The 113,367-nt window shown below is 68.3% G+C and carries 113 protein-coding genes, 1 pseudogene and 1 riboswitch (2 of these 115 only partly in view); of the genes and pseudogenes, 63 read left to right on the top strand and 51 right to left on the bottom strand.

Features of this window, described 5'->3' with window-relative positions:
* The 7 genes from AB0J62_RS14760 to glsA form a co-directional block, all read left to right on the top strand.
* Positions 1–196: the final stretch of a LuxR C-terminal-related transcriptional regulator gene (locus AB0J62_RS14760; RefSeq protein WP_363869559.1), read on the top strand. It extends 2,426 nt beyond the left edge of the window; the window shows 196 of its 2,622 coding nt (coding positions 2,427–2,622); the start codon falls outside the window, past its left edge; the stop codon is at positions 194–196.
* A 20-nt stretch (positions 197–216) separates the two neighbouring features.
* Positions 217–1,173, top strand: a complete 957-nt coding sequence (locus AB0J62_RS14755; protein WP_363869556.1) for an RDD family protein — start codon at positions 217–219, stop codon at positions 1,171–1,173.
* Positions 1,174–1,258: 85 nt separating this feature from the next.
* Complete coding sequence (locus AB0J62_RS14750) at positions 1,259–1,741, top strand: DUF1269 domain-containing protein (protein WP_363869553.1); 483 nt, start codon at positions 1,259–1,261, stop codon at positions 1,739–1,741.
* Between the two features lie 34 nt (positions 1,742–1,775).
* Positions 1,776–3,299, top strand: a complete 1,524-nt coding sequence (locus AB0J62_RS14745; RefSeq protein WP_363869550.1) for a leucyl aminopeptidase — start codon at positions 1,776–1,778, stop codon at positions 3,297–3,299.
* Positions 3,296–4,966 carry an AbgT family transporter gene (locus AB0J62_RS14740; RefSeq protein WP_363869547.1) on the top strand — a complete coding sequence of 557 codons (1,671 nt, stop codon included), beginning with the start codon at positions 3,296–3,298 and terminating at the stop codon, positions 4,964–4,966. The genes AB0J62_RS14745 and AB0J62_RS14740 overlap by 4 nt, the downstream gene beginning before the upstream one ends.
* 16 nt (positions 4,967–4,982) lie before the next feature.
* A complete protein-coding gene (locus AB0J62_RS14735) occupies positions 4,983–6,773 on the top strand; it encodes an SLC13 family permease (RefSeq protein ID WP_363869544.1) in 1,791 nt (596 codons plus the stop codon).
* A gap of 1 nt (position 6,774) precedes the next feature.
* Positions 6,775–7,761 carry a glutaminase A gene (gene glsA, locus AB0J62_RS14730; protein WP_363869541.1) on the top strand — a complete coding sequence of 329 codons (987 nt, stop codon included), beginning with the start codon at positions 6,775–6,777 and terminating at the stop codon, positions 7,759–7,761.
* 10 nt (positions 7,762–7,771) lie between these two features.
* Here the strand turns inward: glsA and AB0J62_RS14725 are convergent, their stop codons facing one another.
* The 3 genes from AB0J62_RS14725 to AB0J62_RS14715 are packed head-to-tail and all read right to left on the bottom strand — an operon-like array spanning position 7,772 to position 11,979.
* Positions 7,772–8,905 (bottom strand): trypsin-like peptidase domain-containing protein, encoded by a 1,134-nt coding sequence (locus tag AB0J62_RS14725; RefSeq protein ID WP_363869538.1) that lies wholly within the window; start codon positions 8,903–8,905, stop codon positions 7,772–7,774.
* A 3-nt stretch (positions 8,906–8,908) separates the two neighbouring features.
* Positions 8,909–10,864 (bottom strand): hypothetical protein, encoded by a 1,956-nt coding sequence (locus AB0J62_RS14720; protein ID WP_363869535.1) that lies wholly within the window; start codon positions 10,862–10,864, stop codon positions 8,909–8,911.
* A gap of 35 nt (positions 10,865–10,899) precedes the next feature.
* Positions 10,900–11,979, bottom strand: coding sequence for a lysylphosphatidylglycerol synthase domain-containing protein (locus AB0J62_RS14715; protein ID WP_363869532.1), 1,080 nt, complete (start codon positions 11,977–11,979; stop codon positions 10,900–10,902).
* A gap of 74 nt (positions 11,980–12,053) precedes the next feature.
* On the opposite strand from AB0J62_RS14715, the gene AB0J62_RS14710 reads away from it, so the two are divergent.
* The 3 genes from AB0J62_RS14710 to AB0J62_RS14700 all read left to right on the top strand — a co-directional run bounded on the left by AB0J62_RS14710 (position 12,054) and on the right by AB0J62_RS14700 (position 14,514).
* Entirely contained in the window at positions 12,054–12,269 is a 216-nt protein-coding gene (locus AB0J62_RS14710) for a hypothetical protein (protein WP_363869529.1), read from the top strand.
* Between the two features lie 4 nt (positions 12,270–12,273).
* The gene (locus AB0J62_RS14705; protein ID WP_363869526.1) at positions 12,274–12,951 is read left to right on the top strand and encodes a GAP family protein; all 678 of its coding nucleotides are present in this window, start codon (positions 12,274–12,276) and stop codon (positions 12,949–12,951) included.
* Between the two features lie 84 nt (positions 12,952–13,035).
* Complete coding sequence (locus tag AB0J62_RS14700; RefSeq protein WP_363869523.1) at positions 13,036–14,514, top strand: gluconate:H+ symporter; 1,479 nt, start codon at positions 13,036–13,038, stop codon at positions 14,512–14,514.
* 19 nt (positions 14,515–14,533) lie between these two features.
* Here the strand turns inward: AB0J62_RS14700 and AB0J62_RS14695 are convergent, their stop codons facing one another.
* Together AB0J62_RS14695 and AB0J62_RS14690 are read right to left on the bottom strand one after the other, a co-directional pair.
* A complete protein-coding gene (locus tag AB0J62_RS14695; RefSeq protein ID WP_363869520.1) occupies positions 14,534–16,129 on the bottom strand; it encodes a S53 family peptidase in 1,596 nt (531 codons plus the stop codon).
* Positions 16,130–16,268: 139 nt separating this feature from the next.
* Positions 16,269–17,273, bottom strand: coding sequence for a LacI family DNA-binding transcriptional regulator (locus AB0J62_RS14690; RefSeq protein WP_363869517.1), 1,005 nt, complete (start codon positions 17,271–17,273; stop codon positions 16,269–16,271).
* Positions 17,274–17,421: 148 nt separating this feature from the next.
* Here AB0J62_RS14690 and AB0J62_RS14685 point away from each other — a divergent pair, with 148 nt between their 5' ends.
* Genes AB0J62_RS14685 through AB0J62_RS14665 form a run of 5 tightly spaced genes read left to right on the top strand, consistent with a single transcriptional unit; the run spans position 17,422 to position 24,607 of the window.
* Positions 17,422–18,771, top strand: coding sequence for a sugar ABC transporter substrate-binding protein (locus AB0J62_RS14685; protein WP_363869514.1), 1,350 nt, complete (start codon positions 17,422–17,424; stop codon positions 18,769–18,771).
* On the top strand, positions 18,772–19,683 hold the full coding sequence (locus tag AB0J62_RS14680; protein ID WP_363869511.1) for a sugar ABC transporter permease: 912 nt from the start codon (positions 18,772–18,774) through the stop codon (positions 19,681–19,683).
* Positions 19,680–20,522, top strand: coding sequence for a carbohydrate ABC transporter permease (locus AB0J62_RS14675; protein WP_363869508.1), 843 nt, complete (start codon positions 19,680–19,682; stop codon positions 20,520–20,522). Before AB0J62_RS14680 ends, AB0J62_RS14675 begins: the two co-directional genes overlap by 4 nt.
* Positions 20,523–20,564: 42 nt before the next feature.
* Positions 20,565–22,523, top strand: coding sequence for a sugar-binding domain-containing protein (locus tag AB0J62_RS14670; RefSeq protein WP_363869505.1), 1,959 nt, complete (start codon positions 20,565–20,567; stop codon positions 22,521–22,523).
* Between the two features lie 47 nt (positions 22,524–22,570).
* Positions 22,571–24,607 (top strand): ricin-type beta-trefoil lectin domain protein, encoded by a 2,037-nt coding sequence (locus AB0J62_RS14665; RefSeq protein WP_363869502.1) that lies wholly within the window; start codon positions 22,571–22,573, stop codon positions 24,605–24,607.
* A gap of 265 nt (positions 24,608–24,872) precedes the next feature.
* Here AB0J62_RS14665 and AB0J62_RS14660 read toward each other — a convergent pair whose 3' ends face one another.
* The 5 genes from AB0J62_RS14660 to AB0J62_RS14640 form a co-directional block, all read right to left on the bottom strand.
* Positions 24,873–26,675, bottom strand: coding sequence for a bifunctional metallophosphatase/5'-nucleotidase (locus AB0J62_RS14660; protein WP_363869499.1), 1,803 nt, complete (start codon positions 26,673–26,675; stop codon positions 24,873–24,875).
* Between the two features lie 128 nt (positions 26,676–26,803).
* A complete protein-coding gene (locus AB0J62_RS14655) occupies positions 26,804–27,970 on the bottom strand; it encodes an ROK family protein (RefSeq protein ID WP_363869495.1) in 1,167 nt (388 codons plus the stop codon).
* 64 nt (positions 27,971–28,034) lie between these two features.
* On the bottom strand, positions 28,035–29,339 hold the full coding sequence (locus tag AB0J62_RS14650) for an epoxide hydrolase family protein (RefSeq protein ID WP_363869492.1): 1,305 nt from the start codon (positions 29,337–29,339) through the stop codon (positions 28,035–28,037).
* A gap of 75 nt (positions 29,340–29,414) precedes the next feature.
* Complete coding sequence (locus tag AB0J62_RS14645; protein ID WP_363869489.1) at positions 29,415–31,013, bottom strand: DHA2 family efflux MFS transporter permease subunit; 1,599 nt, start codon at positions 31,011–31,013, stop codon at positions 29,415–29,417.
* Between the two features lie 61 nt (positions 31,014–31,074).
* Positions 31,075–31,959, bottom strand: coding sequence for a helix-turn-helix transcriptional regulator (locus AB0J62_RS14640; protein WP_363869486.1), 885 nt, complete (start codon positions 31,957–31,959; stop codon positions 31,075–31,077).
* A 117-nt stretch (positions 31,960–32,076) separates the two neighbouring features.
* Between AB0J62_RS14640 and AB0J62_RS14635 the strand changes: the two genes are divergently transcribed.
* From AB0J62_RS14635 to AB0J62_RS14625, 3 genes are read left to right on the top strand one after another with little or no spacing between them, the layout of a single operon-like run.
* Entirely contained in the window at positions 32,077–33,066 is a 990-nt protein-coding gene (locus tag AB0J62_RS14635) for an aldo/keto reductase (RefSeq protein ID WP_363869483.1), read from the top strand.
* A gap of 46 nt (positions 33,067–33,112) precedes the next feature.
* Entirely contained in the window at positions 33,113–33,427 is a 315-nt protein-coding gene (locus tag AB0J62_RS14630; RefSeq protein WP_363869480.1) for a hypothetical protein, read from the top strand.
* 18 nt (positions 33,428–33,445) lie between these two features.
* Entirely contained in the window at positions 33,446–33,757 is a 312-nt protein-coding gene (locus tag AB0J62_RS14625) for an antibiotic biosynthesis monooxygenase (RefSeq protein ID WP_363869477.1), read from the top strand.
* Here the strand turns inward: AB0J62_RS14625 and AB0J62_RS14620 are convergent, their stop codons facing one another.
* From AB0J62_RS14620 to AB0J62_RS14595, 6 genes are all read right to left on the bottom strand, one after another.
* On the bottom strand, positions 33,758–34,720 hold the full coding sequence (locus AB0J62_RS14620) for an RNA polymerase subunit sigma-70 (protein ID WP_363869474.1): 963 nt from the start codon (positions 34,718–34,720) through the stop codon (positions 33,758–33,760).
* Between the two features lie 11 nt (positions 34,721–34,731).
* Positions 34,732–35,670 carry a zinc-binding dehydrogenase gene (locus AB0J62_RS14615; protein ID WP_363869471.1) on the bottom strand — a complete coding sequence of 313 codons (939 nt, stop codon included), beginning with the start codon at positions 35,668–35,670 and terminating at the stop codon, positions 34,732–34,734.
* A 97-nt stretch (positions 35,671–35,767) separates the two neighbouring features.
* Positions 35,768–36,697 carry a hypothetical protein gene (locus AB0J62_RS14610; protein ID WP_363869468.1) on the bottom strand — a complete coding sequence of 310 codons (930 nt, stop codon included), beginning with the start codon at positions 36,695–36,697 and terminating at the stop codon, positions 35,768–35,770.
* A gap of 175 nt (positions 36,698–36,872) precedes the next feature.
* Positions 36,873–37,856, bottom strand: coding sequence for a hypothetical protein (locus AB0J62_RS14605; RefSeq protein WP_363869465.1), 984 nt, complete (start codon positions 37,854–37,856; stop codon positions 36,873–36,875).
* A gap of 167 nt (positions 37,857–38,023) precedes the next feature.
* Complete coding sequence (locus AB0J62_RS14600; RefSeq protein ID WP_363869462.1) at positions 38,024–38,452, bottom strand: SRPBCC domain-containing protein; 429 nt, start codon at positions 38,450–38,452, stop codon at positions 38,024–38,026.
* Entirely contained in the window at positions 38,449–38,769 is a 321-nt protein-coding gene (locus AB0J62_RS14595; RefSeq protein ID WP_363869459.1) for a metalloregulator ArsR/SmtB family transcription factor, read from the bottom strand. The genes AB0J62_RS14600 and AB0J62_RS14595 overlap by 4 nt, the downstream gene beginning before the upstream one ends.
* Positions 38,770–38,836: 67 nt before the next feature.
* On the opposite strand from AB0J62_RS14595, the gene AB0J62_RS14590 reads away from it, so the two are divergent.
* On the top strand, positions 38,837–39,235 hold the full coding sequence (locus tag AB0J62_RS14590; RefSeq protein WP_363869456.1) for a DUF6855 family protein: 399 nt from the start codon (positions 38,837–38,839) through the stop codon (positions 39,233–39,235).
* Here AB0J62_RS14590 and AB0J62_RS14585 read toward each other — a convergent pair.
* Together AB0J62_RS14585 and AB0J62_RS14580 are read right to left on the bottom strand one after the other, a co-directional pair.
* Positions 39,232–39,879, bottom strand: coding sequence for an HAD family phosphatase (locus tag AB0J62_RS14585; protein ID WP_363869453.1), 648 nt, complete (start codon positions 39,877–39,879; stop codon positions 39,232–39,234). The genes AB0J62_RS14590 and AB0J62_RS14585 overlap by 4 nt on opposite strands.
* Positions 39,876–41,960: a hypothetical protein gene (locus AB0J62_RS14580; protein ID WP_363869450.1), complete on the bottom strand. Its 2,085-nt coding sequence runs from the start codon at positions 41,958–41,960 to the stop codon at positions 39,876–39,878. The genes AB0J62_RS14585 and AB0J62_RS14580 overlap by 4 nt, the downstream gene beginning before the upstream one ends.
* A 164-nt stretch (positions 41,961–42,124) precedes the next feature.
* Between AB0J62_RS14580 and AB0J62_RS14575 the strand changes: the two genes are divergently transcribed.
* On the top strand, positions 42,125–42,472 hold the full coding sequence (locus AB0J62_RS14575; protein WP_134101822.1) for a YciI family protein: 348 nt from the start codon (positions 42,125–42,127) through the stop codon (positions 42,470–42,472).
* Here the strand turns inward: AB0J62_RS14575 and ligA are convergent.
* The 4 genes from ligA to AB0J62_RS14555 form a co-directional block, all read right to left on the bottom strand.
* Positions 42,469–44,457, bottom strand: a complete 1,989-nt coding sequence (gene ligA, locus AB0J62_RS14570) for an NAD-dependent DNA ligase LigA (protein ID WP_363869446.1) — start codon at positions 44,455–44,457, stop codon at positions 42,469–42,471. The two genes, AB0J62_RS14575 and ligA, sit on opposite strands and share 4 nt — an antisense overlap.
* Positions 44,458–44,493: 36 nt before the next feature.
* Complete coding sequence (locus AB0J62_RS14565; RefSeq protein WP_363869443.1) at positions 44,494–45,234, bottom strand: phosphoribosyltransferase family protein; 741 nt, start codon at positions 45,232–45,234, stop codon at positions 44,494–44,496.
* Between the two features lie 136 nt (positions 45,235–45,370).
* Positions 45,371–48,094 carry an AAA family ATPase gene (locus AB0J62_RS14560; protein ID WP_363869440.1) on the bottom strand — a complete coding sequence of 908 codons (2,724 nt, stop codon included), beginning with the start codon at positions 48,092–48,094 and terminating at the stop codon, positions 45,371–45,373.
* A 74-nt stretch (positions 48,095–48,168) separates the two neighbouring features.
* Positions 48,169–48,540, bottom strand: coding sequence for a glyoxalase superfamily protein (locus AB0J62_RS14555; RefSeq protein ID WP_363869438.1), 372 nt, complete (start codon positions 48,538–48,540; stop codon positions 48,169–48,171).
* A gap of 101 nt (positions 48,541–48,641) precedes the next feature.
* Here AB0J62_RS14555 and AB0J62_RS14550 point away from each other — a divergent pair, with 101 nt between their 5' ends.
* Complete coding sequence (locus AB0J62_RS14550; protein WP_363869435.1) at positions 48,642–49,046, top strand: DUF1003 domain-containing protein; 405 nt, start codon at positions 48,642–48,644, stop codon at positions 49,044–49,046.
* A gap of 3 nt (positions 49,047–49,049) precedes the next feature.
* Here AB0J62_RS14550 and poxB read toward each other — a convergent pair whose 3' ends face one another.
* From poxB to AB0J62_RS14530, 4 genes are all read right to left on the bottom strand, one after another.
* Positions 49,050–50,786 (bottom strand): ubiquinone-dependent pyruvate dehydrogenase, encoded by a 1,737-nt coding sequence (poxB, locus tag AB0J62_RS14545; RefSeq protein ID WP_363869432.1) that lies wholly within the window; start codon positions 50,784–50,786, stop codon positions 49,050–49,052.
* Positions 50,787–50,820: 34 nt separating this feature from the next.
* Positions 50,821–53,478 carry a family 20 glycosylhydrolase gene (locus AB0J62_RS14540; protein WP_363869429.1) on the bottom strand — a complete coding sequence of 886 codons (2,658 nt, stop codon included), beginning with the start codon at positions 53,476–53,478 and terminating at the stop codon, positions 50,821–50,823.
* A 327-nt stretch (positions 53,479–53,805) separates the two neighbouring features.
* Entirely contained in the window at positions 53,806–54,195 is a 390-nt protein-coding gene (locus AB0J62_RS14535) for a hypothetical protein (protein ID WP_363869426.1), read from the bottom strand.
* Positions 54,195–56,480, bottom strand: coding sequence for a CehA/McbA family metallohydrolase (locus AB0J62_RS14530; protein ID WP_363869423.1), 2,286 nt, complete (start codon positions 56,478–56,480; stop codon positions 54,195–54,197). Before AB0J62_RS14530 ends, AB0J62_RS14535 begins: the two co-directional genes overlap by 1 nt.
* A gap of 122 nt (positions 56,481–56,602) precedes the next feature.
* Positions 56,603–56,750: riboswitch (cobalamin riboswitch) on the top strand.
* 39 nt (positions 56,751–56,789) lie between these two features.
* Here AB0J62_RS14530 and AB0J62_RS14525 point away from each other — a divergent pair.
* The 3 genes from AB0J62_RS14525 to AB0J62_RS14515 are packed head-to-tail and all read left to right on the top strand — an operon-like array spanning position 56,790 to position 58,578.
* On the top strand, positions 56,790–57,005 hold the full coding sequence (locus tag AB0J62_RS14525) for a CbtB-domain containing protein (protein WP_363869420.1): 216 nt from the start codon (positions 56,790–56,792) through the stop codon (positions 57,003–57,005).
* A gap of 17 nt (positions 57,006–57,022) precedes the next feature.
* Positions 57,023–57,889 carry a CbtA family protein gene (locus tag AB0J62_RS14520; protein ID WP_363869417.1) on the top strand — a complete coding sequence of 289 codons (867 nt, stop codon included), beginning with the start codon at positions 57,023–57,025 and terminating at the stop codon, positions 57,887–57,889.
* On the top strand, positions 57,886–58,578 hold the full coding sequence (locus AB0J62_RS14515) for a (2Fe-2S)-binding protein (protein WP_363869414.1): 693 nt from the start codon (positions 57,886–57,888) through the stop codon (positions 58,576–58,578). The genes AB0J62_RS14520 and AB0J62_RS14515 overlap by 4 nt, the downstream gene beginning before the upstream one ends.
* Here AB0J62_RS14515 and AB0J62_RS14510 read toward each other — a convergent pair.
* Entirely contained in the window at positions 58,561–59,166 is a 606-nt protein-coding gene (locus AB0J62_RS14510) for a TetR/AcrR family transcriptional regulator (RefSeq protein ID WP_363869411.1), read from the bottom strand. The two genes, AB0J62_RS14515 and AB0J62_RS14510, sit on opposite strands and share 18 nt — an antisense overlap.
* 76 nt (positions 59,167–59,242) lie before the next feature.
* Here AB0J62_RS14510 and AB0J62_RS14505 point away from each other — a divergent pair, with 76 nt between their 5' ends.
* Both AB0J62_RS14505 and AB0J62_RS14500 read left to right on the top strand, forming a co-directional pair.
* Positions 59,243–60,337: an ABC transporter permease gene (locus AB0J62_RS14505; protein ID WP_363869408.1), complete on the top strand. Its 1,095-nt coding sequence runs from the start codon at positions 59,243–59,245 to the stop codon at positions 60,335–60,337.
* 40 nt (positions 60,338–60,377) lie between these two features.
* Positions 60,378–61,124 carry an alpha/beta hydrolase gene (locus AB0J62_RS14500; protein ID WP_363869405.1) on the top strand — a complete coding sequence of 249 codons (747 nt, stop codon included), beginning with the start codon at positions 60,378–60,380 and terminating at the stop codon, positions 61,122–61,124.
* Between the two features lie 19 nt (positions 61,125–61,143).
* On the opposite strand, the gene AB0J62_RS14495 is transcribed toward AB0J62_RS14500, so the two are convergent.
* Positions 61,144–61,827 carry a sigma-70 family RNA polymerase sigma factor gene (locus tag AB0J62_RS14495; RefSeq protein ID WP_363869402.1) on the bottom strand — a complete coding sequence of 228 codons (684 nt, stop codon included), beginning with the start codon at positions 61,825–61,827 and terminating at the stop codon, positions 61,144–61,146.
* Between the two features lie 221 nt (positions 61,828–62,048).
* On the opposite strand from AB0J62_RS14495, the gene AB0J62_RS14490 reads away from it, so the two are divergent.
* The 5 genes from AB0J62_RS14490 (at position 62,049) to AB0J62_RS14470 (ending at position 67,068) form a co-directional block, all read left to right on the top strand.
* Positions 62,049–62,660, top strand: coding sequence for a hypothetical protein (locus tag AB0J62_RS14490; protein ID WP_363869399.1), 612 nt, complete (start codon positions 62,049–62,051; stop codon positions 62,658–62,660).
* Between the two features lie 118 nt (positions 62,661–62,778).
* On the top strand, positions 62,779–62,952 hold the full coding sequence (locus tag AB0J62_RS14485; RefSeq protein ID WP_363869396.1) for a CsbD family protein: 174 nt from the start codon (positions 62,779–62,781) through the stop codon (positions 62,950–62,952).
* Between the two features lie 134 nt (positions 62,953–63,086).
* Positions 63,087–64,187: a beta-propeller fold lactonase family protein gene (locus AB0J62_RS14480; protein ID WP_363869393.1), complete on the top strand. Its 1,101-nt coding sequence runs from the start codon at positions 63,087–63,089 to the stop codon at positions 64,185–64,187.
* 85 nt (positions 64,188–64,272) lie between these two features.
* On the top strand, positions 64,273–65,925 hold the full coding sequence (locus AB0J62_RS14475) for a DUF4091 domain-containing protein (protein ID WP_363869390.1): 1,653 nt from the start codon (positions 64,273–64,275) through the stop codon (positions 65,923–65,925).
* A gap of 90 nt (positions 65,926–66,015) precedes the next feature.
* Positions 66,016–67,068, top strand: a complete 1,053-nt coding sequence (locus AB0J62_RS14470) for a Gfo/Idh/MocA family oxidoreductase (protein WP_363869387.1) — start codon at positions 66,016–66,018, stop codon at positions 67,066–67,068.
* Positions 67,069–67,086: 18 nt separating this feature from the next.
* Here the strand turns inward: AB0J62_RS14470 and AB0J62_RS14465 are convergent, their stop codons facing one another.
* Both AB0J62_RS14465 and ppk2 read right to left on the bottom strand, forming a co-directional pair.
* The gene (locus AB0J62_RS14465; RefSeq protein WP_363869384.1) at positions 67,087–68,112 is read right to left on the bottom strand and encodes a YbhN family protein; all 1,026 of its coding nucleotides are present in this window, start codon (positions 68,110–68,112) and stop codon (positions 67,087–67,089) included.
* A gap of 21 nt (positions 68,113–68,133) precedes the next feature.
* Positions 68,134–68,937 (bottom strand): polyphosphate kinase 2, encoded by an 804-nt coding sequence (ppk2, locus tag AB0J62_RS14460; protein WP_363869381.1) that lies wholly within the window; start codon positions 68,935–68,937, stop codon positions 68,134–68,136.
* Positions 68,938–69,041: 104 nt separating this feature from the next.
* Here ppk2 and AB0J62_RS14455 point away from each other — a divergent pair, with 104 nt between their 5' ends.
* From AB0J62_RS14455 to AB0J62_RS14425, 7 genes are all read left to right on the top strand, one after another.
* Complete coding sequence (locus AB0J62_RS14455) at positions 69,042–69,641, top strand: HD domain-containing protein (RefSeq protein ID WP_363869378.1); 600 nt, start codon at positions 69,042–69,044, stop codon at positions 69,639–69,641.
* 143 nt (positions 69,642–69,784) lie between these two features.
* Positions 69,785–71,179: a protein kinase gene (locus tag AB0J62_RS14450; RefSeq protein WP_363869375.1), complete on the top strand. Its 1,395-nt coding sequence runs from the start codon at positions 69,785–69,787 to the stop codon at positions 71,177–71,179.
* 70 nt (positions 71,180–71,249) lie between these two features.
* A complete protein-coding gene (locus AB0J62_RS14445) occupies positions 71,250–71,705 on the top strand; it encodes a MarR family transcriptional regulator (protein WP_363869372.1) in 456 nt (151 codons plus the stop codon).
* Between the two features lie 101 nt (positions 71,706–71,806).
* Complete coding sequence (locus tag AB0J62_RS14440) at positions 71,807–72,070, top strand: hypothetical protein (RefSeq protein WP_363869369.1); 264 nt, start codon at positions 71,807–71,809, stop codon at positions 72,068–72,070.
* 81 nt (positions 72,071–72,151) lie between these two features.
* Complete coding sequence (locus AB0J62_RS14435; RefSeq protein ID WP_363869366.1) at positions 72,152–73,054, top strand: universal stress protein; 903 nt, start codon at positions 72,152–72,154, stop codon at positions 73,052–73,054.
* A gap of 107 nt (positions 73,055–73,161) precedes the next feature.
* The gene (locus tag AB0J62_RS14430; protein WP_363869363.1) at positions 73,162–73,890 is read left to right on the top strand and encodes an FHA domain-containing protein; all 729 of its coding nucleotides are present in this window, start codon (positions 73,162–73,164) and stop codon (positions 73,888–73,890) included.
* 6 nt (positions 73,891–73,896) lie between these two features.
* Complete coding sequence (locus AB0J62_RS14425; protein ID WP_363869360.1) at positions 73,897–74,292, top strand: hypothetical protein; 396 nt, start codon at positions 73,897–73,899, stop codon at positions 74,290–74,292.
* A 47-nt stretch (positions 74,293–74,339) separates the two neighbouring features.
* On the opposite strand, the gene AB0J62_RS14420 is transcribed toward AB0J62_RS14425, so the two are convergent.
* From AB0J62_RS14420 to AB0J62_RS14385, 8 genes are all read right to left on the bottom strand, one after another.
* The gene (locus tag AB0J62_RS14420; RefSeq protein WP_363869357.1) at positions 74,340–74,738 is read right to left on the bottom strand and encodes a DUF302 domain-containing protein; all 399 of its coding nucleotides are present in this window, start codon (positions 74,736–74,738) and stop codon (positions 74,340–74,342) included.
* Between the two features lie 51 nt (positions 74,739–74,789).
* Positions 74,790–75,065, bottom strand: a complete 276-nt coding sequence (locus tag AB0J62_RS14415) for a DUF167 domain-containing protein (RefSeq protein ID WP_363869354.1) — start codon at positions 75,063–75,065, stop codon at positions 74,790–74,792.
* A 27-nt stretch (positions 75,066–75,092) separates the two neighbouring features.
* A complete protein-coding gene (locus tag AB0J62_RS14410; protein ID WP_363869351.1) occupies positions 75,093–76,076 on the bottom strand; it encodes a hypothetical protein in 984 nt (327 codons plus the stop codon).
* Complete coding sequence (locus AB0J62_RS14405; protein WP_363869348.1) at positions 76,073–77,320, bottom strand: MFS transporter; 1,248 nt, start codon at positions 77,318–77,320, stop codon at positions 76,073–76,075. The genes AB0J62_RS14410 and AB0J62_RS14405 overlap by 4 nt, the downstream gene beginning before the upstream one ends.
* Positions 77,321–77,406: 86 nt before the next feature.
* Positions 77,407–78,258 carry an alkaline phosphatase family protein gene (locus AB0J62_RS14400; RefSeq protein WP_363869345.1) on the bottom strand — a complete coding sequence of 284 codons (852 nt, stop codon included), beginning with the start codon at positions 78,256–78,258 and terminating at the stop codon, positions 77,407–77,409.
* A 149-nt stretch (positions 78,259–78,407) separates the two neighbouring features.
* Positions 78,408–79,169, bottom strand: a complete 762-nt coding sequence (locus AB0J62_RS14395; RefSeq protein WP_363869342.1) for a GAF and ANTAR domain-containing protein — start codon at positions 79,167–79,169, stop codon at positions 78,408–78,410.
* 81 nt (positions 79,170–79,250) lie between these two features.
* On the bottom strand, positions 79,251–79,397 hold the full coding sequence (locus tag AB0J62_RS14390) for a hypothetical protein (protein WP_363869339.1): 147 nt from the start codon (positions 79,395–79,397) through the stop codon (positions 79,251–79,253).
* A 57-nt stretch (positions 79,398–79,454) separates the two neighbouring features.
* The gene (locus AB0J62_RS14385; protein ID WP_363869336.1) at positions 79,455–80,756 is read right to left on the bottom strand and encodes a cytochrome P450; all 1,302 of its coding nucleotides are present in this window, start codon (positions 80,754–80,756) and stop codon (positions 79,455–79,457) included.
* Between the two features lie 111 nt (positions 80,757–80,867).
* Here AB0J62_RS14385 and AB0J62_RS14380 point away from each other — a divergent pair, with 111 nt between their 5' ends.
* The 5 genes from AB0J62_RS14380 (at position 80,868) to AB0J62_RS14360 (ending at position 83,344) form a co-directional block, all read left to right on the top strand.
* A complete protein-coding gene (locus AB0J62_RS14380; RefSeq protein ID WP_363869333.1) occupies positions 80,868–81,302 on the top strand; it encodes an SRPBCC family protein in 435 nt (144 codons plus the stop codon).
* A 156-nt stretch (positions 81,303–81,458) separates the two neighbouring features.
* A complete protein-coding gene (locus AB0J62_RS14375; RefSeq protein WP_363869330.1) occupies positions 81,459–82,235 on the top strand; it encodes a phytanoyl-CoA dioxygenase family protein in 777 nt (258 codons plus the stop codon).
* Between the two features lie 27 nt (positions 82,236–82,262).
* On the top strand, positions 82,263–82,688 hold the full coding sequence (locus AB0J62_RS14370; RefSeq protein ID WP_363869327.1) for a Gfo/Idh/MocA family oxidoreductase: 426 nt from the start codon (positions 82,263–82,265) through the stop codon (positions 82,686–82,688).
* 68 nt (positions 82,689–82,756) lie between these two features.
* Positions 82,757–83,044 carry a hypothetical protein gene (locus AB0J62_RS14365; RefSeq protein WP_363869324.1) on the top strand — a complete coding sequence of 96 codons (288 nt, stop codon included), beginning with the start codon at positions 82,757–82,759 and terminating at the stop codon, positions 83,042–83,044.
* A 60-nt stretch (positions 83,045–83,104) separates the two neighbouring features.
* Positions 83,105–83,344 carry a hypothetical protein gene (locus AB0J62_RS14360; RefSeq protein WP_363869321.1) on the top strand — a complete coding sequence of 80 codons (240 nt, stop codon included), beginning with the start codon at positions 83,105–83,107 and terminating at the stop codon, positions 83,342–83,344.
* 1 nt (position 83,345) lies between these two features.
* Here AB0J62_RS14360 and AB0J62_RS14355 read toward each other — a convergent pair whose 3' ends face one another.
* A complete protein-coding gene (locus AB0J62_RS14355) occupies positions 83,346–84,134 on the bottom strand; it encodes a maleylpyruvate isomerase family mycothiol-dependent enzyme (RefSeq protein ID WP_363869318.1) in 789 nt (262 codons plus the stop codon).
* A gap of 285 nt (positions 84,135–84,419) precedes the next feature.
* Here AB0J62_RS14355 and ppgK point away from each other — a divergent pair, with 285 nt between their 5' ends.
* The gene (gene ppgK, locus AB0J62_RS14350; protein ID WP_363869315.1) at positions 84,420–85,169 is read left to right on the top strand and encodes a polyphosphate--glucose phosphotransferase; all 750 of its coding nucleotides are present in this window, start codon (positions 84,420–84,422) and stop codon (positions 85,167–85,169) included.
* A 13-nt stretch (positions 85,170–85,182) separates the two neighbouring features.
* Here the strand turns inward: ppgK and AB0J62_RS14345 are convergent, their stop codons facing one another.
* The 3 genes from AB0J62_RS14345 to AB0J62_RS14335 all read right to left on the bottom strand — a co-directional run bounded on the left by AB0J62_RS14345 (position 85,183) and on the right by AB0J62_RS14335 (position 88,135).
* Positions 85,183–85,848, bottom strand: coding sequence for a phosphatase PAP2 family protein (locus AB0J62_RS14345; RefSeq protein WP_363869312.1), 666 nt, complete (start codon positions 85,846–85,848; stop codon positions 85,183–85,185).
* Between the two features lie 14 nt (positions 85,849–85,862).
* Positions 85,863–87,251: an ATP-binding protein gene (locus AB0J62_RS14340; protein WP_363869309.1), complete on the bottom strand. Its 1,389-nt coding sequence runs from the start codon at positions 87,249–87,251 to the stop codon at positions 85,863–85,865.
* A 77-nt stretch (positions 87,252–87,328) separates the two neighbouring features.
* Positions 87,329–88,135, bottom strand: coding sequence for a PIG-L family deacetylase (locus AB0J62_RS14335; RefSeq protein WP_363869306.1), 807 nt, complete (start codon positions 88,133–88,135; stop codon positions 87,329–87,331).
* Positions 88,136–88,216: 81 nt separating this feature from the next.
* Here AB0J62_RS14335 and AB0J62_RS14330 point away from each other — a divergent pair, with 81 nt between their 5' ends.
* From AB0J62_RS14330 to AB0J62_RS14320, 3 genes are all read left to right on the top strand, one after another.
* Positions 88,217–89,260, top strand: coding sequence for a lysylphosphatidylglycerol synthase domain-containing protein (locus tag AB0J62_RS14330; protein WP_363869303.1), 1,044 nt, complete (start codon positions 88,217–88,219; stop codon positions 89,258–89,260).
* The gene (locus AB0J62_RS14325; protein WP_363869300.1) at positions 89,257–90,336 is read left to right on the top strand and encodes a glycosyltransferase family 4 protein; all 1,080 of its coding nucleotides are present in this window, start codon (positions 89,257–89,259) and stop codon (positions 90,334–90,336) included. The genes AB0J62_RS14330 and AB0J62_RS14325 overlap by 4 nt, the downstream gene beginning before the upstream one ends.
* Before the next feature lie 74 nt (positions 90,337–90,410).
* Entirely contained in the window at positions 90,411–92,519 is a 2,109-nt protein-coding gene (locus tag AB0J62_RS14320; RefSeq protein ID WP_363869297.1) for a transglycosylase domain-containing protein, read from the top strand.
* Positions 92,520–92,635: 116 nt separating this feature from the next.
* On the opposite strand, the gene AB0J62_RS14315 is transcribed toward AB0J62_RS14320, so the two are convergent.
* A complete protein-coding gene (locus tag AB0J62_RS14315) occupies positions 92,636–93,313 on the bottom strand; it encodes a response regulator transcription factor (protein ID WP_363869294.1) in 678 nt (225 codons plus the stop codon).
* 290 nt (positions 93,314–93,603) lie between these two features.
* Positions 93,604–94,560: a cyclase family protein gene (locus AB0J62_RS14310; protein WP_363869291.1), complete on the bottom strand. Its 957-nt coding sequence runs from the start codon at positions 94,558–94,560 to the stop codon at positions 93,604–93,606.
* Between the two features lie 148 nt (positions 94,561–94,708).
* Here AB0J62_RS14310 and AB0J62_RS14305 point away from each other — a divergent pair, with 148 nt between their 5' ends.
* From AB0J62_RS14305 to AB0J62_RS14265, 9 genes are all read left to right on the top strand, one after another.
* Positions 94,709–95,212 (top strand): DNA starvation/stationary phase protection protein, encoded by a 504-nt coding sequence (locus tag AB0J62_RS14305; protein WP_363869288.1) that lies wholly within the window; start codon positions 94,709–94,711, stop codon positions 95,210–95,212.
* 50 nt (positions 95,213–95,262) lie between these two features.
* Positions 95,263–95,808 (top strand): sulfite oxidase-like oxidoreductase, encoded by a 546-nt coding sequence (locus AB0J62_RS14300; protein ID WP_363869285.1) that lies wholly within the window; start codon positions 95,263–95,265, stop codon positions 95,806–95,808.
* Positions 95,778–96,530 (top strand): ferredoxin reductase, encoded by a 753-nt coding sequence (locus AB0J62_RS14295; RefSeq protein ID WP_363869282.1) that lies wholly within the window; start codon positions 95,778–95,780, stop codon positions 96,528–96,530. The genes AB0J62_RS14300 and AB0J62_RS14295 overlap by 31 nt, the downstream gene beginning before the upstream one ends.
* 5 nt (positions 96,531–96,535) lie before the next feature.
* On the top strand, positions 96,536–96,793 hold the full coding sequence (locus tag AB0J62_RS14290) for a DUF6510 family protein (protein WP_363869279.1): 258 nt from the start codon (positions 96,536–96,538) through the stop codon (positions 96,791–96,793).
* 51 nt (positions 96,794–96,844) lie between these two features.
* A complete protein-coding gene (locus AB0J62_RS14285) occupies positions 96,845–97,225 on the top strand; it encodes a nuclear transport factor 2 family protein (RefSeq protein WP_363869276.1) in 381 nt (126 codons plus the stop codon).
* Between the two features lie 138 nt (positions 97,226–97,363).
* On the top strand, positions 97,364–97,609 hold the full coding sequence (locus tag AB0J62_RS14280; RefSeq protein ID WP_363869273.1) for a hypothetical protein: 246 nt from the start codon (positions 97,364–97,366) through the stop codon (positions 97,607–97,609).
* Between the two features lie 9 nt (positions 97,610–97,618).
* Positions 97,619–97,948, top strand: coding sequence for a hypothetical protein (locus AB0J62_RS14275; RefSeq protein WP_363869270.1), 330 nt, complete (start codon positions 97,619–97,621; stop codon positions 97,946–97,948).
* Positions 97,949–98,216: 268 nt separating this feature from the next.
* Positions 98,217–98,885: a sigma-70 family RNA polymerase sigma factor gene (locus tag AB0J62_RS14270; RefSeq protein ID WP_363869267.1), complete on the top strand. Its 669-nt coding sequence runs from the start codon at positions 98,217–98,219 to the stop codon at positions 98,883–98,885.
* Between the two features lie 51 nt (positions 98,886–98,936).
* The gene (locus tag AB0J62_RS14265) at positions 98,937–99,536 is read left to right on the top strand and encodes a molybdopterin-dependent oxidoreductase (RefSeq protein ID WP_363869263.1); all 600 of its coding nucleotides are present in this window, start codon (positions 98,937–98,939) and stop codon (positions 99,534–99,536) included.
* Positions 99,537–99,557: 21 nt separating this feature from the next.
* Here AB0J62_RS14265 and AB0J62_RS14260 read toward each other — a convergent pair whose 3' ends face one another.
* From AB0J62_RS14260 to AB0J62_RS14250, 3 genes are all read right to left on the bottom strand, one after another.
* Complete coding sequence (locus tag AB0J62_RS14260; RefSeq protein WP_363869260.1) at positions 99,558–100,421, bottom strand: alpha/beta fold hydrolase; 864 nt, start codon at positions 100,419–100,421, stop codon at positions 99,558–99,560.
* Between the two features lie 147 nt (positions 100,422–100,568).
* Positions 100,569–101,342, bottom strand: a complete 774-nt coding sequence (locus tag AB0J62_RS14255) for an SDR family oxidoreductase (protein WP_363869257.1) — start codon at positions 101,340–101,342, stop codon at positions 100,569–100,571.
* A 75-nt stretch (positions 101,343–101,417) separates the two neighbouring features.
* Complete coding sequence (locus AB0J62_RS14250) at positions 101,418–102,020, bottom strand: hypothetical protein (RefSeq protein WP_363870469.1); 603 nt, start codon at positions 102,018–102,020, stop codon at positions 101,418–101,420.
* A gap of 51 nt (positions 102,021–102,071) precedes the next feature.
* Here AB0J62_RS14250 and AB0J62_RS14245 point away from each other — a divergent pair, with 51 nt between their 5' ends.
* Entirely contained in the window at positions 102,072–102,344 is a 273-nt protein-coding gene (locus AB0J62_RS14245; RefSeq protein WP_363870466.1) for a hypothetical protein, read from the top strand.
* On the opposite strand, the pseudogene AB0J62_RS14240 reads toward AB0J62_RS14245, so the two are convergent.
* Positions 102,240–102,467 (bottom strand): annotated as a pseudogene (locus AB0J62_RS14240) (N-acetyltransferase); the annotation flags it as partial. The gene AB0J62_RS14245 and the pseudogene AB0J62_RS14240 overlap by 105 nt on opposite strands.
* A gap of 163 nt (positions 102,468–102,630) precedes the next feature.
* Between AB0J62_RS14240 and AB0J62_RS14235 the strand changes: the two are divergent.
* Complete coding sequence (locus AB0J62_RS14235; protein ID WP_363869254.1) at positions 102,631–103,269, top strand: TetR/AcrR family transcriptional regulator; 639 nt, start codon at positions 102,631–102,633, stop codon at positions 103,267–103,269.
* A gap of 34 nt (positions 103,270–103,303) precedes the next feature.
* Here the strand turns inward: AB0J62_RS14235 and AB0J62_RS14230 are convergent, their stop codons facing one another.
* From AB0J62_RS14230 to AB0J62_RS14220, 3 genes are all read right to left on the bottom strand, one after another.
* Positions 103,304–104,533, bottom strand: a complete 1,230-nt coding sequence (locus AB0J62_RS14230; protein WP_363869251.1) for an MFS transporter — start codon at positions 104,531–104,533, stop codon at positions 103,304–103,306.
* Between the two features lie 168 nt (positions 104,534–104,701).
* Entirely contained in the window at positions 104,702–107,725 is a 3,024-nt protein-coding gene (locus AB0J62_RS14225) for an AAA family ATPase (protein ID WP_363869248.1), read from the bottom strand.
* Between the two features lie 17 nt (positions 107,726–107,742).
* Entirely contained in the window at positions 107,743–108,915 is a 1,173-nt protein-coding gene (locus AB0J62_RS14220) for a class I SAM-dependent methyltransferase (protein ID WP_363869245.1), read from the bottom strand.
* A 124-nt stretch (positions 108,916–109,039) separates the two neighbouring features.
* Here AB0J62_RS14220 and AB0J62_RS14215 point away from each other — a divergent pair, with 124 nt between their 5' ends.
* The 5 genes in view from AB0J62_RS14215 to AB0J62_RS14195 are tightly spaced (at most 33 nt apart) and all read left to right on the top strand, a layout consistent with a single transcriptional unit that may run on beyond the window.
* Positions 109,040–110,500 carry an amidase gene (locus tag AB0J62_RS14215; protein ID WP_363869242.1) on the top strand — a complete coding sequence of 487 codons (1,461 nt, stop codon included), beginning with the start codon at positions 109,040–109,042 and terminating at the stop codon, positions 110,498–110,500.
* Between the two features lie 33 nt (positions 110,501–110,533).
* Positions 110,534–111,289, top strand: a complete 756-nt coding sequence (locus AB0J62_RS14210) for an FAD:protein FMN transferase (RefSeq protein WP_363869239.1) — start codon at positions 110,534–110,536, stop codon at positions 111,287–111,289.
* Entirely contained in the window at positions 111,289–111,945 is a 657-nt protein-coding gene (locus AB0J62_RS14205) for a response regulator transcription factor (RefSeq protein ID WP_363869235.1), read from the top strand. Before AB0J62_RS14210 ends, AB0J62_RS14205 begins: the two co-directional genes overlap by 1 nt.
* Positions 111,942–113,174: a HAMP domain-containing sensor histidine kinase gene (locus tag AB0J62_RS14200; protein WP_363869232.1), complete on the top strand. Its 1,233-nt coding sequence runs from the start codon at positions 111,942–111,944 to the stop codon at positions 113,172–113,174. Before AB0J62_RS14205 ends, AB0J62_RS14200 begins: the two co-directional genes overlap by 4 nt.
* A 23-nt stretch (positions 113,175–113,197) precedes the next feature.
* Positions 113,198–113,367: the 5' end (the start) of a ferredoxin reductase family protein gene (locus tag AB0J62_RS14195; protein ID WP_363869229.1), read on the top strand. The gene runs 1,252 nt beyond the window's last position; only the first 170 of its 1,422 coding nucleotides appear in the window; the start codon lies at positions 113,198–113,200; the stop codon falls past the right edge of the window.

Genomic DNA, 113,367 nt, shown 5'->3' with positions numbered 1-113,367 from the left:
CCGGATCCGGCTGACGGCCCGCGAGGCCGAGGTGCTCGACCAGCTCGCGCTCGGCAGCTCGTACGCCGAGGTTGCGCAGGCCCTGTTCATCACCGAGAACACGGTCAAGACCCACCTGATTTCGCTCTACCGCAAGCTCGGTGTGGACAAGCGATCCGCCGCCCTGCGGACCGCCCGTACCGTCGGGCTGCTGTAGTCGTGGATCACCTGGAGCGGGTGAATTCCCGTCCCGGCGGGGTTCTGGGACGGCTGGCCGGCAAGGTCACCGAGCGGGTCGTCGAAACCGTCCAACCGGACCTGGTGCTGTCCCACGTCGACGTGGACGCGTTGGTCGACCGCGTCGACCTCAACCGCGCCCTGGCCCGCGTCGATCTGAACCAGCTCTTGGAGCGCGTCGATCTCAACCTCCTGCTGGAACATGTCGACCTCAACCTCGTCCTGGATCGCATCGACATCGACCGCTTGATCGACCGTGTCGATGTCGAACGCTTGCTGGAACGGGTCGATATCGAGCGTCTGGTCCGGCGGTCCGGTCTGCCCCAGGTCGTGGTCGAGAGCCAGACGCGCCTGGCGGGCTCGCTCCTCGACGCTGTCCGTCGGCAACTCGCCGGCCTCGACGCCATCCTCAACCGCGGCATCACCCGCCTGCTCCGCCGAGAGCCCGCGCCACGGTCCCGAACCGTCACGGGCGAATACGCCGGCGTCGTGACCAGGGCGACGGCCACCGCGCTCGACATCCTGCTCATCGCGACGACCTTCACGATCGGCCTGGCCGGCGTGAACCTGCTGACCACCTCGTTCTGGGGTGTTGAAGTACGACATGCCCTCCCGGCAACGATCGCGTTGGCAGTCTTCGCGTTCTCCTACGCCTTCGGGTTCCTGGCGGTCGCGGGCCGCACACCGGGCCAGGGCACCATCGGCCTCCGGGTCGTGCGCTCCGACGGCGGTCCGATCCACCCGGGACAGGCCCTGCGGTGGGTCGTCGGCTTCCCGCTCAGCGTCGTACTGTTCGGACTGGGTTTCGTGTCGATCGTGTTCCAGCGCGAGCATCGTGCGCTGCACGACCTGATCGCCGGTACCACGGTCGTCTACGACTGGGGTGAACGTCCCGCCGAGCTGCCCGGCCCGTTGTCCGCGTTCCTCGCGCGGCACGAGGACACGGGTTCACCCTAATCGGTGGAGGCCGGCGGCGGGCCCGGTTTGATGGGATGAGGCGTCCGGCGCGGCACAGGGACGCGCCTGCCATCGAGGAGTTCGTATGACCCATCTGGTGGTTCTCGGTCTGGACAGTCGTGAGGACGCCGAACGCGTCATCGCACTGACCGACGATCTGGCCAAGCAGCAACTGCTGCAACGTGAGGACGCGGCGTACGCCTACAAGGACGCCAAGGGCAAGGTCCGTATCCAGCAGTCCATCAACCTGACCGGGGCCGGCGCCGCGAGCGGCGCACTGTGGGGAACGCTGATCGGACTCATCTTCCTCAACCCGCTCGCCGGCTTCGCCGTCGGCGCGGCGTCCGGAGCGGTGGCCGGCAAGCTCACCGATGTCGGCATCAACGACGACCTGATCAAGCACGTCGGGCAGGAGTTGCAGGACGGCCACGCCGCGGTGTTCCTGCTGGCCAAGTCGGCGACCGTCGATCGCGTCGTCGACGCGCTGAAGCCGTTCAACCCGACGGTCATCCAGACGAACCTGACCAAGGAACGCGAGGAAGAGCTCATCCAGGCCCTGCAGAGCTGATCCCGGTCCGCACTGAGGTACTGAGGAGGGTTTCGTGAACACGACCCCACGCGACTTCGATCCGATTCCTTCGACCCGGTACCAGGTGCGGGTCGCCGTCGTCTCGCTCAAGCAGGCCGCGGACGAGGCGGACGCGCTCGCCGTGCCCGTCGCTGCCGGCGTCGAACCCCCGGAGGAACTGGGGACCGACCTGGCCGGTCTCGAGTCGGCCGGCTTCACCGGTCAGCGCGGTCAGACGCTGGTTCTGCCGCGTGCCGACGGTCCCGTCCGGGTCGCGGTCGGGATCGGCAACCGCGGCGAGTCCGATCCGACCCTCGTCCGCGATCTGGCCGCCGAGTTCGCGCGCGCCGTTCCGTGGCACCGCAAGCTCGCGATCGAGGTCCCGACCGGGGACCAGGCGAACTTCGGGGTCTCGGTCGCCGACTTCGCTCAGGCCGTGACCGAAGGCGTGCTGCTGGCCCGCTGGCGGTACTTCGTCGGCCGCGGCGCCGAGCAACCCACGCTGGAATCGCTGCTGATTGTCGCCTCCGACGAGGACACCGCAGCGGCCGAGGCCGGCGTCGAGCGCGGCCGGATCGTCGCGGCCGCGTGCGCTCTCGGCCGCGACCTGGCGAACTGCCCGGCGACGACGCTGTCCGCCGTACGGATGGCCGAGGTCGCTGTCGAGGTGGGCGGGGCGTCGGGTCTGGACGTCGAGGTCTTCGACAAGGACCAGCTGATCGCGATGGGATGCGGTGGACTGCTCGGTGTCAACCGGGGCAGCGTCGAGCCGCCCCGCATGGTCCGGTTGCGGTACCGACCGGCCGATCCGACCGGCCGGATCGCGTTGGTCGGCAAGGGAGTCATGTACGACTCGGGTGGCATCAGCCTGAAGCCGAGCGACGAGTCGCACGCCCAGATGAAGAACGACATGACGGGCGCGGCCGCCGTACTCGCATCGATGACGGCACTGCGCGACCTCGGGTGTACGGCGGCTGTGACCGGCTACCTGATGTGTACCGACAACATGCCGTCCGGGTCGGCGATGAAGCTCGGCGACGTGCTGACGATGCGCAACGGCACCACGGTCGAGGTGCTCAACACCGACGCGGAAGGGCGTCTGGTGATGGCCGACGCGCTGGCGCTGGCGACCGAGGAACCCGTCGACGCCATCGTCGACATCGCGACGCTGACCGGCGCCTGCCTGCGGACGTTCGGCGTCGAGGTCGCGGGCGTGATGGGCAACAACTCCGCTGTTGTCGAGCAACTACGGAACGCCGGTGACGCCGTGGACGAGCCGGTGTGGGAGTTGCCGCTGCATCGGTCGTACCGATCTCAGCTCGACTCGACGATCGCGGACCTGACGAACATGGGCGGGATCAACGCCGGTTCGATCACCGCCGGTCTGTTCCTCGAGGAGTTCGTCGACGGCAAACCTTGGGCCCATCTCGACATCGCCGGTACGGCGCAAGCCCCGGCGCCGCGGACGTGGCGGAACAAGGGCGCGACCGGCTTCGGCACCAAGCTGCTGATCGAGTTCGCACTGAAATTCGCGGCCCCGAAGGACGGAGCGGCATGAACGCGAAGGCGGTCCCGGACGAGCAGCCGGTGAAGAAGGGCGGGATGCAGCGCGTCCTCGACGGCATCGAGCGCGTCGGCAACAAGGTCCCGCACCCGGCGCTGATCTTCCTGGCGCTGATCGTCCTGGTGATCGTGCTGTCGGCGATCCTGTCCTGGGCCGGGACGAGCGTGACCACCGAGGTCGCCGAGCCGGCCACCGTCCAGGTCGCACCCGAGTACGAGGGCGGCACCAGTGTCGCCGGCAACGATGCACCGCCCGCCCCGGCGATCCCGGACTACACGGTCAAGCACGAGACCATCACCGCCGAGAGCCTGCTGACCGGGGACGGCATCCGGTTCATCTTCACCACGGCGGTGCAGAACTTCAACGACTTCGGTGTGGTCGCGGTGATCCTGGTCGCGATGATCGGGGTCGGCGTGGCCGAGGAAGCGGGGCTGATCGCCGCGCTCATCCGGAAGATGGTGAAAGTCGCGCCCAAGGGGGCGATCACGTTCATCATCGTGCTGCTCGGCGGTATCTCGAGCGTCGCGTCGGACGCGGGTTATCTGGTTCTGATACCACTCGGCGCGGCGGCGTTCGCCTCCCTCGGGCGGCATCCGCTGGCCGGCATCGCGGCCGCGTACGCCGGGGTCAGCGCGGCGTTCTTCGTCAACATCCTGATCACTCCGGCCGACGGCATCATCACCGAGGTCACCAACGAGACGATCAAGCTGGTCTCTCCCGACGTCCACCTGAACGTCACGCACAATTTGTACTTCAGCATCGCCGCGACCCTGTTCTGCGCCGCGGTGATGACGGTCATCACCGAGCGCCTGCTCGAGCCGCGGCTGGGCAAGTACGACCCGGCCGAGGCGCCGCCCGACGCTCCGGCCGACCACGAGCCGACCGACGAGGAGATGCGACTGGAGTCCCGCGGGCTGCGGTGGTCGGTCTACTATCTGCTCGTCGCGGCCGCGATCGTGTCGGCACTGACCTTCATCCCCAACGCTCCGCTGCGCAACCCGGACACCGGCGAGATCTTCGGGTCCTCGCCGTTCATGAGCAGCCTGCTCTTCATCATCTCGATGCTGTTCCTCGCCGCGGGTCTCGGCTACGGCCGGGGCGCGAAGTCATTGACCGGCAGCACGAACGTGATCAACGCGATCGTGAAGACGTTCAACGGGCTCGGCGGACTGATCTTCCTGATGCTGCTGATCGCGCAGTTCATTGCCTACTTCAACTACTCGAACATGTCGAAGCTGGCCGCGACCGGCCTGGCCGACCTGCTCGAGCGCGCTGACATCGGGGCGTTGCCGTTGCTGATCGGCTTCATCCTGCTGGTCTTCGTCATCGACATCATCATGCCCGGGGTGATCCCGAAGTGGGCGATCCTGGCGCCGATCTTCATCCCGCTGTTCTACCGGCTCGGCATCGCGCCGCAGACCGTGATCGCGGCGTACCGGGTCGGGGACGGTCCGGCGAACGTGATCACTCCGCTGATGGTGTACCTGCCGTTCATCGTGCTTGTCTGCCAGCGGTACCGGAAGAAGGCCGGTATGGGCACGGTGGTGTCGATGATGCTGCCGTACACCGGGATCGTGCTGGTCGCGTGGACGTTGTTCTACGTCGCCTGGTACCTGATCGGGATTCCGTGGGGTCCGTCCGCTCCGGTTCACCTCGGCTAGCCGGTCGGGACAAGAGATGGATGACGGCACCCTCAGCCTGATCATCCTCGGAGCGGCCGTCGTACTGTTCGTGTGGAACAGGCTGCCCGTCGATGTCGTCGCGGTGCTCGTCGCCCTGTCCTTGTGGGCGACGGGCGTGCTGGGCTTCACCGACGTCATCGCGGGCTTCGGCGACCCGGTGGTGATCTTCATCGCCACCTTGTTCGTGGTGAGCGAGGGCGTCGACTCGACGGGCGTGACCGCGTGGGCCGGCCAGACCATCGTCCGGTACGCCGGCACCACGCGCACCCGGCTGCTGATCGCCGTCACCGCGTTGTGTGCGGTGCTCTCTGCCCTGATCACGCTCAACGGATCCGTGGCGGCGCTGCTCCCGCTCGTGGTCATGCTCGCGATCCGGATCGGGCAACCGCCGTCACAGATGCTGATGCCGCTCACGTTCGCCGGCAGTGCGGGATCGTTGCTGATGCTGACCGGGACACCGGTGAACATCATCGTGTCGGAGGCGGCCAGAGATGCCGGTGCGGGGCAGTTCCAGTTCTTCTCGTTCGCGGTGGTCGGCGTGCCGCTGGTGATCGGCACGATCGCGATCTCGGTGCTGCTCGGTCCGAAGCTCCTGCCGTCCAGCCGGCCCACGCACCAGGAGGCCGACCTCGCCGTGCATGCCCGGACGCTGGACGTTCACTACGCGCTGCGGGACGGCTTCTACCGCTTGCAGGTACGTGACCTGTCGCCCTTCCTCGGGCAGAGCGTGCACGAGATCGACCTCACGCCGTACCCCGGGGTTGCGATCGTCGGCGTGCAGGACGGACAGGGGCACAACCGCACGGACGCGGCGATCGACGCGGGCGACGTGCTGGTGGTGACCGGGCCGTCGGAGAAAGTCAGCGATCTGGTTGTCGACAATCTGCTCGCGGTGAGCATGACACCGGTCGACGATCTGCTGACCCGCGACTCCGGCGTGGTCGAGGCGGTCATCCCGCCGCGGTCGGCACTCGTCGGCGAGACGGTGTTCCCGGGGATGCATCGCGGTCACGACCTGGTGATCATCGCCGTCCAGCGGATGGGCAAGGACCGCGGCAACCGGCACACCCAACTGGCCGAGGGCGACGCGCTGCTCGTGCACGGCCCGTGGGAGACGCTCGAGGAGCTCAACCGGGACCGGGACATCCTGCTCGTCGACTCGCCGGAGCTGGTACGGCGCCAAGCCGTGCCGTGGGGGCCGAAGGCGTCGGTCGCCGTCGCGATCCTCGCGGCGATGGTCGTGCTGCTCGCGACCGGAGCGGTGCCGCCGGCAATGGCCGGTCTGCTGGCGGCGACGGCGATGGTGCTGACGCGGGTGGTCGGTCCGAGTCAGGCCTATCGGGCGATCTCCTGGCAGATCGTGATCCTCATCGGTTCGCTGATCCCGTTGTCGGGGGCGATCCAGTCGAGTGGCGGCGCGGACCGGATCGCCGACCTGATCATCGACGCGGTCGGGCCGGGCCGTCCGTACCTGTTGCTGCTGGCACTCTTCCTGGTCACCGCCGCGCTCGGCCAGATGGTCAGCAATACCGCGACGGTGCTGATCGTGGCGCCGATCGCGGTCGCGGCGGCCGAGGGCACCGGGACGAACGTCAAACCGGTGCTGATGCTGATCGCGGTCGCCGGTGCCGCTTCGCTCTTGACCCCGATCTCGACGCCCGCGAACATGATGATCATGAGTCCGGCGGGCTACCGGTTCGGCGACTACTGGAAGCTCGGCCTGGTCGTGATGGCGTGGTGGTTGCTGACAGCAATCATCATCGTCCCGCTGGTCTGGTCGTTCTGAGGTGCCGGCCACCAGGTACATCTCGACGGGCGGCCTGCCCGATACATCGACCGTCGACGATCTGGTCCGGGTGACCTACGAGTTGTACCGCGCTGTCGGCGAAGGGACGGTGTCCGATGTGTACCCGGCGCTGGCCCGGGTTGATCCGGACATGTTCGGGATCTGTGTCGTCGCGACGAACGGGCGCCTGTTCGAGGCGGGGGACACGCGGCAGCCGTTCACGATCATGAGCGTCGCGAAGCCGTTCGTGTTCGCGCTGATGTGCCAGGCGGTCGGTGTCGACGCCATCCGCGAGTTGGTCGGGGTCAACGCGACCGGTCTGCCGTTCAACTCCGTGCAGGCGGTCGAACGGTCGCCCTCCGGGCGGACCAACCCGATGGTGAATCCGGGGGCGATCGCGACGACCAGCTTGACGCCGGGCAGTTCGCTGGAGCATCGGTGGCAGTTCATCGTTGACGGGTTGTCGCGCTTCGCGGGTCGCCGGCTCGAGCTCGACGTCGAGGTGCTGGCGTCGGCGTTGGCCACGAACCATCGCAACCGCGCCCTGGCGGCTCTGCTGCAGAGCATGGGCGGCCTGGCCGGTGATGCGGCCGAGGCGACCGAGCTCTACACCCGGCAGAGCTGTTTGAGCGTTGCGGCGACAGACCTGGCGGTGATGGGTGCGACGCTGGCGGATGGCGGGGTCTGCCCGCTGACGCAGGAACGCGTGGTCGACGCGGATGTCGCTCGGGTGACGTTGGTGGTGATGGCGATCGCCGGGTTGTACGAGACCTCTGGTGACTGGTTGCTCGACGTCGGCGTACCGGGGAAGAGCGGGATCGGCGGCGGCATCGTGACGGTCTCACCCGGCAAGGGTGCGTTGGGCACGTTCGCGCCGCGGCTGGACCGGGCGGGCAACAGTGTGCAGGGGCAGTTGGCCGCGCAATTCCTGGCACGGCAACTGGGACTCGATCTACTGGCCTCCCAACCTGTGCCGCCGGTCACCTAGCCCCCGGCTCTTAGGGCGCGGCGAGCTTCAGAGTGGCAGTCGCTGAGGCGCCTGCACGCACGTAGGTCAGTTCGACGGTGTCGCCGACCTTGCGCGTCAGCGTGGCGACCACGATCTGTTCGCTGCTGACGGCCGGTTGACCGTCGACCTTGGTGATGACGTCGCCTGCCTTCAGACCGGCCGCGGCGCCCGGACCGGTCGCCGCGAGAACGAAGAGACCACTCGGGCTCCCCGACGCCTGAGCGAGCGCGGGGGGAATCTCCTGGACCTGCAGCCCGGTGGTCGGGTGCCCGGGTTTCCCGGTCCGGATCAGCTCATCGGCGATCGGATTCGCGAGATCGATCGGAATCGCGAAGCCGAGACCTACGCTTCCGCCACCACTGACGCCCGACGCGTTCGGGACGGTGGCGATCGCGGCGTTCACCCCGACCAGCTTCCCGGCGCAGTCGACCAGCGCACCGCCGCTGTTGCCGGGGTTGATCGCGGCGTCGGTCTGGATCGCGCCGATCAAGTGGTGCGTCACCGTGTCACCCGGCACCGGCACGTACCGGTCGAGCGCGCTGACAATCCCCGACGTCACCGTGCTCGCGAGACCGAGCGGAGCACCGAGCGCGACCACCGGCTGGCCGACCTGCAGATTCGCCGACGAGCCGACGCCGATCACCGGGTACCCCTTCGCCTCGTCAGCAGCCTTCAGTACGGCGAGATCGGTACTCGGATCGCGCCCGACGATCGTCGCCGCAGCGCTGTGACCGTCGCTGTACCGGACGGAGATCGCGCCGCCGGTGGCCGCCGGTGAGATGACGTGGTCGTTCGTGAGGATGTAGCCGCCGTCCCGGAACACCTGCCCCGAGCCGGTGCCGGCCGCGGCGCCGCTGCTCGCCGAGATCGTGACGATCGACGGCAGGACCTGATTCGCGACCGGGATCGCGGCACACATCGCCGTACCGGCACCGCCATTTCCACCGCCACCGCCACCGGCTGACGACGCGGTGGCGGTGTCTCCGCTGCGGCGGATGCTGACGATGATCAGCGTGGCGACCAGCGCGGCGACGATCACGCCCTCCACGATTGCGGTGATCAAGAGCCGGTTCGGGCCGCGCTTCACCGCGGGCTGTTGCGGTCCGCCGTCAGCCTGGGACATTGCCTACCTCCCTTGCCGAGAATAGGTACGGTCCGGCTCCGGGAGGTCACCTGATCCGGGCGACTCCGCGGTGGCGACCGTGCGGTCGAAGTACAGGTAGACGACGGCGGCTGCGACGAGCGGCATCGCCACCGCGAACAGCAGCGAGGACACCACGTTGATCAGCCCCGGCTGCAGATCGGTCGCGAGCAGCAGGATGATCCCGGCGATCGGTCCGATCGACAGGCCGAGGCCGACGATGATCGCCAGCGGCCAGGCGGTTCGCCACCATCGGCCCTTGACCAGGAGCCGGCTGCGTTTCAGCGCTGCACTCGCCGAGACCCGTTCGGCCATCACGGCGGGTATCGCGAACGCGCGGCTTGCCGCGTAGTAGATGGCCAGCGGGATCGTCGCGACGATGATCGTGAGTACGGCGATGATCACGAAGTACCGCACCGACACGGCGGCCAGCGGCCGGGCACGCGCGCGTACGTCACGCCAGGTGAGTGCGGCCGATACCGGGGCATCCCGGTCGAGTCGGTCGAGCGTCGAGGTGACCGCGGCCAGGAGTGCGACGTACGTCGCGGCGGTGAGGATCGTGATCGCGAGCGCGAGCAAGGAGGCCCAGAAGCCGGTCGCGTTCTCGGTCGGCGCGCCCAGATCGGCCGGTGAATCGCGCCGGGCCGCCTGAAGGTCGGCCAGCAGAAGCGTGGCCAGACCCAGTACGACGAACGTCCCCGCGAATGCTCCGAACAGCGCGGGGCGTCGCCGGAACAGCTGGAGCGCCGACGCCACCGTCTGTCCCCACGCGCGCCGCCTTCTTGCGGGCAACGGCGCGGCGTCACTCCAGCGGGTCCGGCTCGCGGCGAACCAGATCACTGCGACGAGCGCGGCCAGGATCAGGACGAGCAGCCAGATCCGATCGAGGGTCTCGCGGAGCAGGTTCGATCCGGCACGGACCGCCGTACAGAAGACGCCGGTGCCGCTCGGCCCGAGCACCCGGCCGGCGGGCACGATCGTGCTGTCGTCACGCCACGTCGCCTCGGCATCCTGGATCGGCCGCACCCAGGAGTCCTTCTGGTTGGGGCCGGTCGGGCCGTCGAAGAACGAACGCTGCCGTTCGCCCCAGCGGCCCTCGAACGCCAGCCAGGGGTACTCCTTCAGGTAATCAGCGCGCGCCATCGGCACGTAGGCGACCTGCGGTCTGAGCTCGGTCGCAGGCCTGGTCGTGTCGTCGCAGCCGAGACCCTCCGAGCCGCGACCCAGGTACAGACGTTGGCCGTATTTATTGGCATGCGAACCCGCTGCCGGATAGACGACCGGATGCGTGCCGTCGACGATCTCGAGCTTGGTGTCACCCCACCGGGCCCGCTCCGCGCCGCCGTGCTGGCTGAACCCGATCGCCGTCGGCTGCGTGGCCAATGCAGCCTCCGGCGTGACCGCGTCGAAGATGAGCTGGACCGACTCCCAGTCGCCTTCATGCGTGTTGTTGTAGTCGTTGAAGATGTAGAAGAACCAATACTCCAGGGACAGCTTCCCCGGGTACGCCGGATCGCCGGCGACGTGAGCGTAGACGGTCGCGGGATGCGTGCTGTTGATGCGCGCAGACCACTCGGCGTAGTCGCACCCCGGGCGCAACGGATCGCCGGGGAAGTCGAGGAAGTGACCCGGGTATCCGCGGCCGAGATCCGTACCCTCGGGCTGCGTCTTGACCAGGTCGGGCGGTCGCCACGGGCCGCGCAACGCAACCTGCTGGTCACCCAGTACCGCGTTGACGTCGGTCGGCTGGAACTGTTCGCCGCTGTCGCAGCTCGTCCCGAGCTTCTGCAGCCGGACGACGGGGGCGTAGCGATCAGCGAGTGTTTGTGCCGCCGTGTCCTCGGGCGAGACAGCCGCCGCGGCGGGTTGGGCCAGTCCGACGAACAGTCCGACGTACAGGGCGCCGGCCACAGCGAACACCAGCGTCCCGCGCAGCGTCATGCGACCAGGGTGTGGGTCAACGGTTCCTGCCCGGGTCACCCGTTCCAGGTGAACCGCCGCCACACCGCGATGATCAGCAGCCCGACGACAACCGGCAGCAACTGGATGGCGACCCGCCACACGAGCAGTCCCGCGACCAGGTCGGTCGCGTCGACGGCAGTGTGGTCCGACACGAAGGCCGCGTAGGTCGCGTCCAGTACGCCCGCGCCCATCAGCGGCAGCCCGGTCAGGGGATAGAGCACCATGAAGCTGCAGAACATGACGATCACGGTGGGCCCGTCCAGCTTCACGCCCACGAACCCCTGGCACAGAACGAGCACACCCGCTTCGACGCCGATCAGCAGCAGCTGGCTGAGAAACGCCAGCCACCCGCGCTGCCGCATCCGGTCCGCGCTGTGCGACTGGAACGCCACGAGTCGCTCCTCCCACACATCCGGACCCGGGCTCGACGGCCGCACGCGCTGGATCAGCCGTCCGAGCAGACGCCCGATCGTTGCCGCCGTCCGCGCGGCCCGCAGCGCGTACAGCAGGCCGACGAGCAGAACGACGGCTGTCACGCCGAATATCAGTGCCGCCCAGGCGAACGGCGCGTAGAAGTCACGCGTCACCCAGAAGATCCCGAAGCCCATCACCGGTGCGGCGAGGCGGGCGATGTAGAACAGCGTCGTACCGAGCGTCAGGCCCGCTGCGGCCTCGGTGTTGTCGATACCCCAGGAGCGGAGCATCGCGAGTCGCAGTACGACGTCGCCGGGGGAGGGCGCGATCGTGGCGATGGAGGCTGCCGCGACATCGCTGATCATCGCTTTCAGGTAGCTGAGACCGGCGATGAGCAGCGCCAGCGGGGCGGCCAGGACCGCACGGCGGATCAGGATCACGACCAGCAGGACCGCGATCTGCCATGCACTCAGATGGGTGAGGGCGTAGCCGACCTCGGCCCAGTCGATGCCACGCAACAACCGCAGCAGAAGCCAGGCCACCACGGCGATGACGACGATCCGGGCCAGTTGCACCAGGAGTTTCGGGATCTTCCGCCGAGCAGCTCGAGGAGTTGGTACTGCCGGGGGAGCAGACTCGGCCACATCTCCCAGCCTGCTGACCGTGCGAACAACCACCATCCCCCGATCCGGGGGAGCCGAGTTGCCCACGACGGCAGCAAAGTCCTAAGTGACGGCCGTGAAAGGGGCGTCCTATGGGCCACTACGTCATCCGGGTGAAGGGGACTTTGTCGCGCGACCTGACCGACGCGTTCCCGTCGATGACCGCTGATACCGAGCCCCCGCAGACCGTCCTGCACGGGTACCTCGACGACCAGGCGGCCTTGGCCGGCATCCTGAACCACCTGGACATGCTCGGCATCAGCATCGTCGAAGTCCTGCAGGTCCCGCCGCCGGCGGACGGGCACTGAGAACGTGTGGCCCGTCATCGGGGCGGTCCTGCCGCAGGCGATGGCCATTGCGCTGAGTCCGATCCCGATGATCTGCATCGTGCTCGTGCTGCTGTCCGACCGGCCGGTTCGCGCCGGGCTGTGCTTCGCTGCCGGATGGGCCGGTGCACTGGTGATCGCGGTCGGGCTCGTCGCGTGGCTGACCGACACGGCCGCGGAAGGTCACGAGGAGTCCGCGCGCGACGGAGTCGACGTACTGCAGCTGGCGGTCGGCGTACTGTTCGGAATCCTGGCTGTCCGGTACTGGCGGAAGCGACCGGAGCCCGGGGCGTCTCCGCCGCGGCCGGCGATCGTCGACCGGATGGCGACTCTGTCCGCGCCGGGGCTCCTGCTCGCCGGGGCCGCGGCGGCGCTGGCGAACGTGAAGAACCTTCCGCTCGTACTGAGCGCGGGCAGCCTGCTGGGCGGCGCCGATCTCGGTACGTCGCAGTCGATCGTCGCGGTGGTGATCTTCGTGGTCGCGGCCTCGACAACGGTGATCGGACCGCTGCTGGCCGTCGTACTGGTCGGCCCGTCGCAGTCGGCGCGGAGCCTCAGGTCGGTGGAGGCTTGGCTGCTGGCGAACCTGAACACGATCACCGTCGTTCTGCTGGCCGTCCTGTCCACCGTCCTCCTCGGAAAAGGCCTAGACCTGTTCCGGTGAGGTGGGCGGCGCGCCGTTGGGGGGTTTCGGTGGGGACGCGGTGGGAGACTGCGGGAGGGGGTTGGTCTGGAGGAGCGTGAAGCTATGGGTCTGACAGATGCAGTCACCGCACTTCCCTTGGCGGCGAGCGCCGATGTGAACGCGCCGTGGAACGGGCACGACACCCGGGTGCTGATCGTCGCCGTGATCGGGATCGGCATCATCGTCGCGCTGATCGTGGGGCTGAAAGTCCATGCGTTCCTCGCGCTGACGATCGGGGCCCTGTTCGTCGGGCTGGCATCCGGCATCCCGGCCGGTGCCGTGACGAAGTCGTACGAGAACGGCGTCGGCAGCGTCCTCGGGTACGTCGGTGTGCTGATCGCGCTCGGCGCCATGGTCGGCAAGTTGCTGGCGGACTCCGGCGGCGCCGATCAGGTCGTGGACACCCTGCTGCGCGGCAAACGCTCGGTGCTCCCGTGGAAGATGGCGCTGATCGCCACGATCATCGGCATCCCGATGTTCTTCGAGATCGGACTGGTGCTGCTGGTTCCCGTGGTCGTGCTGGCGATCCGGCGGACGGGTGCGAAGGCGATGTTGCTCGCCATTCCGGCCCTCGCGGGCCTGTCGGTGCTGCACGGGTTCGTCCCGCCGCACCCGGGACCGCTGGCCGCGATCGGCGTACTGCACGGCAACGTGGGCATCACGCTGGCCCTGGGGCTGTTGGTGGCGATCCCGGCTGTTGTCATCGCCGGGCCGCTGTTCGGGCAGATTGCTGCTCGCTGGGTGCCGATCGGCGCGGCCGGTGCCGGGCTGGAGGTCACGGGCGGCGCGCAGGATGTGGAGCCGGGCGGGTCGGGTGCGTCGCCGACCGGTCCGGGCGGAGTCGAGGTTGCTACCGAGCAGGCTCAGCGGACGGGGACCCCGAGCTTCACCTGGACGATCGTGACCGTGCTGAGTCCCGTCGTACTGATGCTGCTCAAGGCCGCGTCGGACGTGTGGATGAGCAAGGACAACGCGCTCTATCCGGTGCTGCAGTTCATCGGTGACCCGGTGGTCGCGCTGCTGTTCGCGGTACTGCTGGCGATGTACACCTTCGGTACGGCGATCGGCTTCGGTATCCCGGTCCTGAGCAAGAAGATCGGCATCAGCCTGATGCCGATCGCCGGGGTGATGTTGATCGTCGGCGCCGGCGGTGGGTTCAAGCAGGTCCTGGTGGACGGCGGCGCGGGGACGGCGATCGCGAAGATCGCGATCGCCGCGAACCTGTCCGCGCTCCTGCTCGGCTGGATCGTCGCCGTACTGATCCGGCTGGCCACCGGTTCCGCAACGGTCGCCACCGTGACCGCCGCCGGCATCGTCGCACCCCTGGCCGTCGGCGAGAACTCGACGCACATCGCTCTCGTCGTGCTCGCCATCGGCGCCGGCTCGCTGTTCTTCTCGCACGTCAACGACGCCGGCTTCTGGCTGGTCAAGGAGTACTTCGGTATGACCGTTGGCGAGACCATCAAAACCTGGTCGGTGATGGAGACGCTGATCTCGGTGGTCGGCCTGGCCATGACGTTGCTGCTGTCAACCTTCCTCTAGCGTTCGATCAGCGAGGTGGCTAGGCGGTCAGGGCCTTGATCAGTTCGGCGACATCGGGGACTCCGATGCCGGTGACCTGGTCGTAGCCGGCGGCCGCCGTGAACGCTCCGTTCGTGCCGGCGGTGATGTCGCGGAAGCACGGGCCGCCGGCCAGCGGGTAGAGCTGTGGATTCAGGAAGCCGAGCGGCTCCTGGCCGGCTTTGATCCGGGCTTCGTTGATCAGGGCACAGAAGCCCGCCCACACCGGGGCGCTCCAGCTCGTGCCGCCGACGCCGTGCGGCAGCTGCAGGCCGTTCAGAACCAGGAACGCCCCCGTGCCGGGATCGGCCACGAGACTCACGTCCGGCACCAGCCGCATCTTTCCCTTGGGTACGCCGGGACCGGTCTGCCAGGCCGGCCGACGGAAGAAGATGCTCGTCCCGCCGCCGCTTCCGGGCCACCCGGTCTCGGCGGACGCCGTGCCCTGGTCCGTCAGGTGCAGCGACGTGCCGCCGACCCCGACCACCGCGGTGTCCGACGACTCGAACTCCGCCTGCAACGGACCGTGCGAACCGTGCCCGGTCAGATCCGGGTTCGAACCCGCGTCGCCGCTCGACACGAACACGTTGACCCCGGCTGCCGCGAGCCGCAGGAACTTCGCGTGCTGGGTCGCGACCTCGCCCTGCGGGCCGCCCATGAACGTCTCGCCGAGACCGAGGCTGATCGATAGTTGCCGAAGGCCCGGATTGCTCGGGAGATCGGCGATGATCCGGTCGAGCGCGCGGTCCAGCGCGACGAACGAGAGCGATCCGCTCGCGTACACGCGGATCTTGGCGCCCGGTGCGATCCCGCTCGACCAGGCGACGTCGAGCGTCTCCTCGCCCGAGGTCGCCGGCAGCGCCCCGCCGCCGACATTGATCTTCTTCACCCGGCTCGTCCTGGTGCTCAGCCCGTTGACCTTCCAGAACGTCGTGATGTCGGACGTCTTCGGCGCCGTGTCGATGAGGATCGCGATCGTCTGCCCCGTACCGTCCACCTCGAGGCCGCTCGCGCCGTACGCGCTGAGGATCTCGGAGACGAGGTACGGCGGCGAGTTCGGCACGTTGACCGCCTGTGCGGCCGGGACCGCCGGCCCCGGAACCGCGCGGAAATGCTTGTTGGCGCGCCGGAACGGCTGCAGGCCGATGATCGCCCGGACGCCGTCACCGACGGTCGACGGCAGGCTGGGCGCGTTGCGGGCAGCGGTGAACGTGATGCCGTCCTTGGTCACCTGGACCATGTCGACCTGCAACTGCTTGGACAGATTGTCGACGGTCGACGTGGTGTAGATGCTGGTCCCGTCGTCGGACACGTGGTCGATCGCGAACCCGTGTGCGTCCAGCCACTGCTCCAGCTTGGCGCGTTGCTTGTCCGACGGCTTCAGCGCGCCGAGCTGATCGGCCGGTACGACGTCCCCGCGCGCGACCGCGTCCTCCAGACTCTGCTGGTCCGCCTCCGGCAGCGCGAGCGAGAACATGACGTCCATCGTCTCGCTCGCGTTCCGCGCTGTCGCGGCCTGGACGACCAGCCCGTTCGCCGCGAGTCCGTCATCGGGTGGCAGCGGTACGACGCTGTCTTCGAACAACTTCCTGGCCATGATTCCCCCTTGTGGCAATGCTTTCGATCCCCCTGGTGCTCACGCATCAGCCACGTTCGACGTTCCTCCTCAGCCCGGGGAAGGTCAATGCTCGGCCGTCAGGCTTTCGCCGGATCCCGATCCAGGAGACGGCGGCGAACTAGCGGGTGCTCTCGCGGATCACGAGGTCGTAGTCCGCGGCGATTTCCGTCGGGGGAGACTCGTCGCCGGCCAGGCGGTTCAGGAGCAGTTGTACGGCGTGCTTGGCGATCTGGGCCTTGTCCGGGCGGATCGTGGTGAGGCTGGGAGTGCTGTAGCGCCCGTCCTCGATATCGTCGAAGCCGATCAGGGCGATGTCCTCGGGAACGCGGAGTCCGCGGCTGAGGCAGGTCCGCAGGGCGCCGAGCGCGAGCAGGTCGTTGTAGCAGAAGACCGCGTCGGGCGGCTCGGGCAGCGCGAGCAGCTCGGCCATCGCGGCAGCGCCGTCGGCCCGGTGGAAGAACTCCGTCGGACGGATCAGCTCGGGCACCAGCTCCATCCCCGCAGTACGAAGAGCCGCCGTGTACCCCTGGGTCCGGAGCTGACCGGTCTGGCGGGTCTCGTCGAACTGGTCGCCGATCGCGGCGATGCGCTGCCGGCCGAGGTCGATCAGATGCCGGGTCGCGAGCTCGGCGGCGGCGACGTTGTCGATCATGATGTGGTCGAGGCCGCCCTGTACTACGCGCTCACCGAGCAGGACCACCGGTGTCGAGGACGGCCGGTCGCGCAGGTCGGCACCGCCCAACGCCAGCGGGTTGAAGATCAGCCCGTCGAACATCGCGGCCCGGTTGCCGCGCATCACCAGCTCCTGCTCGCGCACCGGATCGCCGTCGGTCTGGTCCACGACGACCGTGTACCCGGCGGTGGCCGCCTGCTCGATCACGGCGCGGGTCAGCTCGGCGAAGTACGGCACGTCGAGCTCCGGCAGGACCAGCGCGATCAGGCCCGACCGTCCGCGCCGCAGCGTCCGGGCGACGGCGTTGGGCTGGTAGCCGAGGTCGTCGAGCGCCTGCTGCACCCGGGCGCGCGTGTCCGGCGCGACCTGGGGGAAGTCGTTGACGACGTTCGACACCGTCCGGACCGAGACGCCGGCCCTCTCGGCTACCTCGCGCAGTGTGGCGGGCACTGTGCACCTCGTTCCCTGGTCGGCTCGACGGCTTGGTCGCCTCGACGGCTCGGTCGATGAAGTCTTGACACTTGCAACGTTGCAAGCTTAGCGTTCCGAACACCACTTGCAACGTTGCAAGCTCGACAAAGTCATGAGGAAAACGACCATGACCCAGCTTCCTTTCTCACGCCGTACCCTGCTCCGCGGAGCGGGTGCCGCGCTGGCTGCCGGCGGTTTGAGTGCGTGCGCTCCCGGCAGCACGACCGGCGGCAGCGCGCTGCCGAGCAGCAGTGCGTCCACTCCGCCGTCCGGTGAGCTCACCATCTGGGATCGCACCGGTGACCTGTACAAGGTGTTCGACAAGGCGATCGCGTCCTTCACCGCGAAGTACCCGCAGGTGAAGGTGAACCACGTCGCCGTCGACATCAACGCCAAGCTGCCGGCCACGTTGATCAGCGGTGCCGGCGTACCCGACGGCGCGTTCTACGACGATGCCCTGCTGACCGGCGTCGCGCCGCATCTGCACGATCTCAGCCAGCTGATCGAGCCGTACAAGTCCGACATCGCGCCGTACAAGCTCGGCGTGGTGACCGTCGACGGCAAGGTCGTCGCGGTGCCGTGGGATCTCGACCCGGGGCTGCTGTTCTACCGCGAGGACATCATCACCCAGGCGGGCGTCGATCCGGCGAGGCTCACGACGTACGACGCTCTGCTCGGGGCGGCGCGGACGGTCAAGGAGAAGTTTCCGCAGGCCAGGCCGATCCACCTCGAGAACGACCAGTTCCTCGCCCAGCTGTGGATCGACATGTTCGCCAACCAGCAGGGCGGCGCGATGGTCGATGCCCAGGGCAAGCTCTCGATCGACTCCGATCCTTATCGCAAGACCCTGACCTGGCTGGACACGGTGCGGTCCCAGGGGCTGGGCACGCTGGCGAAGTACACGCAGCCGACCGACCTGCAGACGCAGGACAACGGGACGCAGGTGTTCGTGCCCTGGGCGCAGTGGTTCGTGTTCGCCCCGCAGCAGTTGCTGAAGGCAAGCAAGGGGAAGTGGCGGGCGACCGCTTTGCCGGCCTGGCAGGCTGGTGGTCCGCGGGCCGGGGTGATGGGCGGGTCGTCGTTCGTCATCCCCGCGAAGGCGAAGAACCCTGAGCTGGCCTGGCGGCTGTACGAGCATCTGGTCTTCAGCAAGGAGGGGTACACGACGGTCTACGGAACGAACGACGTGTACCCGGGCGGGTTGAACACGTCGATCCCGTCGTACCTGCCGGCGCTCGACCCGAACACGCCTCTGTTCAAGCCGATCGAGGCACTCGGTGGGCAGGACCTGTGGAAGGTCGCGGTCGAGGCCGGCAAGCAGGTGCCCGGCGGCTACACGATCCCGACCTGGTGGGGGAAGGCCGTGGACTACTTCGGCGTCAACGTGCAGAAGATGCTCGCCGGACAGATGAGCCCGGACGAGGTGCTGAAGACGTCGGCGACCCAGATCCAGAAGAACCTGATGGGGCCCAGCTGAATGGCGACGCTCACCGAAGCTGCCACGACCCGGCGATCGGCGGTTCGGGTACGCCGGCGCCGGGTCCAGGCCGCGCCGTACCTGTTCATCGCGCCGTTCATCCTGATCTTCGCCGCGTTCAGCGCGTACCCGATCTTCTTCGCGCTCCAGCTGAGCTTCACCAACTGGCACGGCGCCGGTGCGCTGAAGGTGATCGGGTTCGCGAACTACCGGTACCTGTTGACCAGCCCGGATTTCTGGCAGTCGATGGCGACCTCGGGTGTGCTCTGGCTGCTCGTCGTACCGGCGCAGATCCTGCTTGCGCTGACGATCGCGGTCGCGTTGCGCAAGGCCCGGTTCCGCGGGTTGTTCAGCGCCGCGCTGATCGCGCCGTTCGTCACGCCGCTGGTGGCGATGGCGCAGGTCTGGATCATCTTGTTCGACAAGGACTTCGGCGCGGTCAACCACGGACTGTCGACCCTCGGATTGCCCGCAATCGGCTGGTTGACAACCTCTGCCTGGGCAAAGGTGACAGTCGCGCTCCTGGTGCTGTGGCGGACGACCGGGTACGCCGTGATCCTGTTGATGGCCGGATTGTCAGCGATCCCGCAAGACGTCTACGAGGCCGCGCGGATCGACGGCGCGGGGGCGTGGCAGCAGTTCTGGTCGATCACCGTCCCGCTGGTGACGCGGACGTTGAGCTTCGTGGTGGTGATCGGCACGCTGACCGTTTTCCAGCTGTTCGCCGAGCCGTACGTCGTGACCGGCGGCGGGCCGTTCAACGCGACCCGAACGGCCGGCCTGTATCTGTACAAGCACATCACGAACTCCGACCTCGGACTCGGGGCGGCGAACTCGATGCTGCTCGTGCTGATGGTGCTGGCGTTGTCCGTCGCATCGATCCGGCTGCTGCGTTCGAGGGAGGACTCATGAAGCTCGGCGCTGTCGGTCGCTACGGACTGTTGATCGTTGCCGGGGTCATCAGTCTGGCGCCGTTGCTGTGGATGATGCTGTCGTCCCTGAAACCGGGCGGCGAGATCATCTCCAGTCCGTTCAGCTTCGATCCGGGCCGGCTGACGCTGAGCAACTTCCGGTCGATGCTCGACACGATCCCGATCGGCACCGGCTTCCGGAACACCGCGATCGTGGTCGTGATCAAGGGCGCGCTGACGATGATCTTCTGCCCGATGGCCGGGTTCGCGTTCGCGAAGTACGCCTTCCCGGGCAAGCGAATCCTGTTCGCGACGGTGCTGACCACGCTGATGCTGCCGACACTCGTGCTGCTGATCCCGTTGCTGCTGGAGATGAGTCAGCTCGGTTGGGTCAGCACGTTCCAGGCGCTCATCCTGCCGGGCGCGGTCGACGCGTTCGGGGTGTTCTGGATGCGGCAGGTGATCATGGCGATCCCGGACGAGCTGCTCGACGCCGCGCGGGTGGACGGCGCCGGTGAGCTGCGGATCTTCGCGAGCATCGTGATGCCGGTGATCCGGCCGGGCCTGGCGGCACTCGGCGTACTGACCTTCATCAACATCTACAACGACTTCGTCTGGCCCGTCGTGGCGGTGAACGACGAGCAGCACCAGACCCTGCAGGTGATGCTCTCGGCGCTGGCGCAGAACATCCGTTCGGGTCAGCTCGGCGCGGACTGGACCAGCGTGTGGGGGCAATTGCTCGCGGCAAGCACTGTCGCCGCGATCCCGGTACTCGTCGTGTTCGTCGTACTGCAACGTCATCTGATCAAAGGCGTCATGGCCGGCAGCTTGAAAGGCTGACAAACACACCCCTCGCTTCGCTCGGGGGTGATTGGGAGAACTGTGAACACACCTCGACCTGAATATCCTCGTCCGCACTTCGACCGCTCGGACCGTTGGCTGAACCTCAACGGCGAGTGGGAGTTCGCCCGGACGCCCGACGCCTTCACCGAGATGATCGTGGTGCCGTTCCCGTGGGAGCACCCGGACTCCGGCGTGGTCGCGCACTGGTTGCCGACGGCCTGGTACCGGCGGCGGATCGAGCGACCCGCGGACTGGGCGGGGGAGCGGACGATCCTGCACTTCGGCGCGGTCCATCACCGCGCGACCGTGTGGGTGAACGGTGCCCTCGCGGTCGAGCACGTCGGTGGGTATCTGCCGTTCGAGGCCGACATCACCGAGTTGCTGAACGACGGCGTGGGCGAGCTCGTCGTCCGCGTGGATGCGCCGACCGACAAGCGTTTCATCCCACACGGCAAGCAGCGAAGCATGCCGCGCGACGACTACGACGGCTGCGCGTTCACACCGTCGAGCGGGATCTGGCAGAGCGTGTGGCTGGAGCCGCGGCCGGCGTCGTACATCTCGCGGCTCGACCTGCGGCCGACGCCGGCCCTGGACGGGATCGAGATCACGATGACCGGTCCGTGCCCGGTCCGGATCGAGATCCCGGGCGTGGGGGTTCATGAGTACGACGAGTGGCCCGGCACGGTCACCGTGCCGATCGCCGAGCCGCTGCTGTGGAGTCCTGACGATCCGCAGCTGTACGACGTGGTGGTGACGGCCGGGGACGACACGGTGCGCGGCTATACGGGGCTGCGCAAGGTGGAGTGGCACGGCAACTACCTGTTGGTGAACGGCGCACCGACGTACGTTCGTGGTGTTCTGGATCAGGGGTTCTGGCCGTCGGCTGGTCACGCGGCGCCGAGTGACGAGGCGTTGCGGCGGGATCTCGAGCTGGCGCGGGCGGCAGGGTTCAACCTGGTCCGCAAGCACATCAAGCTGGAGGATCCGCGGTGGCTGTACTGGGCGGATCGGCTCGGGATGCTGGTGTGGGCCGAGCCGCCGTCGACGGGACGGTTCTCGCCCGAGGCCGTTGCCGCCTTCGAGGAGGTGGCGGCCGGGATGGTCGCGCGCGACGGGAACCATCCGAGCATCGTGATCTGGGGCGGCTACAACGAGGAGTGGGGGCTCGACTGGGATGTCCCGGGCGACCCGGCGAAGCAGGACGCCGTACGCCGGGTGTACCGGATCATCCGGGATGCGGATCCGCGCCGCCCGATTGTTGACAATTCGGGGTGGGCGCACGTGGAGACGGATCTGGTCGACTGGCACTACTACGACGAGAACGTCGCGTCGTGGGCGGGTGTTGTCGATCGCCTGGTCAACACTCCGGACGGGAGTTTCCCGGTGCGACTCGGCCCGGACTTCGTGGTGGACAAAGCGATCGCGGCACCCGGGTTCGACGCTGCGGACAAGATCCAGTTGAACGGCGAGTACGGCGCGGGTTCGACGAGCGTCGAACGCGGCTGGCACCTCCGCTGGCAGACCCAGGAGCTGCGTCGCCATCCTCGCAACGCCGGCTACATCTACACCGAGCTCTACGACATCGAACACGAAACCGTGGGCATCTACACCTACGACCGCCGCACCAAGGACCTGGGCGGGGTCGTCCCTTCGGACGTCCACGCGGAGACCGTGCTGATCGTCGACATCATCCCAGCAGGCCCCGGCCGCGACCTCGTCGTCCCTGCTCACGCATCGGGCGAGCCGGCTTCGGATCAGCCCGACCGCGCCCTCGTCGTACCTGTCCGCGTATCCCACCACGGGAGCGACCCTCTCCTCGGCACCCTGCACTGGTCGCTGGGCGTTGCGTCGGGATCGGTGCGTGTCGACGCCAAGCCGTTCACCGTCACCGACCCGCTCGACGTCGTGGTGCCAACGTCGACCGGTCGCTTGCAGCTGTGGGCGACCGATGCAGCCGGGGCTGTCGTTGCCCGGACCTGGGTCGACATCACCGACTGAGCCAACGAACAGACCTTCGCTCGACCCGCCCTTGTCAGAGGAGGATCATGTCCATCGGTATCCGCTTGCTTGCCGCGGCCGGCCTGCTGGCCACCGCCCTCGTCGCGAACCCGGCGACACCGGCGATCGCCGCGCCACCGGGAAACGTGCTCTACAGTCCCAACCTCGCCACCTACCCGAACGCCGACGCCAGCTACCCGCGGGCGATCCGGCTCGACCACGACACCAACTCCGGCCGCACCATTCTCGCGACATTTGCCCGACGCAACGAATCCGGACCGGGCAACTTCCCGATCTTCCGCAGTACCGACGGTGGTGCGACCTTCGGGACCACCCCGATCAGCACGATCACCTCGCACACCGCCGGCTGGGACCTCGGCGCGCCGGTGATCTACGAAGTACCGCGCACCGCGAACGGCCTCAACCAGGGTGACCTCCTCGCCGCCGGGACAGCCTGGGACGAGGGCAACTTCACCGTCCAGAAGATCGAGGTCTTCAAGAGCACCGACCACGGCGCGACCTGGCAATACCTGTCGAACTGCACCCAGACCAGCGGCCTCCCGAACACCATCGGCGCCGGTATCTGGGAGCCGTGGTTCCTGCTCACGTCGAACAACACCCTCGCCTGCTTCATCTCCGACGAACGCCCGGCCGGGTCGCCGACGAACAACCAGATCATCGGCCACTACACCTCGACCGACGGCGGAGCGACCTGGAGCGCGAGCATCACCCCCGACGTCGCGTTCCCCGCCGACAACCTGGCCCGGCCGGGGATGTCGATCATCACCGCCTTGCCCAACGGCCAGTTCATGATGTCGTACGAACTCTGCCGCGACGCCACCAACGCGGACCACGCCTGCGAGGTCTACCTCAAGACCAGCCCGGACGGCCTCAACTGGTCGCCGACGAACAGTCCCGGCACGCTCGCCCAGACAAGCGACGGGCGTCACCTCCTGCATACGCCGTACGTCGCCTGGGTGCCCGGCGGCGGCCCGAACGGGACGCTCCTGCTGTCCGGCCAGCGCGTCGTCACCGGACCTACCGGTAGCAAGACAGTGATGGTCGAGTCCGGATCGGTGCTCTTGGCAAACACTTCGCTCGGCACCGGTAGTTGGACCGAGCTCGAGGCACCCGTCAACGTCAACCCCACCGGCAGCTACGGCACAGGCTCACCGTCCTGCCCCGCCTACAGCTCACCGATCGTCCCGTCGGCCAACGGCACGTCGTTCCTCTATCTGGCCGCGACCTGGCTCGGCACCGGGAACCAATGCCAGGTCCGCTTCGGTACGGGCGTCGTCGGTGGACCGACCGGTGCGATCACCGGCCCCGCCGCGGCCGGCAAGTGTCTCGACGTCGACCACAACACCGCGGTCAACGGCAACGCGGTGCAGCTGTGGACCTGTGGCGGCGTACCGGGCCAGCAGTGGACGATGATGGCCAACGGCACGATCCGCTCGTTCGGCAAGTGCCTGGACATCGTCGGCAACGGTACGGCGAACCTGACCAAGGTCCAGCTCTGGGACTGCGGAACCGCCGGCGGACAGCAGTGGCGACCTCAAGCCAACGGCTCGTTGCTCAACCCGCAATCCGGCCGCTGCCTCGACAGCCCGGGCGGCGCCACGGCGGACGGCACCGATCTCCAGATCTACGACTGCAACGGCCTCGACCCGCAGAAGTGGAACGTCCCCGGCTATCCGACCGGCCCGATCACCGGACCCGCGGCCGCCGGCAAGTGTGTTGACGTCGACACCAACACACCGACCAGCGGCAACGCAGTACAGCTGTGGACATGTAACGGAGTACCCGGTCAGCAATGGACGATGTCGACCGACGGTCGAATCCGCGCCTTCGGCAAGTGCCTGGACATCGTTGGCAACGGTACGGCGAACCTGACCAAGGTCCAGCTCTGGGACTGCGGAACCGCTGGGGGCCAGATCTGGCAACCCCAGCCCAACGGCGCTCTCCTGAACCCCCAATCCGGGCGGTGCCTCGACAGCCCGGGCGGCGCCACGGCGGACGGCACCGATCTCCAGATCTACGACTGCAACGGCCTCGACCCGCAGAAATGGAACGTTCCCGTCTGAGCAATGCTCACAAGATCTGGGCGCGGGGCGAGCCTGACGGCCTGTGGACGGCTTGAAGGCTCGCCTGGCGGCTCGGGCGTGGACTCGGACCGATGGGGGCACCTGCACGTCTCGGGGATGAGGGTCGCGCGGTCTGCACAATCGGTCTGTCAGCCCGGTTTGTGGGGTATACCGCCAGGCGAACACTTCCACCCTAGAACCGGACGGACCGGCAAGTACCGATTTCCTCCGACTTGACCGCTAACCGGACAAGACCACTCCGGAATCAGCCCACCGGACGGGCTCGATCGAGCGTGGACGGGGTCAGGACCGGGTGTGCGCGGAGGTAGGCGATGAAGCCCTCGTGGTCGCGGTCGTTGCGGTACGGGTCGGTGAAGCCGGCGAAGACCTGGGTGCCGTCGCCGCCGATCAGCGTGTAGGCGAGCGCGGCGACGCGGTAGGTGCGGGTCAGATCGAGGGGCTTGCCATCGATGCGGACGGCACCGGGATCGACGCGCTGACCGATCGGCTTCGTCGTGTCGTAGGTGTAGCTCACGTTGTGCGACACGGCGAACGGCGCGAACTTCTCGGTCCCGTTGGCCTGCGCCACCCACTGCGCTTCGAACGCGGCGTGGAGTTGCGTGCCGGGCAGGGTCACGGTCAGCACGGGATTGCCGTAGCCGAACGCGTTCCACGCCTCGCCGAACAGAACGGTGCCGTCGGCATCGGCCGGATTGGTGCCCTTGGCAAACAGGAGGTCGCCGGTCAGGGCGTTCGACCCCGACACCGGCTTCACCGAGATCATCGCCAGGTCGGCGCGTCCGTCGCGGTGCTGGTTCGCGTCCCAGTACGCGAAATCGGCGGCCAGGTTGCCCATCGTCGATTCGCCCGACGCGTTCGGCGTACGCGTGAAGTCTGCGGTGACGGTGGCCAGCGGCGTGGCGTAGCGCTTCGCGCCCTTGGCGGTCCAGTAGTCGGCGATGTACCGCAGCTCCTCGTCGACCGGTACGTCGCGCGTGTTGGCGTGGTTGGTGGACGTGGTGAGCTCACGGATCACGTGACCCGTCCGGGGGTCGAGCTTGAGGTTGATCTCGTTGATCAGGGACCCATGGTTGCCGGCCTCGACGACCGGACGCGGTACGCCGTTCGGGTCCGGGACCATCATGTTGAACCGGCAGTGCCAGTGCCCGGTGACGATCGCGGCGATATCCGGCGAGGCCTGCGCGGCCAGCTGGAAGACCGGTCCGGAGGGGTTGGTCCCGGCGTTGTAGTCGTTACCGGCCACACCGCCGTCGTGGATGTTGATGACGATCGCGTTGATACCGCGCTTCTTGAGCTGCGCGGCCAGCTTGTTGGCCTGCTCGACGTCGGACAGCGACCGCAGCTCGGGCTGGTACGACGTGGAGCCGGTCGGCGTGTCCATCACGGTGAGGTGGATGAACGCGATCGGCAGCTTCCGCCCGCGTCCCGCGTCCACCCACTCGATGTTGTACGGCGGGACGATGGTCCGGCCCGTGTCGGCGTGCACGATGTTGGCCGTGTAGAAGCGGAAGTTCGCGCCGCGGAACCGGTGACCGGTCGAGTCGACGAAGTTGTCGTCGCGCCCGTTCACCGGATACGGCGCACCGTGCTCCATGTGGTCGACGAGAAAGCCCACCGACTGGTCCAGCTCGTGGTTGCCGACCGTGCTGAACTGCAGCCCGAGTGCGTTGAGCGCCTCGACGGTCGGCTCGTTCGCGTGCGCGTCGATCTCGAACGGCCAGCCGGAGAAGTTGTCTCCTGAGGAGAAGAAGAGCGAATTCGGTCGTCCCTCCCGAAGCCGCTTGAGGTGTGTCGCCATGTAGCCGACACCGCCGACGGTCACCTGGACCCCGCCCGCGCCGGTGATCACGCTGCCCTGACTCGGCGTGGTGGGCTGCAGATAGCCGTGCAGGTCGGTGATGTTGAGCAGCTGTACGTCGACGTACCCCGCGGCTGCGGCGTCGTCGAGGGCGTCCGGGCTGGCGTACGCGAGGTCGCCGACCGCTGCGGCGGTGGCGACAGCTCCGGTGGTGGTGAGGAACGTCCGGCGGCGGATCCGTCTGTTCACTGCGAACCTACTTCCTGGGGCTTCCTGGGGGAGAGCGCGCATTCGTGCGCATTATTGCCTCTTTCCGACATTAATAGCCTCGCCGCGGGCAGGCGTCAACGCCTGACTGAACAATCGGCGAACGCGAGTCAGCGTGTGGGGGAGTCGAGACTGGTGGCTGCCAGCGTCGGCAGCGGGCCGCGCGAGCGGGCGAGCAGGTGCTCGTCGACGGCTTCGAGAGCGAGCGACGCGGCGCCGAGCGCGACGCACAGTGCGCCCAACGAAGACGCCCGCAGTTCCGGCACGCGCGGGCACAGCCGATCCAGCTCGGCGGCGAGCGGCTCCATCAAGACGTCGGCCGACTGCGAGAACGCGCCGCCCAGCACCAGCAGCCGCGGATCGACGATCGAGATGGCCGTCGCCGCCGCGACCGCCATCGCCCGCGCATACTTCCGTACGGCGTTCACCGCGGACCGATCGCCGCCGCGGGCAGCCGCGAACGCCCGCTCGGCCTTGTCCATCTCGGGAACCTCGGCCGGTACGACCGCATGCAGGTGCTCGAGCGCCGCCTCCCACGCGACTCCGCGCAGCGCCGACATATCCGCCGCCGCGCCGTACGCACCCCGTCGCAACTTCCCGTCGAGCACCAGCGCCAACCCGGTGCGTCGGCCCGCGTGCAGGAACACCATGTCCGTGCCGCCGCGGGCGCCGCGGCGTTGTTCGGCGAGCGCGGCGAGCTGGCTGTCGTTGTCCACGACAACGAGTCGTGCCGACCGGCCGAAGTACTCCGCGAGGTCGGTGCCGGCCCAGTCGGGGATCGCGTTCGCCCGTACGACGGTGCCGGCGGCGTCGACCAGCCCGGTGGTGCCGACGCCGACGGCCCACACGTCCGCACCGGCCTCACGCGCGCACGCGGCGACCACCTCGTCGGCCGCCGCGAGTCGTTCGAGGCGCGGCGTCTCCGGAGTCACGGATTGCCGTCGGCTCGCGAGCATCTGCCCGTCCAGGTCGGTGAGAACCCCGCGGACCGAGAACGCTCCGATGTCGAGCCCGACGACGTACCCGGCCTCGGCGCGGAACCGGTAGCTCCGCGCGGGCCGGCCGCGGCCCCGGATCGCCGGGCTCTCCTCGACGAGCCAGCGCCGGGTGACGAGGCTCGCGAGGACCTCTTCGACCGCCGTACGTCCGAGCCCGCTCTGCTCGACGATCTGTGCGACCCGCACCTCGCCGGCGGAGCGCACGGCCGCCAGTACGGCCCGCTCGTTGAGCTGCCGCAACCGGGACTGATCCCCGGCATCCGGCATCGTCGACCCCATGATCGCGCCAGCTTAGTCTCACGAGCGCTTCAGACCGGGATACGGCTGGAAGGTTCCGTCGGGGCTACCTGAGCGATCGGAACGCTGCGCGGACCTCCTCGGTGAACAGCTGGGGCTCTTCCCAGGCGGCGAAGTGGCCGCCGCGGGCCGGCTTGTTGTAGTAGGCAAGGGTCGGGTAGGCGAGCTCGACCCAGCTGCGCGGCGCTTGGAAGATCTCACCCGGGAACGAGCTGAACGCTACGGGCACGCCGACCGGTGGCGGGGTCTGTCCGCCGCGGGCCATGGCGCCCTCCCAGTAGGCGCGTGCGGCCGAGACGCCCGTGCCCGTGAGCCAGTACAGCGTGACGTTGTCGAGGATGTGGTCGCGGGTGAGATTGCCGGAGACCAGGCCGCCGCGGAACGCGCGGGAGATCTTGTAGTAGCTGTCGGTGTCGTGGTCGAGCATCCAGGACGCCAGCGCGACCGGCGAATCGAGCAGCGCGTAGCCGATGGTCTGCGGACGGCTGGACTGCTCGACGATGTAGCCGTTCCCGGTCCGGCCGAACTCGCCGAGCGCCTCGGACGCGGCGATCTCCTCCGGAGTGGTCGCCGGGAACTTGGCGCCGCCGAGGGCCGGGACGAGCAGGTTCAGGTGGATGCCGAGCAGACCGGCCGGTGCGAGCCGGCCCAGGTTGTCCGTGACGGCGGCGCCGACGTCGCCACCCTGGGCGACGTACTTCTGGTAGCCGAGGCGGCGCATGAGCTCGTCCCAGGCGCGCGCGGTCCGGCCGGTGTCCCAGCCGGTCTCGGTCGGCTGGGCGGAGAAGCCGAAACCGGGGACCGAGGGGAGAACCAGGTGGAACGCGTCCGCGGCGCTGCCGCCGTGAGCGGTCGGGTCGGTGAGCGGGCCGATCGTCTCGAGCAACTCGACGATCGAGCCGGGCCAGCCGTGGGTCATGATCAGCGGCATCGCGTCCGCGTGCCGGGAGCGAACGTGGATGAAGTGGATGTCCACGCCGTCGATCTCGGTGGTGTACTGCGGCAGCTTGTCGAGCTTGGCCTCGAACCTGCGCCAGTCGTACCGGGTGTTCCAGTACTTCGCCAGCGCCTGACTGGTGGCAAGCTGCACACCCTGCGAGCGATCCGCGACGAGCTCCGCGGAGGGCCAGCGGGTCGCGGCGACCCGGCGGCGCAACTCGTTGAGCTGGTCGCGCGAGGCGGTGAAGTGGAACGGCCGGATCGCGGTGGAACCGGACGGTGACGACACAGCCGCCGGAGCTGCCACGGCCTGGTCGCCCAGCGCGGAGACGGCCGGTACGGCGAGCCCTGCTGCGATCCCGCCGTACAGCACTGTGCGCCGGCTGGGCCTGGGGGACGCTGACGTAGACATGATCTTCCCTTTCACGAGTTGGAGTACTCGTGAAAGCCTGCTCTGGCTACGACGGCGTCGCCCCAGTAGAAGTGCCTAGTCGATGACTGCCGGTGGGGCCTTCTCGTCGGCCAGGTTCACGACTTCACGCTTCCGCGGGAGCATCAACGCCGGCACCAAGGTGATGACCACCAGCACCCAGGCCACCCAGTAGGTGTGGGCGAACGAGGCCGCGGCATCGGTCAGGCCGCGCACGATCACGGCCGGGTCGAGGTGCAGCGGAGCGATGCTCGCGGGGCGCGTGTTGGACAGGATCGCCGCCTGCGTCTCGCGGAGTCCCTCCCCGAGCCCGGGAATGTTCTGGGTGCCGGGGATGATCGGCGAGTTGTTGAGCTGGTTGGTCAGGATGACCGACATCGTCGCGACGCCGCACGAGGAGGCGATCTGCTGGGTGATGTTGAGCAGTGTCGAGCCGCGTGCGACCTGGGTGCCGCGCAGGGTCCGCAGTGCGGTGGTGAACAGCGGCATCATCGTGCCGCCCATGCCCAGCCCCATCACGAAAAGCATCGCGATCAGGATCCCGTACGGCGTGGTCGCGGTGATCTGGGTCAGGCCGAACATGCCGATCACGATCAACCCGATCCCGAACGGCACGATCCGGCCGACCGGGACCTTGTCCACCAGGCGGCCGGCGATCGGCATCGTCACCATCGCACCGATGCCTTGCGGCGCGACCAGCAGGCCGGCGTGCAGCGTGGACTCGCCACGGATCTGCTGGAAGTACGTCGGGACCAGCAGCAGTCCGCCGAAGAACGCGGCGCCGAACAGGAACATCGTGATGATCGAGACGGTCAGGTTGCGGTCGCGGAACAGCCGGAGGTCGAGCAGCGGGTGCGCCGGCCGGAACGAGTGCCAGACGAAGGCTGCCATCAGCAGCACGCCGATCAGCACCGAGACCCACACCCGGGGCGCAGTGAAGTCACCGCCCTCGGCCGGCAGCGACGAGATACCGAAGAGGAACAGCGCGAGCCCTGGCGACATCAGCAGCACACCGACGAAGTCGAACGACTCCGACGGCTCCGCGTGGTCCTTGGCCAGCGCGAACCACGCGTAGATCAGCGCGATCACGCCGAGCGGGACGTTGATCAGGAAGATCCAGTGCCAGCTCGCCACCTGGATCAGCCAGCCGCCCAGGATCGGGCCGAGGATCGGGCCGAGCAGCATCGGCACACCGAGGATCGCCATCAGCCGGCCCATCCGGCGCGGACCGGCGGCCTGGGTCATGATCGTCATCCCGAGCGGCATCAGCATGCCGCCACCGAGACCCTGCAGGACGCGGAAACCGATCAGCATGTCGATGCTCGAGGCGGTCGCGCACAGCGCGGACCCGGCGGTGAACAGGAAGATCGCGGCCATGTACAGCCGCTTGGTGCCGAACCGGTTGGCGGCCCATCCCGTCAGCGGGATCACGGTCGCCAGCGCGAGCGTGTACCCCGTGACCGTCCAGGCGACCGTGGAGTACGCGACCGGGCTCCCGGGCGTCCCGAACTCGTCCTGGAACGTCGGGAGCGCGACGTTGACCACGGTGATGTCGAGGATGGACATGATGGCCCCGAGCACCACGACACCGGCGATCTTCAGAACGGCGGCATCGATCTGATCGGGGTATTCGGCTTGCGTATCGGGCTGACTCACGAGACCCCCCTTGGGTACGAGCACGTCATTCCAGAGCCTACGCGCGCGCACCCCCCGAAAGTCAGCCAGTTTCGCCGGCGTGCCTCCCTGTCGTCACCCAACTCCCGAGCAGAGCCAGCGCGTCCGCGGACGGGGAAGCGGGCTCGGGGGAGTAGGCCGTGATCGTGAGACCGGCGTCGGCGGACAGCTCCATGGCTTCGAAATCGACCGTGACCATGCCGACCACCGGGTGGCAGAAGGACTTCGTGCCGGTGCGATGCAGGCGGACGTTCTGGTCGGCCCAGCGGGTCCGGAACTCCTCGCTGCGGGTGCTCAGCTCGCCGATCAGGTCGGTCAGATCCTTGTTGTACGGGTCGCGTCCGGCTTCGGTGCGCAGGATCGCGACGTTGGTGTTCGCGGACAGATTCCAGTCCGGGTGGAAGTCGTGCGCTCTCGGGTCGAGGAACCCGAACCGCGCGTGGTTCGGCGCCTGCCCGGGAGCGGTGACCGGGCTGTCGAACAGCGGCGCGAAGAGGGCCCGCCCCAGTGCGTTGGCGGCCAGGACATCGAGGCGTCCGTTGCGGACGAGCGTGGGTGTCGTCGCCATGCTGTCGATAATGCGCTGCACGGCCGGCCTGACCCGGCGGGCGGGTTCGCGGCGCGTAGTGCGATGGCCGGCGTTCGCAGTACGCGCCAGGTCGAAGAGGTAGGTACGTTCGGCCTCGTCGAGCTGGAGGGCGTCCGAGATGGCGTGCAGGATGGTCTCGGAGACGCCGGAGATGTTGCCCTTCTCGATCCGGGCGTGGTAGTCGACGCTGAGCCCGGCGAGCGTCGCGACTTCTTCCCGGCGTAGCCCTGGCACGCGCCGGTTGCCGCCGTAGTACTGCAGACCGGCCTGCTGCGGTGTGACCTTCCCGCGCCGGCTGACGAGGAAGTCGCGCACCTGCTTCCGGTTCTCCGTGCTCACGTTTCCAGCTTACGAACCTCGGCACCGGAGAGGGGGTTCTGTCAGTACCCCGTTCGGTGAGGCCTCCCGCTTGCCGTCGGGTGGGGGTTGTCTGGCTATGAGCATCTAGGAGGACACATGAAGGAACACACCCTTGGAGCCGACGGTCCCGTGGTGTCGGCGATCGGGCTCGGTTGTATGACGATGACCGGTGGGTACGGCGGTCGGCCGGATCGCGGGGAGATGGTCAAGCTTCTGCACGCCGCGGTGGAGCTGGGTGTCACGTTCTTCGACACCGCGGAGACGTACGGGCCGCATGCGAACGAGGAGCTCGTGGGGGAGGCGCTGGCGCCGTACCTGGATCGGGTGGTGGTGGCAACGAAGTTCGCGAACGCGATCGATCCGGTGGAGCGGAAACCGCTCGGGCGGTTGTTGCGGCCGGACGAGGTTGCGGGCGCTGCCGAAGGCTCGTTGCGGCGGCTCGGGGTCGACGCGATCGACCTGTACTACCAGCATCGCGTGAATCCGGCGTACCCGATCGAGGAGTTCGCCGGGGCGGTGAAGGAGCTGATCGAGGCGGGCAAGGTCAAGCGGTACGGGATGTCCGAGGCCGCCGCGGGGACGATCCGGCGCGCGCACGCCGTGCAGCCCGTGACCGCTGTGCAGAGCGAGTACTCGCTGTGGTGGCGTCGGCCCGAGGAAGAGGTCCTGGCTACGTGTGAGGAGCTGGGGATCGGGTTCGTGCCCTTCAGCCCGCTCGGCAAGGGATTCCTGACCGGAACGGTCGGGACCACCTTCGACAAGGACAACGATCTGCGGGCGCGGATCCCGCGGTTCGGGGCCGAGGCCTTGCGGCACAACGTTGCAATGGTCGAGTTGGTGCAATCCTTCGCCACCGCGAAGGGCGTGACGCCGGCGCAGATCGCGCTCGCGTGGTTGCTGGCGCGGAAGCCGTGGATCGTTCCGATTCCGGGTACGACGAAGCTGCACCGGCTGGAGGAGAACCTCGCGGCCGCGGATATCACGCTGACCGCGGACGAGCTCGACCGGCTGACCGAGGCGTCGTCGCGGATCGAGATCGAGGGCGGCCGGTACCCGGATGAGCTGGAGGCCCAGACCAACCTGTAGGTCGTGGCCTACTGTGGTTCGTGACGGACCCCGTTGAGGAGGAACGATGTCGGACGAACCTTTCGAGACGTCGGAGAACGTGCACCGCGATCGCCGCGAGCACGGTGGCGCCGACGCGATCCACCCGGACCAGGACGAGCTGGACCGCCGGACCGAGGAGGAGCGGGTCGAGGCCGGCGTCGACGCGTACGACCCGGATGAGGTCCCGCCGGCGACCGACGAACCACTCCCGACCGACGTGACCCAGTCCGAGATCTACGAGGAGGCGAAGGCGGAGCTGGACCGCGAGGAGTCCGAGGGCGAGATCTACCCCCTGACCGACCGCCACCCGTTCCCGCCGTCCCACTACGACCGCTCCTGACGAGCCTGTGGTCAGCGCATGATCGCGCGCATGTGGCGAGGCTGGGTGCCGACCGAGAAGGCCGCGGAGTACGCCGAGATCGTCGAGCGCACCGGCATGTCCGGTTACCGGCGTACTCCGGGGAACCAGGGCGCGCAGCTCTTGACCCGGGATCTCGGTGACGGCCGGACCGAGATCGTCACGCTCAGCTGGTGGACCGACCTCGACCACATCCGCGCGTTCGCCGGCGACGACATCACCCACGCGAAGTACTACCCCGAGGACGACGACTACCTGCTCGACCGAGAACTCACCGTCACCCACTTCGAGGTCCGACCCGAGGACACCTGACTACAGCCGGGCCGCTTCGGCGGTGAGCGGGAAGCCGAACGGGGCGAGCAGGTTGGGGTTGTGGAACTCGACCACTCGGGAGATGCCGGTGGGAGTGATGGTCAGGACGACGATGCCGGTGGCCTGGCCTCGGTGGTACACGGCGGCGGCAGGTTGGGCGTTGGCGGTCGTGGGGATCAGCTTCCAGTCGCCTGGCGCGCCGAACACGTGAGCCTCGAGGAGGTGGATGCACCTCGTCTTGCCGGATTGCCAGTCGCGGAACGGCGTCGCCTCGAGCGTGGCGTCTGCGCGGAGTACTTGCTCCAGGAGGTTCGCGTCCGAGCGTTCGAAGGCAGTGATGTAGCCGTCGAGCAAGGCGCGGGCCCGCTGGTCGGTCGGCTCGAGGAGCTCGTCGGGCTCCACCTCGTCGAGCGTCGAGCGGGCGCGTTGAAGGGCGCTCTTGACCGCCGCCGTAGTGGTGCCGAGGATCTCCGCGGTCTCGGTCGCCGGGAACGCAAGGACCTCGCGCAGGATGAGGACAGCGCGCTGGCGTGGCGGTAGGAGTTGCAGGCTGGCGATGAGGGCGAGCCGCACCGACTCCCGGGCGACGACCACCGCGGCCGGATCGTCGGCGGCCGGGGCGATCCAGCTGTCCGGGAGGGGCTCGAGCCACGAGACCTCGCCGGGCGCGGCGGGGAGCGGCGGGCGATCGGGTCCGTCGTACGGCGCTCCGAGACCTGACGGCAGCATCCGGGCCTGGCGCGAGTCGAGAGCCGTCAGACAGACGTTGGTCGCGATCTTGTAGAGCCACGAACGGATCGATGCGCGGCCCTCGAAGCCGGCGTACGAACGCCAGGCCCGCAGGTACGTCTCCTGCACCAGATCCTCGGCGTCGTGCGCGGAGCCGACCATGCGGTAGCAGAGCGCCAGCAGCTCCCGCCGGTACCGCTCGGTGTCGGCGGCGAACTGCTCGTCGGAACCCATAAGCGATTCTCTCAAGGCAGCAGGGCCAGCTTGCCGACCGTCGCGCGGGCTTCCAGTTCCGCGAGTGCCTTGGGTCCGTCGGCCAGGTCATAGGTGGTGGGCCGAATGGGGGAGAGGACACCGGCGGCGATGAGCCCGAAGAGCTCTCCCATCAGCTCGCCGAAGAGGTGTGGCGCGGTCTCGATGAGTACGCCGAGGTTGAAGCCGATCACCTGGACCTGATGCCTGTACACGAGGTCCCAGTTGGTGATCGCAGCCTCGCCTCCAGCCAGACCGGTCACGACCACCCGTCCGGTGACCGGCTTGGCCGCCGCGAGGCTGGCTTCGAGCGTCCCGCCCGACTCGATCACGAGATCGACGCCGCCGGAGAGCCGCAGTACGTCGGCCGCGAGGGAATCGCTCCGCGAGTCGAGCACATGGTCGGCACCAAGCGCCAGCACCACCTCATGCTTGCCTGGCGACGCGGTGCCGATGACGGTGGCGCCGTAATGCTTGGCGATCTTCATCGCCGCCTGCCCGGTGGCACCCGCGGCCGCGTGGATCAGCACCGTCTCGCCGGCGACAACCCGGCCGAGCGTCGTCAGCGCGGCCAGCGCGGTAGGCCAATTCACCATCAACCCCAGCGCCTCCTGCGCCGTCCACCCCGCAGGCACCGGCACGGCCGCCGGCAACACCATGTACTCCGCAAATGCACCGTCTCCGACCCCGACAACTAGTTCTCCCAAGCGCGCTTCGGTCACCCCTTCACCGACCCCAACGATCTCCCCAGCCGCTTCGAACCCAGCCAGGTACGGCGGCTTCGGCCCACCACCGAAGACGCCGTAACTCTTCGAGAGGTCGGCGAAGTTGACGCCCGCCGCAGCAACCCGAATCAGCACCTCACCCGGCCCGGGCACCGGTACCGCCGCATCGGCGACCAGCCGCAGGTCCCGAGGCCCATCGAAAGACATCTGCTTCAGCGCTCGCATTCCCATGTCAGGTAGACCGACCCCACGACCAAAAGGAATCGGCCTCGCTCTCCACGTCGGAGCCAGGGTCTTGTAAGGGTCACTCGCCGAACGGGGGTACGGCGGCCGGGCCGGTCCAGTGGAAGTACACCGGGTCGTCGAGAGCGACGGCGACCTTGCCGCGGCCCTGGATGACGGTCGCGGTGCCGTTCGCGTGGCCGACGGCGTACAGATAGGCCGAGCTGGTGTCCTTGTCGATGCCCACGAGGACCGTGCCGTACTGACCACACCTCTGCGCGACCAGCGCTTCGAAACCCTGCCAGGTCGAACCGCGGACCAGCTTGACGATGGGCTTCAGCGGCGTCGCCGTCGGGATGTGGATCGTGTACAGCGCCCCGCCGCGGGTGTTGGCCAGGAAGGTGTCGTAGGTCCGGGTCTGGCTGATCAGCGTCATCGACTTCACCGCGGCGAAGCCGGGGTACGACGTCTTGTTCCGCCAGACGCCTTGCGTGTCCACCGTCCAGCGGAACAGCACGCCGTCGCTACGCAGACCGTACGTGTTTGTTCGGTGGAACGAGCCGGCGGAGTACGTCGACTGGTCGATGGCAGTGAAACCGGCCCAGCCGCCGCCGACCCGGCTGAGACTGGAGTGGAGGATCTCGCCGTCCGAGAAGTTCGCGGCGTAGAAGCTCTTGTCCAGGGCGTCGCCGATGACGAGATAGCCGCTGACCTCGGGGCCGCCCGCGTTCGCGTCGGCGGTCATCGTGGCGCTGAGCCGGACCTGACCGTCCGGATATACGTCCCGTCCGACGATGTGCTCGTACGTGCGGGTCGGCGGTGAGGTGGCGGTCATGATCTGCGTCCGATGGTCACCGCCGGCGGTGACCGATCCGAGGTCCACCGCACAGGCTTCCGCTACGGCACGTGGCGACGCGCCGGCCGATGTCGACACGAAGCCGACCGCGAGTATGGCCGCGAGTATGGCGGCGGGTATAACCGTGACGGGTCCTGCGACGAGCGTTCGCTTCATCTGTGTCCTCCCCCGGACTGGTGCTCGGCGCCCGGCGGCAGCCCCAGGAGACGGATGACCGCCCTCCCGCTGCAGGCTCTCACCAGTCCTGATGCCCGCGGCCGGACCAAAGTTGCGGGCGGATCGAAGCCCGGCGTCCGGGGGAGCGGACGCCGGGCCAGAGTGGTGAGAGTGGTCAGCGGATGCTGAGCCCGATGGTGCCCCGCGCGAGCCCGCCGGTGGACACCCGGTCGTTGCCGGCGAGTGTGTCGACGGTGAGATGATCGGTCGGTTCTGCGTTCCTCAGTTGTACGTCGGCACGCAGTCCGGACACCCGCACATCGCCGCGGGAGCCGGAGACCCGGATGCGGTCCCGGCCGGCGGTGCCCGTCACGGTCACCGCGTCGATCGCCGAGTCGCCGCCCTTGGTGTTGAGCTGTGCACCGAGATCGACGGAGACCTTCTGGACATCTGTACCGCGCAGATCGCCGACGGTGACGGTGTCGGCGCCGCCGAGGGCGTTGAGCGTGAGCCGCTCGACGTCGTCGGTGTCCATCACGATGTTGCCGACGTCCCGGGTGAACCGCAGTCGCGGACCGTTGGCAGAGGCAACGAACTTCTCCGCGGCGGCCGAACCGTTGAACACCATCGTGTCCTGGTCGCGACCGCCCTCGACGACGTCGCTGCCGTCGCCCGGATCCCAGGTGAACGTGTCGCGACCGGTGCCGAGCAGCGCCGTGTCGGCGCCCCGGTTGCCGTCGACGCTGTCGTTGCCCGCGCCGGTGCGGATCAGTTCGTTGCCACTGCCACCGAACACGGTGTCGTTGCCGTCCCCGGTGTCGATGATCGTGGCCGGCTGCACCTCGGCGCCGTAGTCGATGCGTACGACGTCGTCGCCGCCCCGGCTGGTGATCTGGATCTGGGTGAAGTCGGCCCGCTTCACGGTGCGCTTCCTCGTACCGTCACCGAAGCCGACCTCGACCACCGACGTGTCGGCGGCCGGCACGCTGAGTGTGATGTTGTCCGCGTGGTTCGTGCCGGTGACGATCAGCTGGCCGGTGTCGATCACGACACTTCCGGCCGCTGCCGCGGACGCCGGACCGGCAAGGCTCACGGCGATGCCCGCGCTGACAGCTGCGACGGCGAGCCCGCGCCGAAAACGCTGTGCCACAGTACTCATGATGTTTCTCCCCTGTTGTTCACGGCCGTCTCGAGTCGACTCGCCGGAATGTATGGGCCCTACACGAGCCTCGACGCCGACCGGTTCACACTGAACCGAATTGCTTCGATGCCCGTATGCACGGCACACAAGGGAAAACCAGCTGATCGTGGGTTACACCAACGGTCCTACAGGGTGGCGATGTAGCAGGAGGTGATCGCCGCCCACGCCGCCCCCGTTCGGTCGCGGCGTGGGCGGCCGGCCGGGCCGAGGTTGTCCCAGCCGGTCTGTTCGAGCCGTACGGCGGTGCCGTCGCCGCGCGGGCTGAACGTGATCTCGACCTCGGTCGCCTCGGTGCGGTCGAAGAACAGGTGCCACCGGAATCGCAACCGCCCGGGCGGCTCCCAGTCGAGGACCTCGCCCCACAGGTGCTCTGCGCCGTCCGGGCCGGTCTCGACGATTCGGCCGCCGGCCAATGGCTCGAAGGTGATCGCCGACGGATCACCGCTGACGGTGTGACTGGCCGGCCACCAGATGACGCACTTGCTGGTCCACACGTCGAACGCGTGCGCAACCGACGCGTCCACGTCGAACTCGACCACCAGTGGTTCGATCACCGCTCCTCCGAGGTGTTCTCGGCGACGATCCGGAAGCGGTCGGCCGCCGACCCCCACACCTCCGCGAAGTACGCGCGGATCGCGTCCACGCCCTCCTCGCGCAGTTGGTAGACCCGGCGAGTCCCGTCCGGTACGTCGCTGACGAGCCCGGCGTCCTTCAGCAGCCGCAGGTGCCGGGACACAGCCGGTCGGCTGATCGGCAGCTGCTCGGCGATCTGCCGGACCGACAGCGCGCCGCTGCCGAGGATCTCGACGATCGCCCGCCGGTTCGCGTCGCCCAGCGCGTCGAGCGCGGGCGCGGCCTCACCCGGTTCCACTTGTGACCCTCCCCAGCTCGGTAACCTGAGTGTTACGGTAACCGAAAGTGGACCAAGAGGGGGAGTCATGGACGGACAAGGTTCGGGGACTGCTGCGGATCCGTGGGTGCTGACCACGCCGCCAGGCAGTTCGCAGTACCAGGTGTATCGCGATGAGACGGCCCTGGTGTGCCAGGTCGGTACGACGAAGCTCAGTTACGACGTGCGCTGTATCGACGATCTGCACGCGATGCTGAAAGCGCATGGTGACTGGATGCCGCTCGGCAATGCCGACGAGCAGAAGCCGGCCGCACCGGGCACGGTCGAGGCCTGGGCACGCTCCGAGGACAACCCGGTCGGCGGCTGGTACGGCCTGCGCAAGGGCTACCGCGGCCGCTTCGCCAACTACGTGCCGCCCGTCCTCGAAGTCCTCGGCCTGGTCGAACTCGAGCACAACCCGCGCAACAACCGCGTGCGCGCGCTCTAGCCGGCGACGAGGTCCGGGGTGAGGTCGTCGAGGGAGGGTACGACGACGTCGGCCAGTGCGAGCGCGTCGTCCTGTGGCGGGTAGTTCGCGTTCGGTACGGCGATGACACGCAACCCTGCCGCGGACGCCGAGCGCAGCCCGTTGCTGGAGTCCTCGACGGCGACGACCTGGGACGAGTCCGCCCCAAGTCGCCGTACCACCTCGTTGTAGACCGCGGGGGAGGGCTTGCCCGCCCGGACCTCCTCGGTGGAGAGGGTGACGCGGAAGTGGTCACTCAGGTGCGCTGCCTCCAGAACAGTGTCGATCAGCCGCCGAGGCGACGACGAGGCCAGCCCCAACGGCCAGCGATTCGCGAGCCGCTGCACCGCCTCGACCGCGCCCGGCAACAACGGCAAGTGCGACTGGTAGCGCGCCACCATGCCGTCGATCACTCTGGACGCCACCTCCTCGGCCGATCCGGGTACGCCGACGACGTCGGTCAGGTACGCCGACCACTCCGGCGTACTCATCCCCTGCAAGGCTTCCGTGGCGTCCGCGGGCCAGTCCCGGCCGGCGGACGCCACGACGCCACGCCGTACTTCGTCCCATAGCGGTTCGGAGTCGATCAGCACTCCGTCGAGATCGAAGACCACGGCATCAGTCATAACCTGATTTCTACGCGGGTCCCGCTCGGTTCGCCAGGATGACGCAGCCGCAGCACGCCGGCCGCAGCGTCGTACTCGTGGTCGGTGCTGACCGATACCGGCTCGGACGGGACGCGCACTGCGGTGATGACCTGTACGCCCTTCGGAGCCTCGCAGGTGAAGGTGATGGTGCCCTCGTCAGAAGCCCAGTCCACGACCCGGCCCGCCGAGGCCAGCAGCGGTTCCTCGTCGTACGTGAGGTCGCGCAGCCAGGTCAGTTGCCCCCGGCCCAGTTCGCGCCGCCGGACGATACCCAGCCCCGGATCGAGCAGATCGAGATAGTTGCCTTCGACCACCTGCGTGCCGTCCAGCACGGCCCCGATGAGGTACGGACCGCGCTGCACCGACAACCAGTTGGTCGACTGCCAGGTGTGACCGCCCGCCTCGGCCAGTTCGCGGATCGCCGCGACCAGTTCGGCAGCACGTTCGGGGGACTCGGTGAAATCGGCAGGGCGGACCGGCAGGAACCGGACCCGGCCCTTGCCGATCGACTGGATGCCGTCGCGGTCCGCACCGAGCGCCTCGGCCAGATGGTCGGCGCAGGTGTCGTAGCGGCCGGTCCACCACGAGCGGATCGCGTGGTACGGATCAGCGCCGTCGCCGACGTACAGCAGACTGCCGCCGCGATTGACCCACCCGGCCAGCGCATAGTGGATGCTCGGCGCGAGCGGTTTCTGGAACTCGTAGCTCAGGACGAGTACGTCGACATCGTCGAGCGCATCCGGTGTATCGATCACGTTCTCCAGCTGCACCGGCGCGACCCGCTGCCCGTCGAACAGCGGCGGCAGCGCGAGGCCGTAGAAGTCCGAGAAATGCAGCTGCTCGCGTCCTTCCAACGCCAACGCGTCCTGCAGGCCGTCGTAGTGCCCGCTTTCACCGCCGGGGGACCAGCGCTGGAACATGGCGGTATCCGACAACGCGATCCCGATCCGCGGCCCTTCCTGGTCCCAGCGCACATCCGGCTGGTCGAGATCGCGCAGGCTGTTCATCGCGATCAGATAGCTGGTGGCGGTGTCCGGTGGGATCAGCTCCCGTTCGGTCGATCCCTCGCGCAGGTGCGGGCGGTTGAAGATCCGGTTCGGCCAGGGCGCAACCTCGTACCGCGAGACGCCGGGGTGAAGCAGGGACGCGATGAGCGTGCGCCGGTAGTTGGCGAGGTAGTCCTCCCAGGTGCGGTCCGGGTGGTCCTCGATCGGGTCGTGCAGGAACCACATCCGCCGGTCGGTGCCGCGGGTCAGGTCCTGCGCGATCCCATATTCCAGGTACGCCGTCTCGAACGTACGCTCGGCGACCTGGCCGGCGTACACGTTCGGCGTACGCGAGGTCCCGGTCCACACCTGCGCGATCGCGCCGTCGATCGAGGGGAGCGTCCGTAGGCGTGATTCCGGGCTGATGATCTGCCATTGCGTGTAGTTCAGCAGGCTGTGGGTCGGGACGTAGAAGCGCACCTCGCGGCCTTGCCGGAGCGCTTCGTCGCGCAGTACGGAAGTGACCCGGTCGAGGCTGCGGGAGAGCAGATGCTGCTTGAGCTGCCCGGCGCGGAAGTGTGCCTCGGGGCTGCTGTGCGGGGGCTGCCACGGCTCCTTGAAGAACGCCTGCCACTCGCGCTTGAACGACTCCGAGTAGCCGGCCCGCGCCCAGAACTCCGGCTCCTCGAGGTGGATGCCCTCGACACCGAGCTCGATGATCGGGCGGAGCTTCTGGACCAGGTACTCCGTGAAGCTGAACGTCGGGACCATGTAGGGGATGTCGGTGCTCTGACCGTGCAGGATCGGCTTGCCGTCGCCCGTGGTCTGAGCGTCGGCCCAGTGGTCCGAACCGTCCCACCGCCCGTCCAGATAGTCCTGGTACGTGCCCCACGAGATACCCGTCATCAGGTGGACGCGGTACCCGGCCTCCCGCCACCGGGCGATGCGCTGCGCTGTGGTGTCGTTGAGGCCGTAGACCATGACGAAATCGGTGCGCAGGTCGATCGATTCGTCGTACGGCGCTTGCTCCTGAAAGCCGGTCGCTTCACGGTGCTTGTCCGTCATCCCGTTCATACCGTCAACCCTTTCGCGGCCGGCGCGCTGGGCGCCAGCGTGCTGTCAGGAACTGGACACCAGCTGGGAGACTTTCTTCGGAGGACCTGTCGGATCCGGGGTACGCCGTTCGTAGCAGGGGTGAGAGGCGGCCGGTCAGCGGCCGCGGGACAAGGAGCGCTCAGATGACGCAGTACCTGATCTCGTTCGAAGACGGCGCGATGGACATCACCGAGGAGGAACTGCCCCAGGTCGCCGACGACGCGCACGCGGTGGTGCAGGAGGCGAAGGACGCCGGTGTGCTGGTCTTCACCGGCGGGCTGGACTACCGCCAGAAGCACGCCCTGGTGGACACCGACGGCCTGATCACCGACGGGCCCTACCCGGAGAGCAAGGAGCTGATCGGCGGCCTGTTCGTCGTCGACGTGCCGACCTTCGACGACGCCTTGAAGTGGGCCGCGAAGGTCGCGGTCGCCTGCCGCTGCGCGCAGGACGTCCGCGAGTTCTTCCCGTTCCGTCGGACCGACATCTAGTTGAGCAGATCGGCGGCCTGGAGTTGTTGCCAGATCTCGGACTGGTCGACGACGGTGACGCCGAGCTTCTCGGCCTTGGTGAGTTTGGCGGCGCCGACGTCGGCGCCGGTGATGAGGAGGTCGGTGCTGGCCGAGACCGACGAGGCGATGGTCGCGCCGGCCTTCTCACAGAGCCGCTGGAACGCCGGCCGCGCGACCTTCTCGCCGGAGCGCGGGTCGCTGATGGACCCCGTGACGACCACGGTCTTGCCGGCCAGCGGCGCGCCGGCCGCGACGACCGGCGGAAGGTCCTCCTCGCGTACGTCGAGCGAAACGCCCGCTTCCCGCAGCCGCTCGAGCTCGGGCCGTAGCCGGGTCAGGTGCTCGATCAGCGAAGCGGCCACCTTCGGGCCGATGTCGTCCACCGCGACGAGGCCTTCCTCGCCCGCGTCGGCGACGGCTTCCAGCGAGCCGAACCCCGCGCGGCACAGCCGGGCCGCGGTGCCCTCGGAGGCCATCGGGATCGCGAGGCCGATCAGTGCGCGGCGGAGGCCGACCTGACGGCTGGCGTCGATCGACTCGATCATCCGCGCCGCCGAGACCTCGCCGATCCGGTCGAACTCCAGCAACCGCTCGGCGGTCAGGTGGTAGAAGTCCGACGGGTTCTCGAGGATCCCGGCCTCGGCCAGCCGCTCGATCCAGACCCCGCCGATCGCGTCGATATCGGCCGCGGCGCGGGAGGCCCAGTGGATCAGCCGCCGCACGGTCTGAGCCGGGCACGAGACGTTGGTGCAGAACAGTTCGCGGCTGTTCCCCTGCTCGGTCAACGGGAAGCCGCACGACGGGCAGACGACCGGCGGCACGATGTCCTGCTCGTCGCCGGTGCGCTTCGACGCGTCGAGTACGCCGGCCACGAACGGGATCACGTCGCCGGCCCGCCGGACCAGGACCGTGTCGCCGATCTTGATGTCGCGGGCGCGGATCACCTCCTGGTTGGCCAGGGTTGCGCGGGTGACCGTCGTACCGCCCACGAAGACGGGCTCGAGCCAGGCGACGGGCGCGATCTTACCGGTTTTGCCGACGTCCCAGACCACGTCGGCGAGCACGGTCGTCTTCTCCTCGGCGGCGAACTTGAACGCCAGCGCGCCGCGGGGCGAGCTCGACCGGGTGCCCGCGGCGGCGAAGGCATCGCGATCGGCCAACCGCAGTACGGCGCCGTCGAGGTCGTAGTCGAGGTCGTTGCGTCGCTGCTCGATCGAGGTGATGACCGCCTGCGCCGCGGCGGCGTCGTCGCAGTGCCGCATGTCGGCGACAGTGAAGCCCATCGTGGTGAGCGCACGCTCGAGGTCGGTGTCGGCGCTGTCGGTGAGCAGGTCGAAGGCGAGGAACTGCAGGCGGCGCTCGGCGACCGTGGCCGGGTCCTTCGCGCGCAGCGTGCCGGCGGCGGCATTCCGCGGGTTGATCAGCGGCTTGTCGGGGTGGGCGGCGTTGTAGGCGGCGAACGTGGAGCGCAGCATGACCGCCTCACCGCGCACCTCGACGCGATCCTGCACGTCGAGCTTGGCCGGGACTCCGTCCGTGAGCGCCCGCACCAGCGGGGTCACGTCGTCGCCGGTCGTCCCGTCGCCGCGGGTGACTGCGCGGGCCAGGCGGCCGTTCTCGTAGACGAGCGCGAGTGAGAGGCCGTCCAGCTTCGGCATCACAACGACGGATTGGCCCGGGAAACGGCTGAAGAACGCCTCGACCTGCTCGGGCCGGGTCGCCTTCTCCAGCGACAGCATCGGCCGCGAGTGCCTGACCGGTGCGTGCAGCACGGCCGGCGCCCCGACCTGCTCCAGCGGGTTCGGATCCGGCGCGAGCTCCGGGTTGGCCTCGATCAGCGACCGCAGCTCGTCCTCGATCGCGTCGTACTCCGCGTCGGCCACCGACGGCGAGCCGCGGTAGTAGGCGTCCCGCAGCACGACGATCTGATCGGCAAGTCCCTGAATCCGCTCCCCAACGTCCACGGCCAGGACCCTACCGGGGCCCGCGGACAAACCGGCTCAGGCAGCGCGATCGAGCTGGGACCAGCGGGGATCGTCGTTCGACCAGTGGTTGACCAGGGCGTCGACGGCAAGTCGATGGACGTCCGGATCGAGTACGCCGTGATCGGTCGCGGCATCGAGTACCTCGAGGTAGGTGGCTACCGCTTCGATCGGGAGGGTCCTCGCGATCGGTGCCACCGCGGTGGCGACGTCGCGCATGTCGACCAGCGTGAAGACGCCGACCAGGATCGCTCCCTCGCTCTGCAGTTCGTCGGCGAACCCCTCGAGGGCGCCGCCGGACGACACCGCGTCGTCGACGAGCAGGACCCGGCGGCCGGCCACCGATGCGCCACGGACGCTGGGCTCGTGGTCCTCGTGCCCGACGTACCCGGGCTTGCGCACGAAGGCGAACGGGAGGCCGGCAGCGAGCGCTACCGCGGTCGCGAGCGGGATGCCGCCGGTCTCGGCGCCGACGATGACCTCGACGCCCATGCGCCGGGCGAAGTCCATGGCAGCGGTTCCGAGGTCGGGCAGCAGCCGCGGGTCGCCGTACGCGTTCTCCGTCGAGAGCGGGTGCAGGGGGAGGCGTTCCTTCATGTCCCAGTGCGCGACGCCGGAGCGGACCAGACCCGGAACGGTGGCGAGCCGAGCGACGAGGTCCGTTCGGGGCGGCGAAACGGCGGTCAGACGAGCCAGGTCGGCCCGGTCGTTGAGCTGCACGCGGCGAGTATTCGCCAAGGTCTTCCGGTTGGTGTTCATGTCATCGACGATCGCGCTTCCGCGCCCCGGTCGCGCCCGTCGCAATCCCTGGCCCACCGACGTGCGCACGCGTGGGGACTCACCCTGGTGTGCGCCAGTTGGTGAGCGTCAATTGGTGAGCCTCAGTTGGTGAGCCTCAGTTGGCGAGCGCCGTACGGAGTTGGCGGCGGGAGGTGATGCCGAGCTTCGAGAACGTCTTGCGGAGGTGCCACTCGACCGTGCGCGGACTGATGAACAGCTGGGCCGCGATCTCGGGATTGGTCATCCCGTCGCGGGCCAGCCCGGCGATCTGCGCCTCCTGGGCGGTGAGGTCGTTGAGCGTGTCCGGGCGGCGCTTGCGAACGGTCTCACCCGTCGCCAGCAGCTCGTGCCGGGCGCGCTCCGCGAAGGCTTCGAGGCCCATCTGTTCCAGCTGCTCGTGCGCGATCCGGAGTTGTTCGCGGGCGTCGACGCGTCGGCCTTCGCGCCGCAGCCATTCGCCGTACTGGAGGTGGGAACGGGCGAGCTCGAGGCGCAGGTTCGTCCGGCCGAGGTGCTCGATCGACGCGACGTACCCGCTCTCGTCCGAGCTCAGCAGAGCACGGACGCGCGCCTCGATGCCGAGTGCCCAGTCCGTAGGGGTGGCGCTGGTCCGCTCGGTCATCCAGGTGAGGGCCGTCTCGACGAGTTTCGTGTCACCCGTCCTCGACGCGGCCTCGGCCAGCTCGCTGACGGCGAGTGCGCCGTAGGCGAGCACGTCCTGCTCGAACACCTGCAGCGCCGCGTCCTTGGCCACGTCGTACCGGCCGAGGCCGTTGTGCAGCACGGCATTCGCGTACGTCGCGAACGCGGCGATCCGGCCCTGGCCCTGGTCGGTCGCCCGCTGGAGAGCCGTGTCGACGAGCTTACGCACTGTCGACTCGTTGCCGCGGTACGCCTCGAGGAACAGCCGGCCGGTGCCGACGCTGGGGTTGCCGGTCGCTGCGGCGATGCCGGCGTCCTCCTCGACGAGGCGGGACGCGGCCTCCAGCTCACCGGTCGCACAAAGCAAGTTGGCCCGGAAGTTGAGCGCGAATTGCAGCTGGACGAGCGCACCCGTCGCGCGTGCCGTCCGCTCCTGCCGGGTGGCGAGGTCGAGCGCGGCCTCGTAGTCCCAGACCTCGATCGCGACGATGCCGATACCGCGGTTTCCGGTGAGCCAGAACCACTCTCCGACCTCCTCGGCACCGACGTCGGCCGCGCGTGCCCGGTCGAGCGCCGCACGGAGGTGGGGCGCGGCCGCCGGGTAGCCGCGCGTGTAACGCAGCGCGAGGGCCTCGAGCATGACGTCGATCGGCGAGTCCGACGAGGCGGGCACGGGAGGCGTCTGCGCCGCCGTGTGGGCGACGATGCCCGGCGCGTCCGGACCGCTCGCCCAGATCGCCGCCGACATCGCTTCGAGGTAGGCGACCCGGGAGCGCTCGGGATCGAGCGGCTCGAGGTGCTCGGCCGCGGCGAGCAACCCGCCGGCGGCCTCGCGGGCACGGCCCTGGTCGAAGGCGATCTCACCGCGCAGGTGTTCGGCCTCGGCTGTCCGGAGCGGGTCCGGGGGACCGGCGGTCACCCCGCGAAGCAGCTCCAGAGCCGAGTCGAGCGCGCCGGAGCTGCGCTTCGCCACGGCCGCGGCCAGCATTCGTTGAGCTCTACGATCCGGGTCTGGGGTCAGCTCGGCGGAGCGTTGGAGGAACACCGCGGCCGAGTAGAAGCCGCCACGGCTCCGGGCCCGGTTCGCCGACCGTTCGAGCTCGGCCGCGACGTCCTCGTCGGGCCGTACGGTCGCCTGGGCGCGGTGCCAGGCTCGGCGGTCCGGGTCGACGTCGGGATCGGTCACGTCGGCCAGGGCTTGGTGGACGGCCTGCCGGTCGTGGGCCGTCGCCGTCCGGTACGCCGCCGATCGCACCAGCGGATGCCGGAAGGCGATCTGCTGTCCGAACGTGATCAGTTCGGCCTCGATCGCCGCCGCGGCCGGGTCGGCGCCCAGGCCGAGTCGCTCGACGGCACGCCAGAGCAGCGTCGCGTCCCCGAGCGGTTCGGCCGCTGCGACGAGGAGGAGCAGCCGGGTGTCGGCGGGCAGCGCCTGGACGCGGCGTACGAAGCTGTCCTCGATCTGGGTGGCGAGCGTCGTACTGCGGAGGCCGTCGGCGAGCTCGGCCGCGGTCCAGGTGCGGGGCAGCTCGAGCAGGGCGAGAGGGTTGCCCCTGGTCTCGGCGACGATCCGGTCGCGGACGCGAGGATCGACCGGTCCCGGTAGCACCGAATCCAGCAGGGCGCGGGCGTCGGCGTCGTCGAGGCCGCGGATCTCGAGCTCGTTGAACCCGGTCAGCTCGTGGTCGATGCCGTCGCGGACGGCGAACACCATCACGACCGATTCCGCCTCGAGCCGGCGGGCGACGAAGGCGAGGATCCGCGCGGACATCAGATCGAGCCACTGTGCGTCGTCGACGACGCACAGGACCGGGCGCTCGGAGGCCGCGTCGCTGAGCAGGTTCAGAACGGCGAGGCCGATCAGGAACCGATCCGGGGCCGGTCCGTCCTGCTGACCGAACGCGATCCCGAGTGCCTCCCGCTGCGGTCGTGCAAGCCGCTCCATCCGGTCGAGGAACGGCTGACAGAGCTGGTAGAGCCCCGCGTAGGCGAGCTCCATCTCGGACTCGATACCGACGATGCGCGCGACCACGCAGGATTTGACACTCGCCATCAGTGCGTCGAGCAGTGCAGACTTGCCGGAACCGGCCTCGCCACGCAGCACCAAGGCCTCGCTGCGTCCCTGGCTTGCGGCCTCGAGCATCCCGACCAGTACGGCGAGCTCGTGCTTCCGCCCCCGCAATTCACGATCCGCCATTCGATCAGGCTTTCACCGGCCCAGCCCTGATGGCAAACGCTCATCGCCGGCCTGAGCGCGGCGTGCTGGGAGCTTCAGTTGCGGTTGGTGATCTGCTGGAGTGCCCAGGAGTTGCCGTCGGGGTCGCTGAAGAAGACGAAGCGGCCCCAAGGGAACTCCTGGACCTCCGACACCTCCACGCCGCGCCCGGTCAGCTCGGCCCGCGCCGCGTCCACATCGGCCACGACGATCTGCAAGCCGCGGACGGACCCCGGCTCGGCCTGATCCATCCCGCTGCCGAGCGCGATCGAGCACGCCGACCCGGGCGGCGTCAGCTGGACGAACCGCAGTTCGTCGCTCACCTGGTGATCGTGGTCGGCGACGAACCCGACCTGCTCGGTGTAGAACGCCTTCGCCCGATCCACATCCGACACCGGCACCGAAACCAACTCGAGCTTCCAGTCCATGCCCGGCAACCTACCGCGCCCCGACGGCATCCGGCGCGAGACTGTGCCGCGAGACTGTGCACAGACACGTCAACAGCGCCGGCATCACCCTGGGAGATCAGATGGAAGACAAGTTGCCTCATGAGCGGCCGCACCACCCCGTAGTGGTCGCGTTGGCGGCCAAGCGGGCGGAGAGTCTGCAGTTGCGGATCGCCGATCAGATCACGGCGTTCGCCGGCTCGATGCGCTTCGTCTATGTGCACGTCGTGTTGTTCGCGGTCTGGATGCTGGTCTTCGAGTCCAATCCGTGGCCGACACTGACTCTGGCCGTTTCGCTGGAGGCGATCTTCCTGTCGACCTTCGTGATGATCGGCCAGAACCGGCAAGCCGCCTTCCAGCAGGCCAAGGCCGACCACGACTTCAGTGAGTCCGAGCTCGAGCTGAAATCCAACACCCAGCTGACCCGCGAGATCCACGTCCTGACGGTCGAGCTGCACCGCCGCCTGGTCGAGGAGGCGAAGCCGTGACCGCTACTCGCGTTGTAGTTGACGCAGGTTGGTCTTGGCGAGTTCGACGAGTTCGCGGCCGTTTCCGGACAGGATCGTCCTGGTTGCGAAGAGGGTGAAGCCCTTGGCCTGTTCGAGCGTGATCTTCGGGGGCAGGGAGAGTTCTTCGCGGGCGGTGATCACGTCGACGAGTGCCGGGCCGTCGTGGTCGAAGGCGGCGCGGAGGGCCGGTTCGAGTTCCTCGGCGGTCTCCACACGGGCGCCGTACAGGCCGCTGGCTCGCGCGATGCCGGCGAAGTCCGGGTCGTCGAGGTCGGTGGCGAACGTGACGATGCCGGCGGCCTTCATCTCGAGCTCGACGAACGAGAGCGCGCCGTTGTTGAAGACGACGATCTTGACCGGGAGCCGTTGTTGGCGCAGCGTGAGCAGCTCGCCGAGGAGCATGGCCAGGCCGCCGTCGCCGGACAGGCTGATCACCTGACGGTCCGGGTACGCCGCCTGCGCGCCGATCGCGTGAGGCAGGGCGTTGGCCATCGATCCGTGGTTGAACGAGCCGATCAAGCGTCGGCGGCCGTTCATCGTCACGTAGCGGGCCGCCCAGATGCACGGCGTACCGACGTCTGCCGTGAACACCGCGTCGTCGGACGCCAGCCGATTGACGGTCGCCGCGACGTACTGCGGATGCAGCGGCGAGTCCTTGCGGCCCTGCTCGGCGAGCGAGTCCATCCGGCTGCGGGCGCGCCGGTGATGCGCCGTCATCCGGTCGAGGTGATCCGAGTCGCTCTTCGGCTTGAGCAACGGCAGCAACGCGTCGGCCGTGGCCGCGACGGTCCCGACAAGGGCAACATCGACATGCACCCGGCGGCCGATGTTCTCTCCGCGGATGTCGACCTGCACGACCGGGACGTCGTCGGGGTAGAAGGGCCGGTACGGGAAGTCGGTGCCGAGCATCAGCAGCGCGTCGCAGTGCTCCATCGCCCGGTAGCCCGAGCTCCATCCGATCAGCCCGGTCATGCCGACGTCGTACGGGTTGTCGTACTCGACGAACTCCTTGCCGCGGAAGGCATGAACCACCGGAGCCTTCAGGGCCTCCGCGAGTGCGAGGAGCTGATCATGCGCTCCAGCGCATCCCGCGCCGGCGAGGATGGTGACCGCCTTCGCACCGTTCAGTACGTCGGCTGCTGCGGCGAGTGGCTCGTCGGCGGGCCGGATGACGGACTTCGCCGCCCGGATCTCGAGCGCCTTGACGCCACGCTCCGCCTCGGCCAGGAAGATCTCACCCGGTACGACGACAACCGCTACGCCACGCCGTTCGAGCGCGGCGCGCATGGCCATCGCGAGGGTGCGCGGCAGTTGTTCGGGGACGCTGACAAGTTCGGAGTACACACTGCATTGCCGGAACAGCTCCTCCGGACGCGTCTCCTGGAAGTAGCTCCCGCCGATCTCCTCGCGCGGGATCTGCGCGGCGATCGCGAGCACGGGTACGCCGCTGCGGTTCGCGTCGAACAGCCCGTTGATCAGATGCAGGTTGCCCGGGCCGCAACTGCCGACACAAACAGCCAACTCACCCGTCAACGCGGCCTCACCGGCGGCCGCGAACGCGGCCGCCTCCTCGTGCCGCACGTGCTGCCAGGCAACGGCCCCGTCCCGCCGCAGCGCATCGGTGAACCCGTTCAACGAATCCCCGGGAACCCCGAAAACCCGCCGCACTCCAGACTTCCGCAGCGTCCCGACTACAACATCCGCCACCGTCTCAGCCATACCCCGATAGTTCCACAGGGTGCGGAACGAGTTGTCAGAGTCCGGCGCACTGACCCGACTTCGGGCCGGCAACCGTGTTGGGTTGGCCGGCGTTGGTCGGTGCGGGCGAGTTGCCGGAGCACGTCAGTGGGCCGCTGATGCGGTTGCCGGAGACGATCGTCGAGCCGGTGTTGTTCTGCAGCGACACCGGCCCCTTGATCGTCGACGGTGTGCACTCGCCGCCCGGGTTGCCGAGCCAGACGCGGGTCCGACCCGTGACGCTCACCGGCCCGGACACCGTCGTACCGCAGAGCAGCACGTCGCCCGCGCCGGATGCCGTCACCGGACCCCGGAAGTCTGACCCGGAGGCGTAGAGCCCAGCGCCCGCGGCAACGGTCACCGGTCCGGAGACCGTTGCGCCGTCGAAGCACGCGACCCCCGACGTGACGTTCAGCGGGCCGTTGCGCGTGCCGCTGAGCATCGTCGTACAGGCCGGAACACCGGTCGCGACGAACGGGACGACCCAGGTCTGGGCCTGACGGGTGTAGGTGACAGTGCCGTGATAAGTCCCGTCGGCCGGGTAGGTATGGCTCCCGCTGACGGTCATCAGACTTCGGCCCTGACGCTGGCTCGCCACATAGTCACGTGCGGCGATCGTGCCAGGCTCGGCTGCAGATCCGTCGCCCCAATCGATCGAGGCGGTGACTTCACCCGGCGGAATCGAACCGGCCGCCAGACGTCCGAGCGGCGCGGCGGTGATGGTCCGGTCGACGCCGAAGCGGGTGATCGTGCCCATCGATTCCGGCGTCCAGTTGACCTGGGCGATCGAGCCGTAGTTCACGCCTCCGAACGCCCACCGCGGTCCGGCGACGCTGAGCCGCTGCACGTACGAGTCGTAGTCCTGCGTCAGCACCTTGGGCGACCAGGCCTTCTCCAGGATCCCGGCCAGCCGCGGGAACACCATGTACTCGTTGGTGGCCAGCCCGCGCATCTGCTCGCCCCAGATCGGCGCCTCGATGCCGATGATGTCCTCCGCCTTCGGACCGCCGTACGCCGGTTGGGCCCAGACGGACCGGTACTTCTCGTAGACCCACTCCGGGTCCCACCCGTACGCCTTGTCGAGCTCGGTGCGCGGCGTCCGGCCGGGCGAACCGTCGTACCCGAAGTCGAGGTAGGCGTTCCACTCCGGGGTCGTGATCACGTTGCGGTGCTGGTTGAACCACTCCGGCTTGATCAGCGGCGGACCGCCGCCGGTGTAGTCGGACCAGTAGTGGTTGATCGAGGTCGACCCGGGTGCGTACCCCTCGAGGGCCGGGTTCCAGCCCATCATCCGCTTGCCGTTGTCGTTGACGATCTTCTCCATCTGGCCGATCCACCACTTGTAGTCCTCGTGGGGCATGCCGATGGCCTCGTCGCCGCCGATGTGGATGATCGCTGCGGGGGAGATGGCCGAGAGCTGTGCGATCGCGTCCCGCCAGAAGGCGAGGGCCCGTTCGCTCGCCGGGTCGTTCGGGTTGGTGCAGAAGCGGTCGGTCTGCGTCTGGCCCTGGCAGCCCATCACCGCGACGCCGCCGAGGGACCTGACCGCGGCGGTGGCGTGGGCCGGACCCTCGAGTTCAGGGACGATCTCGATGAAACGGTCGGCGGCGTACTTCACCAGGCCCTTGAAGTCCTCCTGGGTGTAGAAGCCGGCGATGCAGGCTGTTCCGTTGCAGCCGGTGCCGTCGAGAGCGGGGTAGCCCTTGATCTCGAGACGCCAGGACTGCGAGTCGCTCAGGTGCAGGTGCAGCCGATCGCCCTTGAGCGCGGCCAACTGGTCGATCATCGAGCGGATCTCCGGCACGGTCATGAAGTTGCGGGCCGGGTCCAGCTGGAGACCTCGGTGCGGGTACCGCGGGTAGTCGAGGACCGTGATGGGCTGTGCGGTCCACGGACCGGTGCCGGCCGTCGGCGAGTTGATTGCTGCTGGCAACAGTTGTCGCAGGCTGACGAAGCCGTTGAACAGGCCGTGTGCCTGCGGGGCGACGATCTGCACGCCGCCACTCGACACCGTGAGCGAGTAGCCCTCGTCGGTCTTGTCCTGCGGGATGCCGGGCACCGAACCGGTAGCCAGCGAGATGTCGGCGGCGGTTGCGGAGCCGGTCACCACCGGCAGTACGAAACCGGTGGCCGGGCGCAGGTAGCCGGCGAGCACCTCAGCCGTGGCGGTGAGTGCGCTGCTCGAGACGACGATCCGGGACGTGTTCGTGAGCTGCCACGGCTGGCCGCTACCCGGCGTCTGCTTCACCGGCACGGGGATGATCTGTCCCACCGTCGGCGGCGGCTTCGGCCCGGACCAGATCTCGAACTCGTTGATCGTGTACCCCACGGTGGATGTCGTCGCCAGCGCCTGCATCCGGACACACATGACCGGGTCCTGGTGATCGATGACCTGGGAATCCTTGTCGGCGGGATTCACGACGTGGGTCACCGTCGACCACGTCTGGCAGTCGGCGTCCGTCGACACCTGCAGGTCATACTCCGACGGCTTGGCCGGCGAGGTCCACCGGGTGAACACCTCGTACACCGGCGACGGCGTAGCCAGCTTCACCTGGAACCAGTCCTGCGTCGGGTCGTACCCGCTACCCACCGACGCGTAGTTCGACGTCCACCCGTTGTGGACGAACACATCGGTCGCGTTGGCAGGCGCGTACGTCAGCGCGGGCGCGGTCATCCGTTGCGACTTGGCCGACGCGACAGCACCGGGGAGAAGCGAGAGGTTGACACTCTCGGAGGAAGCGGAGGCCGAGGTCGGCGTGCCCGCAGAAACCTGCGGAACCAGCAGTGCGGCGACCAAACCACCAATCGCAAGAGCGGGGACGGCACGCAACGAAAATCTCACGTCACTCCTAACCGGGGCAGCGGCATCAAGCGGACGCGGAGGACGACCGTACCGTGATTTTCTCCCGCACCCCCTCCCCGCACAAGTAGCAATCTTCCTTTCACGGTTTGAGCATCGGCCGGCGGTCGGTGAGTCCGGCGAGCTCGCCTACTACCAGACCTACTGACTGCGCAGAAGTAGATGCATCGCACTGTGGGTGGCAAGACCTCCGAGTGCGCCCAATGCTCGGAAGTTCAGGGTGACGTCGACGACGGTGGGGGAGTCGAAGCGAACGCGGATCGCTCCCTCTTGGCGTGGTTCGCCGGTGAGGTCGTGGGGTGGCAGGTCAAGTTCGACACCGGGCACCGGGTCGCTCTCGATGACGAGTTGCCCGGTGACGTAGCCGTCGTTGACGATCGTCAGGTCGATCGGATGCCAGTGACCCGGGGCGACCGGCTCGACCCGGGTTGCGGTCCGGGCGACGTTCACGCGGGCCTCCGGGTTGATCGTGACGGAGATCGGCGCCTTGGTGTCGACCGGGCCGCAGCAGCCCGCGGGTTCGCCGTACATCAGTCCACCTCTGATTCGTCGCGACGGGCCAGGTAGGCGGCCTGTGCGGCGTCGTACGCCTCGCGGGCCTCGCCTCGCTCGGCTTCGCGGATGAAGCCGGACTTCGCCTTCCAGAGCGCGTCGACCGAGTCGTGCAACCACTGGGCGCTCCGCCGGGACGCGCGGATCGGCTTACCCGCAAGCTCGACAAAGATCGGCTGCGTGTGCACGCTGCGCAGGATCCGCAGCGCCACCCAGGATGAACGCTCCAGCGGTACGTCGAACTCGACCGCCTGCTCGTTGCCGTCAGCAACCAGCTCCTGCGACGCGACCGGGACACCGTTGACGAGCACCTCGACCAGCACGTTGCGGGTCCGGCCGATCCTCGCGCGTTCGAGATGCCAGCCGACCGGAGCGCTGTACGCCGGTTGACCCGCGGCCGGCAAGGCGGGCGGATCTTCGGGCAACCACGCCGCGACGGTCGCACTGACCCGGACCGGTCCGGCGGCATCCGCCGTACGCTCGCGGCTCGTGTCGCCATCGACCGCGAAGTCGTAGACGTGGCTGCGGCCGTCACCGAAGTACGACGCCCTGTTCTTCAGTCCACCGAGCCACGCTTCCAGCGCTTGCGGGCCTTGCGGCGGCTCGGGCAGTTGGACGTAGGTGCGTCCGACGCCTGGGCCGTCGTCGTAGATGCAGGGGTAGTCGGTCTCGCCGAGCATCAGCGTGCGGTAGCCGACGTTCAGCAGGTGGTACCAGATGTTCAGCTCCGCGGCGGGCGCGAACTCGGCGCCGCACTGGAAGTCGGCGGCACCGAGCGGTACGTCGACGATGATCTCGTTCGAGCCGATCGACTGGAAGCCGGGGATCACGTAGTTCGGCAGCTCGTCCGTGCCGACCGACAGGCCCAGTCCGCAGTGCGCGTAGCCGACCATCGCGTTCTGCGCGTGACCCCAGCGCATGACCGGCAGGTTGTACGACGGCCAGTCCTCGATGATCTTCGTCCCGGGATAGTCCTGGTCGGTCAGCCCGAGCAGGATGACGTGCCCGGAGTGGCTCGACGGGAAGCCCGACACCTCGAGGTCGTAGCGCAGCAGGCTCTGGCCATCGTGATCGGTGTCCTGCGGGTCCCAGTTCATGCCCTGCGCCTGCTGCATCGCCGGGTACTCGAGCTCGGCCCGCGGGCTGATCGACGAGCCGCTGAAGAACTGCTTCTGGTGGTAGTAGCACGGACCCCAGGTGAGCACGCTGCCCATCCACAGCCCCTCGCCGCGGACGTGCCGGATCATCGTCTCCGGCGTGACGCCCTCGGACGGCACGCTGTAGTGCGAGCAGCCGCCGGCGTGGATGTGCGGATCGCCGGAGTAGTACCCGTGACGTGCCGGATCGGCCCAGCGATCGAGCTCGATCGTGACCGCGTCGTCCTCGGCCGTCAGGTCGACGTCGACACGGACCTCGCGGTACTCCGGTCCGCGCCGCGCGGAGATCTCGTACTGACCGGCCGGGAGCGTGATGACCTCGCCGGTCGCGCGGTAGACGTGTTCGTGGAAGAACATGTCGGGAGCCAGCCGCATCCCCTTCGACGGGTAGGAGCGCCGTTGGGAGTCGCGAACGGTGAGCGCCGCCACGCAACTGCTCCCGTCGGGTTCGCGGATGTCGAACCGGATGTCGCGCGCGGGCAGGCACTCGAACTCGTACGACGCCTCGTACTGCCGGCTCTCGGATCCCATCCGCCTCCAGGCCATCGCGAGCGGCGGCCTGGTGTAGCTGTGTTCAGCCTCCTCGAGGGCCAGGACGAATCCCAGCTCGCCCTTGTGGGTGCCGCCGTCGCGGCTGTAGAGGCTGATCACCTTGTACTCGACGTCCAGGCCGGAGACGTCCGTCGGACCGGCCAGCTTCACCTCCAGCCAGCTGCGCTTGATCCTCGGGACGATGGTCAACGTGTCCGCCATCGCGATTCGCGCGGCGTGGCTGTGGTAATCGATCGTGCCGAGCACGTGGTTCGACTGCGCGGCGAGATCGCCGATCAGCCGGTGCGGGTTCTCGATCCGGACCAGGAAGCTGCGCCATCCATGCTGGACGAGGCGCGGTCGCGCGGCACCCGGCGTGCTGGTCGGCAGTCCTTGCTCGTCGATGGAGACGTCGACGAGGACATACGGACGGAGCAGGTCCTCGACTGCCGCGGGGGATTGGGAACCGTCGGCCAGCTTGGCCAGCTGACTGGCGAGGTCGTCGGGTAGTGGTTCACCGATAGCGCGGAGTTTCTCAACAGCTCGGGTCGCAGAAGCGTGCAGCGGCTGGAACACGGGGCCTCCTCGGGGTGCACCGGGCCTCCGAGCTTAACGGCCCGACCACGTGCGGCCGGAATCATTTTCCACAGGCCACCCGGCGCGACGGGACCTCGTCGTACGTGATGTGAGCAACCCGCGATTGACGTGCCCCGAAGGCGTCCGTAGTCTCGCAGCGTAGTGACGGCGCAAGGAAGCCGATGAGACTTCGGCACGGTCGCGCCACTGTGAGCCGCTCGCCCCGTGCGAGCGGTGAGTCAGATACTTCGCCGTCACGACGCTCCATTGGATGAGGGACGCACGATCCCCTAGAAGGAGGCTCTACTCGTGAGCAATCTGTCTGCTCCCACCTCGGTTTCCACGCCGGTCGTCGTACCGGTCTCGCGGGCTGTGCTGTGGCTGGTCGGTACGGCGATCGTCGCGTTCGCGCTCTACTACTTCATCGGTGTCGATCAGGGCGCGTACTCGATCTTCGGCAAGGACATGCACATCCACGAGTTCGTGCACGACGCGCGGCACTTCCTCGGCTTTCCGTGCCACTGAGTCTCTGACCGACTGACATGGAAGGGAAATTCGTACTGCGCGGCGCACTCGCCGGCGCAGCGGCCGGGCTGATCGCGTTCGTCTTCGCACGGATCTTCGCCGAGCCCCAGATCCAAGCCGCAATCGACTACGAGAGCGGTCGCGATGCCGCGCAGGACGCGCTCGACAAGGCGGCCGGGCTGCCTGTCGAAGCGGGCGGTCCGGACATCTTCAGCAGGACCCTGCAGGCGAACATCGGCGCCGGTGCCGGCCTCGTGCTGTTCGGTGTCGCGATGGGTGCGCTGTTCGCGGTCGCCTTCGCGATCTGCCTGGGCCGGGTCGGCAAGCTGCGCCCGCGCAACCTGGCGATGCTGGTCGCGCTCGGCGGGTTCCTCGGCGTCTACTTCGTGCCGTTCCTGAAGTACCCGGCCAACCCGCCGTCGATCGGGCACGAGGACACGATCCACGACCGCGGCAACCTGTACCTGGCGATGGTGGCCTGCTCGATCGTGCTGCTGATCGGCGCGGTCCTGCTCGGCAAGCGACTCCGGCCGCGCTTCGGCAACTGGAACGCGACGCTGCTCGCGATCGCGGCGTACGTCGCGATCATCGGCGTACTGATGGCCGTACTGCCCTCGGTGGGGCACCTGGCGGCGAACGTCGAGGAGTACGGGCGGCACGCGACGGAGACTCCGTTGCCGCTGACCGATGCCAAGGGCAACATCGTCTACCCGGGCTTCGATGCGGACAGGCTTTACGCGTTCCGCCTCTATTCGGTCGCTGCCCAGGTGCTGTTGTGGGGTGTCATCGGCCTGATCTTCGGTCCGCTCGCGGAGCGCCTGCTCCAGGCCCGCAAGGCCCGCAAGGTCCGCACGGAGCAGGCGGAGCCGGTTCACACCGCATGACGCTCGACCAGGTCGTTGCCCTCGGCCCGTTCTTCGCGCACGAGCAACACCCCTCGGGTACGGCGCCGGTCGCACCGTGGCGGACCATGTCGGAGCTGCTCGACGACCCCGCCGTACTCGAGGACCGGGTGATGGCCACCCGGGCCTATCTGGCCGCGGCGGGCGGCCAGGAGCCCGAAGCTGTCGAGGTTCGCGTCGCCGCGTCGATCACCCACCTCGGCCTGGTCGCGCGCCTGGTCTCTCCCGCCCTGGCAACTGCAGTCCTGGACGCCGGCGTCCCGCCACTCGACCTTGAAACCGTCTACTGGCAACCGGTCCTGGGCGGAGCCTTCCCCTTGTCACTCGCTCCGCCAGGCAAGTCACGCGACCTCGTCACCGAGGTGTTCGAACGCCCCGTCCCAGCCCTGAACCAGGCCACCCAGCGGTTCTCCGTCTCGGATCACATCCTCCGGGGCAACGTGGCCTCGGCGATCAACGGCGCGTCCGTCGCCCTCGCCAACGCAGCACCCCAGCTCGCAGACCGAGCTACCGAGATGGCCGCCCACCTGCTCGCACACCCGACCGTCCGCGAGGCTCACACCACGACGGACGGGACCTTCCGCCGCCGCAGCTGCTGCCTCATCTACCGAGCCGCGCCCGACCACTCGGGCGCCCTCTGCGGCGACTGTGCACTAGCCGGCGACCGCTGAAGGCGGCCACAGCGCCCGCAACGCATCCGGAGTGTCGGCGACAGCGTCAGGCCCGAGGAGCGCAAGCTGCTGGATATAGCCGACCAGAATGGCGATCGTCACGGACGCCAGTGAATCCGCCGACGGACCGGCCGGCAACGTGTTCGTCCGCTGGTAGTGAGCGACGACTTCGGCCAGCTCGGACCGGAGCCCGGTAAGCATCTCCTCGAACGCTGCGCCGATCCGGGGATCACGCAGCGCCTCCGTCCAGGCCTGTACGCCGATGCCGGCCAGCCCGTTCTCCCGGTGTTTGGCCTGGATGGTTTCGACCGCCGCGGCCAGTGCGGCGCCGAAGGAGCCGTCGGCGCGTTCCTCCGTGACGGCGCGGATCATCGCGCCGATCTGCCGGATGTTGTCCTCGACGATCGCGACCACCACCTCGTCCTTACCGGCGAAGTAGCGGTAGACCGCGCCGGAGGACAAGCCGGCCTCGGCGAACAGATCGTGCATCGACGTCGCGTGGAACCCGTTGCGCGCGAAGGCGCGCCGGGCGGCGTCGAGGATGTACTCCCGCCTGGCGTCGCGATACCTCTCCGAAGTCCTCGGCATGAGCAGAGTATAGTCAAAAGAGAACGATCATTGTCGTTTAGTGAGAGCATCTAACACCCGTCTGAAAGGCGCAGAAGTGCCCAAGAATCCGCTCGTTCACCACCCGCCGTGGCGCCAGCTGCTGATCCTGTCGGTGATCGCACCGCTGATCGTCGGCCTCGCGGTCCTGGCGTTCACCTGGCCGGCGTCCCGGACCGAGGCCCGCAGCCTCCCGGTCGGCGTGGTGGGCACCGGAGTGACCGCACAGAAGGCAGCCGAAGGCCTGACCAGCACCCGGCCGGGCGCTTTCGACCTGCACCTGTATGCCAGCGACGCCGAGGCTCGGTCGGCGATCGAGCATCGCGAGGTGTACGGCGCGTTCGAGGTGAGCAGCCGCCATATCGTCTTCCTGACCGCCAGCGCGGCCAGTCCGGCCGTCGCACAACTGCTGACGTCGGCCGCGGGAGCGATGGCCGGACAGCTCTCGCCGACCACCCAGCCGGCAGCGGAATCAGTGGTCCAGGACGTGGTTCCGACGTCGAGCGACGATCCGCGCGGCTCGACCTTCGCCGCCGCGATGACGCCGCTCGTGCTCGGCGGAGTCATCCTCGCCGTGATGGTCGCAGTACTCGTCGGTTTCAAGCCCGCCCTACGAGAGATCGTGGCGCTGGCGGTGGTCTCGTGCATGGCCGGTGCGTGTGTGCATCTGGTCGCGCAGGACTACATCGGGGCCCTACCGGGGAATCGGATCGGGACCTGGGCTTCGCTGTCGCTGATGCTGTTCGCGATCAGCAGCTTCGTCGCCGGTATGGCTGCGCTGCTAGGCCCCGCCGGTGTCGCGCTCGGCGCCATCCTCATGGTCTTCGTGGGGAATCCGTTCGCGGGAGTGAGTTCGGCGCCCGAGCTGATGCCTTCGGTCGTGGGCCAGTTGGGGCAGCTCATGCCGCCGGGCGCCGGTGCGAACCTGCTCCGGAGCGCCGCCTACTTCAACGGACACGGTGCCGCGCAGCACGCCGTCGTACTCGGTGTGTGGAGTGTCGTCGGGATCGCCGCGATCCTGGAAGGTCACCGCCGGGTGGCCCACCGTCACAATGCCCGCCACAGCAACGACCTCCTCACGGACAGCCCGCTGTACGAGGCGCTGACCGATGTCACAACCGATGTCACAGCCGACACCGGTGTCCGGACATAGAAGGCGAGTGGTTGACCCTTCTACGGAACAGGACAGATTCATGAGCACTGACATCAGTGGTGACACAGGCGGTCAGGCACCACAGGCGACCATCGTGCTGGTGCACGGTGCGTGGGCGGACGCATCGAACTGGTCGGGCGTCATCGATCGGCTGCTGGGCGACGGGTTCACGGTGCGGGCGATCCCGAACCCGTTGCGTTCGCTGCCCGGCGACGCCGCTTCGGTGCGAGCGTTCCTCGAGACGTTGTCCGGTCCCGTCGTCCTGGTCGGTCATTCGTACGGCGGTGCGGTGATCACCAACGCGGCCACCGGGCTGCCGAACGTCAAGGCGCTCGTCTACGTCAACGCGTTCGCGCTCGACGAGGGTGAGACGGCTCTCGAGGCAGCCGGGGCCGACTCCGACCTGTCGAACCCGGATCCGGCGCAGGTGTTCGACTTCGTCCCGGCCGGTCCGCCGACGCCGGCCACCGATCTCTACCTGAAGAAGCCGACCGTGTTCACCTCGTTCGCGACCGGCCTGGACGACGACGAGAAGGCCAAGGTCTACGCGACCCAGCGACCGGGCGCCTTCGGTGGCCTTGCCGACAAGTCCGGCACGCCGGCCTGGAAGACGATCCCGTCCTGGTACCTGATCGGCACCGGCGACAAGATCATCCCGCCGGGCGTCCAGCGGGCGATGGCCGAGCGGGCCGGCTCCGACGTTACGGAGTTCGACGAAGGACACCTCGGCCTGATCAGCGATCCCAAGACGACCACGCAGGTGATCGAACAGGCGGCCCGCAGCTAGGTGAGGATTTCCGGGCTGGTCAGGCGGACAGGTCGGCGGTCAGGAGTTCTTCGAATCCGGTCAGGTCGCCGGCTCGGGCTGCGTCGAGGAACGCGTGTACGAAGTGTTGATGTGACGGTGTGTTGACGATTGTCTGCTTGTCGGTCGCGACCCGTCGCCGGGCGCGGCAGACGAGCTGCCGGCTGTTCGCCGTACCGAGGTGGAGAAACTCGGCCAGCTGCCCGTACGAGTAGTCGAACGCCTCGCGCAGTACGAAGGCGGCGCGTTCCCTGGGCGACAGGCTCTGAAGGACGATGAGTACTGCGCGTTCGACGGCGTCGCTCTGCTCGACCGTCGCCGCCGGGTCCTCGCCGTCGTCGATGCGTTCGGCGGCGGCGGACGCCATCGGGGTCTCATGGCGTCGTCGCGCGGACTGGCTGACGTTGATCGCGAGCCGTGTGGTCATTGTCGCGAGCAGCGCCTGCGGGTTCTCGACCACCGTGCGGTCCGTCCGTTGCCAGCGCAGCCAGGTCTCCTGCACCACGTCCTCGGCGTCGGCCGCACTGGAGAGGAAGCGGTAAGCGATCGCCAGCAATCGCGGACGGACTTCCAGGAAGGTGGCGGCCGCGGCGTCCAGGTCGTCGCCGACTTGCCGTGGGCATGCTGTCTGGACCGCTGAGTTCTTCTCGTCGTACCGCGCCTGCCGTGACCCTGTCGCGTTCACGTTCCCGGCTCCTCTCCGGCTCGTCGCGCCCTTGGGTTTCACGATCCGGCCAGGGGACCCGCGGTCGCGCCACTGAGGAACGTGGGCAGGTACGTAGTAGCCGCCCCTACGTACACGTGGGGCCACTACGTGGTTGACCGGACGGCGGCGCGGTTCGTGACGCGTCGTCACAGCCGGCGCGCTTGTGCGGTCTTACCTTGTGAAGCAGATAGGGGAGCGCGATGAGTTCCACGCCGCAACACCGTGCCGAGCTGTTCGTGATGATGCAGCTGCGGCGACTCAGCTTCGGGCACAACCCGTTGCGCCGGAGAGTCGACCGGATCGAGGCGGCGTTCCTGCTGCTCGCGATCGCGGTCGCGCTGCTGGTGATCCCCGCGGCAGCAGCCCTCGGTACGACGCTGCACGATCGCGCCGAGCAGTCCGCGGCCGACGACCGCGCGAGCCTTCAGCAGGTCCGCGCGCGAACGCTCGAGGGCACGGCCAATGCCGTTCCGTCGACGCTGGGCCTCAGCACCACCTCGGTGCGCGTCAGCTGGCAGGATCGATCAGGGTCCTCGCACGAAGGAAAGACCGACGTTCTGCTCGGTACTCCGGTCAACACCGGCGTGACGATCTGGATCGACGCGGCCGGCGCGATGACGGGCGCCCCAGGAACGTCCGGGGACAGCGACGCCCTCGGGACCGCGATCGCCCTGACCCTCCCGCTGCTCGCCTGGCCCGCGCTCTTCGCCGCGTGGCGACTCGCCTGCCGTCCACTCGACCGCCGCCGCGCCGACGAGTGGGCCCGCGAATGGCGCAAGGTCTCCCCTCGCTGGACCGGCCGTCAATCCTGACCGACCGTCAGGCCGACGTCACAAGCAGCCGGGAGCAGGTGGTGCCCGGCCCCGCGTTTCGCGCGGGCGGTTGGGTGGCACCGGAAGGCGATGATCACCGGAACGGAAGGAGAATCCGATGAGTGCTGGTGACAAGGTCAAGAACGCTGCCGAGGCTGCCAAGGGCAAGGTCAAGGAGACGACCGGCGACGCGACCGACAATCGCGACCTGCAGGCCGAAGGCCGGGCGGAGAAGACAAAGGCCGACCTGAAGCAGGCCGGCGAGAAGGCGAAGGACGCCTTGACGGACTGACAGCAGCTTAAGTTTCACGAACGGAATGGGTCGATAACGGCATCCTTACCGTGCTCGGAAATTCCTCTCGAGGATCGCGGAAAGCCCTACTGTCAAAGGCGTTCCAGTGATTTCCCTGCGTGAGAGGAATTTCCATGCCCATTCATTCCGCCCGGCTGCTGGCGCCCGCGTTCGCTGCCGTTGCCGTGGCCTCGTTGCTGGCGGCCGCACCCGCGAACGCCGCGGTCGACGGACGGTCCGGCGACGTCGTCGGTCACGTCTACGAGACGACGAACGCGGCCGCCGGCAACGCCGTCCAGGTCTTCGATCGTCTTCGTGACGGTCGTTTGCGCGTCGGCGCCACTGTTCCCACCGGTGGTCACGGACTGGGGTCGTCACTTGCTTCGCAGGACGGACTGGTGCGTGACGGCAACCTGCTGTTCGCGGTGAACGGTGGCGACGACACCGTGTCGACACTCGCGATCACCGACCGTGGCCTGGTACGCCGCGATGTCGCGCCCAGCGGCGGCGACCTGCCCGTCAGCGTCACCGTCCGCCACGGGATCGTGTACGTCCTGAACCAGAACAGCGAAACCATCAGCGGTCTCCGCGTCAGCTCCGACGGACACCTGCAACCGTTGCCGCACTCGACGAAGGCGCTCAGCAAGTCCGGCGCAACCCCGACAGCAGCGGCCCAGGTCTCCTTCACTCCTGACGGCCGGAGCCTGGTCGTCACCCACAAGGGCGATCAGACGATCGACACCTTCGCCGTACGCAACGGATATGCCGGTACGGCGACACCGCATCATTCCGCCGGCGTCACGCCGTACGGATTCGATTTCGATCGTCGTGGTGACGCGATCGTCTCCGAGGCCGGCCCGTCAGCGGTCTCGTCGTACTCCGTCAACGGCAATCGTGTGCGGACGATCAGCGCTTCGGTGAGTGACCAGCAGGCCGCGGCTTGCTGGCTCGTCGTCACCCGCGATTACGCCTTCACGGTGAACGCGGCGAGCGCGTCGATCTCGTCGTACCGGATCAGCTCCGACGGACGGCTCCACCTGATCGCATCGGTCGCGGCGACGACGAGCGCCGGGGGATCAGACGCCGCTCTCAGCCCCGACGGCAAGTTCCTGTACGTACGTCTGTCGAACGGCTCGGTCGCTTCGTACGCCATCCATCACGACGGCACGCTCACGAAGCAGCAGGACATCGCCGGCGCGGCCACTGCAGGCACCGCCGGCCTCGCCGCCAACTAACTGCTGGCCAAGCTCCGCAACATTGTGCATTGATGCGCGTATCTGCATCATAGAGTCCACAATTGCGCACAGGAGGATGGTAGGCGTGGCTGGAACGTGGGAGTTTGTGGTCTGCGATGCGCTCGTGAAAGTGCATCCGGTGCGGGACCCGCGTCCCGTGTCGGCCGAGACGCGGTTCCAGGCGTTCCTCGGCGAGCCGGCCTCGTTCCAGTTGGCCTACCGTCCTCCGCTCGTGCCCACGTTCCGCGACCCGAGCCCCCTCCGGGTTCGGGTCGAAGGTACGGCGGCCGACCTGGTCGCGGTGTCGTCCGTCGAGCTCGTTCCTTGCTCGTTCGTCGCCCTCCCGGGACATGACGACGGCTACGAGTTCGACGAGCCCGGCCTGTATCCCGATCTGTTGCGGCCGGTCTCGAACGGCGAGGCTCCGGTCCGGTTCGGCGGCTGGGCAGCGCTCTGGTTCGACGTGACCACGAGCGATCCGGCACGGGCCGGCGTTCACGAACTGACGATCGTGATGACCTCGTCCGACGGCACCGAGCTGCATCGAGCCTCGGTCACCGTTGAGCTCACCGCGATCGAGTTGCCGCCGCTGGACATCGTGTCGAGCCACTGGATGCACCTCGACTCGCTCGTGGATCACTACGGCCTCGAGGTGTTCAGCGAAGAGCACTGGAACGTCGTGGAGCGGTTCATGGCGTCCGCGGCGGAGATGGGCGCCACCTCGCTGCTCGCACCGGTGTGGACGCCGCCGCTCGACACCGCGGTCGGTTCGTACCGCACTGTCGTCCAGCTCATCGAGATCACGGAGACCGCCGACGGGTACGAGTTCGGCTTCGACCGGCTGCGACGGTGGCTCGAGCTCTGTCGACGGACCGGGATCACCGGCGTCGAGGTCGCGCATCTGTTCACCCAATGGGGAGCGAAAGCGACGCCGGGCATCATCGTGGGCCAGGAGCGCGCCTTCGGGTGGGACGTTCCGGCGACCGACGCCCGGTACCGGCAGTTGATGGAAGCGCTGTTGCCGGCGCTGCAGGCCGTGCTGGACGAGGAATGGGATCGCGACCAAGTGGTCTTCCACATCTCGGACGAGCCGTCGGGGGAGGACGGGCTGGCGACGTACCTCGCCGCGAAAGCCGTGGTCGCCGACCTGCTCGAGGGCTGGACCGTCGTCGACGCCCTGAGCGAGCACTCGTTCTACACCTCAGGTGCTGTCGCCGTGCCCGTCGTCGCGACCGATCACGTCGAACCGTTCCTCGCCGAGCGGCCGGAGCGTCTCTGGGTCTACTACTGCGTCTCACAGGATCGCGACGTCGCCAACCGGTTCGTCGGGATGCCTTCGGCGCGCAATCGTGCACTCGGGCATCAGTTGTTCGCGTCGGGCGTGGACGGCTTCCTGCACTGGGGATTCAACTTCTGGTACACCTGGCACTCGATCCGGAGGGTGAACCCGTTCGAGGACACGTCGGCCGGAGGTGCGTTCCCGTCCGGCGACGCCTTCGCGGTGTACCCGGGCCCGGACGGTACGCCGTGGCCGTCGATCCGCCACCGCGTCTTCGCCCAGGCGATGTGGGACCACCGCGCTCTGCAGGCGATCCGCGCGACCCACGGCGGTACGGCGGCGCTGGACATCATCGATCCGGATCGCACCCTGCGCTTCGACCGCCCTGTGCTCGACCCGCAGCACTACTACGAGTCCCGCCGGCGCATGATCGCCGCGTTGTCGACTGCCGCCGAGTGAGGTGCGGCTCGCCCAAGGGGTTGGCAAGCGCTTGCCGGGTTGGCATAGGGTGAGTGGAGTTGAGGTGCTGCCGAGTATCGAGGAGTACGGGTGACTTCCACGCAAGCTGTCAGGTTCGCCGCTGTTGGGCTCGACCACGCGCACATCTTCGGTCAGATCGCGGGCCTGATCGCGGCCGGCGCGGAGTTCGTCGGGATGGCGACCGACGATCCGGCCGCGGCGATCGCGACCCGGGTCCGCGAGCGGTATCCGGACGTTCCGGTGGCCGAGAGCCCGGACGAGCTGCTCGGCCGCGACGGGATCGACCTGATCGTGACCGCCGCCGTACCGGATCGGCGCGGGCCGATCGCCGTCACGGCGTTGCTGGCCGGCAAGGACGTCGTGACCGACAAGCCCGGCTGCGTGAGTCTGGAGCAGTTGGAGGAGATCGAGAAGGCGGTCGGCCGGAGCGGCCGGTTCTGGTCGGTGACGTTCTCGGAGCGGTTCGAGGTGCCGAGCGTGATCAAGGCCGGCGAGTTGGTCCGCGAGGGCAAGATCGGGACCGTCGTACAGACCATCGGCATCGGGCCGCACCGCATCGGTGACCGCGGCCATCTCGGCGGCGGCGCCGGTCGCCCGGACTGGTTCTACGACAAGAGCCGGTACGGCGGCATCCTGACCGATATCGCCTCGCACCAGGTCGACCAGTTCCTCTGGTTCACCGGCGCGCGCACGGCCGAGGTCGTCGCGAGCACGGTCGGGAACTTCGCCAACCCGGACGAGCCGGGCCTGCAGGACTTCGGCGAGATCCTGCTCCGCAGCGAGAACGCGCAGGGCTACATCCGGGTCGACTGGTACACCCCGGCCGGCCTGCCCACGTGGGGCGACGGCCGCCTGATGATCCTCGGCACCGACGGCTACATCGAGCTCCGCAAGTACGTCGACATCGCCGGCCGCGACGGCGGCGACCACCTGTTCCTGGTCAACCAGGAGGGCACGCAGTACATCGACTGCTCCACGGTCCAGACGACGTACTACGCCGACCTGGTTCGCGACGTGCAGGAACGCACGACGTCGGCCGCTCCGCAGGAGCACACCTTCGAGACGATGCGGCTGGCTCTGAAGGCTCAGCAGCAAGCAACCCTCCGGGGCGCCGCAAAGTAGGCACTAGCAAAGTAGGCACTAGGTCTGTTTTGCCGGGGTCAGTGCGCCTTGGGCTCGGAGGCTCAGGTAGCAGAGGCCGGCCAGCGGGACTGGCGCCCAGAATTGGAGCAGGCGCCAGGACAGTACGGCGAGAAGGGCGGCCTGGCCGTCGACGCCGAAGCCGATGAGCGACGAGACCGCGATGCCCTCGACGACGCCGATGCCGCCGGGGGTGAGCGGTACGACGGCGGCCAGGTTCGCGGCGCAGTACGCGAGCAGGACCGCGATCGGATGGACCCGTTCACCGAAGGCGGCGAGGAAGGTCCAGAGGACGGCGGCGTCGAGGAGCCAGTTCAGCGTTGCCCAGATCAGGAACGCTTTGCGTACTTCGGGGTCGGCGACGACATCACGCAGCCGGCGGGCGACGGTTGAGATCCACGGCCTGACCCGTTGGGGCAGCCGTCCCAGGATCGCTCGCAGCAACCGGGCCGCGAGATGTTCGATGCTGGATCGACCGCGGTCGGCGAGGAAGGCGGAGACCACGACGACCAGCCCGATCAGGAACCCGATGAGGTACGCCGTGGACGCCTCGCGCAGGAAGACCGCGGGGATCGACGTCAGCCAGGCGAGCAGCACCAGCGCGAGCGGGGAACCGATCGCCTCCGCGGTGACCGTCGCCGTCACGTTCGTCGGTTGTGCACCGCCCATGACGAGCAGCCGGAAACGCAGCGCGGTCGCGGTGGCGGCGCCGCCGGGTACGACGTGGCTCACTCCGTAGCCGGTGAGGTCGGAGCGCAGGATCCAGGAGAACGGGAGGTGGTCCTTGCCGAGAAGGGCGCGGCTGAAGAGCGAGTAGCAGACCAGGCTGCCCGCTTCGAGCGCCACGGCGAGGATCAGCCAGGCAAGGTTGAGCTCCGAGACACGGTGCAGCGACTCCCGCGCGAGGGCGAGCTTCGGGAGTACGACGTACTCGACGACGGCGAACAGGATGACCAACGACACGGCGGACCACAAGCGGCGATGCCAAGCCGGCCGGGTCCGGGGCGCTTTGTCCTTCGATGGCACGACCCCAGTGTGCCGGTGCCCTCACTTGCGCAGTTCGGCGGCGTGGTCCGGGACCTGGACCTGCATGTCGCGGGGCGGGCGCTCGTACCCCTTGGACGGCGGCCGGGGCGGCAGTTCGAGCGGCGGTCGCTGGACCTCGTGGTACGGGATCGTCGACAGCAGGTGGGCGATCATGTTGATCCGCGCGGAGCGTTTGTCCTCGCTCTCGACCACGTGCCAGGGCGCCTCGGGGATGTCGGTGTGGACGAACATCTCGTCCTTGGCGCGCGAGTAGTCCTCCCAGCGGGTGATCGACTCCAGGTCCATCGGCGACAGCTTCCAGCGCCGCATCGGGTCCTCGAGGCGGCTGCGGAACCGGTTCTCCTGCTCGTTGTCGCTGACCGAGAACCAGTACTTGCGCAGCAGTACGCCGTCCTCGACCAACAGGCGTTCGAAGATCGGGCACTGATGCAGGAATCGGGCGTACTCCTGGTTGGTGCAGAACCCCATCACCCGCTCGACACCGGCGCGGTTGTACCAACTGCGGTCGAACAGCGCGAGCTCGCCGGCCGCCGGCAGGTGTTCGACGTACCGCTGGAAGTACCACTCGGTCCGTTGCCGCTCGGTCGGCGCGGGGAGGGCGACGATGCGTGCGACCCGGGGATTGAGGTACTCCGTGACGCGCTTGATCGTGCTGCCCTTGCCGGCCGCGTCCCGCCCCTCGAAGATCACCACCACCCGGGCGCCCTCGAGCCGGACCCACTCCTGCAGCTTGACCAACTCGGCCTGGAGCCGCAGCAACTCCCGCTCGTAGATCCGCTTCGGCAACCGCCCGTCGTTCGTCATCTCTGCACGATCCCCGATCACCCGACCGCACCACAACAGTGGCCCACGCTGATGATCGCGGATTGGACCAACGATGGGGGCCTTTCGCGCCGTACTGTCGAAACATGATCAGTACGAAGGACCTCGCGATTCCGGCCACGAATGCCTCGGCGGCGGCGTTGGAGGTGGCCACCGACTACCTGTCCACCGCCTTGCTGAGCCACTCGCGACGCGTCTACCTGTGGGCGGCCGCGTACGCCGAGCAGCATGGCATCGAGTACGACGCCGAGCTGCTGTTCGCGGCCGCGATGTTCCACGACATCGCGCTGGCGCCGGAGTTCGACAGCCACACCGTCTCGTTCGAGGAGGCCGGCGGTCATGTCGCCCGGGTCTTCGCCGCCGGGGCCGGCTGGCCGAGCGAGCGCCGCGAACGCCTCGGCGAAGTGATCGTCCGGCACATGGTCCCCGACGTGGACGTGACCGCCGATCCCGAAGGGCATCTGATCTCGCGAGCGGCCGCGCTGGACATCGTGGGCAAGGGCGTCGACGACTTCAGTCCCGCGTTCCGCGCCGAAGTACTGCGGGACTTCCCGAGGCACGGCCTTTCCGTCGAGTTCCTTGCCTGCTTCCAGGCCCAGGCCGACCGCAAGGCCGACAGCTCCGCCGCCCGCGCAATCCAGACCGGCCTCGCCACCCGCATCACCGCCAACCCCCTCGACGCCTGACCACCAGCCGTTGGCGGTCGCTTTGAGCTTGGGGCCACGCACAAGGGCCTTGCGTCGTTTGACATCCTGAAGGCGGTTATTTGTCACGACGAGACTCTTGATACACCGGTTACCGTGCCGGGGTCGCGGGTACGGGGGACAGGGTGTTTGTAGCGAAGCGGTACAGATTGGGTTCCTCCCTGGGCCGAGGCGGCATGGGGGAGGTTTTTCGCGGTACGGACGAGCAGTTGGGGCGCGAGGTCGCGGTGAAGCTGCTGCTGCGGTCCGACCGTGATCCACGCGCTGCCGAACGGTTCCACCGCGAGGCGCGCGCCGCCGCGCGCCTGAATGACGGGCATGTCGTCGCCGTGTACGACTTCGGTCAGCACGAGGACGGGTTCTTCCTGGTGATGGAGCTGGTCGAGGGCGGGTCGGTCGCCGACGAGCTCGCCGAGAATGGGCCGCTGTCGAAGGAACGCGCGATCGAGATCATCGAGCAGAGCGCCGCGGGACTGGCCGCGGCGCACCGGGAGGACGTCGTCCATCGTGACGTGAAGCCGAGCAACCTGCTGATCTCGACCGACGGGACCGTCAAGGTCGCCGACTTCGGCATCGCTCACCTGCCGGGTGAGGGTGCGAGCACGCTGACGGGGACCGGTCAGATCATCGGCAGCGCGCAGTACCTCGCCCCCGAGCGAGCGCAGGGCGGGCAGGCCGGCAAGCCGGCCGACGTCTACGCGCTGGGTTGTGTGCTCTACCAACTGGTCACCGGCCGGCCGCCGTTCACCGGGGAACATCCGACCGCGATCCTCTACCAGCACGTCGACGCCGATCCGACCCCGCCGAGCCTCGAGCGGCCCGAGCTCGCCGGCACGTTCGAGCAGGTCCTGCTCCAGATGCTCGCCAAGGACCCGGCCGACCGTCCGACTGCCGCCGAGATCGAGGCCGGCGCCCTGAGTGCCACCACGCCGGTCGCCGCCACGGCCCCCATGCCCCTGCCCGTTCCTGTCGCCGAACCAACCGGCGCCGTTCCGGTCGGTCCCGTTCCGGCCGGTCCCGTTCCAGCCGGCTCGGCCGCTTCGCTCCAGGCGCAGCGCGATCGACGGATGACGCTGATCGCCGGCGCGATCGCCCTGCTCGCGACGGCGGGCGCAGTACTGGCTGTGGTCCTGCTCAACGACACCGGGACGAAACCCCCGACGACCGACGTCGTCCCGCCACAAGGCGTAACCAGCAGTACGCCGACGTCGCAGCCGACCACGCCGTCATCCACATCGACTGCCCCGAACCAGACTGAGCCGACCAAGCCGAGCCAGTCCACGCCGTCGCGAAGCACCTCGCCATCACCGAGCCCGACGCCGAGCGCGACCCCGACCAACACGCCCTCGACCAGCCCGACGCCGTCCGACACTCCACCCTCGAGCAGCCCGACCCCGACCACCTCGACCCGGAGTACGCCGTCGACCTCGCCGTCACCCACACCGTCCAAGACGCCTGCGAGCACGCCGCCGCCGAACACTCCGTCACCGACCGCGCAGGGCAACCCGCTCGCAGGTTAAGGATGGTTATCGCACTAATGATTAGTGTGGTGCGCTAGTCTGGTTGGGACGACGTCTGATGGAGGTCCCAGTGAGTGACTTCGGCGATATCGATCCGCTGGAGCTGGAGAACCAGGTGTGTTTCGCGCTGGCTGTGGCCTCGCGCACCGTGATCGCGGTGTACCGGCCGCTGCTCGAGCCGATGGGTCTGACCCACCCGCAGTACCTGGTGATGCTGGCGCTGTGGCAGCACGCGCCGCTCTCGGTGAAGGAGTTGAGCAGGCTGCTGCAGTTGGAGCCTGCCACCCTGTCTCCGTTGCTCAAGCGCCTGGAAGCGAGTGGGTACGTCGAGCGCCCGCGGGCCCGCACCGACGAGCGGTCGCTCGCGGTCACGCTGACGCCGGCGGGCTGGCGGTTGCGCAAGGAGGCAGAGAAGATCCCGGCGGCGATCGTGAGCCGGCTGGGGATGGACGTGTCCGAGCTGCAGCATCTCCATCAGGAGCTGACCCGGGTGATCGCGGCCGCCAAAGAGGCCAACGCCACATAGTTCGCACACTAATCGTTCGTGTACGATGGAAGGCGTGCGAGGCGCTTAGTGGGCGCCTCAGGATGTAGGAGCTCGTTGTGCGCCGCAGAACACCGAAACCCATGAACATCGAGACCGTCCAGCGTTGGGTCGCCTCGGTCATCCTCTTCCACGTCGGCAGCGTCCCGGCGATCACGCTGGCCGTCTACAGCATCGGTGTGGCGGAGAAGGAGTACGGACGGGGCGTCGGCCTGTGGCTGATGTCCGGCGTCATCGGAATTCTCACCGCCGCCGGCATCCTCGCGATCTTCCAACGCTCGCTGAAATCTCTCTGGATCGTGGTCGGCCTCCTCCCGACGATCGTCACCGGCTTCTACGTCCTCTGAGGCTCTGGGTCCACTTGTTGCCGGGCTCTGGCACGGACGCGGTTGATGGGGTGTCCTGGGAGGTGGTATCCGGGACGAGCCGTGGAGCTGATCGTGGTCGCGAACGAGATAGTCGTGGGAGCAGACGACGCCTGGCGGCGTTCCGGGGCGGTCGACTGGGCGCTGCACGAGGCCCTACTGCGCCGGATGCCCCTCCGTGCCGTGCACATCGTGGACGAGCGACGACGGCATGCGGACGTCGCGCCGGTGAAGATCGACGGCGAGGTGATCATCCCGGACCCGGTCCCGGCGGGCGACCAGCGGGTCCTCGATGAGGTCTCGTCGTACGTCGCCGCAGCAGATCCCGAGCTGGACCTGGGGACCGATGTGCTCGTCGGCGCACCGAACCGGCGGTTGGCCGAGCTGAGCGCGGAGGCGGAGCTGACGGTGGTCGGCCGCCGCGGCGCGGGTGGGTTCGCTCGGCTGCTTCTCGGCTCCATGTCGGAGTACGTCGCCTATCACGGTCACGGCCCGGTCGTCGTCGTACCGGCCGGCTGGCAAGCAGGCGCGGGCGGCGCCCCGATCGTTGTGGGTGTGGACGCCCACGAGCAGAACGACGGCGCGCTGGCCTTCGCGTTCGAGATGGCGGATCTGCATCATGCGCCGTTGCGGATGGTGCATGCGTGGGATGTCGCGGCACGGGACACCTTGGATGTCGCGGCGATCCCGGACCTACGCGAGCACCAGCAGCGGCTGGCCGGCGAACTGCTCGACGCTGTCGCCGAGCCACTGCAGCACAAGCACCCCGACGTCCAGGTGGAGCGGACGCTGATCGAAGGCCACCCCGTCGAGGCCTTGCTCGACACCGCCGAATCGCCCGCCACCCAGCTCCTCGTCATCGGCGGGCGCCACCACCGGGCGACCACCTTGATGCTCGGCTCGGTCGCTCGAGGCGTGCTCCATCACGCAACGATCCCGGTTGCGGTCGTCCACGAACGCACCTGATCCAGGCCGCGAGCGTTGCATCTTGTCGTGGTTCAGGGGGAGTGGTTTGCTGATTGTGGGGGATGCGGTGCCGAGGTGCGAGGTGCCCGCGCGCGCCGCAGGGGACGATGAGCGATGGATCGAGTACGCCGTACCTCGTGGTCGAGACGGGGTCGCACGAAGGGCAACGGATCAACCTGACCGGTGCGCACCTGACGGTGGGCCGGCTGCCGAACTGCGACGTGCAGTTCGAGGACCCGTACATGAGCCGGACGCATGCCGCGCTCTGGCAGCGGGGCGGTGCGGATTACGTCGAGGACCTGGGCTCGGCCGGCGGCACGTTCGTGAATGGCGAGGCAGTCACGGTGCCGCGCCGGTTGTACCCGGGCGATCGGGTCCGGCTGGCCGACCTCCAGCTCCGCTACAGCGCCGGCGAGGGGCCGCAGACGGCGGTCCGGTACGACGTCGGCGAGCAGCGGGCGAACACGATCAACAACGTCGGGCGGGACCAGTACGTCCAGCATGTCATCCAGCAGCGGGAGAACTTCTTCCGCGAGATCGCCGCGACCAGGACGAAGGCGCGGGGGCTGATCTGGGTCGGCGTCGTGGTGTTCGTGGTCGGGCTCGCGATCGCTGTGGTCGGTTGGTACAAGTACTTCGGTCAGATCATGAACTTCTCGTCCGCCTCCATGCCCACGATGGACGACTTCAGCGGCTTCCTGGTCTTCGCGGTCGGCGGCCTGGTGAACCTGGTCGGCGTACTGCTGATCATCGCCGGGATCGTGCTGCACATCGTCGCCACCTCGCGGCGCCGCCGGGTCGATCGAGACCTGCCGCCACCCCAGCTGATGAGATGAATCGCGATGACCTTCAACATTGGTAATCAGAACGCCGCCAACATCAACAACATCGGCCGCGATCAGCACATCACCGGCGGCCAGACCGGTGTCGTGGTGACGCCGGAGCAGGCCTGGCAAGCGTTCGCTCAGCTGCGGGCCGCCGTCACGGCCGCGCGGCTCGACCCGGCGACGTCTGTCGCGGCGGAGAAGGAACTCGGCGACGTCGAGTCCGGACTGCGCCAGCCGAAGCCGGACCGCGCCCGGATCGCGCCGAGGCTCGAACGCCTGACCCGCCTCCTCCTCGCCGCAGGCTCCCTCGCCTCAGCCGGCTCCGCCCTCGTCGCGCCGATCCGCATCCTCGCCCAGTTCCTCGGCACCCTCGGAGCCCCGATCCTCGCCCTCCTCCCAATCCTGGCCTGACGCCCGGCGCTTCAACACGAGCCACTCATCGGGGATGGATTGACGGCTCAGGTCTGCATGATGGCGTCGGTCAGGGCGTCGATTGCGGAGAGGCCGGCGGCTGTGGCGGAGTCGAGGTTGTGGCGTTCGGCGATGGTGGCGGGGGAGTAGTAGCTGATCCGAGTGATTCCTGCGTCGTCCCAGATCAGCACCTTCAGCGGGAGATCCAGTCCGGCAAGGGGCGCGGCTGCCATCACCGGGGTGCCCGCCGCCGGGTTGCCGAAGACGATGAGGACGGTGTCTCGCAGGGTCAACCCGACCGTCTGAGCTGCGGCCGCCTGATCGATCACGGCAAACACCATGACCCCCTTGGCATCGAGGATCGCCCGGAACTTCGCGGCCACCTCCGCCACCGAGCCTGCGGGCGTCTTGGTCACCACACCGTCCGGCGACGTTTCAGTCTCCATAGCCCCCAACTGTTCCACACCCTTCAGCCGGGAAGGCCTGTTTCACAGCCTTCACCCGAGAAGCCGTTCGAGCCGCTCCCGAATCTCGCGGTCGTCGCCTTCGACATCCACCACCTTGTCCCGGCTCGTCGCACCACTGACCAGGCTCACGGCCGACCGCCGTACGCCGAACGCCTCCGCCACCGCCACCAACACCGCCTTCGTAGCCCGCCCCTCCACCGCCCGAGCTCCCACCGCCACTACCAGCGCCACCCCACCCACACCCTCGTACCGCCCGCCAACGGCAGTCCGCGAAGCCCCCGGCTTGACCCGCAGCAACACCCTCATGGCCGAAGTCTCCCAAGGCCCCACGGCTCAACGGGGAATCGCGGCGGGGGATTCGGCGTGGGGGATGAGGAGTCGGGGAGTGCCTGAACCGTCGGCGGGGACCGACCAGACGTCCGAGTCGGCGGTTCCGCGCGGAACGGCGTACCCGATGGTGTTCGGGTCCAGCCAGGCCGGCTGGTCGTCCACGCTGCGGGTCTCCGCCAGTGGGGTCCGGGTGCCTGAGGCCAGGTCGAGGACCGTCAACCGCCATCCCTTCGCCGGGTTCCCGTCGATCGCCGATTTGAACGCGATGCGTTTGCCGTCCGGGGACAACGACGGGCATTCCACGTTCTCCGCGATGGTGCGCACCGACTTGGCCGCGATGTCACCTTCCACCAGATAGCGATGTCCGGCTGTGGACATCGTGGCGTAGAAGTGGTTGTCGTCGGCGGCGAAGGTGATGCCCCAGAAGTTGAGGTCAGGGGCGGTGTACGGGTGCCCGTCGAGGGTGACCGGCAGGAACTCGAGCGAGTCGATCATGTCCTGACTGCTCAGGTCGATGAGCCCGGAGCGGGTGGAGAAACGCCCGTGGTTGTACGAATCGCCTGCCACGAACACCGTCCACGCCACCAGGCGGCCGTCACTGGACACCCGGGTCCGGTTCGGTACGCCGACCAGCGGAATCGCCTTCTGCACATTCAGGTTCTTGTCCAGGATGGCGATCTGGAACGTGGTCAGCGCACCGTCTTGCCGCAGGCACGTCCCGGTGCCGCCCGCCGCGTAGACCCGCAGGCAGCTCAGCGCGGAGACCGATCGCGGCCCGCCCGGATCGTCCTTGGCGACGAAGGCCAGATGACCCTTGCTGTCCGGTGCGGTACTGCGGAACATGATCCGCGGGCCGGTGAGGTTCAACGAATTGGCCGCCGCGACGGGCGTGCTGGGCTGACGCGCTGCGGCGAGTACGGCGTACCCGATCGCGACAGTCGCGAGCACCAGCGCCCCGGCCAGAGCGAGCACGATGCGCCGCGTCATGCCGGCTGCTCCGCTGGGATCCCGCGCAGCAGCAGGGCCACCGCCAGTACGGCGACCGCGACCAATCCCGCGGCGATCCGGATGGCTGCGGCTGGTCCCCACGTCGTCCACGCGAGTCCGAACAAGACCGACGACACGAGGTACGACAATGCCTGCCCGGTCTGGATCAGCGCGATTCCCGTCGTACGGACGCCGCTCGGCAGCACCGGCCCGGCCAGCGCGATCAGCACTCCGTCGGTCGATGCGTAGAACAGGCCGTACAGGCCCAGTACGACGACGAGCAGCGGCCAGCCGCCGAGTGGTCCGAACAGCAGCAGATACACCAGCATCAGCGCGAGGTAGCCGCCGATCACCACCTTCTGCCGGCCGATCTTGTCGGCGAGTACGCCTAACGGCGTGGCCAGCAGCAGATAGGACAGATTGGTGCCTACGGCAAGCAACGGGAACCAGCCGATGCCGAGCTGCTCACGCCGTTGCAGCAGCAGATAGACGAAACCGTCGCCGATCGTCACCATCCCGGCGAGGCAGGCCGCCAGCACCATCCGTCGTACCGGCGCCATCCGCAGCAGGCCGCGCAGCGCGGACGGAACCACCGTGCCTTTCGGCGGTTGTTCGTCGCGGTGATCCCGCACGAACAGGACCAGCACGAGTACGCCGAACGCCGCGATGCAGAAGCTGGCCACGAACACCGCGTCGTACGCCTGGGCGGTTCCGGCCAGGATGCCGAGCGCGACGAGCGGCCCGGCGAAAGCTCCGATGGTGTCCATCATCCGATGGACGCCGAAGGCGCGGCCGTACAACCGCGGCGTGGTCGACAGCGTGATCAACGCGTCACGCGGCGCCGTCCGGAGGCCCTTGCCGGTTCGGTCGAGCGCGATCACCGCCCCGATCGCGCCGACGGCGTTGCCTGCGGCAAGTAAGCCGAGTTTCGCCACGGCCGACAAGCCGTAGCCGAGACCGGCGATGAACTTGCGCCGGTGAGCCCGGTCGGCGACGTACCCGCCGACGAGTCGCAACAGCGCGGTCGCGCCGGTGTAGGTGCCGTCGACGACGCCGTACACGGTGGGGCTCAGGTGCAGGCCGATCATCAGGTACACGGGCAGCACCGCGGTCACCATCTCCGAGGAGATGTCGGTGATCAGGCTGACGGCGCCGAGCGCGAGGACGTTGCCGCTCACCAGGAACAGCGCACGCCGGCGCGACGTCTTCGCGGCGTGCGGACGGTCGATCGAGGACAGGTACACGAGCGCTCACCTCCGGGGCGGGTGGCACTCGCGGCCACGCCAGGTCATGGCAGGTCATGGCATGGCCGCGAGCTTTGGGGGAGGGTCTAGTTCCAGACGTTGGTAACCGCTGCCGCCGAGTTGAGGTGCGTCAGCCCGTAGGAGCTCTCGATGGTGCTCAGGACGTTGTAGTGGTTGATCTGGTTGGAGAAGGTGCCGACCTGCGTGTGCGCGCCGACGAACGCGGTGAAGATGTGGTTCGACGAGCCGCCGTTGTCCTCGTCGAAGGTGATGATCAGCAGGCTGTTGTGGGTCTTGGCCCACGTCGCGTACGCCGTCAGGTTGTTCTTCAGCCAGGTGTCACCGGTGCCGACCGAGCAGTCGTGCATGTCGTTGCACATGTTCGGGGTCACGAACGACACGGTCGGCAGGCTCGCGTAATTGGCCGAGCTCGGGAAGTCGGCGTACCGCAGGTTGCTCGCCGCCGGCACGTTGCTGAAGTTCACCCAGCCGTTGTGCTTGCGCTGGTACTGACCGCTCGAGCAGCCGGTGTAGCCGTCCGACGGCATGCTCTCGGAGTAGCCCTTGAAGGTCTTGCCGGCGTCGATCAGCTGCTTGCCCAGGTTGCCGCCGGTGAACGTGTGCGGGCAGCTGTCGCTGGTCAGGCCTTGCGTCGAGCCGGAGAAGATCGCCGCGTAGTTGGGTTCGCTGGGATGGGTCACGCCGTACGCCTGGGTGAACTTCGCGCCCTGTCCGGCCAGGCTGTTGAACGTGGGGGCGCTGGAGCTCCCGCTGATCTGCGAGTATGCGTGGTTCTCGAACATCACCAGCACGATGTGGTCGAAGACCGGCACACTCGCCGCCGCTTGCGCGGGTGACGGACGGCCGTTGACGACCACCGCCGAGGCGATGACGGCCGCCGCCGCCACGACCGCGGCCGCGATGCGTTTCCGTATCACGATTCCTCCTCACAGGATTGACCGGCCCTGACGGCACCGTCAGAGCCTGACCAATCGTGAGAGCCGACAGCCGCGCCGACCCCAACACTGCGAGCCCCCCACATGTGCGCCAGGTAAACAACCGGGCGTCACTCTCAGAAACCGCAGCCTTACTGGCTGAGGCCGTAGTGATGGAGGACTTCGGTGAGCTGGCCGGCGTGTTGGGCGTCGACCAGTTGGAGGCAGAGGTGTCTGAGTTTCACGTTCATGTCTTGTGAGCCGCGTTTGAGGACGTCGAAGGCGATGTCGGAGCTGATGTCGTACCGGTGCATCAGGATGCCCTGTGCCTGTCCGATCACGGTCCTGGTATGCAGCGCGGACTGCAGATGCTCGATCAGTTGCATGCTGTTGTCGTAGAGCGTGATGTTGTCGAACGCGACGCCGGCATGCAGCGCGAACAGCAGGACGACGTCGTACGACGTGGTGCCGAACGCATCCGGCTTGACGGAGAACAGGGTGAAGGCCGCCGGGATGCTGCCGGCGGCATGGAGCGGGAGGAACAGGCAGCTGCGGTAGCCGGCGTTGATGGCCGCCGCGTTGAAGTCGGGCCAGCGGTGGTCCGAAGCCAGGTCACCGATTCGGCGAGGCTCGGCGTACACCAGCGTTTCCTGCAGCGGGCCGCTCGAAGCACTGAGCTGCTCGGCCAGGGCGACCCGGGACGGTTCGGCGACCTGGGCCGCGGTCTTGTGGTGGCGCGCGAGGATGTCGGGCCTGTCCTGCTTCAGCTGGGTGATCGATGCTTCTTCACATTCGGGCACGCTGAGCACCACGCGCCGGACGAACCGGTCCAGGACCGTGGACACGTCGTCGTCTTCCACGAGCCGGCCGATCTCGGCCAGGTCCTGCGCCAGATCCAGAACTTCCTGCTCCATGCCGCCCATCTTGCTGCATGCTCAGCAAATCAACGGCCTGCCGGACGCGTGAAATCCGAAGATGTCCGGAGCGGCCGGGACTCAGCTGTCTCGAGGTAGCTGCTCGTCGGGGTTCTCGTCCGGGTCCGGCTCCGGGTCGGGGTCCGGCGTGAGGTCCGGGTCGTCTTCCGGATTCGGGCCGGTCGGGTCAGGCAGCGGGGGAACAGGTGGTAGCGGAGTCGTACTCATTACTGCCTCCTCAAGCGATGTACACCCTCTGTGTCCGCCGGCGACCCTCGCCAAACTTCAGGAACGTGGCCAGAAGCCGATCCGCACGGTCGCGTGGTTGAACGTGCCCGGCATCGGCCCGCTCAGTCGGGCCCGGGTGGTCGGATCGACGTCGAGGTCGTACCGCGCGGCGACGTGGCTGACGGCTGTGCTGGTGGTGAGCAGTACGACGTTCTCCCCGGGACACCCGGCCGGGCCCTCGCTGAACGGGATGATCGGCCACGCGCCGTCGGTCCTGCCGTCCAGCCACGCGGCGGGCTCGAAGTCGTTCGCGAAATCGAGTGCCTCGTCGTCACGATGGAACACCGAGCTGACGATCGCGAACTCGGTCCCGGCCGGCGCGATCCGGTTCCGCCACAGCGTGGGCTCGCGCGATTCCCGCAGTACGACGAGCGTCGTCGGCCAGAGCCGCAGCGACTCCTGGACCGCGGCGCCGGCGACGGCCAGCAACGGCGAAGCCTCCGGGTGACGCGCCTCCGCGACGATCGGCTCGAGCAGCGACGGATGCGTGCCGAGGACTGCGAAGAGGCGCCAGAGCGCGATGCCCGCGGCGTCGAACGCGAACAACCAATGCGGCACCTGGCCGGCCGGATCGAGCGTCGCGGGCTGACGGTCGAGTGCCTCGACGAGGCTGCCGGGCTCAGCATTCCGGACGTACCGCGCGATTCCGGCCAGGAACCGACTGCGGAGTTCGTCGTGGTTCGGGCCGAGCTGGGCCCAGTTCGCGTCGGCGCGCAACTGGTCGAGTTGGGCGGTGAGTTCGACGTCATGTCGCGCGGCGTCGCCGAGGACGATCCGGCGTACGACGCGGGACCAGACCGCGCGGAAGTCGTTCCAGCCGAGCGTCGCGTGCAGGCCGTCGAGTTCCTCCCGGACCACCTCGACGAACCGGTGGCCGTGATGATGGACGGGACGGTGAGTCTCGAGTGCCTGGTCGTTCAACTCACGTCGCGCGGACCTGAGCGGATCGTTGGTGACGAGAACCGCGTGCGGCTGGAAGTGTGTCAGCGCGCCGACTTTCTCACCGGCGGCGGCGGCGAACGGGTGGGGCGTCTCCGCCAGCAGCCGGTGGACGTCGTCCGGGGCCAGGACGATCCCGAGGGTGCGGCCGAGAACCCTGAGCAGCACCGGCCCGTCGCCGTACTTGCGTCGCAGTCGCCGGACACACCGCAGAGCCCGGTCGTCGGTGTGCAGCTTCTCCGCCAACGTGCCGAAACGGGGCCTGCGCAGGATCGGTCCCTGGGCGGCGACCGGCACGAGGATGTCCCGGAGAATCCGGCCGGTGTCCGACGCGGAGGCAAACGGCAGCAGAGTCGGCATGAGTCTCCGGTGTCCGGCCGGCCCACGCCGAAACGCTGGGGTCGGCGTGTCCCACGGGTCTCGAGTCGCAGCCCCCGGTCCGACGGGGGGACGGCTGGGTACTGGTTGGGCATGAGCGAGAACGAGTGTCTGATCGAGGCGAGCGTCGAAGACGTGTTCGCGATTCTCACCGACGGCTGGTCGTACGCCGCGTGGGTGGTGGGTGCGTCCCGGATCCGGGACGTGGAGCCGCCGTGGCCGGAGCCGGGCGGCCGGATCCATCACTCGGTCGGCGCCTGGCCGCTCCTGGTGGACGACACGACGACGTCGCTGGAGTACGAGCCGCTGCGCCGGCTGCGGCTGCAGATCCGGGTATGGCCGGCCGGCCACGGCGAGGTGGAGTTCCGGGCTCAGGAGGAATCGGGTGGGTGCCGGCTGGTGATGACCGAGAACGCGGTCAGCGGACCGGTCTCACTGCTGCCGTCGGCGGTCGCCGATGCGATGCTGCACCCGCGGAACGCCGAGGCCCTCCGACGCCTGAAGCTCCTCGCGGAGAAACGGTCCTGACCGCTCCTGACTGCTCCTGACCGTTCCTGACCGGTCTGGCCGTTTCTGACCGTTTCCGGCCCCGATCGGTACGACACGCGCACAGCCCGCGCGACCGCGGACCGGACCTCGGCAGGATTGGAATCGATTCCACTACCTGGCGAAGAGGACACAGTGATGCTTGATCCCGTCGTGGGCAAAGGTCAGCTGACCGAGACCGACCGCTTCATCTTCGAGTCGTGGGGCTACTTCCTGATTCCCAACGTCCTGACCAAGGAGGAAGCCGCCGAGGCGTACGACGTCTCGCAGCGTCTGCACCAGAGCCGCGACCGCGAGTTCGGGCAGATCGGCCGGACGTACGAGAGCGAGCCGGCGCTGGAGCGGTTGATCGATCATCCTGACGTGCTTCCGAAGGTGCAGGGACTGCTCGGCGATCGCTTCGTGCTGCAGGCCGGCTGGAACACCATGCAGCCGGCGCACGGCGGGAACGGCGGCTGGCACCAGGACGGATCGTCCGCCTTCGACTTCAAGGAACTGGGATATCCGGTCCCACTGATCCAGCTCCGGGTGTCGTACCTGCTGACCGACCAGACCGTGCCCGGCATGGGCAACATGGAACTGATCCCCGGTAGCCACCGCTCCCGGGTCCCGCTGCCTGACTCGATCCGTCAGAACAAGGAAGACATCGCGATCGGCCATGTCGTGTGTGCGGAGGCCGGGGCCGCCCTGGTGTTCCACAACGGCGTCTGGCACCGGACCTTCCGCCACGACGGCGACTACGACCGCTTCACGACCCACTACGTCTACAGCCCCCCGTGGGTCCGCCCCGCCGACCGGCTCAGCAACGACCCCGAGTTCCTGGAGCGCACCACACCCCTCAGGCGCGCCCTGATGGGCGAGTTCGCCCGCCCGGACGCCCCCTTCGGGGCCAACTACGACCCCCTGCCCATCTGACCTCGGTTCTACTCGTGAGGAGCTGGCGTGGATGTGATTGTGGTCGGCCTTGGCTTCGGTGCCGACTTTGTCCCGATCTACCAGGCCCACCCCGAGGTCGGCCGGGTCGCGGTCGTCGACACGGATCTCGCTCGGACGACGGCGGTCGCGCAGCGGCTGGGGATCACGGACACGTTCCCGACCCTCGACGATGCGCTGGCCTCGTCCGGGTGGGACGCCGTACACCTGCTGACGCCCGTGCGCTTCCACGCCGAGCAGGTGCAGCAGGTGCTGAGGTCCGGCCGGCACTGTGCGTCGGCGGTGCCGATGGCAACGACGCTGGCGGACCTCGATGCGCTGATCGCGGCGCAGGAAGATGCCCAGCGCAACTACATGATGATGGAGACCGCGGTGTACTCGCGGGAGTTCTTCCACGCGAGGCACTGCTCGAGTCCGGCAAGCTCGGCCGGCTGACGTACTTCAAGGGCGATCACCTGCAGAACCTCGACGGCTTCCCGGAGTACTGGCGTGGTTATCCGCCCATGCACTACGTCACGCACGCGCTCTCACCCGCGCTGGCGCTCGCGGACACCCGCGTCGAGTCGGTCCGCTGCCTCGGATCGAGCCGGCTCACACCGGATCACATCGGCGTCGCGGGAGAGCGGTTCGGCACCGAGGCCGCGTTGTTCAAGCTGAGCGGCGACGACGACCTGGTCGCCAACGTGACGATGTCGTTCTTCCAGCTCGGCCGTAGTTATCTCGAGGGCTTCTCCGTGTACGGCGACGAGGGGGCGCTCGAGTGGCCGCAGCTCGAAGGCGGGCCGATGTAGCAGTTCTCGCTGCAGCCCCTGGCCGAGGGGCGTCGCGGCCGGGGGGTCACTGAGGCGGACGTGGAGCCTGCGGGCGCGCCGGAGTTGCTGCCCGAGCCGCTGCGGAGGTACGCCGACGGCGGTCATGGCGGCTCACATCCGCATCTCGTGCACGAGTTCGTGTCGAGCATCGTCGAGAACCGCGCGCCCCGGGTGGACGCGCGGACCGCGGCGACCTGGACCGCCCCGGGAATCTGCGCCCACCAGTCGGCGCTGCAGGGCGGCGTCGAGATCCAGGTCCCCGACTACGCAGCCGGGTAGGTCAGTAGCCCGGGAAGACCTGGCGGAGCGTGGTGAGGGTGATCGGGCCGGTGAGCTCGAGTGTGGCCGGGGTGTGGTCCGGGGCGAGGCGGCCCGCGACGAGTCGCAGCCAGGACTCAGCGGGCAGGGTCAGCGATCCGTCGGCATCGTCGGCGGGAGTCGGGTCGATGCTGACCGGGTCGTCCAGCCGGAGCGAGAACTTCGTTGCCGGATCGCTGGTGACAACCGTGAGTACGGCTCGCTGGCCGTTGAGGTTGGCGGGCTTGCTGACCCAGCTCAGGTCGGTGACGGTTTGGAGCATCTGCGGTACGGCGTCGGCGTCCAGGGTCGCGGCCGGGTCGGATGCGCTGCGGACGTCCCACGAGTGATAGGTGAGCTCGCTCAGGCGCATGCGGGCGACCGTCGCCACGTCGGCGGGCGCGGGAAGGTAGCCGAGCTCGATGCGGAGATTCTCGCGCTGGTCGTCACTCAGAGACTCGAACAACGTCGTCAGCTTCTCGTTCCAGACCAGGAAGCCGGCGGCCTGCTCCTGGCGCGATGACGAGTCCCAACGGGCCCAGACGTTCTGGTTGAAGTCGCTGCCGGCGGGGGGCTTGCCGTCGAGCGTGAGCTGGATCGTATTGGTCATGATCTCCGCGCCACTGCCGAGGTGACTCAGCACCTGCGCGATGTCCCACTCGGAGGCCGCCGACGGGCCGGCCAGGGCGTCTTCGTCGAAGTTCGTCACCAGCTCCGCGAGCCGTTCGTAGCCGGTGCGGAGTGCGGCGATGACGATGTCGGCGGTGCTCAACTTGTGCCTCCAGAGGCGATCGGACCAAGTAGTTGAAACATGTCATTGATACCACCGGGGCCGGCACGGTCACCTGGCTGACCACTCCGCAGGCGGCCGCGTTCGTCCGCGCCGAGGTCCGCCACCACCTCGCTTCTGACACGTGCCGTGGAGGCGCTGACGGCTGGCGAGCCTGTACGGTCGATACGTGCCGGTGGCCTGCCGTGCCGAGTTGTTCGGCGGCGGCGACGACGCTGAACCGGTGTGACAGCGCCGGACGAGGGGAGAGATCAGGTGCCCAGCATCATGACGTCGACCGCTTTCGGGATCGACATCGGCGGCAGCGGGATCAAGGGCGCCGTCGTCGACCTCGAGCGGGGCGACCTGGCCACGCAACGGGTGAAGTACCTCACGCCCAGCCCTTCCACCCCGGCGTCCGTCGCCGCGGTCGTGGCCCGGCTGGCCAAGGAAGCCGGGTGGACCGGTGAGCTCGGTGCGACGTTCCCGGCCGTTATCCAGCACGGGGTGGCCAAGACTGCCGCGAACGTCGACAAAAGCTGGATCGGGACCGATGTCGACAAGGTCCTCACCGACGCCACCGGCTGCGACGTGACCGTGCTCAACGACGCGGACGCCGCCGGCATCGCCGAGGCCCGCTTCGGCGCGGCCAGAGGCGTCGACGGCGTGGTCATCCTGCTCACCTTCGGCACCGGTATCGGCAGCGCGCTGCTGCTCGACGGTCAGCTCGTCCCCAACACCGAGCTCGGTCACCTCGAGTTGGACGGGCACGACGCGGAGAAGAAGGCCTCCTCGGCGGCGAAGGACAACGAGGATCTGTCGTACAAACAGTGGGCCAAGCGGGTGCAGCGGTACATGCGGCACGTGGAGAACCTCTTCACCCCCGACCTGTTCGTGGTCGGCGGCGGAGTCAGCAAGTACTCCGACAAGTGGGTGCCGCTGCTCGAGCTCTCCACGCCGGTGAAACCGGCTCAACTGCTCAACAACGCCGGCATCGTCGGCGCGGCGATGGCTGCGCACGAGAAGTTCGCCGAGTAGGCCGGCCACAGGTTCAAGCAGACCGCCTGCGGTCGCGGCGGACGTCGATCACGTGGATCACGGTTCCGATCAGGCACAGCCAGGTCAGCGCGACTGTCCAGCCGGCCAGGACGTCGGTCGCCCAGTGGTAGCCGAGGTAGACGCGACTGAGTCCCATCGCGATGCTCAGCACCACCGCCACGATCGCACCAGCGACCTTGATCTTCCGGGAGACGTGCGAGTACCAGAGCAGCGCGGCGAGCAGCACGAAGAAGACCGTGGAGCTGAGGGTGTGGCCCGACGGGAACGAGAAGCCGGTGTCGACGGTGCCGATCACCAGGCTCGAATCGGGCCGGTGACGGCCGATCAGGACCTTGAGTCCGTAGGTGAGGATTCCCGCACCGGCCATCCCGACAGCCAGGACGACGGCCGGCCGCCAGCGCCGGGTCAGGATCCTCAGCAGCGCGCAAACGACGACGGTGAGTCCGGTCAGGACCGCCACCTGGCCGAAGAAGGTGACTGTCTGCGCCACCTTGCTGAGGACTGCGGTGCGGTGGTCGATGAAGTTCTCGGTCAACCCGGGGTCGAAGGCCGCAAGGCCGTCACCTTCGACGGCGGCATCGGCCTGTACGGCGAAGGCGATCGCCCCGAGGACGGTCACCAGCAGGCCGAGCAACATTCGTCGTGACAAGAGACTCACAGCCTTCGGGGTGCCTATGGCAACGGTAGCGTGACCGTGGCAGTCGTGCCGCCGGTCGCGGCGGCGGTCAGGGTGACGGTTCCCTGGTGGGCCTTGATGATCTCCTGCACGATCGACAGGCCGAGGCCCGAGCCTCCGCTGGCCCGGGCGCGGCTGGTGTCCAGGCGGACGAAGCGCTCGAAGACGCGCAGACGATCGCCCGCGGGGATCCCGTCGCCGTCGTCTTCGACGGTGACAACCGCAGTACCGTCGCGCTCGCTCGTGCTGAGTCGCACCGTGCTGTGCGCAGCCGTGGCGGCGTTGTCGACCAGGTTGCGGATCACTTGACTCAGCCGCAGTGGATCGCCGACGACCCGCACCGGCTGTACGTCGGCGAGCACCTTGAGCCGGTTGGCTTCCCGCAGTCGCAGGATCTCCGTGTCGACCAGGTCGTCCAGGTCGACGTCGGTGCGGTGCATCGGCAGCGCCGCGTCGTCGGCTTTCGCGAGCAGGAGCAGGTTCTCCACGAGTCTGCGCATCCGCTCCGCCTCGCCCTTCATCAACCGATGGAGTTCCTCCCAGGCCTGGCCGCGCGCCGACGGCTCGATGACGTCCAGCCCCGCGGCGACCGTCGCGAGCGGAGATCTCAGTTCGTGGCTGGCATCGGCGACGAAGGCACGCTGGGTGGCCTGGCCGGCCTGCAACCGATCCAGCATCGCGTTCATCGTCGCGGCCAGCCGGGCGATCTCGTCGTCGGTCTGCGGCACCGGCACGCGCTCGGTCAGGTCGCTGGATTCGATGCCTCGCACCCGCCGACGGATGCGCTCGACCGGCCCCAGTGCGCGGCCGGTCATCATCCAGCCCGCCGCCCCGACCACGACCAGGAGGACGGGGAAGCCGATAGCCAGGTACTCCGTCACGGTGGCAACCGTCGCCCGCTGGGTCGCGACCGACGATGCGACCACGACCGTGTAGGTCTGACCGCCGTACTCGACGCCACGCGCGACGATGAGGAAATCGTGGTCGTCGTCGAAGAGCGGCATCTCGCCGACCTCAGCACGTTGAACGGTGTCGGCAGCAGGTCGGAGCTCCGTGAGCGCCGTGGGCTCGGCCCTGGCCGACGATGCGGCGACGACCTGCCCGGAGCTGTCCAGCACCTGCACGATCTGACTCGACCTCGTCGTCTTGGCGAGATCGATGCTGAGCGCCGCGATTCCTACTTGCGAGACCTGGGCGGCAACGTCGTCCGCGCGTCCGTCCGCGGCGTCGGAGACCGTGGTGATGAGAGCTCGCTGCAGCAGGAGCAGAAGCAGGCTCGCGCCCAAGGCCATCGCGACCGCGACGACGACGACAGCGGCCGCGGTCGACCTACTTCGAACGCTGGCGCGACGCAGCCTCGAGATCGCGCTGCGCAGTACTGGCAACTCCGCTCCAACCTGTGCTCGCCCCCATCGATGTCCAGTGTGGTGGACGCTTGCTGAGCGTCGGCTGAGAAAGTCGATCAACGCAACGACGCGAAGACGTCGTCGAGCGGTTTGCCCGGCCGGCGCCCGTGTTCGACGTACCACTCCCGGCCCAGCATCGACGCGAACAGCCATCGCGGCAACCTGAGCAGCAGCGCCAGGGTGCGCGCTCCCTCGTCGGAGCTCGCCTGGCTGGCATGCGCCTCGAACGACGCGCGTTTCTGCCGCAGATAACGACGTACGTCGACCCGATGGGTGATCGCCGAGCTAGGGGCGTAGGCGTGATCGTAGGCGTCCACCGAGATGTCGGGCAGTACGCCGGGGATCGCCGCCACGACGCGGATCAGCCGCCGGATCAGCCGCCGGTCGATCGTTGCCTCGAGCACCAATGGCGTGCCGGCCCGGGACGCTGCATACGTACCCACCGCGTGGACCTGGCGGTGGTCCGGGTGACCGTAGCCACCGGCCGGATCGTAGAGGGTGAGAGCGTCGGCCTGTTCTTCCCGCAGCAGTTCGATCAGCGGCTCGGCCGCCTCCTCGACGGCCAGCGTGCTGAAGCCGCCTTCGATCCGTGGCCCGGCCGATCCGGAGTCCCTGAAACCGAAGCGCACCACCCGCGCACAGCCGAGCGCTGCAGCTGATCGTTCCAGCTCACTGCGCCGGTTTGCCGCCAGTCCGCCGCCGGATCGGTAGGCCTCGGCCGCCGCGCCGGCCTCGCCGTCGGTGGCGACCGCGAGGACGACGCGATGTCCTTCCGCAGCTAGCCGGGCCAGGGTCCCGCCCATCAGCAGGGCCTCGTCGTCCGGATGCGCGTGGAAGGCCACGAGGGTGAAGGGTCCGGCCACGCTACGAGACTGACACGTCGGCCGTGATCGGGCTAGTTGCTCTCAGCACCCTCTCAGCGCCGGGACAGCAGGCTGGGATCGATGAGGCATATCGAACAGCGGCCTGGAGTGACGATGGTCCGCACGCGACGCCGGAGGCTGGTGACCTCCACCCTGAGCGGTTTGATCACGGCCGCATTGGTGGTCCTGCTGCCGCGAGCGGTCGGCGCGACCTGGACTGGGGTCGGAGCTGTGATCGGCCGCGTGTCGCCGGGATCGTTGGCACTGCTGACGATCGTGTGGATCGCCGGGCTGTGGTCCCATTCGTTCGTCCTGGCCGCGTCCCTGCCAGGACTGACGAAACGGCGTGGACTCACGCTGAGCCTGACCGGAAGCGCGGTCGCGAACGTGCTCCCGCTCGGCGGCGCGGTGGGCACAGCGCTGAACTTCACGATGGTTCGGCGCTGGGGCTTCAGCTCGAGTTCGTTCGGCGGGTTCCTCGCCGTGACCACGTTGCTGAACGTCGCGTCCAAGCTCGGCGTGATCGCGCTGGCGCTGGGGCTCGTGCCGATCCTGCACAGTGGTTCGGCCTTCGGCTCGGCGGGGCTGTTGTTCTTGCCGGTGCCGGTGATCGTCGCGGCAGGTGTCTGGATCCTTGCGGATGAACGGGCGGCGGTTTCCGTCGGCGGCCTTCTCGACAAGGCGGTCAGCGTGGTCCGGCGGACCCGGTTCGAGGAGCGGCTGCCGGCGTTGCGACGGCTGATCCTCCGGCTGATACGCACCGGATGGCAGCCGATGACCGGCGGCATGCTGGCGTACCTGGCGCTGCAACTCGCCCTGTTGTGGCTCTGTTTTCAGGTGCTGCACGTCCCGCTCGGCGTTCCTGTTCTCTTCACTGCCCTTGCGGTGGAACGCCTACTGACCTTGGTGCCCATCACGCCGGGCAGCGCCGGTGTCGTCGAGGTCGGGACGACTGCTGCGCTGGTCGCGCTCGGCGGCGATCCGGCGGGTGTTGCGGCGGGGATGCTGTTGTTCCGCGGATTCACGTACCTGATGGAGATCCCGGTCGGTGGAGTGATGCTGGGCGTCTGGTCGTGGCTCGGGCGTCGTACCGGTCGCGAACGGCTCGAGGCAGTGGCGGGATGAGGATCGCGCTCGTCAGTGACTGCTACCTCCCGCGGCTCGGCGGGATCGAGCTCCAGGTGCACGACCTCGCGGTGCAGTTGATCCGTGCCGGCCACGAGGTGACGGTCTTCACGATCACCGACGGACCGTCCTCGACGGGTGACGTCCCGGTCGTGCGATTGCCCGCCTTCGGCGGCGTACCGCTCGGAGCCGCGGTCGATCGGCTGCGGTCCTCGTTGCCGAGCTTCGATGTCGTGCACTGCCACAGTTCGTTGGTGTCACCATTGGCCTGGCAGGCGGCGCGGCTGGCTCACCGCCCGTTCCTGACGCTGCACTCGTTGCCCAGCGCCTCGACGCCCTGGCCGTTGGCGCGCATCGACCGGTACGTCGGCAACGCGCAATGGACCGCTGTCAGCGAGGCGGTCGCGGAGGTCCTGAGGCAGCTCCTTCCCGATCGGCCGATCGGCGTACTGCACAACGGCGTCGACCCGGCGCTGTGGCGTCAATATCGTCGTACCGAACATCGGTTGACGATCGTGAGCACGATGAGGCTGGTGCGCCGCAAGCGGCCGTTGGCGACCTTGCGGATCCTCGAGCAGATCCGCAAGGCGGTGCCGTCCGCTGTTGAGCTTCGCGCCGTCGTCGTCGGCGACGGACCACAGACGGCCGCCGCCGCACGGACTGTACGGCGGCGTGGTCTCAGCGGATGGGTCGACCTGCCGGGGCGGATGACCCGCTGCGAGATACAGCAGCTGTATGCCTCGGCAGATGTGTACCTCGCGCCCGCGGAGCTCGAGTCGTTCGGCGTGGCAGCACTCGAAGCCCGATGCGCGGGTCTTGCGGTGGTGGCGATGGCTTCAGGCGGGGTCGGAGAGTTCGTCCGGCCGGGGATCGAGGGCCAGCTGGTCCACAGCGACGCCGAGATGGCCGCGGCCGCAGCCGCCTTGCTGAGCAACCGGGCGGAGCTCTCGCGGATCCAGTCCTTCAACCATCACACCGATCCGGCGATGACCTGGAAGAACGTCGTCGCCCAGCACCTGGCCGCCTATTCGACTCAGCCTGCTCTCAGTCGCCAGGATCTGGCTTCGACATCGTGACGTCCGTTGGTACGCCGCTGACAGGACGCTGAGAGCGGCGGGTCCGGTGCGGAACGCGTGCCTAGCCTGGAGAGGTGAACGCGGGCGGGCGGCGGGTTCGGTTGCTGACGAGGTTCTTCGGCGTCAGCGCGATGGCAGGTGCGCTGACAGCTGGGCTGGTGGTTCCGCTCGCCGGGCTTGTCGGGATCGGCAGTGAGCAGGCCGTGGATGCACTCCACGGGTTGCCGCACGAACTGACGGCGCAACCACCGGCTGTGCGGACCCGGATCCTGGCCGACGACGGGAGCCTGATCGCAAACATTTACACCGAGGATCGGGTTCCGGTCGGGCTCAACCGGATCGCGCCGATCATGCGGCAAGCGATCGTTGCGATCGAGGACTCGCGGTTCTACCAGCATGGCGCGCTCGACCTGAAAGGCACGCTGCGGGCGATGATCCGCAACCACGCCGACGGCTCTGTCCAAGGTGGATCGAGCATCACCCAGCAGTACGTGAAGCTCACTCTGCTGGAGAACGCCCGCACTCCGGCCCAGCAGCGTGCCGCGACCGCCCTCACGTACCAGCGCAAGCTGACCGAGCTTCGCTACGCGATCGCGCTGGAGCAGCAGGACACGAAGGACCAGATCCTCGACAAGTATCTGAATCTGGCGAACTTCGGCGACGGGACGTACGGCGTCCAGGTCGCCGCACTCCACTACTACGGGGTGAATGCCTCCGAGCTGACGCTGGCGGAGGCCGCCATGCTGGCCGGGATCGTCAAGAACCCGAGCGGGTACAACCCGGTGACCAACCCGGCACAGGCCAAGGACCGGCGCGACACCGTGCTCGAGCGGATGCTTCAGCTCGGCCTGATCTCGGTGGCCGAGGCGAACTCGGCGATGCGCACACCGGTGATCGAGCTGGCCCGGGTACGTACGGTGCCGAACGGGTGCGCGAACTCGCCGTACCCCTTCTACTGCGACTACGTCGTCTCCAAGCTGCTCCAGGACCCGGCGCTGGGCGATACCGAACAAGCGCGGGACCACTACCTGATGACCGGCGGCCTGACGATCCGGACGTCGCTGGACCCGCGAATCCAGGCTGCGGCTCAGCAGTCGATCGACGAGCACAGCAAGCCGACCGACAACACGATCGCCGCGATCACCGTGGTCCAGCCGGGGACCGGGCTGGTCGAGGCGATGGTGCAGAGCAAGCCGTACGGCTACGGGCGCAACGAGACGGCGTACAACTACAACGTCGAGAAATCCTATGCAGGCGGGTACGGCGGATTCCAGAACGGCTCGACGATGAAGGCGTTCACGATCGCAGCAGCGATCCAGGAGGGGATTCCGCTCACTTACCGGATCAACTCTCCGCCGCAGATCGACCTGAGCGGCGTGCGGTTCAGGACCTGTCGCGGCTGGACCCGGGATCTCGACTACCAGCCGAAGAACTCGACCAGGAGCGGTGATTTCACCATGGTCGACGCCGCGCGGTACTCGGTGAACACCTACTTCTTGCAGCTCTCCGAGAAGACCGGGATCTGTGCGCCTGCGACGATCGCGGCCAAGCTCGGCATGTACAACGCGCAGACGCTGCAACCGCTGGACCAGGTCGTGTCGTTCACGCTCGGAGTCGGCTACGTGACCCCACTGATGCTGTCCGACGCGTACGCGACCTTCGCCGACCGCGGGGTGTACTGCGCGCCGCTGGTGGTCACCTCGATCCACGATCAGACCGGGCAGACGGTCGCCACCCCCGGCGAGTCCTGCAAGCAGGTTCTCCGGCCGTGGGTCGCGGATGGCGTGAACCGGGTCCTGAGCGCGGTCATGCAACCGGGCGGGACCGGCGGCAACCTGAAGTTCGGGAACTGGGACCTGGCCGGCAAGACCGGCACGATCAACGACAATCTGGCAGTCTGGTTCTCGGGCTACACCCCGAACCTGGCCGCGGCCGCAGTGGTGGCCGACGCGACCCCGCCGTACACGAACCTGATCAGGGGGCACACACTCGACGGCCGCGACATCGCCGACCCGACCGGTTCCGGCACGGCAGGCCCGATCTGGGAGACCGCGATGCGCGGCGCACTGCACGGCCTCCCACGCGACCACTTCATCGCCCCACCGGCCCGCGTGCTCGGCAGCGTGTCCGGTCAGGCCTCGGGGCCGTCATCGGCGCCGCGGGTCAGGCGTCTCTCCGGCTGAGCCGCCCCGCGCCGGCTACAAGCTGGATGGCGTCGTGCCAGGACCTCGGCCGGCGTGCCGTGCAGGATGCCGCTGTCGACGAGGAAGGTCGCGAACAGAGGTAAAGAGCGCGCGCTTCAGCCGCCATCGCCATCGAGGCGGTAGCCCATGCCGCGGATGGTTTCGAAGGCGTTGCGGCCGAACGGGGCGTCCAGTTTCAGGCGCAGGTAGCGGATGTAGACCTCGACGACATTCGGGTCGCCGTCGAAGGCGGGGTCCCAGACGTTCTCCAGGATCTGGGTCTTGCTGACCGTCTCGCCCCGGTGGCGCATCAGATAGGCGAGTAGGCCGTACTCGCGCGGCGTCAGCACGACCTCCTGGCCGGCGCGTTCGACGCGACGCTTGACCGGGTCCAGGGTGAGGTCGCCGGCTGTCATGACGACCGGTCGTTCGGGGGCTCCACGCCGGATCAGCGCGCGGAGACGGGCGACCAGAATCAGGAAACTGAACGGCTTCGTGAGGTAGTCGTCGGCTCCGAGGTCGAACGCGTCGGTCTGGTCGTACTCGCCGTCCTTGGCGGTCAGCATCAGCACCGGCGCCCAGATGCCGCGTTCCCGGATCTCTTCGAGCACCTTGTAGCCGTTGAGCTTGGGCAACATGATGTCCAGCACGATGACGTCGTACGCGTTCTCGGTGGCGGCCCAGACGGCGTCCTCTCCGTTGTGAACCACCTCCACCACGAAGCCGTCCTCAGTCAGCCCGTGCCGAACCGTCTCGGCCAGGGGGACCTCGTCCTCGACAATCAATACCCGCATCGTCCCAGTGTCGACCACGATTACTGAGAGCAAGCTGAGCGCCGTCGACTCAGGACGCCCTCAGCACCCGGTCCTTAGCGTCGCCGTTATGACCCTCGAACATCCCGGCCTCCAGGCGTTGTCCGGCTGGGGGCGGACGATCCGTCGTTCCACCTCCGCTACGGCCTCCTCGTCTCCACCGGCCGCGGCGAACAACCCGAACACGAGATCTTCCGCGACCGCGTCCTGCTGATCGCCGGCCTGACCTGGGCCCTGGTCGTCGGCACCGGCCTGTACGGCGCCTGACTCCGTCAGAAGGTGGCGATCGGGTTGATTGGGCTGCCGGAGGTTCCGGCGAAGCGGATTGGGGCGACTGCTAGGTGGAAGTCCCACTGGTTGAGTTCGGTGGCTGTGGTTGCGCATGCTTCGAGGTCGCAGTTGTCGAGGAGCCACAGGCCCATCGCGGCGAGTCCTACGGTGTGGACCGGCATCGCCAGGTCGTCGTACCCCGAGGGTTGGACGTCCTGAGGGGTGTCGGCGCCGATGAGAGCGACCTCCCGCTCCTGCAGCCACGGTAGGCAGGACGCGTGCCAGCCGGCCTGGGTGAAGTCGCTGGTCGGTCCGGTCTTGTGCCGGGCACGGCCGTAGCCGGTGCGCAGGAGGACCGCGTCGCCGGGTCGGACTCGCACACCCTGCCGGCGCTCGGCCTCCTCGAGATCCTCCGGATAGACGCCCTGGCCGGCCTCCAGCCACGGCACATCGCGCACCTTCGCGATGTCCAGCAGGACGCCGCGGGTGACGATCCCGTTCGCAGCCGCCGTGACGGCCGCCCACGCCGATCCCGTCGTGGCGTCGACCAACGAGTGCGGCCGCCCGTTGTACATCTGGCCGTCCCAGAAGATATGGCAGGGCGAGTCGAGGTGGGTGATGGTGTTGCCGTGGAAGAGGATCCCGAGCCGCTCGTTCGAATAGCCCCAGTGCCGGTCGTTCCGGAATCCGGGTAGCGGCATGCTCTCAGTACCCGGCAGGTCGGCGAAGCACGGGCACGACGTCGTCGACCGCTCCATCTCTTCGGGTACGGCGACCTCCCACGCGCACGAGACGCTCCGGCCGTGGCGCACAGCCTGCGCCGCCGCCAGCCGGACCTCGTCGGTGATGTGGTTCAGAGTGCCGAGCTCGTCGTCGTCGCCCCACCGGCCCCAGTTCGACAGCGTGTCGAAGTACCCGAGCACGTCGTCCTGAGTGGGCATCGGTTCCGCTGCCGTCATCGCACCTCCGGTCACACCCGTCCGAGCACCAACGCTCGCTGACTGGCATAACACCAGATCAGCGGGTCAGGCCAGCCAGCCTGCGAAATCGATCGATTGGTCCGGGGAGTGAGGAAAGGTCGGGCGGCGGCCCCGACACTGGAGAGGTATGACTACGGAATCTGTTGCCAATTCGGTGCAGTTGCCGCCCCTGGACAATCCGCACGAGCGGGCGGCGGTCGGTGCGGAGCTGCAGGTGGTCCTGCAGGATCTGATCGATCTGTCGCTGATCGGGAAGCAGTTGCACTGGAGTGTGGTGGGACCGGTCGCCCGAAGCGTGCACCTGTTCATCGATGAGCTGGTCGGGGAGTGGCGCGAGCTCGCGGATGTCGTCGCTGAGCGTGCCGTGACGTTGGGGTCGGTGCCAGATGGGCAGAGCTCGGCTGTCGCGACCGGGTCACGCGTCGAACCTGTCGTAGTGCGGTCGATGCCGGATCACGTCGTGGTCTGGGAGCTGGGGCGTCGGGTGGCGGCGGTGGCGGAGCGGATTCGCGAGCGGCTCGGGTCGATCGGCGCCGCTGATCTGGTGACGCAGGACGTACTGATCAAGGTGGTCGCGACGCTGGAGAAGCAGCAGTGGCTGTTGCGCGTGCAGCTCGGTGAGAAGGCCTGATGCCCGTCACCAGAGGTTTCGTCGGCCGACGGGCCGCAGAGTCTTCGCGCGTGCCTCCCGGCCAATACGTCACCCGGGACTTTCCGGTGTTGTCGGCCGGCCCGACGCCGTACACACCCCTGGACACGTGGGACTTCACGATCCGTGGGGCGGTCGACAACCCGGTGTCGTGGTCGTGGGCCGAATTCCAGGAGTTGCCCCATGAGAAGTTCACCGTCGACATCCACTGCGTGACCAAGTGGACCAGGCTGGACATGGCTTGGTCGGGCGTGCCTCTCGACACCTTCCTCGATGCGGCGCCGACGCAGGCGACGTATGCCCTGGCCTTCTCCGACGGCGGCTACACCACCAACCTCCCGCTCGCCGACCTGCGCGGCGGCAAGGCCTGGATCGTCGACGAGTACGACGGGCGGCCGCTCGAGCCCGAGCATGGCGGGCCGGCGCGCCTGCTGGTGCCGCATCTGTACTTCTGGAAGAGCGCGAAATGGATCCGTGGCGTGGAGCTGCGGACCACGGATCAGCCCGGGTTCTGGGAGATGTTCGGCTATCACAACTATGGAGACCCGTGGAAAGAGCAGCGCTACTACGGCGACTGACGTGGCAGACCGGCACGGTGATCTCGACGATCCAGGAGACGCCGCGGGTCAAGACGATCGCGCTCGCCGTGGAGGATTGGTCCGGGCACCGTGCTGGTCAGCACATCGATGTGCGATTGACGGCACCCGACGGGTATCAGACGGAGCGGAGCTATTCGATCGCGTCGGCGCCGGAGGACGACTACCTGTCGATCACGGTCGAGCGACTCGACGACGGTGAGGTGTCGCCGTACCTGGTGGACGAGCTGCGAGAAGGCGACGAACTCGAATTCCGCGGTCCGGTGGGCGGACATTTCATCTGGGAAGACGACCTCGGCGGTCCGTTGTTCTTGGTCGCCGGGGGATCTGGTGTGGTCCCCTTGCGGTCGATGCTTCGGCATCACCGTGCTGTCGGTAGCCGCGTGCCTGTTCGGGTGCTCTGCTCGGCACGCTCGCTCGAGCTGCTCATTTATCGTGACGAGCTGATGGAGCTGGCGGCCGACGATCTCATCGACATCTCGATCACGTTGACCCGTGAGCCCCCGAGCAGCAGCTGGCGCGGTTATCGTGGGCGGATCGACCCGGCGCTGTTGTCCACGACCGGATGGTCGACCAGAACAGAGCCGCTCACCTATATCTGTGGACCGACCGCGTTTGTCGAGACAGCCGCGGCGGGCCTGGTGGCCTTGGGCTACGACGCACGACGGATCCGGACCGAACGCTTCGGCGGGACAGGGGTGTGACGAACATGGAACCTCTCGATGGCAATGCCATGGCGGGCGTCCTGCGCGACCTCTTCGGGCGCGACATGACGACGATGGGCTACGAGTGCCCGGGGTGCCGCCGCACCGGGGTGGTGGCCGAGATGGCGGTGTATGCGTCGGGACCGGGGACGGTGGCCCGTTGCAGGGACTGCGACACGATCCTGCTGATGCTCACCGAACGCCGCGGCATGTACTGCATCGACCTGCCGGGAATGCCGCAGCCCGTTCTTCCGCCGGGCTGATTCCGGCGTCGCCCTGTGACACGACCTTCACCTCACCTTGAAAGGCCCCTGATGACCATCCAGACCCCGCCCGACCCGACCGCCGCCGACATGGCGAAGCACCTGCCGGCGGCGATCACGAGGTACCTGCGTGAGGCCGATCCGCAGCACAAGGCGAATGCTCACGACCTGCTGTCGGCGTTCGCGGCCGACGCCATCGTGATCGACAACGGCAACACCTACACCGGTCACGACGAGATCCACCGCTGGCGCGAGGCCGAGGCCAGCGAGTACACCTACACCGTCGAGATCAGCCACGTCGAGAAGTTGAACGACACCCAGTACGCCGTCGCCAGCCATCTGGAGGGCGACTTCCCCGGCGGCGTCGTCGACGTCATCTACCGCTTCACCCTCGCCGACGGCCTCATCACCAGGCTGGAGATCGCTCCCTGAGTTCTCAGCTTCGTCGGTAGGGTGCCGGACGGCCTTCGAACCGGCGAGTAAGATTCGCGGCCATCCGACCACTAACGGATATCCAGCGGGGAGCCGACGGCGCCCGAGACTACCGATCACAAGTAGAGGTGGAAGGTCATGACGGGGTGGCCTGAGGGGCTGGAGCGGTTCCTGACCACCGACCCGCGGGACGTCGGGTGTGATGCGGCGAGGGCGGTTCTGCACGTCTATGTCGAGCTACTCGCCGCCGGAATCGACGCTGCCGAGCGCTACCCCGGAGTGGCGTCGCACCTTGCCGCCTGTGAAGCGTGCGCGGACGCTGCCGACGGACTGTTGGCCGCCGTGCAGGACGAGGATCTTCACGGCGGCCACCAACGAGAATGAGAGGTCGCGATGAACGAGCAGTTACGAGGAATCCATGCTGATGACGGCGCAGCGGTTGCTGTAGCCGACATCCCCAAGGCGGTGACTGCCGCTCGGCTGGTGTACGGCGACGGCGCCACACAGATCTTCACCGTCGACGGAAAGACCACGTACTCCGAGCGAGGCGGTGACAGCGCGGGGGAGTGGTACGTCGACGACGACGGCCGGTTCTGTTCGTTCTGGCCGCCTTCGTACCGAGCCTGCTACGTCCTTCGCTGGATGGTCGAGGACGGCCGGATCGTCGGGCTCAGATTCACCGGCCTTCGTGACGGCGTGACGTTCGACGGCCGCTATCAGTAACCCGTGAGTAGACCGGACCATATAGACCAATTATTGCCTCAGTGCTCCGCCCTTGAGGTCGAGGTGGACCTGCTGATGGTCGGACTCTCGTCGAGCTGGTCTGTGTTGGTGATCACCTTCTGCCCTTGACGATTGTCTCTGGTAGCGGCTTGACCAGGCGATACGCGTGCCCGTTGGACGGAGTCGCGCGGACTCCGGGTGGACGGAGTACAAAATGGACTGTATCGTCCATATTGTTGTTTCACCGTCTGATGATCGCCGGAGATGCATGAAGAGCGAAGGTTCCGCGTCGTTGCCGCAGGTACGGGCCGTCTCCCCGGAGGTGGCGCGGGAGAACCGTGCCTGGGTCGACGACCTGGGCAGCGACGGCGATCGGCGTGAGTTCGCGAGCCGACGCCTGTACGAGGTTCTCCTGCGCGCCGCACGGGCGGAGGTCGGGCGGCGGGCGGCGAGGCTGCGACTCGTCGGTCCGGAGGTGGACGACCTCGCGCACCAAGCAGCCGCCGATGCCTTGCTGGCGATCTGCGGCAAGGTCGAGACGTTCCGCGGTGATTGCAAGTTCACCACCTGGGCGTACAAGTTCGTGATCTTCGATGTGGCGGCCAAGGTCAACCGGCACTTCTGGCAACGGTCCGGCGTTGCGTTCGACGACGACGATTGGGACCGGCTGCCCGCGCGGCTGGGGATCGAGCCGGAGGCGCAGGCCGAGAGCCGCGAGCTGATGCAGGCCGTGCATCGTGCCGTCGACGAGAACCTGACCCCGAAGCAGCGGACGGTCTTCGTCGCGCTGGTGCTCAACGGGATGCCGACCGACGTACTGGCCGATCAGCTCGGCGCGACCCAGAATGCAATTTACAAGATGATGTTCGATGCCCGCCGTAAGCTGCGCGCCGCCTTGGTCGATGCCGGCTACCTGGCGGAGCAGCAGATCGCCTGAGCAACCTCGGCCGACGGGCAGGATCAGAGATCTTCGGGCAAGGAGAGTGAGATGGGAATCGTCAACAGGGGATTCCAAGGCAGAGGGGGAGCCGATGAGCCCAGACTTCCACCTGGCCAGCACCTCACCGACGACTTCCCGGTGCTGTCTGCGAGCGTGACTCCGCTGATCCCCAAGGACAAGTGGGAGTTCACGGTCACCTCTGAGACCGGCGTGCAGCGATCCTGGCGGTGGCAGGACCTGCTCGCACTGCCCTCTGAATCGGTCGTCTCCGACATCCACTGCGTCACGAGGTGGTCCAAGTTCGGCACCCGCTGGGAAGGCGTTCCCGTCGATGCGTTCCTCGCCGACGTCACCACTGCGGCGACCCACGTCACGGCGACCTCGTACGGCGGCTACACGACCAACCTGCCGTTGACCGAGCTCCGCGACGGGAAGGCATGGATCGTCTATCGGTACGACGGACAGGACCTCGCGGCGCTGCACGGCGGTCCTGCCCGGCTGCTCGTCCCGCACCTGTACTTCTGGAAGTCGGCGAAGTGGCTGAACGGACTGCGGCTGTCGTTGCGGGACGAGCCGGGTTTCTGGGAGCGAGCCGGCTACCACAATCACGGCGATCCCTGGCGCGAGCAGCGCTACGAATTCGACTGACCGGTACCGGCGGCCGTCGGGCTAGCCAATGACCGCGTCGTAGAAACTGTTGATCCCGTCAACGATCTCTTGCAGGCAGTCCTCCGTCGCAAAATGCCCGGAGTTGAGGCGAACCAGCTTCGCGTCGGGGAGATCACGCAGGTACGCCTCCCCACCGGCCGGCGTGAAGAAGATGTCTCCCTGGCCCCAGAAGATCAGCGTTTTCGGCTGTTCGCGGCGCAGTCGGTGCTGCCAAGCGGCGTACCGGGCGATGTTCGTCCGGTAGTCGTAGAAGAGCTCCAGTTGCGCTCGGCGTGCGTCCGGCCGGGCCAGGAAATGCAGATCCAGGTTCCAGTTGTCCGGGCTGATCTTGGTCGGGTCGGCATGGCCGGTCAGGTAGATCGCTTTCACTGCTTCCGGTTCGAGCAATGCCTCGAGCCGCGCTTCGATCTCGGTATCGCGGTCGGCCCAGAGGCCGTCACGTATCCCGTCCCAGATCTCGGTGAGACCCGCCTCGTATACGTTGGCGTTCTGGATGACCTGCCACCGCAGCCAGTCCGGATGAAGCGAGATCAGCCGGTTCCCGATCGGGCCACCGTGGCCGTGCATGTACAGCCCCATCGGTCCGGTGAAGTCAATGGCGAGCAATGCCTCGTCGAGGATCTCTGCGAGGTGGTCGAAGGTGTAGTCCCACTCGGCCGGATCCGGCGTCTCGGTGTTCCCGAACCCGGGGTAGTCGATCGAGACCAGGTGGAACCTGTCGGCGAGTGCCGGCATCGCGTTCCGGAACTGGTGGGACGAGGCGGGAAATCCGCCCAGCAGCAGGAGTTTCGGTGCTCCCGGCTTGCCCGCTTCGCGGTAGAAGACCTCCAACCCGCCGGCCGACACGGTCCGAAAACTCGTCATGGGTGTTGCACCCTCATTCCCCAGGGATGTGAGCGAGCGCTCACTCGTCGGCAAGATCGTTCTCGGATCACTCGATCGACCCCCGGCCGGCCCCGTAGGTGCTCCTGCAGCAGCAGCAACCACCGGCCAGGTTCGCGTCCTCGGCCGTCAGTTGCGCCCGGCCATCACGCCGCCGTCGACATTCAGAATCGCCCCGGTGATCCAGCTCGCTTCCGGCGAGAGGAGGAAGACGATCGACGAGGCGATGTCCTGGGCTGTGCCGACCCGTCCCAGGGGATGGAAGCTGTCGAATCCCTTCACGGCTTCCTCGAGCTGGTCAGCGGGGATGAAGCCCTCGTACAACGGCGTGGCCACCACCGCGGGCGCCACCGCGTTGACGCGAATGCCGTCGGCCGCCAGTTCCATGGCCAGGTTGTGCGTCAGGGCGTGCAATCCGGCCTTCGCCATCGAGTACCCGGTCGCCGGCGTCGCCGCGATCGCCTGATGAGCCCACATGCTGCCGATGTTGACGATCGCACCACCGGAGCCCGCAGCCTTCATACCTCGTACGACGGTCTGGGTCAGGAAGAAGGCTGCCCGATTCAGCTCCAGATACGCGTCGTAGTCCTCCTGGCTGTAGTCGAGGAACTCCTTGGGGATGAAGAACCCGGCGGCGTTGACCAGCAGCGTCGTGTCGGCGTGCTCGGCGGCGAGTTGCTGCTGGACATCCTTTACCTGCTCGCGATCTGCGAGGTCGGCGGTGATTCCCCAGGCCTTGCTCTTCTCGCTGAGTTCGGCGACCGTCTGATCGACCCTGTCCTGCTGACGCCCGACGATGACGACGTTGCCTCCTTGTCCGGCAACGTCAACCGCGGTCTGTTTACCCATGCCGCTGCTCCCACCGATGACGATGAGCTTGCGGCCTTCGAAGTACCCGGTCATGAGCTTCCCCTCGATCCGTGCCGGGCCGGAGTGGCCCGAACTGTCTTTGTTTGTGTGCCGATCGAGGGTCCGGCCTTACCGGTTTCGGGAATCTTGCGGACTGTGAGGTGTATCGGGTTCCCCTGCGGGATCGGCGTCGTCGGTGGTGCCGAACAGATAATGGGACAAGGTCGAATGCTCGTTCGCGGGCATCATCGGCTCGGTAGGTAGCCCGCGTCCCTCCAGTTCGTCCCAGGTCGAGTCGGCGATGCGCCAGAGCTGACGCGCAATGTGTCCGGCGAAGCCGGCATGGGGCGAGTTGGGGTGCGGTCGGGTCGGCGAACTCCATTGCCGTATCGCCAAGGCCCGGGCCAGCTCTGTGCTGCCCTCGGGGCCGTGAACCTGCTCCAGGCCGGCCACGACCTTCGTCTCCCACGATTCGTGCTCGGTCAGTAGCCGCTCGGCCTCTCGCCAGGTCTCGGCTGCGCTGAGGTCGAGGAAGCGCGCGTCGCCGTACGCTCGACCTTTGAGTACCCGCAGCGCCTGCTCGAACTGTCTGAGGTTCTCGAGCAGGACCGCGGCGTCCTCACCGGACGATGCCCTCGCCGCGGTCAGCACAACGTCAGCGACAGCCGCGGCATGCTGCGCGGCAACGGCCGCGAACTGATCTGTGGTGCGACGTCGGTCGAATCCGTCCATGCTTGGATCCTGAGAACGCGCGGCGAGGTCTCTGAGCCTGCCGTGCTGCGCATGCACGAGCTGCTGCAGCGGGGCTGGGTGATAGGTCTGCTGTTTCCCGCCGGCCTGGGGCTCGGAGCGGGGCGGGATCGGCGGGTGCAGCGGATCGAGGACAACGACGTACTCCGGATGTCCTTGCAGAAATCGCTCGACAGCAGGGCAGTAGTTCGTGACCCGGACACCCGCGGCGATGAGGTCGTCGAGGACTGCCGTGATCAGAGTCGTGGCGAGTCCACGGCCCCGCTGATCCTCAATGATCTCGGTATGACCGAGGACACGCCGTGACCCGAGCACACGGAAGTCGAGGGTCCCTACCGTCGTGCCTGCGACGAGTAGTTCGTATCTGCGCAATTCATCGTTCTCGACGACGACGAGGTCGTGCTCGGAGTCGTTCACCAGGGTTCTCATCGCTGTAGTTCCTTCCTGCCGACAGGCGCCGGCGTGCCTGCACCTCACGAAGGTTGGTGTCCGCCCAGGCACTGGCACTTACCCGTCGAGCCAGTTCGGCGTCGTCCGTCGGGCGTCTCGACGAGCGGCAGCATTCGTTGCCCGGTCCCGATAAGCTCGTTTCGTGCCCGAGACAGTGAATGAGCTCGATCGCCGCCTCACCGCCCGCGGTGCGGCCACGAGAGCCCGGATCGTCGCCGCTGCCGACGAGCTGATGTCTCTGAAGGGCGCGGCAGCGACCACGCTCGACGAAGTGACCGCCGCGAGTGGGACGAGCAAATCGCAGTTCTACCGGCATTTCGGCGACAAGAGCGCCTTGGTCCAGGCGGTCATCGCCTTGCGGGGCGAGCGTGTGCTCGAACGTGAAGAGCAGTATCTCCGCAGGGTCGACTCGCTGAGTGGCCTCGATCGGTGGTGCAGGGCGATCCTCCAGCGAGTGACCGCACGCCGCGGAACGCGGGGCTGCGAACTGGGCTCATTGTCGACCCAACTCTCCGATCAGGACGAGTCTGCACGCATCGATCTCGAGGCGCACCTCACGTCCTGGATCTCGCTGCTGACCGCGGCGCTCGAGCGGATGAAGTCCAACGGCACGCTGTCCGGAGACGCTGATCCACAGACGCTGGCGACGGGCATCATGGCCGCACTGCAAGGCGGCTACGTTCTTGCCCAAGCGGCCCGGGATCCCGGACCGATGCAGATCGCGCTCGACCTGGCCATGGGCTCGGTCCGAGCGCAGGCGAAGTCGGCCGGCGACAAGTAGCCAGTGAGCTGGCGATTGCTCACGAGGTTCAGAATCAGCGCTGTTCTTGGTCGGTGCCGGTGTGTGGGTTGCGCGCAGCGACGGCAGTGAGCAGCGTGGCGAGCACGGCAAATCCGGCGTATCCGCGGGCGAGTTCCGGGACGGTGAAGATGCTGGACAGGCGGGCGGAGATGAGGCTGGGAATGGTCGCGCCGCTGTAGCTGAGGAGATAGATCACCGCGAAGATGGGGGCCCGGTCAGGCAGGGTACTGCCGAAGAGCAGGCCCCGGGTTGCGGTGCTGATGGCGATGCCTTGAGCGGCTCCCGCCACGATCGTTGCTGCGATGAACAACGGCAATACGCCGGTGGTGATCGCTGTGATCAGGCCGATCCATCCGGCCAGGAAAGCGGTCATGCCGATGCGCTGACCTGCCGCTGATGAGAACCGGCCGCCAAGGGGAGCGCCGACAGCACTCGACCCCATGTAGGCGGCGAAGACCAGCCCCAGGACGAGTGAGTTGCTGGTGTGCAGTTGATCCGCGACCAATGCGGGTACGAAGGCCTGGTAGAAGGCCCCGGTCGCCCAGGTCGCGAGGAAGAGACCGGCCGCGACGGGGAGTAGATGCCTGACTCGGACCGGTACGCGAACGCTGGGGCGTAGTGAATGCCAACCGCCCGGCCTCAGAGTCACCGTCTCAGGGCTGACGGCGACGAGTGCGGCAGACAGCAGGAGCAGTCCGATGACGACCAGGTAGACGAGCTGGCGTGGCCATGGGCCGAACTGGACCAAGGCCCCTGAGGTGACGGCGCCTACGGCGAGACCGAACATCACGGTCTGGCTGGAAGCGACGGAGGCCAGCCACGTCGGCCTGGTCGGTGAGGTGTCGACGATGTAGGCGGTGAGGCTGCTGCTGGCCAGCCCGGCGCCGAAGCCCATCAGGAGCCGGCCCGTGATCAGCATGCCGATGTCGTGCACGCTCAAGAGCAACAGGCATGCCACTGCGAGCAGTCCCAGGCTGGCGATGGCGACGGGCCGTCGTCCCAGGTGATTGGACAATCGGCCGAGGAACAACAGCGTGCTGAGAGTAGCGGCGGAGTAAGCGACGACGGTCAGTGAGATGTCGGCGTTGGTGAACCCTTCCTGGGCCCGGTAGATGTTGAACAGCGGGATCGTCGAGCCCACCGCGGCAAACACTGCCGTGAGGGAGATCACCGCGGCGACGAACGCCAGTCGGAGTGTTCTGTCGCGGCGGCCCAGGTTGATCACCGGTGCCAGGTTCTGCATCGAGCCGTGCCCCTCTCCAGTTCCGGGCACCGCAAGGATTCCGGCGGCTCCGGATCGTGTCTCTACCCGAGAAGGCCCGATGAATGGCGTCCTCGTCCATCTCATCAGCGTCGATCCGTCGCGCCGTCTTACCGACAACGCCACAAGCGAACCAGCGGCACCCCGGGGTCAGCTCAGGCGCCAGGTGGTGGGGTGCGTGGGGGAGTAGGTGCAGGTGGTGCCTAGCTGGACCGAGGCGCGGAGGTGGGCGGCCAGGGCGGGGTGGCTCTGGTCGAGTTTGCTCAGTGTGTCGCGGACGCGGGCGCTGACGGTTTTGCGGGCTCGTTCTGTCTCGTCGCCGAGGCGTCTGGCGCGTCCGCCCAGGCCGGTTGCCGCGCTGAGTTCGTGGACCAGGGCGTCGCGCTCGGCGGACAACTTCTCGGCGCGGGCGGCATCGCCGTACGCGTCGGCCTGATCGAGTTGTTCGGCCAGATCGGCGAGCCGGGACTTGTACTGCGCCTTGGCGGTCGCGTCGAGGATCGGATCCCCGCCGGCGCGAGGCATCTCGGACCCGACCAGGGCCGACACGTGCACGTCGTTGCCCTGAGCACCTATCAGCACGGCGAGGTCGCCCAGTCCCTTGGAGTCGGGCAGCTGGACCTGTACTCCGTCGTACGCGAGCTGCCAGATCCCGTTCGCGGGCCGGAATTCGTTGTCCGAGGCAACGGAACTGGCGAGTGCGGCGAGTTCCTGCTCGGTGATCCGGGCCCAGCCGGCGGCACCGAGCCGTTCGTGCAGGGCGAGGGCGGACCGGAAGTGCTTCTCGGCCGAGTCGGTGTCGCCGAGTGCGGCGGCGAGGGTGCCGAGGTGGTGGTCGACGGCGGCGTGGTACGACGCGCAGCCGCCGACCACGACGTGCGTCCCGGCGTACGGGCGCAGCCGGTCGTAGGTCCAGACCCGCTGGGCGGTTGTGCCGACCGCGGAGAAGACAACCGCCGCGGCGGCAAGCCCTTCGAGGCCGGTCCAAACGGCGACGTCGAGCACACTGAAGTCGCCCAGTGCGACGGCGGCGGCATCGAGTTCGCCACGGACCGCGAGCGGCCACGCCGCGAGGAGGGGGAACATGGGCCAGAGAGGATCGGCCGGATCGAGTTCGCTGGGCGGCTCGGGGACGCCGAGCGCGACCAGCGACCAGCGGGACGTGCAGAAGCAGCCGATCGCGTCCGGTACGCCGATGGCCAGGCCGAGCTCGAGCGCTTCCTCGCCGAGTCTGGCTGCCTCGTCGGCGTGGCCGGCGAGCTGAGCGAAGGTGGCGCGCCTGGTCAGCGCGCCCCACCGGCCGCGGGCGTGCCCGAGCCGCTCTGCGAGCGTGATGTAGGTGAGGAGCTCGTCGCGCCCAGCGGGATCACCCAGTTCCAGCAGCGCGGCCGCACGTAACTGGTGAGCTTGGGCAACCAGGTCTGCGTCGTGCGCCGCAGTCGCCGCGTCGAGCATGGCGTCGATCAGCGGCAGGCGTCGTCTCGCCGTGCCCGGAGTCCACTGCGAGTCGTGCTGGGCGAGTCTCGCCTCGGCGAGTGCCTGACTGTCGCCGGCCGCCGCGGCGAGCTCGACAGCCCGCTCCGCCGCGGTGGTGACCGTCTCATCGAGTACTGCGATCGAGCCGTGGCGGAGCATGCGTGCTGTAGCGCCGTACACCCGCGATTGCAGGCTCAGCGATCCGTCCACTACTTGCAGCCGGGCGGCGGCCTCCTCCAGCAGATCCAGTACGTCGGCACGGCGAGCGCCAGACCTCTGACCCAGTGACTCGATGCCGAGCGCGGTGCGCGCGAGGACCGTGGCATCGTCCGCTGTTCGTGCGCTCGCGGCAGCCGCGAGGTACTGCGTGCGCGCCTCGTCCCCGCGCCCGGCGCGGGCGTGTGCGTCGGCCAGCTCGACGAGGAGGGCAGGGCGCGAAGGATCCCACGGTACGTCGGGCCCCTCGACGTCGATCATCTGCAGAGCGCGCCGATAGTGTCCGCAGGCGTCGTCGTGGCCGAGCCGCGCAGAAGCTTCCCGGGCGGCGATGACGGAGTACTCGACGGCTTTGCGTCGGACCTGTGATCCGGCCGCCAGCAGATGGGCGGCCACCCGCGCCGCACTGCCGGGGCGGTCCTGCAGAGCCACCCCGAGGGCCAGGTCGATCTCGGTTCGAGTCATGGCGCTGAGGCTGCCGAGGATCGTCTCGCGGTACAGATCGTGGGCAAGTCTCGGCCGATCGGGTTCGCCGGCGACCACGCCGGCCCGGCGCGCTTCGTCCAGCAGGCTGTTCAGCTCGGTCTCGTTGCCCGCGGCACCGATCCGGACGAGCAGCTCGGTGTCGACCTCACCTCCGGCGACGGCGACACGCTCGAGCATGTGAATGCAGTCCGTCGACAGCCGAGCCAGTCGACGGCGCAACGTCTCCGCGATGCCGGCCGGTATCGGCGGCCGCTGGTCCGGTGTGCCCTGGGCGACCATCAGCCGAGCCAGCTCGCCGACGAAGAACGGGTTGCCCCCGCTGCGCTCCCAGACCTGATCGCCGAGCTCCGACCCGTCCGGTCCGACGATCGAGGTGACCAGCTCGCGGACCTGCTCGGCGCCGAGGCCACCGAGTCGTAGGTGCTGGGCGGTGGCCGATACCGCCAGCAGGTCGTCGGACGCCTCCGCGTCGCGGTACGCGCCGGCCAGTACCAGCCGGCTGCCGGCCAGGGCGCGCGCCAGGAACCCGAGCAACCGCAGCGAAGCGGCATCCGCCCAGTGCAGGTCGTCGAGAACCACCAGGATCGGCCGCTCGGCGGCCAGCGCCGACAGACACTGCGCGACCGCCTCGAACACGCTGAACTCCGCGTCGGCGGCCGCACCAGGAGCCATCGCCACGCCACGGCCGTCGCTCGCCGGAGGTTCGACGAGGCGGCGGGCCTCGCCGAGGTCGGCGGGCGGAACGCAGGTTGCACGCAAGACCTGCGTCCACGGCCAGTACGGCGGGGCGCCGGGACGGTCCCAGCAGACACCGCGCAGGACCGTCCAGTCAGGCCCCGCGTCATCGGTCAGCGCGGCCAGGACCGCGGTCTTGCCGATCCCGGCCTCCCCGCTGATCATCAGGAACTGTCCGTGGCCGGAAGCCGCGTCCCGGAGTACGGCGGTGGCCGCGGCCAGCACCGGCTCCCGGCCGACCAGCCGGACCCGTGGGTTCATAACGTCATGATCGGTCGTCAGGGCCGTAGCTCCAAGACCAGGTTCAGCGGCGCCGGCACCTCGAGCCTGCGTACCCGGGTGAAGCCCGCCTCGGCGGCCAGGGCACGGAGCTTCTTCTCGCCGGCCTGGGCGCCGAGCGGCTCTGAGGATGTCGCGCTCTCCTGTGAGACGGCGTTCGGGGTGCAGGCGAGCGTCGAGACCGCGTAGAACATCCGGCCGGTCGGCGTGAGATTGTCCTGTACGTCGTCGGCGCCCAGCGGCTCGAAGAGCAGGACGCTCCCGGAGGCGGCGACCGCGGACCTGGCCCGGACGAGTGCACCGAGCGGATCGCCGATGTCGTGCAGGGAGTCGAAGAAGGTGATCAGGCTGTAGTCGGAGCCCGGTAGCTCGGCTGCGGCGGCTACCTCGAACCGGAGGTTGTCCGGACCGGCCTGCTCACGCGCGTGCGCGATGGACGCGTCGTGGTAATCGATGCCGAGCACCTGCGCCGCCGGGTACAGCTTCGCGATTGCCGTCGTCGGGAAACCGTAGCCACAGCCGACGTCGACCACCATGCCGCCGTGGGACAGCGCCTCGACCGTCTCCGGCATCGAGCTGATCGCGGCGCCGATGAGCTCGTCGGGCAGCACGATCTGGGTGAAGGCGTCGGTACCGTGCCAGTGCTCGGCTGTGCGCTGGTGCCAGCCGAATCCCCGCCCCGAGGTGAAGGCCTCGCTGAACGCGCCGAATCCTTCGCCCATCGACGACAACATGCTCGCGCAGGCGTCGACGAGTGCGCCTCCGGGACCGTAGTGGATCGCTGCGGCCACGGGGGCGGGCAGGGTGAAGGTCTCGCCGGCGGCGTCGTACTCGAGGTAGCCGCCGGCCGCCTGGGCTCGCAGCCATTCACGGACCAGCGCGGGGTGTACCCGGACCTTGGCTGCGACCTCGCGGTCGGTCAGCGGGCCGGCGTCGGCGAGTGCTGCCCAGAGCCCGCTGCGTGTGCCGAGGGCGGTGAGCAGGACCCCCAGCGAGGCGCCGAGTTCGGTGACGATCTTGCCCATCTCGGCCTCGACCGCAGCCTCGTCGACGACCGGCACGACCGTCTCGTCCTGCACTGTCCCGTCCTGCACTGTCCCGTCCTGCACTGTCCCGTCCTGCACTGTCCCGTCCTGCACTGTCCCGTCCTGCACTGTGCTGATGGTGCTCATGATGCGACTCCTGGTGTCCGCCGGTCGGGTGCCGGCTCCTACCTGGAGGGCGCGAGATCTCGTCTGGCGGCCCGCGAGCCGGGATCTCGCGCCTCCCGGGTAGGACCGTCGATGAGGAGCCGACATGATCACACCACTCGCGGACGAGCTCGGGGAGTTCGACGCTGTCGCCCAGGCGGACCTGGTCCGTCGCGGCGAGGTCACGCCGTACGAACTCATCACGGCCGCGATCGAGCGCATCGAGGACCTCAATCCGACGCTCAACGCGGTCATCACACCCCTGTACGACGAGGCGCTCGAGGCGGCTCGGACTGTGACAGCCGGGCCGCTGTCCGGCGTACCGTTCCTCGCGAAGGATCTCGTCGTCGAGATTGCCGGCGCCCCGTTCAGCGAGGGCTCACGTTTCGTCCGCGGACTGGTGTCGCAGGTCGACTCCGAGCTCGTACGCCGGTGGCGGCGCTCCGGCCTGGTGGTTCTCGGGAAGACCAGTACGCCGGAGTTCGGGATGGTCCCGACCTGCGAGCCGCTCGCTCACGGGCCGACGCGCAACCCGTGGGACACGAGCCGGTCGACGAGTGGGTCGAGCGGCGGGTCCGCGGCGGCGGTCGCGGCGCGGATGGTGCCGATGGCCCACGGCAACGATCTCGGCGGCTCGATCCGCTACCCCGCTTCGGCTTGCGGGCTGTTCGGCCTCAAGCCGACAAGGGCCCGCAATCCGCTCGGCCCGGAGTACGGCGACGCGATCAACGGCTGGGCCTGCGAGCACGCGCTCACCCGCTCGGTCCGCGACAGCGCGGCGCTCCTGGACGCCACGGCGGGCCCGATGCAGGGCGATCCGTACGGGCTGCCGTTGCCCGGACGCCCGTTCGCGGCGGAGGTCGGTGCCGATCCGGGGCGACTGCGGATCGGGTACACCGCCCGGACGGCCAACGGGCGCCCGGCGCACCCGGACTGTGTGGCGGCGCTCGAGGACGCGGTGGCGTTGTGCGCTTCGCTCGGCCACGACCTGGTGGAGACCGAGTTGCCCGGCTCGATCTCCGAGGTGGGTACGGCGATCGGCACGGTCTTCGATGCCGCGACAGCCTGGATCGTCGAGTACTGGATCCGGCGCCTCGGCCGCGTTCCGTCCGACGATGAGCTCGAGCCGTTGACCCGGGCCTACTGGGACCGGGGCCGCCAGGTATCGGCGGCCGCCTATCTGCTGGCGATCGAGGACTGCCAGGCGTTTGCCCGCGTCGTGGCGCAGTGGCTGACCGGGATCGACGTCTGGCTGACCCCGACCATGTCGATGCCTCCGGCAACGATAGGTGAGATCACCTCGACCGCGGAGGATCCGCTCCGCGCCGCTCGGGCCGGCGGCCGGACGGTCGCGTACGCCGGGGTGGTCGCCAACCTGACCGGCAACCCGGCGATGTCCGTCCCCCTGTACTGGAACGAGTCCGGCCTGCCGATCGGCGTACATTTCCTCGGCCGGTACGCCGATGAGCCGACCCTGTTCCGCCTCGCCGCCCAACTCGAGTCCGCCCGCCCCTGGACCCATCGACGCCCTACGCTCACGGGCCGGACGGATCTTTTGGCCCGATGAGGCTCGGAGCATCAGCCGACGTACCGTTGCGGCATGGTGTCGCGGCGGAGTTGGGTCGAGCAGATCATGGGCCTTCCGATCAGTGTGCTCGCTCGTGGGGACGGCGCCGAGTCGGACGAGGCCGCGGCTGCGGTGCGGGCGGTCTTCGCCGAACTGGTCGAGGTTGATCGGGTGTTCTCGCCGTACAAGGCGGACAGTGCGGTGAGTCTGCTGGCGCGGGGCGAGGTGGGTTGGGATCGTGTTGACCCGGTCGTGCGGGAGGTTGCCGAGCGGTGCGATACCGCACGGGAGCTGACCGGCGGCTTGTTCGACGCTCGAGTGCCTGGCGGCACGTGGGATCCTTCGGGGCTGGTGAAGGGCTGGTCGGTCGAGCGTGCCGGCGCCCGGTTGTGGGAGGTCGACGACGTGGACTGGTGCCTGAACGCGGGCGGTGACGTGCTCGTGGTGTGCCCGAGCAACGAGCCGTTCACCGTCGGCATCCAGGACCCGTGCGACCCCAGCCAGGTGCTTGCGACAGTTGCGCGGACCGGGGGAGCGGTGGCGACGAGTGGTACGGCGGCGCGCGGCGCGCACCTGTACGACCCGCGATCAGGTGCTGCGGTGGAGACCCGGTGGGCGTCGGTGTCGGTGACCGGGCCGTCCTTGGAGTACGCCGACCTACTGGCCACAGCCGCGTTCGTTGCCGCGGACGACTGGCCCGAGGTCCTGGCGGTGTTGCCCGGCTACGAAGGTCTGGGGATCCTTGCCGACGGCAATCTCTTCGCGACTCCCGGCTGGGGAGGACGGTGATGGCGAGGATCCTGCTGGTCGAGGACGACGCCGACCTGGCTGCTCTGCTCGATCGGGTGCTCACCGACGAGGGGTACGACGTGACCCGGGCCGGCGACGGACATACCGGCCTGCACCTGGCGCTGACCCAGCCGGTCGACGCGATGATCGTCGATCGTGGCCTGCCGGCGGTGGAGGGCCTGGATCTGATCGCGCGGCTGCGCAGCCGTGGTGTCAGTACTCCGATCCTGGTGCTGTCTGCGCGCAGGACGACCGCGGACCGGGTCGAGGGGCTGGATGCTGGAGCCGAGGACTATGTCACCAAACCGTTCGAGTTGAGCGAGTTGCTGGCCCGCGTCCGCGCGCTGCTCCGGCGCCATCTGGATCACGCGGTCGAGCTCGCCGTACCAGGTGGTTGGCTCGATCTGGCAAGCCGCACAGTACGGCGCGATGACGGTGAGACCGTGGAGTTGTCGGAGCGGGAGGCCGCGCTGCTCGGGTTGCTGGCGGCACGGCCCACGGCGGTGTTCAGCCGCGCCGACCTGCTCGATCGGGTCTTCGGTGAAGCGGAGTCGGAAACGGTCGTGGACACCTATGTGCACTACTGCCGGCGGAAGCTGGGGCGTGGCGTGATCAGCACGGTACGCGGGCTCGGTTACCGGTTGGGGAAGTCATGAGCGGACGGCCGATCGGTGACGAGGTGCTGGTCCGGCGCGCTGCCCGCGGTGTCGCCGTACAGGCCGCGGCGTTGGTCGCGGTGGCGATGCTGCTGTTGATCGCGCTGGTCACGCTGGTGTTCGTCCGCGGGCAGACGGGTGCGGCCGACGATCTGCTCCGGTCCGCGATCGCCACCGCGGACGACGTCGGGGATCCACCTGCAGGCACCTGGCTGGTGATGACCGGTCCGTCGGGCGCGGTCGCGTCGCCGGGGCTGCCGGACGAGCTTCTGCCCGAGCTCGCGTCGCTGCGGGCGCGAGCCACCAGCCAGGTTCAGTTCATCACGGTGGAGAACGAGGAAGGCGAGTACCGCCTCGCCACCGGTCTCACCAACGGCAAGCCGGTGCAGGCGGTCCTGAATCTGGCAACGGCTCACAAGGAGCGGACCCGTCTGCTGCAGGCGACCGGTTTCGCAGCGGTGCTTGGTCTGCTGCTGGCCGGACTGCTCGGCGTTCTGATCGGACGACGTGCGGTGCGGCCACTCGCGCAGGCCTTGACGCTGCAGCGTGCGTTCGTCGCCGACGCCGGTCATGAGCTGCGTACGCCGTTGACGCTGCTGAGCACGCGAGCGCAGGTGCTGGGGCGGGCGCTGCGCCGCAGCGGTGCGAGCGCGGAGGTGCTGGACGATGCCGACGGCGTGGTCGACGACACCCGCCGGTTGGCCGAGGTGGTCGACGACCTGCTGGCTGCGGCGGACCCGCGGAGCGCCGCGGAGTACGAGCCGGTTGACCTGGTCGATGTTGCGCGGGGCGTGGCAGACACCGCGGGGGCGCACGCCGAGGAGGCCGGCGTACGGCTGGGTTGGGAGAGTGATCGTGACTCTGCGCCTGCGGTGGGATCACCCAGCGCGATCAGACGTGCCACGATCGCCCTCGTCGACAATGCGATCGACCACACGCCACGCGACGGCGAGGTGCGGATCACCGTACGGCGGCAGCGTCGCGAGGTGATCCTCGCGGTCAGTGACACGGGTCCCGGGATCGGCCCGGAGGCGGCGCAGAGGGTCCTCCGAAGGTTCGACTCGGGCGGCCATCGCGCCGGCCGGGCGCACTACGGCCTCGGGTTGGCGCTCGCACACGACGTGGCGAACCGGCTCGGCGGTCAGCTCCGGCTGGCGCCGACCGAGGTCGGGGCGACGTTCGAGCTCGTGCTGCCCGCGTTCGAGGATGCCGGTCCAAGGAACGGCTAAGAATCGGCGTTCATCGTCGGAGCATGACGTACCGCGATTCCGCGCAGGCCGTGAACCGGCCGCAGATCGCGCATGCCCGCCGCCGGCCGCGCCGTACGCCGTCCTGGTGGCGCGACGTCGCCGGAGTGCTCTGCTGGGCGAGCGTGTTGGTCGTGATCGCGCTGTGGGTGTCAGGACGCGGCCTGCAGTTGCT

This window comes from Kribbella sp. NPDC049584 (assembly GCF_040675555.1).
Classification (GTDB): Bacteria; Actinomycetota; Actinomycetes; order Propionibacteriales; family Kribbellaceae; genus Kribbella.
This window is presented reverse-complemented; position numbering and strand designations above follow the sequence as displayed.

Coding starts and splice junctions, on each gene's coding strand:
- AB0J62_RS14750 (WP_363869553.1), top strand. CDS start 1,259: ATGACCCATCTGGTGGTTCTCGGTCTGGACAGTCGTGAGGACGCCGAA.
- AB0J62_RS14740 (WP_363869547.1), top strand. CDS start 3,296: ATGAACGCGAAGGCGGTCCCGGACGAGCAGCCGGTGAAGAAGGGCGGG.
- AB0J62_RS14735 (WP_363869544.1), top strand. CDS start 4,983: ATGGATGACGGCACCCTCAGCCTGATCATCCTCGGAGCGGCCGTCGTA.
- AB0J62_RS14725 (WP_363869538.1), bottom strand. CDS start 8,905: ATGTCCCAGGCTGACGGCGGACCGCAACAGCCCGCGGTGAAGCGCGGC.
- AB0J62_RS14720 (WP_363869535.1), bottom strand. CDS start 10,864: ATGACGCTGCGCGGGACGCTGGTGTTCGCTGTGGCCGGCGCCCTGTAC.
- AB0J62_RS14715 (WP_363869532.1), bottom strand. CDS start 11,979: ATGGTGGTTGTTCGCACGGTCAGCAGGCTGGGAGATGTGGCCGAGTCT.
- AB0J62_RS14710 (WP_363869529.1), top strand. CDS start 12,054: ATGGGCCACTACGTCATCCGGGTGAAGGGGACTTTGTCGCGCGACCTG.
- AB0J62_RS14700 (WP_363869523.1), top strand. CDS start 13,036: ATGGGTCTGACAGATGCAGTCACCGCACTTCCCTTGGCGGCGAGCGCC.
- AB0J62_RS14695 (WP_363869520.1), bottom strand. CDS start 16,129: ATGGCCAGGAAGTTGTTCGAAGACAGCGTCGTACCGCTGCCACCCGAT.
- AB0J62_RS14685 (WP_363869514.1), top strand. CDS start 17,422: ATGACCCAGCTTCCTTTCTCACGCCGTACCCTGCTCCGCGGAGCGGGT.
- AB0J62_RS14680 (WP_363869511.1), top strand. CDS start 18,772: ATGGCGACGCTCACCGAAGCTGCCACGACCCGGCGATCGGCGGTTCGG.
- AB0J62_RS14675 (WP_363869508.1), top strand. CDS start 19,680: ATGAAGCTCGGCGCTGTCGGTCGCTACGGACTGTTGATCGTTGCCGGG.
- AB0J62_RS14665 (WP_363869502.1), top strand. CDS start 22,571: ATGTCCATCGGTATCCGCTTGCTTGCCGCGGCCGGCCTGCTGGCCACC.
- AB0J62_RS14655 (WP_363869495.1), bottom strand. CDS start 27,970: ATGGGGTCGACGATGCCGGATGCCGGGGATCAGTCCCGGTTGCGGCAG.
- AB0J62_RS14650 (WP_363869492.1), bottom strand. CDS start 29,339: ATGTCTACGTCAGCGTCCCCCAGGCCCAGCCGGCGCACAGTGCTGTAC.
- AB0J62_RS14635 (WP_363869483.1), top strand. CDS start 32,077: ATGAAGGAACACACCCTTGGAGCCGACGGTCCCGTGGTGTCGGCGATC.
- AB0J62_RS14630 (WP_363869480.1), top strand. CDS start 33,113: ATGTCGGACGAACCTTTCGAGACGTCGGAGAACGTGCACCGCGATCGC.
- AB0J62_RS14625 (WP_363869477.1), top strand. CDS start 33,446: ATGATCGCGCGCATGTGGCGAGGCTGGGTGCCGACCGAGAAGGCCGCG.
- AB0J62_RS14620 (WP_363869474.1), bottom strand. CDS start 34,720: ATGGGTTCCGACGAGCAGTTCGCCGCCGACACCGAGCGGTACCGGCGG.
- AB0J62_RS14615 (WP_363869471.1), bottom strand. CDS start 35,670: ATGTCTTTCGATGGGCCTCGGGACCTGCGGCTGGTCGCCGATGCGGCG.
- AB0J62_RS14610 (WP_363869468.1), bottom strand. CDS start 36,697: ATGAAGCGAACGCTCGTCGCAGGACCCGTCACGGTTATACCCGCCGCC.
- AB0J62_RS14605 (WP_363869465.1), bottom strand. CDS start 37,856: ATGAGTACTGTGGCACAGCGTTTTCGGCGCGGGCTCGCCGTCGCAGCT.
- AB0J62_RS14590 (WP_363869456.1), top strand. CDS start 38,837: ATGGACGGACAAGGTTCGGGGACTGCTGCGGATCCGTGGGTGCTGACC.
- AB0J62_RS14585 (WP_363869453.1), bottom strand. CDS start 39,879: ATGACTGATGCCGTGGTCTTCGATCTCGACGGAGTGCTGATCGACTCC.
- AB0J62_RS14580 (WP_363869450.1), bottom strand. CDS start 41,960: ATGAACGGGATGACGGACAAGCACCGTGAAGCGACCGGCTTTCAGGAG.
- AB0J62_RS14575 (WP_134101822.1), top strand. CDS start 42,125: ATGACGCAGTACCTGATCTCGTTCGAAGACGGCGCGATGGACATCACC.
- AB0J62_RS14565 (WP_363869443.1), bottom strand. CDS start 45,234: ATGAACACCAACCGGAAGACCTTGGCGAATACTCGCCGCGTGCAGCTC.
- AB0J62_RS14560 (WP_363869440.1), bottom strand. CDS start 48,094: ATGGCGGATCGTGAATTGCGGGGGCGGAAGCACGAGCTCGCCGTACTG.
- AB0J62_RS14555 (WP_363869438.1), bottom strand. CDS start 48,540: ATGGACTGGAAGCTCGAGTTGGTTTCGGTGCCGGTGTCGGATGTGGAT.
- AB0J62_RS14550 (WP_363869435.1), top strand. CDS start 48,642: ATGGAAGACAAGTTGCCTCATGAGCGGCCGCACCACCCCGTAGTGGTC.
- poxB (WP_363869432.1), bottom strand. CDS start 50,786: ATGGCTGAGACGGTGGCGGATGTTGTAGTCGGGACGCTGCGGAAGTCT.
- AB0J62_RS14540 (WP_363869429.1), bottom strand. CDS start 53,478: ATGACCGCGCCCGCGCTGACGTACGCGCCTGCCAACGCGACCGATGTG.
- AB0J62_RS14535 (WP_363869426.1), bottom strand. CDS start 54,195: ATGTACGGCGAACCCGCGGGCTGCTGCGGCCCGGTCGACACCAAGGCG.
- AB0J62_RS14520 (WP_363869417.1), top strand. CDS start 57,023: ATGGAAGGGAAATTCGTACTGCGCGGCGCACTCGCCGGCGCAGCGGCC.
- AB0J62_RS14515 (WP_363869414.1), top strand. CDS start 57,886: ATGACGCTCGACCAGGTCGTTGCCCTCGGCCCGTTCTTCGCGCACGAG.
- AB0J62_RS14510 (WP_363869411.1), bottom strand. CDS start 59,166: ATGCCGAGGACTTCGGAGAGGTATCGCGACGCCAGGCGGGAGTACATC.
- AB0J62_RS14500 (WP_363869405.1), top strand. CDS start 60,378: ATGAGCACTGACATCAGTGGTGACACAGGCGGTCAGGCACCACAGGCG.
- AB0J62_RS14490 (WP_363869399.1), top strand. CDS start 62,049: ATGAGTTCCACGCCGCAACACCGTGCCGAGCTGTTCGTGATGATGCAG.
- AB0J62_RS14485 (WP_363869396.1), top strand. CDS start 62,779: ATGAGTGCTGGTGACAAGGTCAAGAACGCTGCCGAGGCTGCCAAGGGC.
- AB0J62_RS14480 (WP_363869393.1), top strand. CDS start 63,087: ATGCCCATTCATTCCGCCCGGCTGCTGGCGCCCGCGTTCGCTGCCGTT.
- ppk2 (WP_363869381.1), bottom strand. CDS start 68,937: ATGACGAACGACGGGCGGTTGCCGAAGCGGATCTACGAGCGGGAGTTG.
- AB0J62_RS14455 (WP_363869378.1), top strand. CDS start 69,042: ATGATCAGTACGAAGGACCTCGCGATTCCGGCCACGAATGCCTCGGCG.
- AB0J62_RS14440 (WP_363869369.1), top strand. CDS start 71,807: ATGAACATCGAGACCGTCCAGCGTTGGGTCGCCTCGGTCATCCTCTTC.
- AB0J62_RS14430 (WP_363869363.1), top strand. CDS start 73,162: ATGAGCGATGGATCGAGTACGCCGTACCTCGTGGTCGAGACGGGGTCG.
- AB0J62_RS14425 (WP_363869360.1), top strand. CDS start 73,897: ATGACCTTCAACATTGGTAATCAGAACGCCGCCAACATCAACAACATC.
- AB0J62_RS14420 (WP_363869357.1), bottom strand. CDS start 74,738: ATGGAGACTGAAACGTCGCCGGACGGTGTGGTGACCAAGACGCCCGCA.
- AB0J62_RS14415 (WP_363869354.1), bottom strand. CDS start 75,065: ATGAGGGTGTTGCTGCGGGTCAAGCCGGGGGCTTCGCGGACTGCCGTT.
- AB0J62_RS14410 (WP_363869351.1), bottom strand. CDS start 76,076: ATGACGCGGCGCATCGTGCTCGCTCTGGCCGGGGCGCTGGTGCTCGCG.
- AB0J62_RS14395 (WP_363869342.1), bottom strand. CDS start 79,169: ATGGAGCAGGAAGTTCTGGATCTGGCGCAGGACCTGGCCGAGATCGGC.
- AB0J62_RS14390 (WP_363869339.1), bottom strand. CDS start 79,397: ATGAGTACGACTCCGCTACCACCTGTTCCCCCGCTGCCTGACCCGACC.
- AB0J62_RS14385 (WP_363869336.1), bottom strand. CDS start 80,756: ATGCCGACTCTGCTGCCGTTTGCCTCCGCGTCGGACACCGGCCGGATT.
- AB0J62_RS14380 (WP_363869333.1), top strand. CDS start 80,868: ATGAGCGAGAACGAGTGTCTGATCGAGGCGAGCGTCGAAGACGTGTTC.
- AB0J62_RS14375 (WP_363869330.1), top strand. CDS start 81,459: ATGCTTGATCCCGTCGTGGGCAAAGGTCAGCTGACCGAGACCGACCGC.
- AB0J62_RS14365 (WP_363869324.1), top strand. CDS start 82,757: ATGCACTACGTCACGCACGCGCTCTCACCCGCGCTGGCGCTCGCGGAC.
- ppgK (WP_363869315.1), top strand. CDS start 84,420: ATGACGTCGACCGCTTTCGGGATCGACATCGGCGGCAGCGGGATCAAG.
- AB0J62_RS14330 (WP_363869303.1), top strand. CDS start 88,217: ATGAGGCATATCGAACAGCGGCCTGGAGTGACGATGGTCCGCACGCGA.
- AB0J62_RS14325 (WP_363869300.1), top strand. CDS start 89,257: ATGAGGATCGCGCTCGTCAGTGACTGCTACCTCCCGCGGCTCGGCGGG.
- AB0J62_RS14315 (WP_363869294.1), bottom strand. CDS start 93,313: ATGCGGGTATTGATTGTCGAGGACGAGGTCCCCCTGGCCGAGACGGTT.
- AB0J62_RS14310 (WP_363869291.1), bottom strand. CDS start 94,560: ATGACGGCAGCGGAACCGATGCCCACTCAGGACGACGTGCTCGGGTAC.
- AB0J62_RS14305 (WP_363869288.1), top strand. CDS start 94,709: ATGACTACGGAATCTGTTGCCAATTCGGTGCAGTTGCCGCCCCTGGAC.
- AB0J62_RS14290 (WP_363869279.1), top strand. CDS start 96,536: ATGGAACCTCTCGATGGCAATGCCATGGCGGGCGTCCTGCGCGACCTC.
- AB0J62_RS14285 (WP_363869276.1), top strand. CDS start 96,845: ATGACCATCCAGACCCCGCCCGACCCGACCGCCGCCGACATGGCGAAG.
- AB0J62_RS14280 (WP_363869273.1), top strand. CDS start 97,364: ATGACGGGGTGGCCTGAGGGGCTGGAGCGGTTCCTGACCACCGACCCG.
- AB0J62_RS14275 (WP_363869270.1), top strand. CDS start 97,619: ATGAACGAGCAGTTACGAGGAATCCATGCTGATGACGGCGCAGCGGTT.
- AB0J62_RS14270 (WP_363869267.1), top strand. CDS start 98,217: ATGAAGAGCGAAGGTTCCGCGTCGTTGCCGCAGGTACGGGCCGTCTCC.
- AB0J62_RS14265 (WP_363869263.1), top strand. CDS start 98,937: ATGGGAATCGTCAACAGGGGATTCCAAGGCAGAGGGGGAGCCGATGAG.
- AB0J62_RS14260 (WP_363869260.1), bottom strand. CDS start 100,421: ATGACGAGTTTTCGGACCGTGTCGGCCGGCGGGTTGGAGGTCTTCTAC.
- AB0J62_RS14255 (WP_363869257.1), bottom strand. CDS start 101,342: ATGACCGGGTACTTCGAAGGCCGCAAGCTCATCGTCATCGGTGGGAGC.
- AB0J62_RS14250 (WP_363870469.1), bottom strand. CDS start 102,020: ATGGACGGATTCGACCGACGTCGCACCACAGATCAGTTCGCGGCCGTT.
- AB0J62_RS14245 (WP_363870466.1), top strand. CDS start 102,072: ATGCACGAGCTGCTGCAGCGGGGCTGGGTGATAGGTCTGCTGTTTCCC.
- AB0J62_RS14230 (WP_363869251.1), bottom strand. CDS start 104,533: ATGCAGAACCTGGCACCGGTGATCAACCTGGGCCGCCGCGACAGAACA.
- AB0J62_RS14225 (WP_363869248.1), bottom strand. CDS start 107,725: ATGAACCCACGGGTCCGGCTGGTCGGCCGGGAGCCGGTGCTGGCCGCG.
- AB0J62_RS14220 (WP_363869245.1), bottom strand. CDS start 108,915: ATGAGCACCATCAGCACAGTGCAGGACGGGACAGTGCAGGACGGGACA.
- AB0J62_RS14215 (WP_363869242.1), top strand. CDS start 109,040: ATGATCACACCACTCGCGGACGAGCTCGGGGAGTTCGACGCTGTCGCC.
- AB0J62_RS14210 (WP_363869239.1), top strand. CDS start 110,534: ATGGTGTCGCGGCGGAGTTGGGTCGAGCAGATCATGGGCCTTCCGATC.
- AB0J62_RS14205 (WP_363869235.1), top strand. CDS start 111,289: ATGGCGAGGATCCTGCTGGTCGAGGACGACGCCGACCTGGCTGCTCTG.
- AB0J62_RS14200 (WP_363869232.1), top strand. CDS start 111,942: ATGAGCGGACGGCCGATCGGTGACGAGGTGCTGGTCCGGCGCGCTGCC.